The sequence below is a fragment of the Candidatus Paceibacterota bacterium genome (assembly GCA_035546035.1).
Classification (GTDB): domain Bacteria; phylum Patescibacteriota; class Minisyncoccia; order Phycocordibacterales; family UBA6065; genus UBA6065.
Genome location: DASZXC010000001.1, coordinates 1 through 97320, shown reverse-complemented (window position 1 = coordinate 97320; position 97320 = coordinate 1). Strand labels below are relative to the sequence as shown.

Annotated in this window: 89 protein-coding genes and 2 tRNA genes; 73 read left to right on the top strand and 18 right to left on the bottom strand. The window is 56.6% G+C overall.

All coding sequences use genetic code 11. The features are described from left to right. Window positions 1–36 precede the first annotated feature (36 nt). On the bottom strand, window positions 37–552 hold the full coding sequence (locus VHE10_00455) for an FKBP-type peptidyl-prolyl cis-trans isomerase (protein ID HVU06259.1): 516 nt from the start codon (window positions 550–552) through the stop codon (window positions 37–39). Window positions 553–619: 67 nt separating this feature from the next. On the opposite strand from VHE10_00455, the gene VHE10_00450 reads away from it, so the two are divergent. The 10 genes from VHE10_00450 to uvrA all read left to right on the top strand — a co-directional run bounded on the left by VHE10_00450 (window position 620) and on the right by uvrA (window position 17541). After that, a complete protein-coding gene (locus VHE10_00450; GenBank protein HVU06258.1) occupies window positions 620–1327 on the top strand; it encodes a TIGR00730 family Rossman fold protein in 708 nt (235 codons plus the stop codon). 20 nt (window positions 1328–1347) lie between these two features. Further along, on the top strand, window positions 1348–2553 hold the full coding sequence (gene tgt, locus VHE10_00445; GenBank protein HVU06257.1) for a tRNA guanosine(34) transglycosylase Tgt: 1206 nt from the start codon (window positions 1348–1350) through the stop codon (window positions 2551–2553). Between the two features lie 34 nt (window positions 2554–2587). Continuing rightward, window positions 2588–5206, top strand: a complete 2619-nt coding sequence (locus VHE10_00440) for a glycosyl hydrolase family 28-related protein (protein HVU06256.1) — start codon at window positions 2588–2590, stop codon at window positions 5204–5206. A 121-nt stretch (window positions 5207–5327) separates the two neighbouring features. Beyond that, window positions 5328–7763, top strand: coding sequence for a peptidoglycan-binding protein (locus tag VHE10_00435; protein ID HVU06255.1), 2436 nt, complete (start codon window positions 5328–5330; stop codon window positions 7761–7763). Window positions 7764–8418: 655 nt separating this feature from the next. Next, window positions 8419–8916, top strand: a complete 498-nt coding sequence (locus tag VHE10_00430) for a hypothetical protein (GenBank protein HVU06254.1) — start codon at window positions 8419–8421, stop codon at window positions 8914–8916. Between the two features lie 148 nt (window positions 8917–9064). Then, window positions 9065–11083, top strand: a complete 2019-nt coding sequence (gene uvrB, locus VHE10_00425) for an excinuclease ABC subunit UvrB (protein HVU06253.1) — start codon at window positions 9065–9067, stop codon at window positions 11081–11083. Between the two features lie 22 nt (window positions 11084–11105). Continuing rightward, window positions 11106–11495, top strand: a complete 390-nt coding sequence (locus VHE10_00420; GenBank protein ID HVU06252.1) for a response regulator — start codon at window positions 11106–11108, stop codon at window positions 11493–11495. A gap of 130 nt (window positions 11496–11625) precedes the next feature. Beyond that, window positions 11626–13689, top strand: a complete 2064-nt coding sequence (locus VHE10_00415; protein ID HVU06251.1) for a peptidoglycan-binding protein — start codon at window positions 11626–11628, stop codon at window positions 13687–13689. 139 nt (window positions 13690–13828) lie between these two features. Then, window positions 13829–14824, top strand: a complete 996-nt coding sequence (locus VHE10_00410) for a CAP domain-containing protein (GenBank protein HVU06250.1) — start codon at window positions 13829–13831, stop codon at window positions 14822–14824. Window positions 14825–14910: 86 nt separating this feature from the next. Further along, window positions 14911–17541, top strand: coding sequence for an excinuclease ABC subunit UvrA (uvrA, locus tag VHE10_00405; GenBank protein ID HVU06249.1), 2631 nt, complete (start codon window positions 14911–14913; stop codon window positions 17539–17541). Between the two features lie 64 nt (window positions 17542–17605). On the opposite strand, the gene VHE10_00400 is transcribed toward uvrA, so the two are convergent. Then, window positions 17606–17965, bottom strand: a complete 360-nt coding sequence (locus VHE10_00400) for a hypothetical protein (protein HVU06248.1) — start codon at window positions 17963–17965, stop codon at window positions 17606–17608. 90 nt (window positions 17966–18055) lie between these two features. Between VHE10_00400 and VHE10_00395 the strand changes: the two genes are divergently transcribed. Next, on the top strand, window positions 18056–19312 hold the full coding sequence (locus tag VHE10_00395; GenBank protein ID HVU06247.1) for a hypothetical protein: 1257 nt from the start codon (window positions 18056–18058) through the stop codon (window positions 19310–19312). A gap of 18 nt (window positions 19313–19330) precedes the next feature. Further along, window positions 19331–20311 (top strand): D-alanine--D-alanine ligase, encoded by a 981-nt coding sequence (locus tag VHE10_00390; GenBank protein HVU06246.1) that lies wholly within the window; start codon window positions 19331–19333, stop codon window positions 20309–20311. A gap of 54 nt (window positions 20312–20365) precedes the next feature. Here VHE10_00390 and VHE10_00385 read toward each other — a convergent pair whose 3' ends face one another. Together VHE10_00385 and VHE10_00380 are read right to left on the bottom strand one after the other, a co-directional pair. After that, entirely contained in the window at window positions 20366–20809 is a 444-nt protein-coding gene (locus VHE10_00385; protein ID HVU06245.1) for a hypothetical protein, read from the bottom strand. 53 nt (window positions 20810–20862) lie between these two features. Beyond that, window positions 20863–20935: transfer RNA gene (locus VHE10_00380), tRNA-Ala, on the bottom strand. A 55-nt stretch (window positions 20936–20990) separates the two neighbouring features. On the opposite strand from VHE10_00380, the gene VHE10_00375 reads away from it, so the two are divergent. The 16 genes from VHE10_00375 (at window position 20991) to mltG (ending at window position 35931) form a co-directional block, all read left to right on the top strand. Next, window positions 20991–21569 carry a VTT domain-containing protein gene (locus VHE10_00375; GenBank protein ID HVU06244.1) on the top strand — a complete coding sequence of 193 codons (579 nt, stop codon included), beginning with the start codon at window positions 20991–20993 and terminating at the stop codon, window positions 21567–21569. A gap of 19 nt (window positions 21570–21588) precedes the next feature. Further along, window positions 21589–23490 (top strand): glycosyltransferase, encoded by a 1902-nt coding sequence (locus VHE10_00370; protein HVU06243.1) that lies wholly within the window; start codon window positions 21589–21591, stop codon window positions 23488–23490. Beyond that, entirely contained in the window at window positions 23487–24113 is a 627-nt protein-coding gene (locus VHE10_00365) for a phosphatase PAP2-related protein (GenBank protein HVU06242.1), read from the top strand. Before VHE10_00370 ends, VHE10_00365 begins: the two co-directional genes overlap by 4 nt. Next, window positions 24104–24174, top strand: a tRNA-Ala gene (locus VHE10_00360). Before VHE10_00365 ends, VHE10_00360 begins: the two co-directional genes overlap by 10 nt. A 71-nt stretch (window positions 24175–24245) precedes the next feature. Further along, window positions 24246–24644 (top strand): hypothetical protein, encoded by a 399-nt coding sequence (locus tag VHE10_00355; GenBank protein HVU06241.1) that lies wholly within the window; start codon window positions 24246–24248, stop codon window positions 24642–24644. Window positions 24645–24713: 69 nt separating this feature from the next. Beyond that, on the top strand, window positions 24714–25967 hold the full coding sequence (locus tag VHE10_00350) for a hypothetical protein (GenBank protein HVU06240.1): 1254 nt from the start codon (window positions 24714–24716) through the stop codon (window positions 25965–25967). Window positions 25968–25972: 5 nt separating this feature from the next. Continuing rightward, window positions 25973–26200 carry a hypothetical protein gene (locus VHE10_00345; protein HVU06239.1) on the top strand — a complete coding sequence of 76 codons (228 nt, stop codon included), beginning with the start codon at window positions 25973–25975 and terminating at the stop codon, window positions 26198–26200. Between the two features lies 1 nt (window position 26201). Next, entirely contained in the window at window positions 26202–26786 is a 585-nt protein-coding gene (locus VHE10_00340) for an NAD(P)H-dependent oxidoreductase (protein HVU06238.1), read from the top strand. 16 nt (window positions 26787–26802) lie between these two features. Next, on the top strand, window positions 26803–27897 hold the full coding sequence (gene ychF / locus VHE10_00335; GenBank protein ID HVU06237.1) for a redox-regulated ATPase YchF: 1095 nt from the start codon (window positions 26803–26805) through the stop codon (window positions 27895–27897). A 40-nt stretch (window positions 27898–27937) separates the two neighbouring features. Beyond that, window positions 27938–28147 carry a hypothetical protein gene (locus VHE10_00330; protein ID HVU06236.1) on the top strand — a complete coding sequence of 70 codons (210 nt, stop codon included), beginning with the start codon at window positions 27938–27940 and terminating at the stop codon, window positions 28145–28147. A gap of 192 nt (window positions 28148–28339) precedes the next feature. Continuing rightward, window positions 28340–28564: a DUF378 domain-containing protein gene (locus tag VHE10_00325; protein HVU06235.1), complete on the top strand. Its 225-nt coding sequence runs from the start codon at window positions 28340–28342 to the stop codon at window positions 28562–28564. Between the two features lie 59 nt (window positions 28565–28623). After that, window positions 28624–29577: a DUF5671 domain-containing protein gene (locus VHE10_00320; GenBank protein ID HVU06234.1), complete on the top strand. Its 954-nt coding sequence runs from the start codon at window positions 28624–28626 to the stop codon at window positions 29575–29577. A 3-nt stretch (window positions 29578–29580) separates the two neighbouring features. Further along, on the top strand, window positions 29581–32421 hold the full coding sequence (locus VHE10_00315; GenBank protein HVU06233.1) for a class I tRNA ligase family protein: 2841 nt from the start codon (window positions 29581–29583) through the stop codon (window positions 32419–32421). An 87-nt stretch (window positions 32422–32508) separates the two neighbouring features. Then, window positions 32509–33543, top strand: coding sequence for a sigma factor-like helix-turn-helix DNA-binding protein (locus tag VHE10_00310; GenBank protein HVU06232.1), 1035 nt, complete (start codon window positions 32509–32511; stop codon window positions 33541–33543). An 86-nt stretch (window positions 33544–33629) separates the two neighbouring features. Next, a complete protein-coding gene (locus tag VHE10_00305) occupies window positions 33630–34874 on the top strand; it encodes a hypothetical protein (protein HVU06231.1) in 1245 nt (414 codons plus the stop codon). A gap of 1 nt (window position 34875) precedes the next feature. Continuing rightward, window positions 34876–35931 (top strand): endolytic transglycosylase MltG, encoded by a 1056-nt coding sequence (gene mltG / locus VHE10_00300; GenBank protein ID HVU06230.1) that lies wholly within the window; start codon window positions 34876–34878, stop codon window positions 35929–35931. A 65-nt stretch (window positions 35932–35996) separates the two neighbouring features. Here the strand turns inward: mltG and VHE10_00295 are convergent, their stop codons facing one another. Continuing rightward, complete coding sequence (locus VHE10_00295; GenBank protein ID HVU06229.1) at window positions 35997–36545, bottom strand: hypothetical protein; 549 nt, start codon at window positions 36543–36545, stop codon at window positions 35997–35999. A 64-nt stretch (window positions 36546–36609) separates the two neighbouring features. On the opposite strand from VHE10_00295, the gene mnmA reads away from it, so the two are divergent. From mnmA to trpS, 31 genes are all read left to right on the top strand, one after another. Then, window positions 36610–37701 carry a tRNA 2-thiouridine(34) synthase MnmA gene (gene mnmA / locus VHE10_00290; protein HVU06228.1) on the top strand — a complete coding sequence of 364 codons (1092 nt, stop codon included), beginning with the start codon at window positions 36610–36612 and terminating at the stop codon, window positions 37699–37701. A gap of 7 nt (window positions 37702–37708) precedes the next feature. Further along, on the top strand, window positions 37709–38542 hold the full coding sequence (locus VHE10_00285) for an ATP cone domain-containing protein (protein HVU06227.1): 834 nt from the start codon (window positions 37709–37711) through the stop codon (window positions 38540–38542). 26 nt (window positions 38543–38568) lie between these two features. Further along, on the top strand, window positions 38569–39366 hold the full coding sequence (locus VHE10_00280) for a PD-(D/E)XK nuclease family protein (GenBank protein HVU06226.1): 798 nt from the start codon (window positions 38569–38571) through the stop codon (window positions 39364–39366). After that, on the top strand, window positions 39338–39622 hold the full coding sequence (locus tag VHE10_00275) for an MGMT family protein (protein HVU06225.1): 285 nt from the start codon (window positions 39338–39340) through the stop codon (window positions 39620–39622). The genes VHE10_00280 and VHE10_00275 overlap by 29 nt, the downstream gene beginning before the upstream one ends. Before the next feature lie 43 nt (window positions 39623–39665). Continuing rightward, a complete protein-coding gene (locus tag VHE10_00270; protein ID HVU06224.1) occupies window positions 39666–39929 on the top strand; it encodes a hypothetical protein in 264 nt (87 codons plus the stop codon). Window positions 39930–39965: 36 nt separating this feature from the next. Next, window positions 39966–40559 (top strand): uracil-DNA glycosylase, encoded by a 594-nt coding sequence (locus VHE10_00265; GenBank protein ID HVU06223.1) that lies wholly within the window; start codon window positions 39966–39968, stop codon window positions 40557–40559. Window positions 40560–40575: 16 nt separating this feature from the next. After that, on the top strand, window positions 40576–42384 hold the full coding sequence (locus VHE10_00260; protein HVU06222.1) for a M3 family metallopeptidase: 1809 nt from the start codon (window positions 40576–40578) through the stop codon (window positions 42382–42384). Window positions 42385–42399: 15 nt separating this feature from the next. Next, window positions 42400–44193: an alanine--tRNA ligase gene (locus VHE10_00255; GenBank protein ID HVU06221.1), complete on the top strand. Its 1794-nt coding sequence runs from the start codon at window positions 42400–42402 to the stop codon at window positions 44191–44193. A 37-nt stretch (window positions 44194–44230) separates the two neighbouring features. Further along, the gene (locus VHE10_00250) at window positions 44231–45448 is read left to right on the top strand and encodes a hypothetical protein (GenBank protein ID HVU06220.1); all 1218 of its coding nucleotides are present in this window, start codon (window positions 44231–44233) and stop codon (window positions 45446–45448) included. Between the two features lie 15 nt (window positions 45449–45463). Further along, window positions 45464–46948: a hypothetical protein gene (locus VHE10_00245; GenBank protein ID HVU06219.1), complete on the top strand. Its 1485-nt coding sequence runs from the start codon at window positions 45464–45466 to the stop codon at window positions 46946–46948. Window positions 46949–47001: 53 nt separating this feature from the next. Beyond that, window positions 47002–47214 (top strand): translation initiation factor IF-1, encoded by a 213-nt coding sequence (gene infA, locus VHE10_00240; protein HVU06218.1) that lies wholly within the window; start codon window positions 47002–47004, stop codon window positions 47212–47214. A 13-nt stretch (window positions 47215–47227) separates the two neighbouring features. After that, complete coding sequence (gene rpmJ / locus VHE10_00235; GenBank protein HVU06217.1) at window positions 47228–47344, top strand: 50S ribosomal protein L36; 117 nt, start codon at window positions 47228–47230, stop codon at window positions 47342–47344. Window positions 47345–47463: 119 nt separating this feature from the next. Further along, window positions 47464–47844: a 30S ribosomal protein S13 gene (gene rpsM / locus VHE10_00230; protein HVU06216.1), complete on the top strand. Its 381-nt coding sequence runs from the start codon at window positions 47464–47466 to the stop codon at window positions 47842–47844. Window positions 47845–47852: 8 nt separating this feature from the next. Further along, window positions 47853–48287, top strand: coding sequence for a 30S ribosomal protein S11 (gene rpsK / locus VHE10_00225; protein ID HVU06215.1), 435 nt, complete (start codon window positions 47853–47855; stop codon window positions 48285–48287). A 15-nt stretch (window positions 48288–48302) separates the two neighbouring features. Further along, a complete protein-coding gene (gene rpsD / locus VHE10_00220) occupies window positions 48303–48917 on the top strand; it encodes a 30S ribosomal protein S4 (protein ID HVU06214.1) in 615 nt (204 codons plus the stop codon). Window positions 48918–48939: 22 nt separating this feature from the next. Then, window positions 48940–49902 carry a DNA-directed RNA polymerase subunit alpha gene (locus VHE10_00215; GenBank protein HVU06213.1) on the top strand — a complete coding sequence of 321 codons (963 nt, stop codon included), beginning with the start codon at window positions 48940–48942 and terminating at the stop codon, window positions 49900–49902. A 43-nt stretch (window positions 49903–49945) separates the two neighbouring features. After that, window positions 49946–50299 carry a 50S ribosomal protein L17 gene (gene rplQ / locus VHE10_00210; protein HVU06212.1) on the top strand — a complete coding sequence of 118 codons (354 nt, stop codon included), beginning with the start codon at window positions 49946–49948 and terminating at the stop codon, window positions 50297–50299. Window positions 50300–50310: 11 nt separating this feature from the next. Further along, the gene (gene rplM / locus VHE10_00205; GenBank protein HVU06211.1) at window positions 50311–50661 is read left to right on the top strand and encodes a 50S ribosomal protein L13; all 351 of its coding nucleotides are present in this window, start codon (window positions 50311–50313) and stop codon (window positions 50659–50661) included. Window positions 50662–50668: 7 nt separating this feature from the next. Continuing rightward, window positions 50669–51094 (top strand): 30S ribosomal protein S9, encoded by a 426-nt coding sequence (gene rpsI / locus VHE10_00200; GenBank protein HVU06210.1) that lies wholly within the window; start codon window positions 50669–50671, stop codon window positions 51092–51094. Between the two features lie 189 nt (window positions 51095–51283). Beyond that, complete coding sequence (locus tag VHE10_00195; GenBank protein HVU06209.1) at window positions 51284–51757, top strand: nucleotide exchange factor GrpE; 474 nt, start codon at window positions 51284–51286, stop codon at window positions 51755–51757. A 35-nt stretch (window positions 51758–51792) separates the two neighbouring features. After that, entirely contained in the window at window positions 51793–52104 is a 312-nt protein-coding gene (locus VHE10_00190; GenBank protein ID HVU06208.1) for a hypothetical protein, read from the top strand. A gap of 73 nt (window positions 52105–52177) precedes the next feature. Further along, window positions 52178–54064, top strand: coding sequence for a molecular chaperone DnaK (gene dnaK, locus VHE10_00185; protein ID HVU06207.1), 1887 nt, complete (start codon window positions 52178–52180; stop codon window positions 54062–54064). A gap of 63 nt (window positions 54065–54127) precedes the next feature. Continuing rightward, window positions 54128–55234, top strand: coding sequence for a molecular chaperone DnaJ (gene dnaJ / locus VHE10_00180; protein ID HVU06206.1), 1107 nt, complete (start codon window positions 54128–54130; stop codon window positions 55232–55234). Window positions 55235–55450: 216 nt separating this feature from the next. Next, window positions 55451–57184, top strand: coding sequence for an ABC transporter ATP-binding protein (locus VHE10_00175; protein HVU06205.1), 1734 nt, complete (start codon window positions 55451–55453; stop codon window positions 57182–57184). Window positions 57185–57322: 138 nt separating this feature from the next. Further along, window positions 57323–57877: a hypothetical protein gene (locus tag VHE10_00170; protein ID HVU06204.1), complete on the top strand. Its 555-nt coding sequence runs from the start codon at window positions 57323–57325 to the stop codon at window positions 57875–57877. 63 nt (window positions 57878–57940) lie between these two features. Then, a complete protein-coding gene (locus VHE10_00165; GenBank protein ID HVU06203.1) occupies window positions 57941–58270 on the top strand; it encodes a hypothetical protein in 330 nt (109 codons plus the stop codon). A gap of 10 nt (window positions 58271–58280) precedes the next feature. Next, on the top strand, window positions 58281–59156 hold the full coding sequence (locus tag VHE10_00160; GenBank protein ID HVU06202.1) for a hypothetical protein: 876 nt from the start codon (window positions 58281–58283) through the stop codon (window positions 59154–59156). 9 nt (window positions 59157–59165) lie between these two features. After that, a complete protein-coding gene (locus VHE10_00155; GenBank protein HVU06201.1) occupies window positions 59166–60800 on the top strand; it encodes an ATP-binding protein in 1635 nt (544 codons plus the stop codon). Window positions 60801–60833: 33 nt separating this feature from the next. Further along, a complete protein-coding gene (gene hisS / locus VHE10_00150) occupies window positions 60834–62132 on the top strand; it encodes a histidine--tRNA ligase (GenBank protein ID HVU06200.1) in 1299 nt (432 codons plus the stop codon). Between the two features lie 20 nt (window positions 62133–62152). Further along, the gene (locus VHE10_00145; protein HVU06199.1) at window positions 62153–62974 is read left to right on the top strand and encodes a hypothetical protein; all 822 of its coding nucleotides are present in this window, start codon (window positions 62153–62155) and stop codon (window positions 62972–62974) included. Between the two features lie 36 nt (window positions 62975–63010). Then, window positions 63011–63982, top strand: coding sequence for a tryptophan--tRNA ligase (gene trpS / locus VHE10_00140; protein HVU06198.1), 972 nt, complete (start codon window positions 63011–63013; stop codon window positions 63980–63982). Between the two features lie 95 nt (window positions 63983–64077). Here trpS and VHE10_00135 read toward each other — a convergent pair whose 3' ends face one another. After that, window positions 64078–64866 (bottom strand): hypothetical protein, encoded by a 789-nt coding sequence (locus VHE10_00135; GenBank protein HVU06197.1) that lies wholly within the window; start codon window positions 64864–64866, stop codon window positions 64078–64080. Between the two features lie 235 nt (window positions 64867–65101). Here VHE10_00135 and aspS point away from each other — a divergent pair, with 235 nt between their 5' ends. The 11 genes from aspS (at window position 65102) to VHE10_00080 (ending at window position 75990) form a co-directional block, all read left to right on the top strand. Beyond that, window positions 65102–66409 carry an aspartate--tRNA(Asn) ligase gene (aspS, locus tag VHE10_00130; protein HVU06196.1) on the top strand — a complete coding sequence of 436 codons (1308 nt, stop codon included), beginning with the start codon at window positions 65102–65104 and terminating at the stop codon, window positions 66407–66409. A gap of 14 nt (window positions 66410–66423) precedes the next feature. Continuing rightward, the gene (locus VHE10_00125) at window positions 66424–67164 is read left to right on the top strand and encodes a ScpA family protein (protein HVU06195.1); all 741 of its coding nucleotides are present in this window, start codon (window positions 66424–66426) and stop codon (window positions 67162–67164) included. Window positions 67165–67179: 15 nt separating this feature from the next. After that, a complete protein-coding gene (locus VHE10_00120; GenBank protein ID HVU06194.1) occupies window positions 67180–67797 on the top strand; it encodes an SMC-Scp complex subunit ScpB in 618 nt (205 codons plus the stop codon). Beyond that, a complete protein-coding gene (locus VHE10_00115) occupies window positions 67787–68728 on the top strand; it encodes a hypothetical protein (GenBank protein ID HVU06193.1) in 942 nt (313 codons plus the stop codon). Before VHE10_00120 ends, VHE10_00115 begins: the two co-directional genes overlap by 11 nt. 368 nt (window positions 68729–69096) lie before the next feature. Then, complete coding sequence (locus tag VHE10_00110) at window positions 69097–70200, top strand: putative peptidoglycan glycosyltransferase FtsW (GenBank protein ID HVU06192.1); 1104 nt, start codon at window positions 69097–69099, stop codon at window positions 70198–70200. Window positions 70201–70232: 32 nt separating this feature from the next. Then, window positions 70233–71360, top strand: a complete 1128-nt coding sequence (locus tag VHE10_00105; protein ID HVU06191.1) for a UDP-N-acetylglucosamine--N-acetylmuramyl-(pentapeptide) pyrophosphoryl-undecaprenol N-acetylglucosamine transferase — start codon at window positions 70233–70235, stop codon at window positions 71358–71360. Window positions 71361–71428: 68 nt separating this feature from the next. Then, entirely contained in the window at window positions 71429–72901 is a 1473-nt protein-coding gene (locus tag VHE10_00100) for a glutamate--tRNA ligase family protein (GenBank protein ID HVU06190.1), read from the top strand. Beyond that, on the top strand, window positions 72879–74189 hold the full coding sequence (locus tag VHE10_00095) for a peptidoglycan DD-metalloendopeptidase family protein (protein HVU06189.1): 1311 nt from the start codon (window positions 72879–72881) through the stop codon (window positions 74187–74189). The genes VHE10_00100 and VHE10_00095 overlap by 23 nt, the downstream gene beginning before the upstream one ends. A gap of 26 nt (window positions 74190–74215) precedes the next feature. Next, window positions 74216–74530, top strand: coding sequence for a hypothetical protein (locus tag VHE10_00090; GenBank protein ID HVU06188.1), 315 nt, complete (start codon window positions 74216–74218; stop codon window positions 74528–74530). Window positions 74531–74541: 11 nt separating this feature from the next. Continuing rightward, window positions 74542–75207, top strand: coding sequence for a hypothetical protein (locus VHE10_00085; GenBank protein HVU06187.1), 666 nt, complete (start codon window positions 74542–74544; stop codon window positions 75205–75207). A 153-nt stretch (window positions 75208–75360) separates the two neighbouring features. Further along, on the top strand, window positions 75361–75990 hold the full coding sequence (locus VHE10_00080; GenBank protein ID HVU06186.1) for a class I SAM-dependent methyltransferase: 630 nt from the start codon (window positions 75361–75363) through the stop codon (window positions 75988–75990). 53 nt (window positions 75991–76043) lie between these two features. Here VHE10_00080 and VHE10_00075 read toward each other — a convergent pair whose 3' ends face one another. Then, complete coding sequence (locus VHE10_00075) at window positions 76044–76475, bottom strand: hypothetical protein (protein HVU06185.1); 432 nt, start codon at window positions 76473–76475, stop codon at window positions 76044–76046. Window positions 76476–76702: 227 nt separating this feature from the next. On the opposite strand from VHE10_00075, the gene VHE10_00070 reads away from it, so the two are divergent. After that, window positions 76703–76975 (top strand): 50S ribosomal protein L27, encoded by a 273-nt coding sequence (locus tag VHE10_00070; GenBank protein ID HVU06184.1) that lies wholly within the window; start codon window positions 76703–76705, stop codon window positions 76973–76975. Between the two features lie 73 nt (window positions 76976–77048). On the opposite strand, the gene rplI is transcribed toward VHE10_00070, so the two are convergent. Then, on the bottom strand, window positions 77049–77492 hold the full coding sequence (gene rplI, locus VHE10_00065) for a 50S ribosomal protein L9 (protein HVU06183.1): 444 nt from the start codon (window positions 77490–77492) through the stop codon (window positions 77049–77051). Window positions 77493–77530: 38 nt separating this feature from the next. Next, the gene (locus tag VHE10_00060; protein HVU06182.1) at window positions 77531–78793 is read right to left on the bottom strand and encodes a S41 family peptidase; all 1263 of its coding nucleotides are present in this window, start codon (window positions 78791–78793) and stop codon (window positions 77531–77533) included. Between the two features lie 32 nt (window positions 78794–78825). Here VHE10_00060 and VHE10_00055 point away from each other — a divergent pair, with 32 nt between their 5' ends. Together VHE10_00055 and cysS are read left to right on the top strand one after the other, a co-directional pair. Continuing rightward, the gene (locus VHE10_00055) at window positions 78826–79740 is read left to right on the top strand and encodes a magnesium transporter CorA family protein (GenBank protein HVU06181.1); all 915 of its coding nucleotides are present in this window, start codon (window positions 78826–78828) and stop codon (window positions 79738–79740) included. Between the two features lie 3 nt (window positions 79741–79743). Beyond that, the gene (gene cysS, locus VHE10_00050; protein HVU06180.1) at window positions 79744–81165 is read left to right on the top strand and encodes a cysteine--tRNA ligase; all 1422 of its coding nucleotides are present in this window, start codon (window positions 79744–79746) and stop codon (window positions 81163–81165) included. Between the two features lie 11 nt (window positions 81166–81176). Here cysS and VHE10_00045 read toward each other — a convergent pair whose 3' ends face one another. The 9 genes from VHE10_00045 to VHE10_00005 all read right to left on the bottom strand — a co-directional run. Then, window positions 81177–81815 (bottom strand): toprim domain-containing protein, encoded by a 639-nt coding sequence (locus tag VHE10_00045; protein HVU06179.1) that lies wholly within the window; start codon window positions 81813–81815, stop codon window positions 81177–81179. Between the two features lie 19 nt (window positions 81816–81834). Next, a complete protein-coding gene (gene dnaB, locus VHE10_00040) occupies window positions 81835–83220 on the bottom strand; it encodes a replicative DNA helicase (protein ID HVU06178.1) in 1386 nt (461 codons plus the stop codon). An 82-nt stretch (window positions 83221–83302) separates the two neighbouring features. Beyond that, window positions 83303–84859, bottom strand: coding sequence for an ATP-binding protein (locus tag VHE10_00035; GenBank protein HVU06177.1), 1557 nt, complete (start codon window positions 84857–84859; stop codon window positions 83303–83305). 11 nt (window positions 84860–84870) lie between these two features. Further along, window positions 84871–85881: a transketolase C-terminal domain-containing protein gene (locus tag VHE10_00030; GenBank protein HVU06176.1), complete on the bottom strand. Its 1011-nt coding sequence runs from the start codon at window positions 85879–85881 to the stop codon at window positions 84871–84873. Window positions 85882–85886: 5 nt separating this feature from the next. After that, window positions 85887–86753 (bottom strand): transketolase, encoded by an 867-nt coding sequence (locus VHE10_00025; GenBank protein HVU06175.1) that lies wholly within the window; start codon window positions 86751–86753, stop codon window positions 85887–85889. 10 nt (window positions 86754–86763) lie between these two features. Then, a complete protein-coding gene (locus VHE10_00020; GenBank protein ID HVU06174.1) occupies window positions 86764–87510 on the bottom strand; it encodes a hypothetical protein in 747 nt (248 codons plus the stop codon). Between the two features lie 5 nt (window positions 87511–87515). After that, window positions 87516–87968, bottom strand: a complete 453-nt coding sequence (locus VHE10_00015) for an RpiB/LacA/LacB family sugar-phosphate isomerase (GenBank protein ID HVU06173.1) — start codon at window positions 87966–87968, stop codon at window positions 87516–87518. A 14-nt stretch (window positions 87969–87982) separates the two neighbouring features. Continuing rightward, window positions 87983–89047, bottom strand: a complete 1065-nt coding sequence (locus VHE10_00010; GenBank protein ID HVU06172.1) for a glyceraldehyde 3-phosphate dehydrogenase NAD-binding domain-containing protein — start codon at window positions 89045–89047, stop codon at window positions 87983–87985. 36 nt (window positions 89048–89083) lie between these two features. After that, window positions 89084–97320, bottom strand: an 8237-nt coding sequence (locus VHE10_00005; protein HVU06171.1) for a hypothetical protein, incomplete at its 5' end; no start/stop codon positions are given.

Sequence of the window (97320 nt, the reverse complement as noted above, 5' to 3'; positions counted from 1 at the left end):
CCCCCCCCCCCCCCCCCCCCCCCCGGGGGGGGGGGATTACTTTACGTCGAGGAGCTGCACTTCGAAGATGAGCGTAGAGCCGGCGGGGATCGGGCCTATCGCGCGGTTTCCGTATGCCAATTCGGGAGCGATCACCAATCGGCGGACGCCGCCGACCTTCATGCCCTGGATGCCCATGTCCCAGCCCTGGATGACCTGCCCGGCGCCGAGAGTGAACGTGAACGGCTGGCCGCGATCTACCGAGCTGTCGAACTTGGTGCCGTTGGTAAGGGTGCCGACATAGTGGGCGGTGATCGTCTTGCCTGCGGTAGCGGTCGCGCCGGAGCCTACCTGCTCGTCATAGATCTCGAGGCCCTTCGTCGTCGAAATATTCTGCATGGTCGTTGCGTTAGCCGTCGCTGCAGCTTGGCTGGCGTATTGCGAGCCGTTCTGGTCTTGTAATGGAGCGACTCCGGAGAAAAGGCTCCAGATCTGCCCTCCGAAGAAGAGCGCGGTCGCGGCGACAAGCGCTACGCCGACTGCGATCCATTCTCGCTTTCCGAGTGTTGTCATGGGTGTTTTTAAACCAATAAACTATACGTGTACGAAGATAGTATAGTACAATGTACGCATAAATCCCATGCTTAATATCTGGAAGAAAAAGACCGCCGTCTCCGACAGCAGGCTGACTCATCAAGAATTGTCGTATAAAGATCTGAAGGAAGGCGCTCGCAAGCGCCTCGCGACTATAAACAGCGAATTCAAGCATACGTTCAGGTTCCTCAAATCGTATCCGCGCTCCGTATCGTTCTTCGGCTCGGCGCGATTCGAGGAAAAGCACCCGTGCTATGTCCGCGCCCGCGCTCTGGCCAACCGCATCGTAAAAGAGACCGGCTATGCGGTCGTAACCGGCGGCGGTCCCGGCATCATGGAGGCGGCGAACAGAGGTGCCTATGAAGCCGGCGGCAAATCGATCGGCATGAACATCATCCTTCCGCACGAGCAGAAGATGAACGAATTCCTCACTGCCAATATCCGATTCTATTATTTCTTCATACGGAAAGTCGCGCTCTCGTTCTCGGCCGAAGTCTATATCTTCTTTCCGGGAGGCTACGGCACGCTGGACGAATTTTTCGAGATCGTGACGCTCATTCAGACCCGCAAGATCCCGAAGGTCCCGGTCATCTGCATCGGCAAAGATTTCTGGGGCAAGATCGACGCCGTCTCGAGCGCCCTTCGCGACGAGTTCAAGACTATATCTCCGGGCGACGACAAGATATACACCGTCACCGACGAGGACGACGAAGTGCTCGCGCTCCTCAAGAAGTCTCCGTTGCGCAAGGAATAGCCATAGGGTAGGCTCTCAACGTGAAAAAGCCTATCGAATTCAAGATAGAGAAGAAGGGTCCCGGTATGGCGCGCGCAGGCGTCATTCAGACTGCCCATGGGCCGATCCGAACCCCCGCATTCATCGCCGTAGGGACGAAGGCCGCCGTGCGCGGCCTCACCGTCGAGATGCTCCGCGAAGCGGGCGTCGAGACCGTGCTCGCCAATACGTACCACCTGTATATGCAGCCAGGCGAGGCTCGCGTCCGCGCCATGGGCGGTCTTCAGAAGATGATGAACTGGAACGGCCCGACCATGACCGATTCCGGAGGTTTCCAGGTATTCTCTCTGGGCGCGGGATATGGCTCGAGCGTTTCAAAAATCCTGAAAGACGTCGCGAACGTGCCGCTCTTGAGAGAGCGCGACGAAGAAGCGGTCAAGCCGAAGCTCGTCGAGATAGACCATGACGGCGCGGCGTTCAAATCGCCGCTCGACGGGACGATCCATTACATAACGCCGGAGCGATCGATGGAGATACAGCATACGATCGGCGCCGACATCATATTCGCATTCGACGAATGCACGTCGCCTTCGGAGACCAAGCCGTATCAGCGCGAGGCGCTCGACCGCACCCATCGCTGGGCCAAAAGGAGCCTCGAATACCATCGTTCACAGCCTATCTCCGAGCGTCAGGCCCTCTTCGGCGTGGTACAGGGCGGCCGCTATGAAGATCTGCGCAAGGAGAGCGCTGCCGCTCTGGCCGCCATGGATTTCGACGGCTTCGGTATCGGCGGATCGTTCGATAAAGACGACCTCCATACGGCGGTTAAATGGGTGAACGAGATACTGCCTGAAGACAAGCCGCGTCACCTGCTCGGCATAGGCGAGCCCGAAGATCTCTTTCTCGGTGTAGAGAACGGCTGCGATACGTTCGACTGCGTCGCTCCGACGCGCCTCGGCCGCCACGGCACGGTCTATACGCCGACAGGGAAGATACATATCGGCAACGAGCGATTTCAAGACGATCAATCGCCGATCGATCCCGATTGCGGCTGCTATGCCTGCAAGAACTACACCCGCGCGTACATCGCCCATCTCCATAAGTCCCGCGAGATGCTCGGGCCGATGCTCTGTTCGGTGCACAACCTCTATTTCATCGTCGACCTCGTGAAAAGGATGCGCGAGGCGGTCATCGCCGGCACTTTCAGCGATTTCAAAGGCGTCTTCCTGTCGAAATATTGTGGATAAGTAGGCCTTGAGGCCTTGGGGTATAATTAAGAGCGTGAATTTTCGATCTGCTATTTTGCGGAGGGCGTTTAAGCTTTTTGCGGCAGCTTGCCTTGCCTTGATCCCTCACCTTGCTCTGGCGGCGACGAATATCTATTACTCCGTCGGTCAAAATACGAGCGACCACAAGACCGGCTCGCCGACGATGGATATATCGAGCGGCGTCGCGACCTTATCAGTGGCGCAGACCGCGGCGAACATGGGCGTGGGCGATCTCATTACGTATAACACCTCCTCGAAAGCCTATATCTCCGGAAAGGTGTCTTCGACCCAGTGGACTGTCATAACCACGACCGGCGGCGTCCCTTCGAACGTTACCGCCGCGACCGTCAATTCCATCGCTCACGCGTTCTCGTCTCTGTCGGCGGCCAATACCGGAGCGATCGATTCGAGCCATCTCAATACGAGCAATCTCGTCACGGGGGACTATATCCTCAATCTCGCCATGTACTATGACTCCGGTCCGGATGCCGGGACGGAATTCACGGGCATCACTACGGGAGTGAATAACTACGTTCGCCTCTATGCTCCGTGGAATACGGCCACCGAAGTGAACCAGTCGCAGAGGCATACGGGAAAGTGGTCTCCGACGAGGTTCTCCATACAAGATACCCGCGACGCCAACAACACGGGATTTGGCCTCGGTATGGCCGTAGGCCATATGCGCGTCGAGGGCCTCCAGGTCAAGGTAGCGAACAACTGCGCCTCTTTCGGTAACACTGATGCGATCGGTAGCTCGGGCGTCACGACGTCCGATGATTACCGGCTCTCGAACAATCTCCTTATCATCGATACGACCACCTATTCTCCCTGCAGGTCCTGGCAGCTCTATTTCGGCTATGTCGGCGACGGAGGCGGCACCAGGACCATCCGCATCTGGGACAACGTATTCATAGGCCAGAGAGGCGACGGCCAGGCCCAGTCGATCACCGTCAACCCAAGCTCTTGGGCCGCCGTCTATATCTATAACAACACGTTCTATGACAACGAAAGGGTGTTGCAGACGCCTACTAACGTGACTTTCTTCAAGAACAACATCCTCGCATCGAGCTCGATCCCGGACCTCGGCTCATGGAGCGATTCCGACTATAACGCGGCAAGCGGGCCGATATACGCCTTCGGCACTCCCGGCGCGAACGACAGGGAGAACAGGGCATTCTCGTTCGTCGCTTCGACCACCTGGGACCTTCACCTCACAGGATCCGATACCGGCGCTCGCAATTTCGGTGCCGATTTTTCGGGCGATTCGAATCTCCCGTTCTCCACCGACATCGATAACCAATCGAGGCCGTATAGCACGGCGTGGGATATCGGCGCCGACGAGTACGTGCTGACATCCGCTCCTACGGTCACGGTCCAGGCCGCTACGTCCATCAGCTCTGATACGGTGACGCTTAACGGAACCATAACGGCTGACGGTAATGCATCGTCGACGGTCTATGGATTCAACTACGGTACGACCGCTTCGTACGGAACGACCGCCTCTTCGAGCCCGGGCCTCTACGGAACGGGAGCTTTCTTCCTTGTCGTGACCAATCTGACGTGCAATACGACCTATCATTTCCAGGCATCGGCGACGAATGCCGCCGGGACGGGCGTTTCCGGCGATCAAAGCTTCACTACCTCGGCGTGTCCGACGACGCCTCTCCTCTCGATCTCTGCGCCTACGAGCGTCTCGACGTCTACGGCCACGTTCAACGGCTCGATCACGAGCATCGGCGCGTCTACTCCGACCGTCCGCGGCTTCAATTTCGGCACTACGACCTCCTACGGGCTCGCGACGTCTACGACGGGATCCTATTCTACCGGCGCATATTCGCAGACCGTCCGGGGCCTTTACTGCGGCACGTCCTATCACGTTAGGGCGTTCGCGACGAACTCAAACGGCACGGGCACTTCGAGCGACGCGACGTTCAGTACGTCCGCCTGCGAATGGCCGGCTCTTTCGTCTAATGCCGCGTCGAACGTGGGCCAGACGTCGGCGCTCCTTTCCGGCCAGATAACGGTCGTTGGCTCGTACGGGGCGTCTTCCCAAGTCGGCATCCAGTACGGTCTTACGACCTCGTACAGCTCTTCGACGAGCGCCACGTCTTCGTCGGCTGTCTATGACACCACCGTTCCGTTCGCCTTTAACGCGTACGACCTTACGTGCAATACGACCTATCATTTCAGGGTATTCGGATATAACGGGGCTACCGGATCGTCCACCGACCGCACCTTCGTCACGGGAGCGTGCTCGCCGAAGGAGCTGATACCGCCTGAAAGGAAGATCGACTGGACGACGAACGCCGGGCTTCTGTTCACGATCCCGACCCGCGCCGTGGGAAGGAATGCGGTCACGAATGACGGAGCGACGGGCAACGGGGTCACCGATGACCTGGCGGCTATACAAAGCTGTCTCGATAATGCGGCGGATAACACCTCTTGCTATCTTCCTGCAGGCACTTACCGTATCTCCGGCGGAATCGCTATGCCGAGCAATAAGAGCCTCATCGGCGCCGGAGCGAATTTCACGAAGATCATCGCTGACGCGAGCGTGACGACTCTTATCCTGGGCGGCGGAAGCTGGTCCCGCTCCATCCCGCTCCATCCCGGTCTATTCAGGAGCCTATAAAGGCAGTACCAGGATCTACGTCGATCCTGCGAACATCGACTTCCAGACCTTTTATCAGGTCGGCGACCAGATCATCCTTTCCCAAGATAACGGAGACACGGAAGAGAATACGGCCAACTACATGGGACGCACCATCGGACAGACGAACAAGATCACCGCTATCGGCAGCAACTATTTCGATCTCGAGACGCCCGTCCACTACGATTACAAGTACATGATGAATCCGGCGACTTGGAATTATTCTGCGCGCTATCAGAAGGCGGGCGTAGAGAGCCTCGCGCTCGACAGGAAGCAGAGCGGATCGGGGACCGGCTCGAACATATATTTCGATGGCTGTATCAATTGCTGGGTAAGGAACGTGAAGAGCCTCAACGTCTGGAATTGGCACGTCGACCTCGAAGGAAACTACGGCTCCGTCATCCGCGATTCATGGTTCGAGCAGACGTGGCAGCTGAACTGCGGCGGCAACGCATGCTACGGCGCCGCGATCTACGGCCGTACCTCCGACAGCCTGGTCGAGAACAACGTCTTCGTCCATCTCAGGCATTCCCTGATCACCGAATACGGCGGACAGGCGAACATATTCGGCTATAACTATTCCCGCCAGCCGATCAACGAGAACGGCCTTTCCACAGACTACCTGATGGGCGACATGACCACCCACGGAGGACAGCCGATGTTCAACCTTTGGGAAGGGAACATAGCCGGCATCATGCGCTTCGATCAGGTCCTCGGTTCGTCCCGCTTCAATACCGCTTTCAGGAACAATATCGAGGTCAAGGCCGTGCCCGCGACGATCGTCGGCATGTTCGCCGTGGACATCCAGCTCGGCAACCTCTACGAGAACATTCTGGGCAACATCTTCGGAAGCTCCGGCATCATGGGGACCGCGACTCGCCTCGGCTGCGAACAGGATACATGCTCCGGCACCGCGAGCTACAACGCATCGATCTCGCTCCCTGACGCCCGAGTGGCGGCGACGACCTTGCTTCACGGCAACTATGACTGGAACGCCTCGTCCACGTCGTGGGATGCGGGAAACTCGAATCACACGCTTCCGAACTCGTTCTACCGATCGAGCCAGCCGTCATGGTGGGACACGTCTCCGTGGCCGGGCATAGGCCCGGATCTCGGGGCGGTGACGCTCTTCGGGTCGAACGGGCTCAACGGCTCGAACCCTAATCCGGCTTATACCCGATACATCGCTTCTACGACGCCGCCGGTCATATCTTCGATCGCGTCGAGCACGACCGCGACTACCGCGACGATAACTTGGACGACCGACAAGGTCGCGAGCTCGACCGTGCGCTACGGAGCTAGCTCATCGTACGGCTCGGCTTCGTCCTCGTCGGCATACGTCACGTCTCATTCCGTAACGCTCACGGGGCTTACTGCGAATACCGCCTATCATTTCCGCGTCGAATCGGGAGACCCTGACAACAACTATGCGACGTCTTCGGACAAGACCTTCACGACTTCGAGCGGCGGCCCTTCCGCCCCGACGGTCACTGCCCAGGCTGCCTCTTCTCTGACGAACGCGTCCGCTACCCTTAACGGCACCATCACCGCTACGGGAGGCGACAACCCTTCCGTCCGCGGCTTCGCATACGGCACGGCCTCAAATCTCTCGACGGTCATATCGACCTCGACCGAATCAGGCTCGTTCTCTACGGGCGCGTTCACGGGGTCAGCTTCCTCTCTGGCTTGCAATACCACGTATTACTTCCGTCCCTACGCCACGAACTCCGGCGGCACCGGATATGGATCGATCACTTCGTTCACGACGTCTGCTTGCGCCGCTCCGACGGTCGTCACTTCTTCCGCTTCCTCGATCGGCCAGACCTCTGCGAACCTTAACGGCTCCATCTCGGTTACGGGAGGCAATAACGCCACCCAGTCGGGCTTCACATACGGCACGTCATCGGCGCTTTTGACCGGGGTGTCTACGACTACTCTCGGCGCCCAAACGGGGGCAGCCTCTTTCTCTTCCTCGATATCGTCCCTTATCTGCGAGACCACCTATTACTTCCGGGCCTATGCGACGAACGTGACCGGCACCGGGTTCGGCTCCGTCGTATCGTTCACCGCGGCTTCCTGCGCCGCTCCGGCGAGCCCGTCCTCGGGATCCTCGTCGGGATCGAGGCCGTCGTCGCAGACGTCCGCGGCGCGCAGGGCCGCTAACCTCGCGTCGAGCGACGCAGCTCCGTCGAGCTTTGCCCGTCCCGTCCTCCTCCCGACGCTCTCGACCTTCATCGAAGCCCTTATCGCCGCCGGCGTCATACCGGCCGATAAGGCTCAAGAGGCAAGGGCGGCGATCAATGCCGCTCCCGCGTCATCGGTGCCGCCGGCGGGCCTTCAATATCATGACCAGGGCGAAGCAGTGAAGTCCCTTCAGGAAACCTTGGCGCAGAAGGGATACCTCGCTGCCGCCCCTAACGGAGTATTCGGCCCGGCGACGCTCGCGGCCCTGAAGCGATTCCAGGCCGCCCACGGAGTGCCTGCGACCGGCTATTACGGCCCGCTGACCCAGGCAGCGATGAACTCTACTGAGAATTAGGATCGCGTCAGCGTCAAGAGCTGAAAAATCGCTTTATTAGGAGCTCTCTCCGGAAATCCCCAGCTTTCCACCGATTATCCACCTGCTATCCACGAAAAATAGGGCAGAGGCGCCTTGCTTTTCTTTACAAATCTTCAGAGGGGGATAGAATTGACTGCAGAGAGCCTTCACCGGCTTTTAGGTCCCGCTTCCATTCGCAAACAACGAAAAGGAACAAACAATGAAAAAGCAAGAAATGAAGAGTGGAATGCAAAGGCTTCCTCTTGAGTTCGGACCCCGTCCGCCTCAATTTGGTCCTCGCCCTCCCGCGCCCCTCGCATAGGCCGCCAGCGGCCAGCCAGGGAACGGAATCGCAAACCGCGCCTCGACCGAAGGTAGGAGTTCGAGCTCACGCTCAAAGGCTTAGAACCCTTCGACTCTGATTCAGGTTGAGACTGCATCCTTTCATTTCTCATTGCTTCGACTAGAAAATTCAGGGTCACGCTTCGCCGCGTGACCCTTTTTTCCTGCATTGACTTATATGGTTATCGGTGCTATAATGTAAGTATAAGCTCTTTGAAGCGCCGTAAAAATCACATCTACATCGGCGCATCGTTCCGGACAATCCGCATCGAAGCGGATCATAGGAACGCGATCTAAATAGGAAAGGAAACATATGCACTCGACAGCGCACGTTCAAGCGTATCGTCCCGGGCTCGGCTCCCTCTTCAGGCGGCGTCCGCCGCAACCCGCGCAGCTTCCGCAGGCGTCGCGGCCCAATGCCAATATCCCGGTCGATCGGGCGTTCACGTATAGCGAGCTCGTCGCCCTCGGCAAATATTGGATGGTCGTGCCGTGGTTCGATTCGCTCTATTCCGGCATGCTCATGACATGGGGCAGGAAGCCGAAGCTCTTCAAGTTCGGGAAGTGCTCGCCGCAGGAAGCTGCCGCGCGCATCGCGGAACAAGGCTATCGCCCGGGCCTCGTCGGCGACCTCCTCTATTTCGGAAAAGACAGGCCTGTGAGCTGGATGTTCCGTCGGGTCGTCGCTCCCGGACATGAAGGGCAGAATCCGACGCCGGTCCTCGTCTCCTGCTATCCGGGGAAGCGGATGCTCGACGTCGCTCCGCGCTATCAGCTCTCCAACGCCTTTTTTCTGGGCGTTCGGGACTGATTCGCTCCCGGTCCGCATATATCTCAAGCCGCGCCAGTTTTGGCGCGGCTTTTTCTTTTTGCCGGCGGTATCTGGTCTTATGCGCCGCGGCGCGATATAGTCATAGCACTAGGCGCCCAGGACCGTTTCGTGCGCCGTATTGCTGTATATGTCCGTATTCAAGATCAATACCAAATTCAAGCCCGCGGGCGACCAGCCGAAGGCCATAGAAGGTCTCGTGAAGAGCATCAAGTCAGGCGCTCGCCACCAGACGCTTTTGGGCGTGACCGGATCGGGAAAGACGTTCACCGCGGCCAATGTCATAGCCCAGATAGGCAAGCCGACGCTCGTCATCGCCCATAATAAGACGCTCGCGGCGCAGCTGGCCCAGGAGTACCGCGAATTCTTTCCTGAAAACGCCGTTCACTATTTCGTCTCGTACTATGACTACTACCAGCCTGAGGCATACATGCCCGTGACCGACACCTATATCGAAAAGGAGGCGATGATCAACGAAGAGATCGAGCGCCTGCGCCACGCTTCGACCCAGGCGTTGCTGACGAGGAAGGACGTCATCATCGTCGCGTCGGTTTCCTGCATCTACGGCCTCGGCTCGCCGGAAAATTACGAGAAGGTCAACATGAGAGTCTCGAAGGGTATGAAAGCCGACCGCGCCGAGATGATCCGCCGCATGATCGGTATCCATTTCGAGCGCACCACTGCCGATCTAGAGCCCGGCATGTTCCGCGCCGTCGGAAATATGATCGAGGTCATGCCCGTAAACGAAAAGACCATATACCGCATCGGTTTCGACGGCGATAAGGTTTCGTCGATCGAACAGATCGACGCTATCAATCGCACTATACTGAAGCCTCTCGATGTCTTCTTCCTCTTTCCGGCAAAGCATTTCATCACGGACAAGGATCAGGTCGATCGCGCGTTCAAGACCATCAAAGCGGAGCTCGAGCAGAGGCTCGAAGAGCTCAAAAAAGAGGGGAAGAACCTCGAAGCCGAGCGCCTGAAACGTCGCACGAACTATGATCTGGCGCTTATCCGCGAGGTCGGCTACTGCAACGGGATCGAAAACTATTCTCGCCATTTCAGCGGCAAGGCTCCGGGCGAGCCGCCCGACACGCTCCTTTCGTATTTCCCGCACAAGGCCGACGGCACGCCGGACTTTCTCACTATCATAGACGAATCGCACGTCACCATCCCGCAGCTGGGCGGCATGTACGCCGGCGATCAGAGCCGCAAGAAGACGCTCGTCGAGCACGGCTTCCGTCTGCCCTCGGCGCGCGATAACAGGCCGCTCCAGTTCCAGGAATTCGAGGAGAGGGTGGGGCAGGCTATATACACATCGGCGACGCCGGGCGAATTCGAGCGCGAGAACAGCGACGCTATCGTCGAACAGGTCATCCGTCCGACGGGGCTTCTCGACCCGGTCGTCGACGTAAAGCCGGTCACGGAGAAAGGGCCGTACAAAGGCCAGATATTCGACTCTATAGCCGAAGCCGAGAAGACCATCGCCAAAGGCTTTCGCGTCATCTTGACGACCTTGACCAAGAAGATGGCCGAAGATCTCGTGGATTATCTGAAGGAGCGCAAGGTCAAAGCCGAATACCTCCATAGCGATATCAAGACGATCGACCGCATCAACATTCTCACCGACTTCCGCCGCGGCAGATTCGACGTGCTCGTCGGTGTCAACCTGCTCCGCGAAGGCCTCGACCTGCCTGAAGTGGCGCTGATAGCTATCTTGGATGCCGATAAGGAGGGTTTCCTCCGATCGGAAACGTCGCTCATCCAGATCATCGGCCGTGCCGCCCGTAATGTGGAGGGTCGCGTCATCGTGTATGCGGACGTCATGACCGGTTCGATCGAGCGCGCGGTCAAAGAGACCTCCCGCCGCCGCGATATCCAGGAGGCGTACAACAAAAAGCACGGCATAACGCCGAAGACCATCATAAAGGCCATTAGCGACATCACCGACCAGATGCAGAGCGAGCACGATAAGGCCGTCAAAGAGCAGATCAGGATAGACGAAGCCGAATTCGCCAAGAATCCGAAGGCCGTCATAAAGAAAAAAGAGGCTGAAATGAATGAAGCGGTAAAGATCCTCGATTTCGAGACTGCGGCGATACTGCGCGACGAGATCCAGGCTCTCTATGGCCGCATGAAATCCGCATAAGAGGGCGTGATATACTTAGTCCATGAATAACAGCCTTTCGGGGAAGAGCATCGTATGGATCGAGGACGATAAGTTCCTCGGCAAAATGGTCTCTGACCGCATAGGGAAGACCGGCGCCAGGCTCGCCATCGTCACCGACGGCCTCAAGGCATTCGAGACGGTAAGGGCTGAAATGCCGGATGTCGTGATCCTCGACCTCCTCATGTCGAATCTCGACGGCTTCGAGATATTGAAATTGCTCAAAGCGGACCCGGCGACCAAGCCGATCCCTGTCCTCGTGCTGTCCAATCTCGGCCAGCAGGAAGAGATCGCCCGGGCACGAGAGCTCGGCGCCGCGAGATTCGTCGTCAAGGCGACGATAGGCCTCGACGGCATCATTCCGGAGATAGAGAAGGTCATTTCGTCGCGATAGTAGGGTCAAGAAAAGCTGAAGAAAGACTAAAGTCGGTCCTATTTACAAAAAGCCTGAGCAAGAGTACGCTCATGCCTGTAACGCCAGAACCTTTTTATCATCTCGGTTGCTTTATAATCCATAATCTCTCATGAGAAAGTTTTTTAGTGCAGCGATGTTCGTCGCGGTTGCCTTTACCGGCTTCTCCGCAGTCGCTCATGCCGACGTGCCTGCTTCCAACGAATGCGTGAATGTCGGATCGACCGTCGTAGATACCACTTATCACATCGCTAACGACCCTGATTCGGGCCTCGCAGGTAATTGGGCTCTCGACAATTTTGATCGCCACATCCAGATCTGGCCGGAAGCTGATTATTTCTGCGCGAAGGCGACCGACATAGGCACCTTCACCACCACGGGCATCAGCCCGACGGGCGTTACGCTTTCGCAGCCTATTACGGGCACGATGGAAGGCGCGGTCGTTGTAAAGACCATGGTCGCTCCGAACGATTCAGTGGCTCCTATCGCTAATCCTGACTGCTCCATCGCAAATGAATGCGATGGCCTTACGGGCAAGTGGATCACGTATTATTTTAACAGCTCGGTCCCTAACTCTGGCTACAGCTGGGGCTGGACCTATGCTGCTCCTACGGGCGAAACATGGGTGAATGCCGATAGCGGTAACTCGGGAGATATTCATCCCGTGTACAACTCGACTGCTCATACCGGGCATGCGAACCTCCAGGCCGCGTTCGACGCGGCTACGGCAGGCGACACCGTCGAATTGGCTGGAAACATCACGACCAGCGCACAGGCGAATATCACCAAGGCGCTCACGCTCGATGGTAACGGCTTCACCTTGAGCCCTGCTTTCACCAAGACCGATAATAGCAACAACAGCGCGATCGGCATCCTGAATACGAGCGATGTCACTATCGGAAGCCTCGTCATCGACGGAACGGCGGGTATCAACCTCAACGGTATCCATGCGTACGTGTCGACCGATGTGAACCTGAATTCAGTCACGGTATCGAACAACGATCATGCAGCAGTGATTGTTAACGGTTCGACGGTGAATGTAAACAACATTACCACCGCGAACAACGGCTGGGGAGGTATCAACGTAGATCTGGGCAGCGGCGTTACATCGCCTGCGGTTCTTACGGTTACGGGTACTAGCGCTCACACTGAAGCTGGTCCTGCCATTTGGATTGATGATGTTACTAAGGATGTGACGGTAAATGCCTCTCAATACACCTCAAGCATGTCGGGCAATACGAGACTCTATGTATTGCCGGCACCAGTTACTTCGGGTGCGTCTGTTGCGATTACCTCGTCAAGCGTGACTCCTGTATCGGTAACGGTTCCTCAAGGCGTTACTGACGCTAAGCTCGACCTTAGCACCCTTGTCACCGCGTTTGCGGCTACTACCCCTGTAGCGATTACGGTGAATGCTGATTCTGTCGATGTAGAGATACCTTCTGGTACGGTCATCACCGGCGATTCTTCGTGGGATGGCAAGATAAAGCTTCCCGAAGTAGCAACGGTTTCTGTTGCTCCGTCAGTAGGAGCAGGTCAGACCGCATCGGTCGCCGTCGCTATTAAAGTTGGCTCTGATACGGCAACTCTTACATTCGATAAGGCTGTTAGGCTTGTTCTTACGGGTCAGGCAGGTAAACGAGCGGGTTTCATTCCTGCCGGGGGCTCTACTTTTACCGAGATCACCGAAACTTGCGTTGCTGACGATCAAACTACTGCCAATGCCCTTGCCGCAGGTTCTGAATGTAAAATCGACGTAGGCTCTGACCTTGTTGTCTGGACCAAGCACTTTACGACGTTCGCGACATATAGCATCACCAACGGTGCCACAGCCACTGCTAATTCCGGCATAGTATCAGCCCGCTCCGGCGGTCGTTCGTCCGGCGCAGGGTCTTCAATCTCGGTCGCTACGACTGCCTCGAGCGCTCCATCGATCGGACAGGTCCTCGGCGCCGCAACGATAAGGCTCTCGACCCCTGTCTCTCAAGGAATGAGAGGCGACGCGGTCGTGGCTCTCCAGGAGCGCTTGCGAGCGGCGGGTTTCTTTACCTTCCCGACGAGCACCGGCTATTTCGGTCCGATAACGCTTGCGGCGGTTAAGGCCTACCAGGCTTCAGTTGATCTTCCTGTTACCGGCTATGTCGGTTCTATGACCATCGGGGCGCTCAACCAGTAGCCTCTTGCGGCTTTCAGCCTGTCTTCAGGACGAATTAAGCGCTTCTTAAGCGCTTTTTTTGTACCCTGGTCACATGATCTTTGACTTTTCCATTGACCGAAGCCTCCATACAGAGTACGATATTGACATCGTACCGATTATGTTTTCTTGGCTAAAAAACCATCTTGTCCCGCACCGCGGCAACGGCCATCGCCCGCATCTTTTGCATGGCGAAGCCGCCCGTTACGTCGTCCTTTTCCTCCTCTTGGGCGAAGCGCTCGCGTTCTTCGGCATGACTTCGAACTTCATGGGCGGATACCAGGGCACGGCCGCGGTCCTTCCGGCGGTTCTTGGCGATCTCACGAATGCAGAGCGGGCCAAGGAATCTCTCGGCGCTCTGGCCGATAATCCGGTCCTCGACAGGTCTGCCCAGCTCAAGGCCGAAGATATGGCCGCTAAGGGATATTTCGCTCATGTCAGTCCCGAAGGGAAGACTCCGTGGTACTGGCTCGATCAGGTCGGCTATGACTATGAATATGCGGGCGAGAACCTCGCTATCAATTTTTCCGATTCCGAAGACGTGACCAGGGCGTGGATGGATTCGCCGACGCACCGCGCAAACATAGAGAAGGCCCAATATACCGAGGTCGGCACGGGAGTCGCCGAGGGCATATACGAAGGCGTTCCGACCGTATTCGTCGCCCAGGTCTATGCGCGCCCGGCGCATCATGAGGCTCCTGTATCTGACGCTGTTGTTCCGGTGCCGGCCGAGGCGTCTGCACAGCCTCAAGAGGTCTCTTCTGATTCCGCGGCTTCCGCCGGCGATGATAACGTCCTCGGCGCGTCCGTATCATCCGTCCCTGCGCCTGTCGCAAAGCCCACGTTCTTCCAGAAGGCAGCCGCCTCGCCGAGGCATGCAGCGAACGCTCTGTTCCTCGCCGTCGGCATCCTGGTCGCCCTGGTCATGATCGCGACTGTCGCCGTCCAGGCATTCCGAGGCAAGCTCGATCACTATGATCTCCTCACGAACGGCATCCTCGTCCTTGCGATGATCGGTGCTCTCGCTCTGGCTAACTATTACCTCTCGATCCGCGCGTATCCGTTGGAGACCTCTTTTGCCGGATTCGATTCGGATCATAACGCTCTGGAGAAATAGCGGCTCTCCCGGATATATGCTAGACTGCGTGCAATAACCCCAGGCTCCATCCTGGGGCACGGCCTCGTATAGGCTCCATCGGTTATATGAACAGGAAAACAAATCAAGCCACGCATGCCGCCAAGACCGATTTCAATCCCGGCGCGGAGAAGCTGGTCGTCAAAGGCGCGCGAACGCATAACCTGAAGAACATCACGGTAGAGATGCCGCGCAATAAGATGGTGGTGTTCACGGGCCTCTCCGGGTCGGGCAAATCGTCGCTCGCATTCGACACGATCTTCGCCGAAGGCCAGCGCCGCTATGTCGAATCGCTGTCGTCATATGCGCGCCAGTTCCTTCGCCAGATGCAGAAGCCTGACGTGGACGAGATCGCGGGCCTTTCTCCGGCCATATCGATCGACCAGAAGTCGCGCTCGAACAATCCGCGCTCGACCGTCGCGACCATTACCGAAATCTACGACTATCTCCGCGTACTTTTTGCCCGCGTCGGCCATCCTCACTGCCTCATTTGTAACCGCGAGATCAAACGCCTTTCGAATGAAGAGATTTTAGAGACGATCATAGAGAGCGTTACGCATGCGAAAGCCGAAAAGGCAGGTGAGAAAGGCGTCAAAGTTATGGGCGTCTCCGTAGACAAGGACAAAGTCCGCATTTTCGCGCCCGTCGTCGTCGGCCGAAAGGGCGAGTACTACCAGATGCTCTACGACTATCTGGGCAAAGGCTACGAGATGGCGAAGATCGACGGCCACCTGAAGCGCCTCCGCGAGCGCGTCGAGCTCGAAAAGAACAAGAAGCACGATATAGACATTCTTATCGACGAATTCTATGTAAGCGAATTCAAGTCGGATCCGAAGGCCGTGCGCGAACGCCTCTCGGAAGCCGTCGAGCGCGCCATCCACGAGTCGGGCGGCTTGCTCAAAATAGACGAACCGAAGGGCGAGCGATTGATGTCGGTCAAATTCATGTGCCCGTATGACGGATACGCGTATCCGGAGATCGAGCCGCGCCTGTTCTCGTTCAACTCGCCGTATGGCGCATGCCCGACCTGCAACGGCCTCGGCACCAAATACATATTCGGCGACGACCCGTGCGAGACCTGCAAGGGCGCGCGCCTCCGCGAAGAGGCTCTTCACGTACTCATCGGCGGCAAATCGATCGTCGACGTGACGAGGATGTCCATAAACGACGCATTCGAATATTTTTCCGACATAGAGCTTTCGGAGAAAGAGAAGAACATAGCCAAAGTCGTCCTGCGCGAGATCGAGAGCCGCATCAAATTCATGCTCGACGTCGGTATCGAATACCTGACGCTCGACCGCCGCGCGCATACCCTGTCGGGCGGGGAAGCGCAGCGCATCAGGCTCGCATCCCAGCTCGGCTCCGGTCTCGTTGGCGCGTTGTACGTGCTCGACGAACCGACGATCGGCCTTCATCAGCGCGATAACGACCGCTTGATCAAGACGCTTTTGAATCTGCGCGATCTAGGCAACACGATCCTCGTCGTCGAGCACGATGAAGACACCATCTTCGCTTCTGATTACATCGTAGACATCGGTCCGGGCGCAGGCGTTCACGGCGGAAATGTCGTCGTCGCAGGCTATCTCGAGCCGCTCCTCACGGCCAAAGAGAACAAGTCGAACTCTCTCACGCTCGCGTACCTTCGCGGCGAAATGCAGGTGGATCTGCCCGATGCGCGCCGGAACATAGACAAAGGCAAGATATCCATCAAGGGCGGCAACATATTCAATATCAAGAATCTCAATGCCGATATTCCGTTGGGCAAGCTCGTCGCCATCACGGGTGTATCCGGCTCAGGCAAGTCTTCGTTCCTGTACGAGATCATCCACAAGAACCTCGAAGCGCGCCTCGAAAAGCGGAAACGCACGAACGAAGTCTTCAATTGCGCGTCGTTCACGGGCACCGAATACGTTTCGCGCACTATTTTGATCGATCAGTCGCCGATCGGTCGCACGCCGCGTTCGAACCCGGCGACATACACGGGCGCGTGGACCTTTATCCGCGATCTCTTCGCCGAGACCGCCGAAGCCCGGGCGCGCGGCTGGAAATCCAACCGATTCTCGTTCAACGTAAAGGGCGGCCGCTGCGAAGCTTGCCAGGGTAACGGGGAGATAGCCGTGGAAATGCATTTCCTTCCGACGGTGTACGTGCCGTGCGAGGTCTGCCAGGGCAAGCGATTCCAGAAAGAGACCCTCGAAGTCGAATACAAGGGCAAGAACGTCTATGACATCCTCCAGATGACGATAGAAGAGGGCCTTAAATTCTTCGAAGACATCCCTGCAATTTACGACAGGCTTCGCACGCTCTCTGACGTAGGCCTCGGATACCTCGAGTTGGGCCAGTCGGCGACGACGCTTTCCGGCGGCGAAGCGCAGCGCGTCAAAATCTCTGCCGAGCTCTACAGGCCGGACACGCACCGCACGGTATACCTTCTCGACGAGCCGACGGTCGGCCTTCACTACGAAGACGTGCGCAAGCTGATCGAAATACTCCAGAAGCTCGTGGATCACGGCAATACCGTCATTGTGATCGAGCATAACCTCGATCTCATCAAATGCGCCGACTATATCGTGGACATGGGTCCCGAAGGCGGGCAGGGCGGCGGCCATGTCGTCGCAAAAGGCACGCCCGAAGACGTCGCGGCGAACGAGAAGAGCCACACGGGCAGGTATCTCAAGAAGATCCTGAAGAAGAAATAAGGGCGAGCCCGCCAAATGAAAGCCCCGACCGAAGTCAGGGCTGGGTAAGCTATGTTTTCGAGGCTTAGGCGCCTGCGGCGCAGGTCATCACCGCGATCGGCCGGAACCCGGCATGGTCGCGGGCCCGGTTAAAGCCGTGCCGGCTCACGATGTGCTGGGGAACGTGCCTTCGCCCCTCGCCATGGCGATGGCACACCTTGCTTTTCCGGTGCTCTTCGAGCGGGAAAAGGGTGCGGCCCTTCATGTCGGTGATGCGGTCATAGCCGGCATCGCCGAAATTGTCGGGGTCGGCGAGGGCATGTTCGCCGCGGAGACGGAGCTGACGCTTCACCTCTGCGAGGAAAGGCGCTTGCCGAGAGCTGTCCGGCAGGCGGATTTCGGTCGGTTTCTTGCTTCCGGTACGATACACTTTACAGCGAATCATAATGGGATATGTGTTTTGTGCTGACGATCCGGGGCGGATCGGTCTTCCTTTTTACTTTACTCCGTCCGCGCTATAGGTCAATATAGGCCTGTGATTATCGAAGATTTCGAGAAACTGGAGCTTCCGGACGTTCCGGGCGTCTATTTTTGGAAAAAGGGGAGCGTGATCCTCTATATAGGCAAAGCTACGTCTTTGCGGGATCGCGTGCGCTCGTACTTTTCATCCGACCTCATCTCGACGCGAGGCCCGCGCATGGTGGACATGGTGTTCAAGTCCGATTCGATCGAATGGCAGGAGACCGATTCGGTGCTCGAGGCCATGATCGCCGAAGCGAACCTCATCAAAAAGCACTGGCCGGACTATAACGTCAAAGAGAAGGACGATAAGAGCTGGAATTATGTCGTCGTCACCCGCGAGACGCTGCCGCGCATCATGACCATCCGCGGCAGGACGCTCGAAGTCGAGAAGCAGAAGAAGCTGCTCAAGGTGCGGAAGTCGTTCGGACCTTTCACGTCCGGCTCGGCGCTTCGCGAAGCGCTGAAGATCATACGGCGCATGTTTCCATTCATTGATGGGAATTCTTCGTCGAAATATACCGCTCATTTCTATCGTCAGATCGGTCTGAATCCCGAAACCGCCACGGCCGATCAGGTCGCGGAGTATAAGAAGAATATCGACCATATCATTCTCTTCTTCGAAGGTAAGAAAAAGAAACTCTGCCGCATGCTCGAGAGGGAGATGGATATGTATGCCAAGAATCTGGAATTCGAAAAGGCCGACGAAGCCAAGCGAAGGCTGTTCGCCCTCGATCACATACAGGACATCGCCCTGATAAAAGAGGATATTTCGCTGATAGAGAACGCTCCCGACGCGCAGATGTCCGCCGCGTCGTTCCGCATCGAGGCGTACGATGTCGCGCACATGTCAGGCAAGGAATCGGTCGGCGTCATGACGGTCGTCTCCGACAATGAGATCGCTAAAAACGAATATCGCAGGTTCAAATTGAATCCGGAGACGGGAAATAACGATACGAAAAATCTCCGCGAAATCATCGAGCGACGCCTAAAGCATCCTGAATGGCGCATGCCGGACCTCGTGGTTATAGACGGCGGGCAAGCGCAATTGAACCTGGCCGAAAAGACGCTCCGCGAGCGCGGCATCGTCGCGCCCGTCGTGTCCGTAGTCAAGGACGAGCGTCATAAACCGCGGGACATCATGGGAGACATTGCCCTTGTCAGAAAGCATAAAAAAGCCATACTGCTCGCTAACAGCGAAGCCCATCGATTCGCCATTGCATATCACCGAAAGCTCCGCCGCATGAGGAATCCCCGCCGCGGCAAGCTGTAATTTTGGTATACTTCCGGTATGCCATTCGCGCACAAGATCAGGGTCGCTGTCCTTCGCGGCGGCCCTTCGTCCGAATACGACGTCTCTCTCAGATCGGGCGATACGGTCCTGAAGCACCTGCCTGACAAATACGAGGGCCTTGATGTCTTTATATCCAAAGACGGCGTCTGGCACGTCCATGGGATCGAAAAGAGCCCTGCTGACGCGTTGAAAGGCGTAGACGTCGCATTCATCGCCCTTCATGGCCAATACGGCGAGGACGGAAAGATACAGCGCGTGCTGGAACATCTCGGCGTTCCGTTCACGGGATCGGCTTCGTTCCCGTCAGCGGTCGCCATGAACAAGCACCTTGCCAAAAGGGCTCTCGCCAATCTGCAAGGCAAGGTGAAATTCGCCGCCCATAAATTACTCTCGCGCGAAGAGGTCTATGAAAAAGGCCCGCACGCCATTTTCCGCGAGATCATCCTGCCTTCGGTCGTCAAACCGGCGTCCGCAGGCTCGTCCGTCGGCGTCTCTATCGTAAAAAGCTATTTCGATCTGGAAAGCGCCCTGGCGAAAGCGCTCGAGCATTCCGATTCCGTCATCATAGAGGAATTCATCCAGGGCAGGGAGGCGACCTGCGGCATCCTCGACGGATTCCGCGGCGAACGCCACTATGCGCTCTTGCCCGTCGAGATAGTCCCGCCGGAAAGATCGGCGTTCTTCGATTACGACGCCAAATACGGCGGCGCATCGCTCGAGATCTGTCCGGGCAATTTCGACGAAGCGACCAAGCGCTCCATCCAGGAGGCCGCCGCGGCCATCCATCGTGAGCTCGGCCTCCGCCACTATTCGCGATCCGATTTCATCGTGCATCCGAAACGAGGCGTCTATTTCCTTGAAGCCAATACCTTGCCGGGGCTCACGTCCGAATCTCTTTTGCCTAAATCCGTCAAAGCGATAGGGAGCGACCTGCCGCAATTCCTCGATCACGTCATAACCCTCGCGAGGGAACGATAGGGGCGGAAATAAAGATACCTCGCAGTCTACGCATAATAATAAAAGCAGTCTCTATTACGAGACTGCTTTGGCAGAGCGGTTGAGGCTGTCCAGAAATGCCCGCGCCCGGATAAAGCATATCCATTCCCGATAGCATTCATGTCTTTCGCTGCTCCGCTCCGAGGACAGGTAATCCCGCATCTCCAGGAAAAGGCCGGGATCCATTATGCCGGTCCTCCTGAAACATTCGAGGTTTTCAGAGAGCTCGGCTTGGAGATCGTCCGCCCATTCGGCCATGTCGGGGTCAGCTTCCTTTCGCAGGATAGCGAGGCTTTTGCCGAGGAGAAGCCTGTATTTCTCGGCGAGCTTCGCGTCGAAATAGGCGAGCCGGCTCTTGCGGTCCCGGCCGAACTTCTCCTGGTCGATGAAGCCGAATCCTATATACTGCTCGAAAAACCTTTTCTCCGTCCAGCTATTGAATAGGGCGCCGATTTTGAATATAAGATCAGATAGTTTCATTCTCGCCAAACTCTAGCTTTTAGAGGGCGGAAGTCAATACGGAAGAGATGCTGTGGACCCGAGGAGATTCGAACTCCTGACCTTCGCTTTGCAAAAGCGCTGCTCTACCAACTGAGCTACGGGCCCGTATTTACGGCACAGAGACCGAGACAATATAGCCTAAAAGCCTTAAACTATCAATATGCCGCTGGATATCTTGAGCCATCTTTCATACCTTGCTCTGTTCGTCATCATGGTCATCGAAGGCCCGATCGTGACGTCGGCGGCGGCGTTCGCGGCGACGTTCGGGTTCTTCAGCCTGCCGATGGTCTTCATGCTCTCCGTCCTCGGCGACCTCGCCGGCGACATTATCTATTATGCGATCGGCCGGGGCTCTCGAAAGACGCTCATAGACAGGCATGGCCATAAGTTCGGGCTGAATCAGGACAGCCTCGCCAGATTCGACCGCGCATTCCGCAAGCACGAGATCAAGTCGCTCGTCATCGCCAAGCTCGCTCCGGCTATCCCCGGGCCGGTCCTCATAGCCGCAGGGGCATTGCGCGTATCGTTCTGGACTCTGATATGGGTGTCGCTCGTTCTGGCAGTGCCGAAATACGCCTTGTTCATGATCCTTGGCTACTGGTTCGGCGACTTTTACGTGAAATTCTTCCATTATTACGATATCCTTGGCTGGATCCTGGTACCGGCATTCATCATCGGCTGCTACGTAATATATAAAAAGGCTTTGGCAGCGGTGCTCGAAGAAGCGGATGAGCCATAATCAGCCTTTTCAGAGATCTATGCGCATACTTTTCTATTCAGACAATTTCTATCCCGAAACGAGCGGCATATCCGACTCGGTCATAGCGGTCGCGCGGGGATTGAAGGCGCTTGGGCACAGCGTCGGTTTCGTCGCCGCCCGATATTCCGATGCCGATTATGCGTCGATAGGAAAGACGCGTGACGAATATCTTGAAAAAGAAGGATTCCAGGTCTGCCGTATCCCGTCGCTTCCGTTCTCTAATTCTGGATCAGGGCAGGGAAGGAATGCCGTACCCTTCGGCTGGAGCCTTCCGTTCGCCCGCCGATTCAAACCCGATGCGATACATTCCCAGTCTCCTTTCGGCGTGGGTTTCGAGGCTCTTTTGGCCTCGCGGCTTCTCCGCGTGCCGCTCGTGGGCACGAATCATACCTTGATACGCGAATTCGTCCGCGTATATGGGCCGATCAGGGCGAAGTGGGCAGAAGATCTGATGGAGAGGTTCTTCGTCTGGTATTACAACCGCTGCCGCTTCGTCTCCGTCGTCGGACCGGAGGTGCTGGAGAGCATGAGAGCCTTCGGATTCAAGAGATCGGCTGACGTCATCGCCAATCCGCTGTCGCTTTCGACCTTCGCGCCCGCGACGGCAGGGGAAAAGGCGGGATTGAGAAAGGAGTTCAACCTTGTCGGGCCGACGGTCATATCTGCAGGCCGCGTCGCCCCTGAAAAGAGATTGGACGTCGTCCTGCGCGCGTTCGCCGAACTGAAAAAGACCATGCAGTATGCCGAGCTCGTGATCGCGGGCAACGGGCCCGTCGAAAAAGAGATGCGCTCATACGCCGAAGCCCTGGGCGTAGGCGAGAGCGTCATATTCACCGGCTTTCTCTCCCATGACGAATTGGCTCGATGGTACAAAGCGTCTGATGCGTTCGTCGTCATGTGCCCGATCGAGACGCAGTGCCTCGCATTGATGCAGGCATTCGCATCGGGCATTCCCGCCGTCGGCGCCAAAGCGGGAGCCGTGGGCGACCATATCAAGCCCGAATTCGGCTCGACCGTTCCCGACGGCGATCACGTCGCTTTGGCCAGGTCTCTAGAGAAGGTGTTGGGCGACCAGACGGCCGCAAGAGAGATGGGGAGCGCGGCCCGCGAATATGTAAAGAAGTTCTCCGAAGATTCCCTCGGCCGCGCATGGGTCGAAGCCTATGCCGTCGCCGCCCGAAAATATATCAAGATGCCGAAAGTATCCGTCGTCATCCCTGCGCATAACGAGAGGGAGAGCATCGCAGCCACGCTCCGCGCCGTCTCCGTCCAAGACTATCCTGACTATGAGGTGATAGTCGTGGATAACGCCTCGACCGACGGCACGGCCGAAGTCGCGGGATCGTTCAACGTGAAAGTCGTCCGCGAGGCGAGGAAAGGCCTCCTCCATGCGCGCGAGCGCGGCCGCCTGTCCGCCCAGGGCGACATCATCGTCCAGATGGACGCCGACTGCCTGCCTGATTCCGGCTGGCTCGCACGCGGCGTATCCCATTTCGCGGATCTTTCCGTCACAGGAGTCACGGGTCCGTACGATTACTATGACGGCGGCCCTCTGCTCCGGTTCGTATCCCTCGTGTCTCAAAAATACGTGTACAAGGGCATGAGCCGCTTCCTCCAGCTCTTTGACAAAGGCGCGGTCCTGATCGGCGGTAACAGCTTCATTCGCGCCTCGGCTCTGGAAAAAGCGGGCGGATATGATACGTCGATCGCATTCTATGGCGAAGATACCGATACGGCTAAAAGGGTGGCGAGGCAGGGCAGGGTTGCATTCGATTCCAAGCTCGTCCAAAAGACCTCGGCCCGCCGTTTCAAGGCCGAGGGCGCGATGAAGATCTCCGCTCTCTACCTTTTCCATTTCTTTAGGGTAATCTTAATGGGCGGCAGGAAGAAAAAAGCATGATCGGACTCGAATTCATCCGCTCGTTCAAAGACAAGGCGTATACCAGACGCTTCCTCTTGGCGTGGCTTCTCCTCCTGGTCGCCCTCGTCGTCAATTATTGCGCGGGCATATACGCGGATAGAGTAGCGAGCAACTCGGTGACGGATATCATCCTCGATAACGTGCCTGTCGTGGACGTCGACGGCATATTCATCTATGGCGGCTATGCCCTGATCGCCTGCATCGTCCTGGCAGGGCTTCAGAAGCCGAACCGCGGGCCGTTCATCGTCAAGACCATCGCCCTCTTTTACGTTACCCGCGCCATCTTCGCGAGCCTCACCCATATCGCGCCGTTTCCGTCCCATATCATCATAGACCCGACCGGATTCAGCAGGTTCTTCAATTTCGACGGCCAGCTTTTCTTTTCGGGCCATACCGGCCTGCCGTTCCTGATGGCTCTCGTATTCTGGGATAACAAGAGGGTCCGCATAAGCTTCATGGTGCTCTCGGGCGTATTCGCCGTCGTCGTGCTCATCGGGCACCTTCATTATTCAATCGACGTCTTCTCGGCATTCTTCATAACCTATGCTATATATGGTATCGCCGAGCAGATTTTCAGGAAGGACAGAGAATTGGGCCTATAGTATATCGGTAATACGCATCCATGGCATGGATGAGTGCGGGGTTCGATTCCCCGTAGGTCCACAGAAGGCCCGGCGCACGCGCGTGCGCCGGGCCTTTATTTCTGGTATATATGGACCTAGATCCATTACCCCATGAATGTCCTTCGAATCCTCCTCATCGGCGCGGTATCCGTATTCGCGCCTTCGTATCTTCGGGCACAGGCCGTCATTGCGTGGCAGCCGCCGCGGGAGATCGCTCCCCAGCATGCTCTCTCGCTCCGGCTCGAGCGCGAGCTCGAAGCATACTTCCAGAAAGAAGACATCGCCGCCAAAGACAGGGCTTCCGTCGGCATCCCGTTCCTTCGGGACACCTTCGCCATGAAAGACGGCAGGCCCGACTTTCGCTGGCATCTCGACGGCGAGAAGAGCATCTCTATCCGTTCCTCGAAGCTCGTATACAGATACGAGCCGAAGCGATGGCCGAAGACCTTCGGCGGCCTCGTCGGGGAGGCGATCGTCGCCCCTCTCCGGATCCTCTTCGCTCCGAGATGACGGTTGTCTCAAAGCCCCGCGCACATACGTGCGCGGGGCTTTTTCCATGCTTTCCTGTATACTTTTTTCATGGACAAGCCTTTCGTCTTCGTATTGTTCGGCGCCACGGGGGATCTTGCGGTCAAAAAGATATTTCCGGCGCTCCAGGCCCTTTGCCGCGAAGGCGCTCTGGGCGGCGATCCGCGCATCATCGCGACGGGAAGGCGGGATTGGAACGACGAGGGTTTTGCCTCTTTCCTCCGGCAGGGCGGAACGTTCGACGACGGATTCGTTTCGAAGGTCTCTTACGTCAAGATCGACGTCGATGCGGGAACGGGGTACGCGGAGCTCGCCGACAAGATCGCGGGAAATGCCGAAGGGGCCATCTTCTATTCATCGCTCGCTCCGAATTTCCACGCTCCGGTCGCGCAAGGGCTTCACGATGTCGGCCTTATATCGCGCGGAAGGGGCAAGCTCCTCATAGAGAAGCCTTTCGGCACGGATGAAAAGAGCGCCAAGTCCTTGGATCGCGTCCTCGAAGGATTTCTCGATGAAGGTCAGATCTTTCGCGTAGACCATTATCTCGGCAAAGACACACTTCGGGCAGTTATGGATCTTCACGAGAGCACGCCGGAGCTTGCACGCCTCATTTCGAACGAGAGCGTCGAATCGATCCGCGTAGCCTTGTTCGAGGAAAAGGGGATCGACGGCCGCGGGGCGTCATATGACGGTATGGGAGCGTTCCGTGACGTGGGACAGAACCATATCCTCGAAGCATTGGCGGTCATTGCGGCAGAGCCGAGCGTCCGTGCCGCATCGTGGCAGTCTGCGAGAGCAAAAGCTCTGAAACGCCTCGCGCCCCCTGCCAAGACATGCGAGCTTTCCCGCCGCGGCCAGTACGAGGGATATGGGAATGAGAAGGGCGTGGATCCGGGCTCAGAAACCGAAACCGCTTTCGAAGTCGTGACCTGTTTCCGTTCGGGAAAGCTGAAGGGAGTGCCTGTTACGCTCGTTTCCGGAAAGCGGATGCCGTCTTCAGGCTCGTTCGCCGAGATATCGTTCAAGGAAATATCCGGCATTCCTCGAAAGATGGTCTTTAGGATCCAGCCGGAGCAGGAGATCGTCATAGAGAGCTGCGACGGAAGCAGGGAGTCGTTCGACATACCTAGAACCCGCGATGCGTACGGAAACGTCATTCTCGCCGCTACCCGCGGCACAGAGAGAGCCTTTGCTGGCTCCGACGAAGTCCGCGCCCTCTGGGCATATGCCGACCGCGTCGTGGCATGCTGGAACAAGGTCCCGCTCGAGCGATATGGCCCGGGCAAGCCTTTTTTGGTAGAGTAACGACTATGCTCAAACGATTTTTGATGAAGCAAGCCATGAAGTCCCAGCTAAAAGGCGTGCCTGAAGCCGATCAGGAAGCGCTCCTCGACCTCGTCGAAAAGAATCCGGCATTCTTCGAGAGCCTCGCGAAAGAATTGCAGGAAGGCCTCAAATCGGGCAAAGACCAACAGACGGTCATGATGGAGCTCATGGGAAAGCACCGCGACGAGCTCGGAAAGCTCATACAGAAATAATATGCGCTCAAAGAGAGTATTCATTTTCATAGGCAATCCTGACCACGATTCTTTTTCGACGGCACTTGCCGAATCGTATGCCAAGGGCGCGCAGTCGGCGGGGCACGAAGTCCGAATCATGCATATCGCGGACATGAGATTCGACCCGATCCTCCATAGGGGATACAAGGTCATACAGCAGTTCGAGCCCGACCTCGTGCGATTCCAGGAGAACGTCAAATGGTCGGAGCATTTCGTATCGGTATTCCCGATTTGGTGGTCTGACATCCCCGCTCTCATGAAGGGTCTCGTAGACCGCGTCTGGATGCCGGGCTTCGCGTTCAATTTCAGGAAAGGCCTGGTGCCGGGCTGGTATCGCCGATTGAAGGGGCGTTCGGCGCGCGTCATCGTCACGTCGGATACGCATCCCCTTATCCTCTGGGCATTGTTCGGTGGCAATATAAACAGCTGGGTCCGCGGCGTCCTCCGATTCTCCGGCTTCGCTCCGGTGAGGAAGACCTGGTTCTCAGGCATGAAGAAGATGCCGCTTGAAAAGTCGCAGAGGCTCCTTTCGGTCGTCGAGAAGCTTGGCAGGAAGGCAAAATAGTATAAGGTAAAGCCCTATGTCCCTCTCTATCGGCATCGTCGGGCTTCCGAACGTCGGCAAATCGACGCTTTTCAACGCTCTCACCAAGAAGAGCGTCCTTGTCGCCAACTATCCGTTCGCCACGATCGACCCGTCGGTCGGCGTCGTCGCCGTGCCCGACGAGCGCCTCTGGAAGCTCTCCGATCTCTCGAAATCCAAGAAGACCGTTCCGGCCGCTGTCGAATTCGTGGATATCGCCGGCCTCGTGAAAGGCGCCGCTCAGGGCGAAGGCCTCGGCAATAAATTCCTCTCGAACATCCGCGAGACCGACGCCATCGCCGAAGTCGTCCGCATATTCGAAGACGACGACATCATCCACGTTGCGAACAAGATAGACCCGCTCCACGACATAGAGGTCATCAATATGGAGCTCATATTCGCCGATCTCGATACCGTGACCAAGCGCATGCAGAACGTCGCCAAGGATGTGAAAGGAAACAAAAAAGAAGCGATCATCGAGATGAGATTGCTCGAGCGCCTTAAACCCGCTCTTGAAGAGGGTAGGCTCGCATCGTCCGTTATGCCTGACGAGTTCGAAACGCCGCTCTACAAGCAGCTCCATCTTCTGACGTCGAAGAAGATCCTCTATGTGTTGAATAAGAAGTCGGGCGGTAAAAACTTGGACGAGATGAGAGACGAGCGCTTTATCAAATTAATCGATTTCATCCAGAAGAGCGGGGCAGGGTACGTCGTCGTAGACGCCGGAATCGAGCACGACCTCAAAGACATGACCGAAGCCGAGAAGGCCGAGATGCGCCAGGGCCTCGGGGCAGACAACGGTATCGACGCGCTTATCAAAAAATCGTACGAGCTCCTCGGCCTTATCACCTATTTCACGACGGGCGAAGACGAGACTCGCGGCTGGACCATACAAAAAGGCTGGAATGCGCCGACCGCCGCGGGCGTCATTCATACCGACTTCATCGCCAAATTCGTCCGCGCGCAGGTCATCGAATGGGACAAATTGCTCGCCGCAGGCTCCTATGCCGCTGCGCGCGAAAAAGGGCAGGTCAGGACCGAAGGCAAAGACTATATCGTGAAGGACGGAGACGTCATAGAATTCATGGTCTAGGCAGATCTATGCTAGGCTGACTCTAGAAAGGAGGTGCTTTATGGCACTTGGAGTATCGGGTACCGGCCCGTATGGACAGATCAGGAGCCTCCGACAAGAGATCGCCGATTGTAGATACGAGCTATCTCTCGTCGCTCAAGGCATGCGACGAGAGCTCGGGGCCGCACGGCTCAAAGAGATCATCGCCGTGAATCGATCCAAGATCAGACAGATCAAGGATACAGAAAAAGCGAAAAAGAAAAGCCTCTAACCCCATCTTCTTGTCAAAAAGGATATGGGGCTTAGCTTTATAGGCCGTCGGTCCTCTAAGATTCATGGTTTAGGGCGCGGGAACGGAGGACGAGACTCTGTGCATAACTCTATCGCGCCAAACTCTTGCCAAGTTGATATAATTGATGAGTAAAAGTCGCAGCGGATTTTTATCAACATATCTTTTGAGACCATGAAAGCACTTCACATGATCGCCTTCATCCTCGTCGTCGTCGGCGCCGTAAACTGGGGCTTGACCGCGCTCGGATGGAACCTCGTGAACATGATCCTCGGCAGCTGGCCTGCCGTTGAGAAGATCGTCTACATACTTGTAGGCCTCTCCGGCCTTCTCGTCCTCTTCACCCACAAGAAGGACTGCAAGGCATGCATGTCGTCGTCGGCTCCTGCGACGATGTAGCGAAAAAGCCAGGCTCTGCAGCCTGGCTTTTTCATGCCCGGTTCATTATCATTGAGCATATGCCAAACAAAACCACAGCCAAGGATTTCTTCATATATCTCGCGAGCTTCGCGGGTCTCTATGTGAGCGTCGTATCGCTCGTCAGCCTCCTCTTCGCCATCATCAACCGCGCGTTCCCGGATATGCTCAATTCCTATTATTACGCGACTGATTTCTATTCCGGCCCGATCCGCGCGGCAATCGCATGCCTTCTCATCGTATTCCCGCTCTATCTCGTCATCGCGTCTTATATAGACAAGTACGTCCGCGCTAATCCTGAGAAGAAGGACATCGCGGTGAGGAAGTGGCTTACATATCTGACGCTCTTCATCACGGGCGTTGCGGTTGTCATAGATCTGGTCGTTCTCGTGAACACGTTCCTCGGAGGCGAGATCACGTCGCGCTTCATCTGGAAGATCGTCTCCGTGCTCGTGGTTTCCGGGGCGGTCTTCAGCTATTACTTTTATGACCTCAAGAAGACCTTCGCCGCCGACGCTCCGAAGAAGACGCTTCTCATCATATCCCTGGCGTCGCTCCTCGTCTTCGGATCTCTCGTGACCGGCTTCGTGCTCGTCGGCTCGCCGATGCAGGCTCGTGCCGCGCGCTTCGACGAAAGGCGCGTGAACGACCTCACGTCGATCCAGTGGCAGATCGTCAATTACTGGCAGCAGAAGGGAGCGTTGCCGACCGATATCGCGAGCCTCAACGACCCGATATCGAGCTTCATGGTCCCTGTCGACCCTGAAACGGGCACGGCATACGGATATCAGAAGACCGGCGCGGTGTCGTTCAAGGTCTGCGCCGACTTCAACCTTAAATCCGGCGCCGCGAGCATAAATAAATACGCGGCCGATTACGGCATGTCGGCCGCGGCTTCCGGCTCTAATAACTGGGCGCACGGCATGGGCACGGCCTGTTTCGACCGAAACATCGATCCCGACCTCTATCCGGTGAGGGCGAAGGGCGCTATCTAGCAGATGAAAAAGTACGATCACTCGAAAATAGAGAAGAAGTGGCAGAAAGAGTGGGAGAAGCGGGGCATATACGAGGCGGACGATAAGAGCGCGAAGAAGAAATTCTATCCTCTCGTCGAATTTCCGTTCCCGTCGGGTTCTGGCCTCCATACCGGCCATATCAGGAGCTACACCGCGATGGATATCGTCGCGAGGAAGCGCCGCATGCAGGGCGAGAACGTCTTGTATCCCATAGGCTGGGACGCTTTCGGACTGCCTACGGAAAACTACGCCATCAAGACCGGCCGCCAGCCGAAGGATGTGACGGAAGAGAATACCGATAACTTCCGAAGGCAGCTCAAATCCCTCGGCCTATCGTTCGATTGGTCGCGCGAAGTGAATACGAGCGATCCGGCGTATTTCCGCTGGACCCAGTGGATATTCATAGAGATGTATAAAAAGGGCCTCGCATACAAAGCCAAGACCGAGATCAACTGGTGTCCCAAGGACAAGATCGGACTGGCGAACGAGGAAGTCGTGAACGGCTGCTGCGAGCGCTGCGGTACTCCGGTGGAGAAGCGCGTCAAAGAGCAATGGATGCTCGCTATCACTAAATACGCCGACAGGCTCTATGACGACCTCGGCAAAGTAGATTATCTGGAGAAGATAAAGATCCAGCAGAGGAATTGGATCGGCCGGAGCGAAGGCGCGGAGCTTGATTTCGCAGTCAAAGGCGCGAATGAAAAAGTCCGCGTGTTTACGACCCGTCCCGACACGCTCTTCGGCGTGACATACCTCGTTCTGGCGCCGGAGCATGAGCTTGTTTCCAGGCTTTCATATAAAAACAAGACGGAAGTCGAAAGATACGTTTCGGCTGCCAAGAAAATGGACGAGATCGCCCGCACCGACGCCCAGAAAGAAAAGACCGGCGTAAAGCTCGATGGTGTTGTGGCGATAAATCCGGCGAATGGCGAAGAGATTCCCGTATTCATTTCCGATTACGTGCTCGCGACGTATGGAACTGGCGCGGTCATGGCCGTACCTGCCCACGACGAGCGCGACCATGCGTTCGCCAAGAAGTTCGGATTGCCGATCCGTCGCGTCATCGAGCCTGCATTCAAAGGTCTCTCCGGCGAAGGAGCGATTAGGCCCGATTTGCCGTTCGTAAAGCGCGACGCGGTTTGTATCGTCGTGCGAAATCCGGAGGACGGCACGTACCTCTGCAATAGCTGGAAGGGAATCCATATGCACGGCCTCTTCACAGGCGGCGTGGAAAAAGGCGAAGACCTCGTCGAAGCGGCCCGCCGCGAGGTCCTCGAAGAGACTGGCTACAAAAACCTAAAGCACATGAGGACGTCGGATATAAAGATAAACACGTTCTTCTATCACCGCGTCAAAAAGCAAAATCGCCACGCTCATTTCAGTTTCGTATTCTTCGATCTGGAGAATGACGAACGCGCGGCCGTCGATGAAAGAGAGTCTGCTCTCCACGAGGTCGTCTGGAAGAAGAGAAACGAGCTCAAGAATTTCTTCACCGTATTCGAGGGCGATTTCATCTTGAATATCCTTGATAACGATGACTATGTCTATGCCGATGACGGTATCCTTTTCAATTCCAATGATTTCGATGACATGGAATCCGTTGAAGCCCGCAAGAAGATCACTGAAGCCGTGGGCGGCGCTTGGGTCGTGAAGTACAAGCTCCGCGACTGGATATTCTCGCGCCAGCGCTACTGGGGCGAGCCTATACCGATGATCCATTGCGAATCGTGCGGCTGGGTTCCCGTTCCTGAAAAAGACTTGCCCGTCGAATTGCCCAAGGTGAAAAAATACGAGCCGACCGATACGGGCGAATCTCCGCTTTCCGTCATTACGGACTGGGTGAGCGTCACATGCCCGAAATGCAAAGGCCCTGCGCGCCGAGAGACCGATACAATGCCAAATTGGGCAGGTTCTTCTTGGTACTATCTCCGCTATATAGATCCGAAGAATAAAGAAGCATTCGCCGCGCAGGACAAGATCGCGTATTGGGCGCCCGTAGATTGGTATAACGGCGGCATGGAGCACACGACGCTGCATCTCTTGTATTCGCGCTTCTGGCATAAATTCCTTTTCGACATCGGGGCGGTAAATACGGACGAGCCGTACATGAAGCGCACGTCGCACGGCCTCATACTCGCCGAAGGAGGCGTCAAAATGTCCAAATCGCTCGGTAACGTCGTCAATCCTGACGACCTCGTGGCGACCTATGGCGCCGATTCGCTCCGCCTCTATGAGATGTTCATGGGGCCCTTCGATCAGGCCATCGCGTGGGACACCAAGAGCATCATCGGACCGCGCCGATTCGTCGAAAGAGCATACGCTCTCGCCGAAAAAATAACCAAGGGCGCGAAGGTTTCAAGGGAAGCCGAGACGCTCCTCCATAAGACCGTTAAAAAGGTCTCTACCGATATCGAAGCCATGGGATTCAACACGGCCGTCTCGTCCCTCATGATCCTCTTGAATGCGCTTGAAAAAGAGCCGGCCCTTTCGGCTGACGATTTCGGCATATTCGTCAGGCTCCTTGCTCCGTTCGCTCCCCATGTCGCCGATGAATTATGGGCGGATCTCGGCAATAGAAAATTGGTCAATGTCGCGCCGTGGCCTGTCGCCGACGAATCAAAGATCGCCGACGAATCGGCGAAGATCGTCGTCCAGGTGAATGGCAAGGTGCGCGGTGATTTCGTTGCGCCGCGCGGCGCCGAAAAGGCCGCGCTCGAAAAGGCCGCTCTCGCTCTCGACGACGTGAAGAAATGGGTAGGGGACAAGAAGCCGGAGAAGGTGATCGTCGTTCAGGACAAGCTTGTGTCGATCGTCGTTAAGTAGGATCGGCGAGGGGCTCTTGACAGGCCCATTGACAGCGCCTTAATCTTGACTTACTATCAAACCAATGATACAAACAAAGTAACGATTATGACCACGAGCCTCACCCTCAAGCCAAAGCAGGTCGTCAAAGCGCTCCTCAAGAGCCTCCCTGACCGCGCCCAGGAGGTCATCGTGAAGCGCTACGGCCTCGGCAAGGACGCCAAGAAGATGACGCTCGAGGCCATAGGCAAGACATACGGCATCACCCGCGAGCGTGTCCGGCAGATCGAGAACTACGCTATCTCGAACATCCAGAAATCGAAGGAATACGAAGCCCAGGCCGCGGCTTTCAAGGAGCTCGAAGGCATGATGCGGGAATTGGGCGGCGTCATGGCCGAAGAGGACCTTCTCGATTCTGTTTCCAAGGACGCCTCTATCCAGAACCATATATATTTCCTCCTCGTGCTCGGCCGCGCGTTCAAGTGGCAGAAAGAGGACGACCATTTCAAGCACCGATGGCATGTAGACGAGGATACTTCGAAGAAAGTCGAAGATGCCCTCAAGAAGCTCTACAAGAACCTCAAAGATGACGACATCATCCCCGAATCGGAGATGATCGACACCTTCCTCAACCACATCGAAGGTCTCAACGACCAGTACCGGAACGAAGAGATCCTCAAGCGATGGCTTTCTCTCTCTAAAAAGGTGGGCAAGAACCCTCTCGGCGAATGGGGCGTATCTCACTCTCCGAACATCAAGGCAAAGGGCATGCGCGATTACGCGTTTCTCGTGATCAGGAAGCACGGCTCGCCGATTCACTTTCGCGAGGTGGCGAAGCAGATCGAAAAGATGTTCGACAAGAAGGCTCATGTCGCGACCACTCACAACGAGCTTATCAAGGACCCTCGCTTCGTCCTCGTCGGCCGCGGGCTCTACGCGCTCTCTGAATGGGGCTATATGTCGGGTGTGGTGAAGGATGTCATCAAGAAGATCATAGACAAGAACGGTCCCCTCACTAAAAAAGAGATCGTCGAGAAGGTCATGAAGGAGCGGTACGTGAAGGAGAATACGATCCTTGTGAATCTCCAGAACCCGAAGTATTTCAAGAAGGATAAGGAGGGCAGGTATTCAGCGGTAGCTTAGGGCACAAAAGACAGCTTTTGAGAAAGGGCTCTCCGCGCGCGACGCGGACTTTTCGAGGAAGCTGTCTTTTCTGTTATAATCCAGAGGTGACTATCTATCAGTCCCTTCTCGATTTTACGCTTCAGACCGCTCTTCCGGAGACGTTCCGATGGGTTGCGTATTTCGCCGTCTTCTGGGTGCCTGCGCTCCTCATCGAATACGCCTGGAATGTCTGGGTCGCCTATGTGCGTCTCGCCTGGGTGCTCAAGCAGAAGAAGACCGTGCTCGAGATCAAGCTTCCGCAGGAGACGTACAAGTCTCCTGCCGCTATGGAGCTCGTGTTGAATTCCCTCATCCAGACCGGCGGCGAGGGAACGGTCATCGAGCGATATTGGGAAGGCAAGGCTCGTCCGTGGTGCTCGCTCGAGCTCTGCTCGATAGACGGGGAGATCAGGTTCTTTATCTGGTGCTTCGACGGCCAGAAGAATTTCCTCGTGGCCAATATATACGCCTCGTATCCCGACGTCGCCATCCATGAGGTCGAGGATTATACCGAAAAGGTCGCCCTCAATCTCGACAAATACGACATATACTGCTGCGAATACAAGGCGACCAAGCCTGATCCGTACCCGATAAAGACGTACGTGGATTACGGCCTCTCAGACGATCCGAAAGAGGAGTTTAAGGTCGATCCTCTCGCGGCCCTCATCGAAGTCATGGCTTCGATCAAAAAAGAAGACCAGGTGTGGTTCCAGTTCATCGCCCGGGCGCACGTGGCCGAGAAGAACCATTTCAACAAGCGGCAGCCTGATCCGTGGATCGTCGCGGCGAAAGAAGAGATCGCCAAGATCGCCAAGGACGTCACCGAAGAGAAGGACGGCAAGAAGGTCGTGCATATGGAGCGCCTCACCGAATCCCAGAAGGAGGCGGTCAAGGCGATCGAGCGGTCGATCGGCAAATACGGCCTCGACGTCGGCGTGCGCGGCATAAACGTCATCCCGAAAGGCCGCGGCGGCCTGTCCGTAGGCATCATCAAAGGCTCGTTCCGCCCGTTCGGGTCGAACAACCTGAACGGACTCATGCCGATGGCCGCTGAATTCCCGTATCCATGGCAGGACAAGGACGGGAAAAAGCTCGCGGAATGGAAAAAGGGCATATTCGACATGTATTGCGCGCGATCGTTCTTTCATCCGCCGTATACGGGCGCCGAATTCCCGAAACAGAAGCCGATGATCCTTAACACCGAAGAGCTTGCCACTCTCTATCATTTCCCCGGAAGCGCGGTCAAGACGCCGGGCCTCCATCGCATACCGTCGAAGCGCGCGGACGCTCCTCACAATCTTCCCGTATAGCATGGATTCAGGATCGCTTAAATACATCCCGGAGCCTCCGCGCGAGGAGCTTCTCCCGGCTCCCGAGCGACGCTTCTCCCGGAATGTGTCTCGAAAGAACCTCGTCATTGCCGGAGCTCTTTTTGTTATCATCCTGACGCTCGGATACCATCGATTCCTTGCGCCGACTTCCGGTATTCAGGCCGAAGCCGTGACCGATGCAACCGTCACGATATCCCGCGGGGAAAGCCTTTCGGGAACGGCCGAGATATTGGGAAAGAGGGGAGCGATACGCTCTGAATTCGCATTTAAATCCCTCGTCGTGCTTTTCGGCGGGTCGAAGGGTATACAAGCAGGCGATTATTATTTCTCCCGTCCCGAGAACGCCGTATGGATCGCCTGGAGGCTCACGCACAGCGTCTCTGAATTCGTCAATATCCGCGTGACCGTGCCGGAAGGGCTCAATTCCAAAGAGATCGCCGACATCTTCGCGGCCGAAAAGAGATTCATCAGATTCGATAGGTCCGATTTCATGAAGATCGCCGCCGGGCACGAAGGGCATCTCTTTCCCGACACGTATTTCCTTATGCCGAACGTGACGGCGCAAGATATCGTCGACGCCATGCTCGCGAATTACCAGGACCGCATCAAGACGCTCGACGAAGACATGCAGGCGTTCGGCAGGCCTGCCGCTGACGTCATAAAGATGGCTTCCATCATCGAGGAAGAAGCGAGAACGGCCGAGACGCGCAGGACGATCGCCGGTATCCTCTGGAAGCGCCTCGATGAAGGGATGCCTCTGCAGGTGGATTCTGCGTTCGCGTTTGTGAACGGCGAGAAGGACAGCCGCGACCTTTCGGCCGCCGACCTTGCCATCGAATCTCCGTATAACACCTATATACACAAAGGCCTGCCGCCGACGGCCATCGCCAATCCTGGTCTCGACGCTATCTATGCGACTATCCACCCGATAGCGACGAAATATTATTTCTATCTCTCCGATGACCAGGGCAACATGCACTATGCGGTCACCCTCGACGAGCACGTCCTGAACAAGGCGAAGTATCTGGATTTTTAGTTTTGGATAGGGAGCCGCATAAAAAAGCCGCGCGATGACGCGCGGCTCGCATCCGGCATATACGATCAGCAGGCTTTTCCTTTCACTGCTTCGAGGAGGACGCTCTTGAGGACGAACCTGCCGTCGAAGAAGAGGAGAAGGTCGTTCCATTCCGGGCTTTCCTTGCAGGAAAGGAGGAGGCGCCAGGATTCGCAGCTGAATCCCGAATCGATGCGGTTCACCGGTCCGGAATACGCGGCGAGCCTCGTGAGCATGAGCGCCGTGATGAGGTCCGAGCAGTCGATCCGAAGGCTCACGACGGGCTTCTGCAGGATCGTCTTCTGCATGATGTCCCGCCAGAACATGCTCCGGACGAGCGATCCGTCAGGCCTGATCCAGAATTCGCCGCAGAGATTCTGGTTATAGGCTTTCTCCATCGATCGCTTGATATGCTCCGGCGAGGTCTTGGTAGGATCCTTTTTCTCATCCTCGCCGCCATAAAGCTCGAACGTGACCTTGAACGGCGCGAGGGCCGGCGGATCGCCGACGATGACCTTGCTTGGTTCGGGAATCGGCTCTCCGACCGTTCGGAATCCCGGTCGGCCGTGCTCTATCGGTAAACATCTGACACTCATGAGGCGTAGCCTTTCTTTTATTGTTTAGGTTGAAGAACGTTTCGATTAATGGTACTTATGAGGCATGGTTAGTCAACCAAGCGCGCCAAAAAGAAGGGTTTTCGTCGGCATGTCAGGCGGCGTGGATTCGTCGGTATCCGCCGCCCTGTTAAAAGAGCGCGGCTTTGACGTGACGGGCGTTTTCATCAAAGTCTGGCAGCCCGACTGGATGGAATGTTCCTGGCGCGAAGACCGCCTCGACGCCATGCGCGTATGCGCGCATCTCGGCATCCCGTTCGTGACGCTCGATCTGGAAAAAGAATATAAAAAGGAAGTCGTGGACCACATGATCTTCGAATATCGGGCGGGAAGGACGCCGAATCCCGATATCATGTGCAATCGTCACGTGAAATTCGGCGGATTCTTCGACTGGGCGATGAGACAGCGCGCCGCAGGCGAAGATGTCTGGGTTGCGACGGGGCATTATGTGCAGGTTCGTCTCGCGGAAGGCGAGGAAAACCGCTACGAACTCGTCGCCGGAAAGGACCAGGGCAAAGATCAGTCGTATTTTCTGTGGACTCTGACGCGCCGCGAGCTATCAAAGGCCCTTTTTCCCGTCGGCGGCATGGAAAAATCGGAGACGCGCCGTCTCGCGCGTAGATTTGGCCTGCCTGTAGCGGAAAAAAGGGACAGCCAGGGCCTCTGCTTCATAGGAAAAGTCGATATCAAGGAATTCCTCTCACATTACATCGCGCCGAAGCGCGGGAACGTTATCGACGAGAAGGAATGTGTCATCGGTTCGCACGATGGCGCGATGTTCCTGACCCTCGGCGAACGCCACGGATTCAGCGTCGTGACGACGACTCCGAATGACGAGCCGTATTATGTCATCGCCCGCGATCTTGCAAAAAATATCGTTACCGTCTCTCACCGATCGCCCTCGGGCGCTTTGCCCATTGAGAAAGGAGAATTCGCGCTCGGCTCTATCAATTGGATCTCGGTTAGACCCGAAGCGGGGAAGAAGTACGCAGCCCGCATCCGCCATCTCGGCGAACGCATGCCCTGCAGGGTCCAAGGCTCGAAGATCATATTCGAAGCGCCTCTTATCGTCGCTTCCGGCCAATCTATCGTCGTCTATGAAAACGATGTCTGTCTCGGCGGCGGCATAGTGCTATAATCAGGGCATGTCCCCCCTTTTGATCGTTAAAGCAACGGGAGAACAGGAGGCTTTCGACCCGGCCAAGCTCGTCAACTCTCTCCGCAAGGCCGGCGCGTCGAAAGACCAGGCTGAAAACGTGCTCCGCCACGTCGAGCGCGACCTCGTCGCCGGGACGACCACGGCAGAGCTCTACCGCCATGCGTTCGAAATGCTCCGCAAACATGCCCAGCCGGTCGCCGCGCGATATTCCATGAAGCGCGCCATCGCCGACCTCGGCCCGAACGGCTTCCCGTTCGAGAAATTCATCGCCGAGATATTCAAATCAGAAGGGTACGAAGCCCTCACCGATCAGATCGTCTATGGCTCGTGCGTTCCGCACGAAGTGGACGTCGTCGCGTGGAAGGGAAAGGGGCTCGCCATGGTCGAAGCGAAATTCCATAACGAATACGGCGTCAAATCCGATCTGAAGGTAGCGCTCTATGTGAAGGCGCGCTGGGACGACCTCAAGGACGGCGAATACGATTTCGGCGGCGTGAAGCGTAAGATATCTTCGTTCCAGCTCTTCACTAATACCAAATTCACCGATACGGCCATCCACTACGCTGAATGCAAGGGGCTGTCGCTCGTCGGCTGGAATTATCCGGCTAAAGGTAATCTCGAAGACCTCATCCAGGAATCAGGCTTGCATCCGCTCACGTCTCTGACGAGCCTATCCCAGACCGAAAAGCGGACGCTTCTGGATGCGGGCATGGTGCTCTGCAAGCAGGTAGCGGCCCACGGCGGCAATCTGGTAAGCTATGGCATCCCGCGGGAAAAGGTGAAGCAGGTCCTGCTCGAGATCGAGCATCTGTGCGCGTAAGATTTTCTAAAGAATTTCCAAGCAAGATGGCCGAATACGTCAAAAAACTGCAGATACGGAGCAAAGACTGGAACTACGGAGGGCCGAAGTGGAAGCTTTCGCGTTCGAAGCTGGACCTTTTCATGGAATGCCCGCTCTGTTTCTACCTAGACAACAAGCTCGGCGTGTCGCGCCCGCGCGGGCCGTCGTTCACGCTGAACATCGCCGTCGACGAGCTCCTTAAAAAAGAATTCGATATACATCGCGCCGGCAAGACGGCGCATCCGCTCATGGAAAGATACGGCGTGAAGGCCGTTCCGTTCGCTCACAAGGACCTGGAAGACTGGCGAACGAATTTCACCGGCATCCAGTACGGAGACCCGAATTCGGGACTGACGATCAGCGGCGCGATCGACGACGTCTGGATCAATCCGAAAGAGGAGCTCATTGTCGTGGACTACAAAGCGACGTCTAAGGACGGAAAGATAGAGACGCTCTCTGATTCCGGCTGGGACCGCCAGTACAAGCGGCAGATGGAGGTATACCAATGGCTTCTCCGCCGCAAGGGATTCAAGGTCTCCGACACGGGCTACTTCGTATACGTGAACGGCCGCAAGGACAAAAAAGCCTTCGACGCGAAGCTCGAATTCGACGTCACGCTCATCGAGCACGTCGGCGACGATTCTTGGGTCGAGGATGCTATCATGAAGGCCAAGAAGTGCCTCGACGCCGAGAAGCTGCCATCGCCGTCCTCCAATTGCGAGCACTGCATGTACCGAAAATTCGCCCGTGACGTCCAACTTAAATTAAAAAACGATGATAACAAATCAGACAGGCTCCTTTAAGGAGCGGGTGGAGAAGGTCGTTCGCGACATACCGAAGGGCAAGACGCTTTCGTATAAAGAAGTCGCCTTGCGTGCCGGTAATCCCAACGCGGCCCGCGCCGTGGGCATGATCATGGCGAACAATGCCGACACGTCGGTCCCGTGCCACCGCGTCGTGCGATCCGACGGCAAGATCGGCGGATATAACGGCATTCGAGGCGGCGCGAAAGGCTCCGAAGCCAAGGCCGCCTTGCTCCGCGCGGAAGGTGTATACTAGAAAGAGACGGAAACCCTACACCTCAACCCCAACCCCTCGATCTATGGAAAACCTAGCGTCTCCTCAGGCGCGGCTCCGTATGGGCCTGGCCGAATGCATGAAGAGGCTCGCGAACGCGAATATCACGAGCCATGTACGGCAAGAGCTCGAGATCATGAGAGACAATATACTGCAGACGCTGCAGGCCTTGTCTCCCGAACATATCGAAGAAGCGCGCCGGGACCTCGGGCATGAACCGACGAAGCAAGAGCTCATTCTCCACTTCGTCGATCATCATGCCAAAGATTTCCTGCACACCCCGAGCTAGGGTGTGCAGTTTTCTTTCTCCGTTTATACTAATCCTATGTCCAATACCGACGAGCTCCGCAAGATCCGCGACGATGTCGTGAGCCTCAAAAAGTCGCCGCTCTATGCATATCGCACCCAGAACAAATATTTCCCCGTGATAGGCGAGGGGAGCCACGAGGCGCACCTCATGTTCGTCGGCGAGGCTCCCGGCGAGAATGAAGCGAAGACAGCCAAGCCTTTCTGCGGCAGGTCGGGCAAGCTCCTCGACGAATTGCTCGCGTCTATCGGCATGGACCGCGCCAAAGTCTATGTCACCAATCTGGTGAAAGACCGCCCGCCGGGCAATCGCGACCCTGAACCCGCAGAGATCGCTCTCTACGGGCCGTTCCTCGAGCGGCAGATCGAAATAATGAAGCCCCGCGTCATCGCGACGCTCGGCCGCCATTCTATGAAATATATATTCGAGAGATACGGCCTCGGCTCCGTCCTGCAGAGCGTCTCGAAAATCCACGGCATGGAGTTCAAGGGCACGGCATCATACGGCGAAGTGACCGTCGTGGCCTTGTACCATCCCGCGGTCGCGCTCTATAACGGCGGGATGAAAGGCCAGCTCCTCGAAGATTTCAAAGTCCTTAAGAAATACATATAACCTGGCACAGACGCTTATGAACGAATTCCTGAAATATTTGAACGAGACCTATGCCAAGCTTCATACGGCATACGAAGAGGCTTTTTGGAGATTCCATATGGGCGACCATGCGATGAACGCGAAAATGCTCGACGCCCAGGCGGCACGCGATGCGTTCAGGGCAAACGCCGGCCTCGCTAAAAAGACCGGCGCATATCTCGCCAAGGCGAAAGGCCCGACCCGCGCGGCTTTAATGGAATGGAAGCGATTCTTCAGCCTCTATCAGACGCCGGCGAAGCTCGCGCCTCTCCGCAAGGAGATCGCCGAGATCGAAGCGAAGATCCACAAGATCCAGACCACGAGGACCGAAGGCTATACTGATCCGAAGACGGGGGCGTTCGTCGAAGCGTCGAGTAATAAGATGGGAAGTATCATCTCGACCAATCCCGACGAGGCCGTCCGAAAGGCGTGCTTCGATGCGATCCAAAAATTGCCGCTCACGACGCTCGATCTCTATGTGGAATTAGTCGCAAAGCGCAATCGGTTCGCGCGCGAGCTCGGCTATGGCGATTTCTATGCCTACAAGCTCAAGCAAGACGAGGATATGACGATGAAGGAGCTCTTTTCTATATTCGACTCTATATATAAGAAGACGAAATATGCGTTCAAGAGTATCCGCGAGCTCGAAAAGGCCATGCCCGGCCTCCGAAAGCCCTGGAACATGAATCACATGATGGCCGGCAGTTTCATCAAGGAAGAAGATCCGTATTTCGGCTTCGAAGAGGCTCTCATGTACTGGGGCAGGACGTTTCAAGGCCTCGGCGTCGATTTCGCGGGCGGCGAGATACGTCTCGATCTCCTCGATCGCAAAGGAAAATACAATAACGGCTTCTGCCATTGGCCGAAGCTGGTCGGGTATGAGGGTTCAAAGCGCGTTCCGGGTCGGAGCGATTTCACCTGCAATGCCATACCGGGGCAGATCGGCTCAGGCATCGAAGGCCTGCATACGCTTTTTCATGAAGGCGGCCATGCGGCGCATCTCTTGAATTCGACCGAACGGCAGGTCTGCATAAATACCGAATATCCGCCGCAGTCGGTTTCATGGGCAGAGACTCAGAGCATGTTCATGGATTCGATATCGTCATCCGTCGAATGGAAGATGCGCTATGCCCGTACCAAGGACGGCAAAGCCTATCCGTTCGATCTTTACGAGCGGAAGATTCGCAAAGTCTATCCTCTGATGCCGCTCGGCCTTATGAGCATCATGTTCGTCTCTGAATATGAAAAGCGTGTATATGAGGCGAAAAACCCGACCAGGGATTTCGTCCTCAAGACAGCCCGCGACATGTTCCGAAAATATTTCGATCGCGCCGAAGATTCGATCATGGCGCTCAATATCCCCCATATATATTCATGGGAAAGTTCCGCCTACTATCACGGCTATGCATTGGCCGAGCTCGGCGTATTCCAGTGGCGCGAATACTTTTTCAAGAAATACGGATACATCGTGGATAACCCGAACGTCGGAAAGGAGATGAAAAAAGTCTGGAAGTTCGCCGCAAAATATCCGTCAAAGAGATTCATCAAAATGGCGACGGGCAAGGCGTTCAGCCCCGCCGCGTTCCTTCATGAGGTGACGCGCCCGCTCGATACGGTCGTCGCCGAGGCGCGACGCAAGATCGAACGCCTCGAATCGGTGCCGAAGCAGAAAGGGAGGATAGGCCTCGACGCTAAGATATCTCTCGTCCACGGCAAAAAGAAAGTCGCCGACAATTCCAAAGGATTCGAAGCGATGGACGCTAAATACCGCGCATGGCTGCGTTCGTTGAATGATAAGGCCGAATAATGCTAGATTAGCCCTATGACATCAGCCGAAGTCCGCAAACGATTCCTGGCCTTTTTCGAAAAGAGGGGGCATGCCATCATACCTTCGGCCTCTCTCGTGCCTGAAAACGACCCGACGGTGCTTTTCAATACCGCGGGCATGCAGCCTTTGGTCCCGTATCTCATGGGCAGGGCGCACCCGCAGGGCGACAGGCTCGCTGATTTTCAAAAATGCGTCCGCACGGGCGATATAGACGATATCGGCGACAATACGCACCTGACGTTCTTCGAGATGATGGGCAACTGGTCGCTCGGCTCGTATTTCAAGGAAGAGGCGATCGCATGGAGCTATGAATTGCTCACGTCGAAAACCGAAGGATTCGGTCTCGACCCGAAGCGCCTCTACGTGACAGTATTCGCCGGCGATGAGAATGCCCCGCGCGACGACGAGGCTGCGCGTATCTGGGAATCGGTCGGCATGCCAAAGCATCGCATCTATTTCAAGGGCGCATCGGCGAACTGGTGGCCCGCGGTCAAGAGTAAAGAACCGGGCAAAGACACGTGGACCGGCCCGACCGGCCCGTGCTCCGAGATGTTCTATGACCTTACTCCCGAAGGATTGGGCGATCTGACGCCTGAACAATATGACGCCGCCGACGAAGCGCAGAAAGTCGTCGAGATCTGGAACGACGTATTCATGGAGTACGAGAAAAAGGACGGAAAGATCGTCGGCAGGCTCGCCAAAAAGAACGTGGATACGGGTTCGGGCTTCGAGCGCGTCTGTACGGTGCTCCAGAAGAAATCGAATGTGTTCGAGACCGATATATTCGCGCCTATCATGGCTATCGCAAAAACGTTGGCAGGCGATATCCGTCGCCAGCGCATCATTTCAGACCACATCCGTACCGCGACATTCATGATCGCCGACGGGGTCGTCCCTGCGAATACCGATCAGGGCTATGTTCTGCGCCGCATCATTCGCCGCATGGTATTCAATACCGATGCCAAGAAGCTCGACCGATCGTCCGTCGAGACGCTGATCGGCATCCTCGTCGAGCAGTTCAGCGCTTTCTATCCGAATATCGAATCGGGCGAGGCAACGATCATCGATGAGATATCGAAAGAGGCTGATAAGTTCGCGAAGACTCTCGATCAGGGCGTTAAAGAATTCGAAAAGCTTGCTAAGACAGGAAAAGTAACCGCTACCGACGCATTCACGCTCTTTTCGAGCTATGGATTTCCTATAGACATGACCATCGAGCTTGCGCGGGGCAAGGACCTCGTCGTAGACCGCGGCGCTTACGAGATCGAATTCAAAAAGCACCAAGACCTCTCCCGCGCCGGCGCGGAGCAGAAATTCAAAGGCGGTCTCGGCGACACATCCGATATGTCGCTCCGCTATCACACGGCGACCCATTTGCTCCACAAGGCGCTCCACGAAGTGCTTGGCGACCATGTTATGCAGAAGGGTTCGAATATCACGCCTGAACGTTTGCGTTTCGACTTTACCCATACGGCGAAGATGACCGATGACGAGAAAAAGCGCGTTGAAGACATCGTGAATGCAAAAATCAAGGCAGCGCTCCCGGTCAATAAGGTAGAGCTTCCAAAAGAGGAAGCTCTCAAGACGGGCGCATATCATTTCTTCGGCGACAAATACGGCGATGTCGTGTCTGTCTATTACATCGGCGACGATCTCGCGGGCGCATATTCCAAGGAATTCTGCGGCGGTCCGCACGTCATGAACACCAAAGAGCTCGGCACGTTCAAGATCCAGAAAGAAGAAGCAGTTTCTGCGGGTGTCCGCCGCATCAAAGCGGTGTTGAGCTAGCCTTAGCTCGTACCTCTTTTTGGTCTATAATAAGACCATGTTCTCCCTATTCCGTCCTCACGCCGAGCTTGGCATCGTATTCCACATCGGGACCGCGTCCGTGGGCGCGGGTCTCGTCAGGTTCGAGCACGGTAAAACGCCTCACGTCGTATACACGCTCCGCGAACCGATCCCGTACCGGGGAGACGTGGATCCCGAGCGCTTCATGAACGAAATGCTCGATGCATTGAAGCTCGTAAACGAGAGGCTTTCGAAAGAAGGCCTCGCGCATCTCAAATTCACCGAGCTCGGCGGGCTTGCATCGGCCCGGCGCATCCGCCACGTCGTATACGTGTTCTCGTCGCCGTGGACCGTCACGGAGACCAAGGTCGTCACGCTCCGCGAAAGCGAGCCGTTTGCCCTGACCAAAGAGCAGGTAGACAAGGTCGTCGCGACCCACGAAAAGATGTTCGAGACCGAAATGGTCGGCGACAATGAAAATGCTCTCAAGGGATTGAAAGTCATCGAGCATAAGGTCATAGACATACGGCTGAACGGATATCAGGTCAGCGATCCGTATGGAAAGAAGGCCCATAGCGCGGACATATCGTTTCTCACGAGCCTCATTCCCGCCTCTCTGTATCAAAAGGTGAACGAAGTGTCAGTGAAAGCGTATCATCCGAAAGACACCAAGGCTTTTTCGTTCGCTCTCTCTTCGTTTTCCGTTATCCGCGACGCATTCCACGAAGAGAGCGATTTCATGTTCCTCGATATAGGCGGGGAGATATCTGACGTGACCATCGTCCAGAACGGGCTTATATCCGAAACCGCGAGCTTTCCGCTGGGCCGCCATTTCATCATCCGCCGCATACGAAAAGCTCTTGGCGGTTCGGCGGCCGAAGCCACGTCCTTGGTCCGTCTGGTCGAAGAAGGCCGCGCCGACAAATCCGTCGAGGGCAAGCTCCGTCCGATCATGGAAACGGCCGGCGACGAATGGATGAAAGGCTTCAGAGACGTGCTCGAAAAGGCATCGAGCGGCGCTTCGCTCCCGACGAAGATATTCGTCGTCATCAATAACGATCTCGTGCAGTTCTTCATGCGCGCGCTCCGGTCGGAAAAAGTCTCCGAATTCGGCATCGGCGAGGCTCCGTTCTTCGTCACGCTCGTCAATCACGACAAATTGAAGCCGCTGGTGACGTTCGGCAAACGTGCGGATAAGGATCCGTTTATGGCGATTATCGCCGCATTCGCAGGGAGGGTGCACGATGGTGTATAATCAGGCAAACATTCTATGGCACGAAAACCGATGCAAGATATCGTACCGAAGGGAAGCCGTTCCATACGGAATATCCCTTTGCGCGAAGATAGGGTCGCCTCGATCGATGACGATGGGGCAGAAAACGTAAAGATAAAGATCGCCAAGCAGCCTGCCCGCGCGCCAAGGATCGCCCGAAAGAAGGAGGTAACCCAGGAAGAGATTCGGGAAAAGCAGCGCGCCGTCGAGGAGGCCGCTGAAAAGCGCAGCGTGGATGAAGAACGGGAGCGCGAGGCCGAACGCGAAGTCGAAGAAGACAAGAAGCGCGAGGAAGAGGAGAAAGAAAGCCTCCGCAAGGCCCGCGACGAATTCGAGCAGGGCCGTGCCAAGAGGTCGCGCCGCGGCCGCTCGTCGAGCAAGCGCGGCCTTATGTACCTCGGCGGAGCCGTCTTCATCGTCGTCGCTCTTGCGGTTCTCGTCACGAGCATATTCCACAGCGCGACGGTAACCGCGACGCCTCGAACGCTCGCGTTCACGGCCGATGCAGATCTTGTCGCCAAGAAATCGCCCGCCGCGGGCGAGCTCGCCTTCACTCCGTTGACCGCTACGACGCAATCAATGGCGACCGTAAAGGCGAACGGTCAGAAGCAGGTCTCGACCCGTGCTTCTGGAACCATCGTCATCTATAACAATTACAGCACCGCGTCGCAGCGCCTCATCAAAAATACCCGATTCGCGACGCCGGAAGGGCTTATCTACCGCATCTCTGACTCTGTCACCGTTCCCGGCAAGAAGGGAACTACGCCGGGCAGCGTCGAGGCTGTAGTCATGGCTGACGAAGCAGGTGAAAAATACAACGTCGGCCTCAAAGACTTCACCATTCCGGGATTCAAGGGCGATCCTCGCTATAATTCCTTCTATGCGCGATCGAAGACGCCTCTCGCCGGCGGTTTTAACGGCATTCAGAAGATCGTCGCCGACGCTGACCGTGTCAAAGCTAAGTCCGATATAGAGGAAAAGATCACCGACGACCTTCTCAAGGCCGTTCAGGCCAAAAAAACGACCGATCAGGTTCTCTACGACAAGGCGTATGCTATTGCATTCACTGCCTTGCCCGACGAGGCGGACGGCGACCAAGTCGTGATCAAGGAAGAGGGAACGATCTCGGCCGTCGTATTCAATCGCGAAGACCTCGGCGCCGCGCTCGCTCGGACCTATATCAAAAATTACAAAGACGATCCGATCACCGTCCCGAATGCGGATAATCTGACCTTTGCTCCGAAGGATTTCAAGCCGAATGCCGACAGCGTCTCCTTCCATATCTCCGGCGCCGCTACGTTCCAGTGGGTGTATGATGCGGATGCCCTCGAACAGGCTCTCGCCGGCCAATCGCGCTCCTCGACCGCTTCGATACTCCAGCAATTCCCTATGATAGAGAAAGCCGACATCTCTATCCGTCCCTTCTGGTCGCGTTCATTCCCGAAGGGCGTCGATAAAATTGAGATCAAGGAGGCGATATAAGCCTCGCCTTTACAAGGCTCTATTATTAGTCTATACTGCTTTTCACGTTCTCAATGGCAGATCAAAACAAACCAAGCGTCCTGGGCGTCGTCACCGAAGCCCTTCCGAACACCTTTTTCAGGGTAGAGCTCGAAGACGGCAACCAGATACTCACGTATCTCGCCGGCAAGATGAGGATGAACCGCATCAGGGTTCTCGTCGGAGACAAGGTTAAAGTGGAGCTCGAACCCTACGGAGGAAAGGGCAGGATCGTTCAGAGGATGTAAAAAAGCGAACAAAATGCGAGTAAAATCATCAGTAAAGAAAAAGTGCGCGAATTGCAAGGTAGTCCGTCGAAAGGGCTACGTGTACGTCGTGTGCAAGTCGAATCCACGCCATAAGCAGCGCCAGGGCTAGACTTATTTTTGGCTACATGTTAGGATGCTAACTCCGACCCTTACAGAATAAAAACGCCGTTTCCAGACGTTTTCATTTTTTATTTTAGCCCCCAAACTAAACTTTTAATCCCAGCCTTCATGCGAATCCTCGGCATCACCCTTCCAGACGAAAAGCGCATAGAGATTGCCCTCACGGCGCTCTACGGCGTCGGACGTTCGCGTGCCCTCGAGATTCTCGCCGAAGCGAAGGTCCAGCCGAGCAAGAAATCCAAGGAAGTGACCGCCGACGAGGAGAATGCCATCAAGAAGGCGATGGAAGGCCTCAAGATCGAGGGTGATCTCAAACGCGAAGTCGCTTCCAACGTGAAGCGCCTCAAGGATATCAAGGCGTATCGCGGCGTTCGCCACCAGCGCTCGCTCCCGGTCAACGGCCAGAGGACTAAGACGAACTCCCGAACCCGCCGCGGCAACACACGCAAGACCATGGGCACCGGACGAAAGGTAGCTGAAAAGAAATAATCACCAACATGGCTGAACCAAAGAAAAAGATCGAAGATAAGAAGGCGCCGGCGGCAGAAACAAAGAAAGAGGCCGTCGCGAAGGCTCCTAAGAAAAAGGTGGACACCGGCGTCCTCTTCGTTCAGTCTACCTATAACAACACCCTTTGCCTTCTCACGGACGCATCGGGCAACGCGCTCGCGCAATCGTCTGCCGGCGCCCTCGGATTCAAGGGTGCTAAGAAAGGCACTCCTTTTGCTGCCGCGAAGGTGGGCGAAGTCCTTGCCGACAAGGCAAAGCTCATGGCCATGAAAGAGGTCGCCGTCGTCATCAAGGGCGTCGGATCGGGTCGCGAGTCCGCAGTCCGAAGCTTCATCACTAAGGGTATCGCGATCTCGTCGGTGAAGGACGTCACGCCTGTGCCTCATAACGGCCCGCGTCCTCCACGCCCTCGACGCGTATAAATTTTAATATCGAACATGATAAACGGACCAAAATATAAGATCGCGCGCCGCCTCGGAGCAAATATCTTCGAGAAGACGCAGACCGCCAAGTTCGCCCTCCGCGCCGAGCGCAAAGGGGGACAGGGAGGCAAGGGTGGATATCGCCCTAAAGGCGAATTCGCGACCGCGATGCTCGAGAAGCAGAAGGTTCGCTATACCTACGGCGTCATGGAGCGCCAGTTCAAGAAATACGTCAAGGAGTCGGTCGCCAAGAAGGGCGTCAACACCGTCCAGGCCCTTTACGAGCGCCTCGAGACCCGCTGCGACAACGTCATATACCGCCTCGGCATCGCTCCTACGCGCCTCGCCGCTCGCCAGATGGTTGCCCACGGCCAGATCATGGTCAACGGTGCCCGCACCTTCAGCCCTTCGTACGCCATCAAGGTAGGCGACAAGATCGCTATTCGACCTGCGAGCCTCAAAAAGCCTCTCTTCAAGGACCTCGACGAGAAGATGAAGAAGGTCGCGACCCCGACATGGCTTTCATATAACAACGACAAGAAAGAGGCCGAGATGACCGCCGCGCCGAAGTTCAACCAGACGGAAGTCCTCTTCAATCTGGGGCAAGTGATCGAGTTCTATAGCCGTTAATCAATTTCGTAATAACAAACGTATGAACGAAACCAACATCGTGCTCCCTTCGAAGCCAAAGATCGTCCTCGAAAAGGACAATCTCGGCGTGTACGAGATAGACGGCCTCTATCCCGGCTACGGCCATACCCTCGGCAACTCGCTCCGCCGCATCATCCTTTCGTCTCTCCCGGGCACGGCCGTCACTCATGTGAAGATCGCGGGCGTATCGCATGAATTCTCGACTATCAACGGCGTGAAGGAAGACGTCATCACCCTTCTCCTCAACCTCAAGAAGCTCCGCATCAAGGTCGCTACGACCGAGACCCAGACGCTTTCGCTCAAGGTCAAGGGCGTCAAGGACGTCGCCGCGGCCGACATCAAGGTCCCCGGCCAGGTAGAGATCCTCAATCCGGAGCTCCATATCGCCTCCGTAACTGATAAGAGCGCGGAGCTCGATATCGAGATCACCGTCGCCCACGGCCTCGGCTACGTATCGAAGGACGTTCTCCAGAAGGAGCGCGTAGATATCGGCACCATCGCTCTCGACGCGACCTTCGCTCCGATCAAGCGCGTCAACTACGAAGTAGAGAACATGCGCGTCGGAGACCGAACCGATTTCAACCGCCTCAAGATCACTGTCGAGACCGACGGCACCATCACGCCTCACGAGGCTCTCGAGAAGTCGATCAGCATCATGATCACCCAGCTCAAGGCCATCGTCGGCTTCAAGGAGGAAGAGCCTGTCGCCCCTGCATCGGAAGAGAAGTCTGAAGCTGCTGGCGGCGCGAAGAGGGAGCTCGACACCGAATTCCTCAAGACTAGGATCGAGACCCTCGGCCTCTCGCAGAGGACGACCAACGCTCTCGCGAATGCGAATATCCGCACCGTCGGAGGCCTCGCGCGCAAGAAAGAGGCGGACATCGAGAACATCGAAGGCCTCGGCCCGAAGGGCATCCAGGAGATCCGCAAGGCTCTTTCGGAGTACGGCATCACCCTTAAGTAGACAAATCATAGAAAATCTGTAAACTTGAGCCTCTAAACACGCCATGCGACACCACGAGAAATTTCGAATACTGGGCAGGGAAAAAGGACAGCGCGCCGCGCTCGTCCGCTCTTTGGTGCGTTCGCTCATTATCCACGAAGGCATCACTACGACCGAGGCCAAGGCGAAAGAACTCCGCAAGTTCATCGAGCCTATGGTAACCAAAGCCAAGAACGGCACCCTCGCCAGCCGCCGCCTCCTCGTTTCGAGGATCGGCGACGCAAAGGCTGCGAAGAAGCTCGTCGAAGTTATCGCCCCTGCTCACAAGGCGCGCACGGGCGGCTATACCCGCGTCATCAAGCTCCCGCTCCGCAAGTCTGACGGCGCGAAGATGGCCCATATCCAGTTCGTAAAATAATCATTACTCCCATGCGAACTACCCACACTATAGACGCACAGGCGAAGAAGATCGGACGAGTGGCCACCGAAGCCGCCAAGATCCTCATGGGCAAGAACACGACCGCGTACGCTCCGAACGTCATCGCCGACGTCGAAGTCCGCATCGTTAACGCTTCGAAAGCCGACATCTCGACCAAGAAGAAGGAGGAGAAGGTCTACCGCCGCTATACCGGCTATCCGGGCGGCCTCATAGACACTACGATGAAGCGCATGATCGAAAAGAAGGGTACGAGCGAAGTTTTCCGCATCGCGATCAAGGGCATGCTCCCGAAGAACAAGCTCACCCCGAGGATCATGAAGAACCTCACGATCACCGAATAAACCTTTTATGAACGCAACCGAGACTAAAACCAAATATTTCGAAGCGGTCGGCCGACGCAAGACGGCAGTCGCCCGCGCCCGCATCACGCCTGCCGCAAAGCAGTCGTTCGAGCTCACCAATTCTGATGGCGTCACGAAAGATCTCGCCGGCTATTTTGCCACGGCCGAGATGCAGGCTATCGGCGAGGCTGCTTTCGTAGAATCGAAGATCGCCCAGAAGTTCAAGGTCACCGCTATCCTTTCGGGCGGCGGCATCCACTCGCAGGCAGAGGCTCTCCGCCACGCGATCTCCCGTGCCCTCCTCGATTACGACCTCGAGCTCCGCAAGAAGCTCAAGAAGCTCGGCTTCCTCAAGCGAGACCCCCGCGCAAAGGAGCGCAGGAAGTTCGGTCTCAAGAAGGCCCGCAAGTCTCCTCAGTGGAGCAAGCGCTAGCAAAGCAAATAAAAACACCCCAGGGCTTGGCGGGGTGTTTTTATTTGCTTTGGAGGTTAAGGTACGCCTTGCGCTCGGTTCATCAACAATAAACAAGAAAGGATTTCAGGTACGCCTGCCCCGTAACACGGGCGGCTTTTTGTTGCAAATTTATTGACTGGGCGCGCTGATTTCATTAGTATGTCCGTAATGGAGCAGACTGAAATAGACAAGATAAAGGCCGAACGCGACGAATATCTCGCGGGCTGGCAGCGCGCCAAGGCTGATTTCGCCAATCACAAGAAGCAGACCGAAGCCATGATGAAGGAATTCAGGACGATGGCGAACGAAGGCCTCGTCGAGGAGCTTTTGCCCGTGCTTTCTTCATTCGAAATGGCATTCGCGAACAAGGCTGCCTGGGAAAAGGCCGACAGGAACTGGCGTTCGGGCGTCGAATACATATATGGCCAGCTCAAAGGCGTACTCGATCAGAACGGTCTCAAAGAAGTCGGCGCAGCAGGGGAGACATTCGATCCGAATCTCCATGAAGCGGTCAAATATGAGCCGACCGATGATACGGCAAAAGACAATACGATCATTTCTGTCATCGAAAAGGGCTATAAGCTCGGCGCCAAGCTCATCCGCCCGGCGAAAGTCGTCGTCGCTGAACCAAAAGCGAAATAGCTTGCGTACTATATCTGTAAGGTATACTTAAAATAATGCTGACCAAGAGGCCACAATTCCATATCGTCTCCCGCGAGGTGACCCTCGCAACGGGCGAGACCGTCCGCGCATTCTTCGCCGTCATAGAAAATAACGGCACCCGCGAAGTGTGTTTCCTCGGTACCAAGCCTCTCGATCAGGCGGCTCGCCGCGCGTCCGCCGTAGCGTCTACCCTCGCTCTGGAAGCTCCAAAGGCCCCTGTCTTCGCCGAGTTCTTCATCCCGTCGACGTATGAATACACGTCGCCGTTCTTTTCGCTCGACTTCCTCGTCAATCAACTCGCACGCGCTCCGTCGGCTGCTCGCTAGCCTGTCTGGCAGCTTCTTATTTCTGCCATTATTCAACCTTGCCGTCCCTTGCGCGGCCTAGCAGCACTAAACTATGTCAAAGATCATAGGTATCGACCTTGGTACCACTAATTCCGCCGTCGCCGTCATGGAAGGCGGCGAGCCCAAGATCCTCGAGAACGCCGAAGGCATGCGCACCACGCCTTCCATCGTCGCAGAGACCAAGACTAAAGAGCGCGTCGTCGGCGTCGTCGCCAAGCGCCAGTCAGTCACGAACCCGAAGAACACCGTATTCCAGATCAAACGCTTCATCGGCCATAATTTCGACGAGAACTCGGTACAGAAGGACGCGAAAGCCGTTCCTTTCGAGACCCGCAAATCCGATAACGGCGGCGTCGAAGTGAAGATGGGCGAGAAATGGTCTCGTCCCGAAGAGATATCGGCAATGATACTCGCCAAGCTCAAGGCGGACGCGGAAGCGCGCCTCGGCGAGCCTGTGACCGAAGCGGTCATCACCGTTCCGGCATATTTCAACGACTCGCAGCGCCAGGCGACGAAGGACGCGGGCAAGATCGCCGGCCTCGACGTGAAGCGAATCATCAATGAGCCTACGGCCGCAGCCTTGGCATACGGCTTTAACAAGAAGAAGGACGAGAAGATCGCCGTATTCGACTTCGGCGGCGGCACGTTCGATATCTCCGTCCTTGAAGTGGGCGAAGGCGTGGTCGAAGTCCGCTCTACGGACGGCGATGCGCACCTCGGCGGCAAGGATATCGACCAGAAGATCATCAACTGGCTCGCGGACGAATTCGCTAAGGAAAACGGCATAGACCTCCGCAAGGACGCTCTCGCCAAGCAGCGCCTCGACGATGCGGCCGAAAAGGCCAAGATCGAGCTTTCGACGGCGGTCGAGACCGAGATCAACATCCCGTTCATATCGGTAGGCTCGGACGGGCCGCTCCACTTGGTCAAAAAGATGACCCGAGCGACGCTCGAAGGCCTTTGCGCCGAATTTATCGACCGCGCCATGGAGATCACCAAGCGCGCGATGGAAGCGTCGCCGTTCAAGGTCGCTGATATCAATGAGGTTATCCTCGTCGGCGGCCAGACCCGCATGCCTGCGATGCAGAAAGCAGTGGAGGATTTTTTCAAGAAGAAGCCCCATATGGGCGTGAACCCTGACGAAGTCGTCGCATTAGGCGCGGCCATCCAGGGCGGCGTGCTCAAGGGCGACGTCAAAGACGTGCTTCTCCTCGACGTCATTCCATTGTCGTTCGGCATCGAGACTATGGGCGGCGTCGCGACTAAACTGATCGAAAAGAACACCACGATCCCCGCATCGCGATCGCAGGTATTCTCGACCGCAGCCGATAACCAGACGTCTGTAGAGATACACGTCGTCCAAGGCGACCGCGCTATGGCTCGCGACAACAAATCGCTCGGCAAATTCATCCTCGACGGCATCCCGCCGGCTCCTCGCGGCGTCCCGCAGGTCGAAGTCACGTTCGACATCGACGCGAACGGCATCCTGAACGTCAAAGCTAAGGAGAAATCGACCGGCAAAGAGCAGTCGATCAAGATTCAGGGCTCGTCGGGCTTGTCCAAGGAAGACATCGAGCGCATGAAGAAGGACGCTGAAATGAATGCGGCCGATGACGAAAAGAAGCGCGCGGAAGCTGAAGCGAAGAACATCGCCGAGCAGATGATATATACTGCAGAAAAGTCGTTGAAGGATGCAGGCGACAAGGTTCCTGCCGATATTCGCGGCGACGTCGAAGCCAAGGTCGCCGACCTCAAGAAGGTCAAAGACGGCAGCGACGCAGACGCCGTCAAAAAGGCGAGTGAAGCATTGTCCGCGTCGATGCAGAAAATCGGCGAAGCGATGATGAAAGCCCAGCAGGCGGCAGGCGCCGCGGACGGCGCAGGCAAGAAGGAGGGCGGCGATAGCGTCAAAGACGCGGAATATACTGAAAATAAGTAAAGCGGCCAACTCGTTTCCCGCGAATGGATCGCGGGAAACAGGGTGTCTACTTTCACCAAAGCAATGTCAAAAGACTATTACAAGATACTCGGAGTAGACAAGGGCGCATCGCAGGACGACATCAAAAAGGCGTTCCGCAAGCTCGCGCATGAGCATCATCCGGACAAGAAGACCGGCAATGCCGACAGGTTCAAAGAAGCCAACGAGGCATACTCCGTCCTCGGCGACGAGAACAAGCGAAAGCAATATGATACGTTCGGCTCGGCTGGGCCGGGCTTCGGGGGCGCCGGCGGTTTCAACCCGAATGACTTCGGCGGATTTGATTTCTCCGGATTCCAGGGCGGCTTCAACGGCGCGAACGGCGTCGAATTCGACCTCGGCGATATATTCGGAGATATTTTCGGCAGCGGAATGGGGGGCAGTCGCCAGAAACAAAAACGCGGCGCCGACATACAGGTAGACCTCGATATCGCCTTCGAAGAATCGATTTTTGGAGCGGAAAAGACGATCGTCTTGAATAAAGTATCGGCTTGCGCCGAATGCGCAGGTTCGGGCGTCAAAAAAGGCAGCAAGATGAAGACATGCCACACCTGCTCGGGCAAAGGCCGCGTTACCGAAGTCCGCCGATCCATCATGGGATCGTTCCAGACTACCCGGACGTGCGAAACCTGCCGCGGCGCGGGTAAAGAACCGGAAGAGAAATGCCCGGTATGCCGCGGCGCGGGCGTCACCAAGCGCAATCAGGAGATAAAGGTCAAAGTCCCCGCATCCGTCGAGAACGGCGAAATGGTGCGTCTCACCGGAGCAGGCGAAGCCGTTGCCGGGGGCCAATCGGGCGACCTCTATCTACGCCTTCACGTGAAAAAACACCCGACATTTCGCAAGGAAGGCAACAATCTCCTCACGGAGACGGCCGTAAAGCTCTCTGACGCGCTCCTGGGCGTGTCAATACCGCTCAAGACGCTCGACGGCGACATCGTCGTTAAGATCCCTGAAGGCATATCCGAAGGCGAAATCCTTCGCGTCAAAGGCAAGGGTGCTCCGACCACCGCGCGGGGCAAGGACGGCCACCGCGGCGACATTCTCGTCGTCGTCCATGTAACGATGCCGAAGAAGCTCTCCAAAGACGCGCGCAAGGCCGTCGAAGACCTGAAAAAAGAGGGAATCTAAGCTCGACCGAATCCTGCGGGAACAAATATAGCGGCCGCGGCGTAATACTTGCGGAAAGAAATACGCCAGTATTTTTGATCTTTCATATTCCATCTTCAACAACCCTCAACCAAGGACTTCACTGTGAAAGTAAGTTTCATTGCCAGGGCGTGGAAGCTGTGCCGTCCGTTCCAGGGGCCCCTGCTCTGGATAGCGACGGCGGTTTTCTGCGTTCAAGTGCTCAACCTCCTCTGTTTCTGGCTTTTTGGAAAGATCGTAGACCAGGGCACGGCCGAAGGCCGATACACCCTCGTCGCGGCCTTCTCGGCGGTGCTCGCGGCCCGATATTTCTGCGACTGGTCGAAATGGGTCGAGAACATCCGCAGAGTGACCTATCCTTTCGAGATGACGCTCTATGCGGAAGCCTTCGCCAAAGCGTTCGACGTACCCCTGTCTCTCATGGCCGAACGGCTTGCGGAGGACAGGGAGACCGTGCGCCGCGGCGCGTCCGCATTCCCAAAAATGGTACAGACGATCGTGTTCGACATACTGCCCATCGCATCCGGCATGGCCATAGCGGTCATCGGCATAGCCTGGATACAGCCCGTCCTGGGCCTCGTGCTCCTGGCAGGGTTCCTCGGATACGTCCGGCGGAACTTCGCCATAAGCAAAGGCATGCTCCCTGACGTCAAAGAGCTCGAGAGGCATAACAACGAGATCGAGCAGCGCTTCTGGGAAAGGTTCGACAATGCCCGCGAGGTCGTCCTTGCGGGCAAGCAGGGATACGAGGTGGCGTCCTTCAGGGCGGAATTCGCGAAATTCGAGGCTCGGGGCAAAAAGCTCTGGCTCAAGAGTTTCAGCGAAACGTACGCTTCGCGGGAGCCGATCTCGTTTCTGACGCTCGCCACGCTCTTCTTTCTGTCGCTCGTGTTCGCGGATGGCGGGATCATGACGAAAGGGCAGTTCCTCGTCGTCATGACGTGGTCGTTCGCCGGATTCGCTTCGATGGGCTCTATCGGATCGATCCAGCGGGACCTCCTCCAGGCCCGGGAGCAGATCGCGCGGTTCTTCGAGTATCTCGATCAATCTCCGTCCGCCAAAAAGCGGGCAGAGAGGGATAGGGGCATACGCGCGATCCCGGCCGAAGGCGACATCGTCTTCGAGAACGTCAGTTTCCGATATCCGGACATGGGCGGAGACAGGGATTACACGGTCGAGAACCTTTGCCTGATCATTCCTCACGGCAAGAATACGGTCATCGTCGGTCCTTCAGGTTCCGGAAAATCCACGCTCATCGCTCTCATCGCCGGCATCATCGAACCTGAAAAGGGGAGGATAACCGTCGGCGGACTGGACTTGCGGGACATTGACCATGATTCGTGGCTCCGGTCTCTCGGCATCGTCGAACAGCGTTTCGGCATATGGCAGGCGAGCCTCGGATATAACCTCGCCTATAGCGAAGCGGATCCGGACAAGCTCGACAGGGAATACCTGATGGGCACGCTCCGGAACGTGCGGCTGACGCATCTGTCCCCCGACGATCCGCTCGAATTCCGGATCGCCTCGAACGGCGCGAACCTCTCCGGAGGCGAGCGCCAGCGCCTGGCGATCGGGCGGGCCATCGTGCCCGGACCGGACGTGCTTCTCATGGACGAGCCAATGAGCGCTCTCGACCCCATGAACCGGAGGCTCCTCGACGACGCCATCAAAGCGGCGGTGCGAGGCCGAACGTGCATCATGAGCACTCACAATCTGGATATAGCCCGCGAAGCCGATCAGATCGTGGTCATGGAAGAGGGCAGGATCGTCGGGGCAGGCACGCATAGCGAGCTCCTCGACGAGAAGAAGGCGTGTGATATGTACTGCAATCTCATCCTCCGGTCTTCGGAGGAAGGGACGCTGCGGGTCGTCATGCGCGAAGCAGAGCGCCAGTCGGCCGGTCTCCGCGGGACGGAGAAGGCGACGGCATAGCGCAAGGAGCCCTGAAAGGGGCTCCTTTTTATTGACGGAGGGGGAGATATTGACTTTTGCCTATATATTGTGCTATAATATATTCGTAAACGCGGCACGACGCCGTACGCACATTAACTTCAAAGAAGGAGGTGTCCTATGGACCCCAAGATCCTCTGGAGCATCGCTCTGGGATCAGCCTTTCTCTGTTTCGCTCTCAACGCTTTTTGGAAAAGCAAGACCCAGAAGTCGAGCGCGGTCGCGGGATTCGTTCTGTGGCAGGCTCTCGACAACTGGATCGACCTCGCCCTCTATCCGGTCATGATCGGGTGGCTCGGCGAGATCAGGGGTTTTGCGGTCATGTTCGCCGTTACGCTGGTCGGGAATCTTCTCTACCTCGTGATCAACGGCAGGACGGAGGCCGACTGGACGCTGAGGGATACTATCCTGAAGCTTCCAGTCGTCCGCACCGTCTATGACTGGAAAATCGGCCCCCTCGCTGTCGGAAAGGCTCTCGGATTCGCCTTTTTCTCGATCAAGTTCGATTCGTTCACCGCGATCATCTACTTGTACGGGAAATCAGTCGATCTGCGAAAAGCGAAAGTCTGGATATTGTTCATTACGAGCCACGTCATCTGCAACGTCGCGTGGACTCTGTTGGTAGGAGGCTTGCTCGCTTTCGCAAAGATCTTGCTGAAAACGACCGGCTTCTGACGCGCAACCTTACAGGGTTGCGCGTTTTCTTTTGGTCCGGAAGGGCGTGCTACAATGACATACATGAATAGGATGCTTTTCTTCGTGCTCGCCGCAATGGTCTTGTCGGCCATCGGCGCCAATTTTTATACTTTCTACTACGAAAAAGACTATGATTTTCTCGTCGAGGCTCCGTGCGACGCTTCGGCGCATACATGCTTCGTAAGGGAATGCGACGACGGCGATTGCCCTCCGAACGATCTCTCGTCCTACAGAGAGTTCCACGTAAAGGCAGCCGATTTCGGATCATGCGCCGACGACACGTGCGCGGCCGAATGCGAATCGGGCAAGATGGCATGCGAGGAAAGGATATGCGATACCGCCGCCGGCGACGCCTGCTCGTCCGCAGAGTAACCTAATTTTCATGGCGACCGCGCAAAAAATAGCCTCCGACGTCCAGATTTCCACCGATACGGAACTCTCTTCGCTTATAGAGAGGCTGACCTCTGACCGACAGGCCTTCAACGATTTCATATATACGTCCCTTGAAGACGCCGCGAAAGAGCTGGCCGCGCGACACGAGGATTCAGGCATCGCTCGATACGTGGCGGATACACTGCCGGCGGGCGTGCCGGAGCCTCTGGCGAAGGCTCCGAAAGCCGTCCTCTTTCGTCAGCTCGCCACTCCGAACTACGAATTCCGCAGGTTCATAAGCATCGCAGACGCTATAGGCGATTTCGAGCCCCTGCTCTGGGAATACCATCAGGACAAATTCACGTCCAATAACGAGTGCAAAAAATCCTGGGGCAAGATGTCGTTCTATCTCGGCAAAGGCAAGAAAGGCGGCTCGAAGATCGCGCGATTCAACGTCATAGATTTCAATTCATATAACGGCAAAAAGATCGACGAGGTGAAGACGCTCTGGGGACAGAGCCTCATAGATTTCCATCACGAGCTCATCGAAAAGACCTATTCGGGCTTTCTCTTCCTGAAGCCGACCCTTTTCGACGCATCGGAGTGGTTTTCTCGATCAGGCGGCAATGCCAAAGACTATTATCGGAATTTCCTGACGCTTTTCCTTAAAAACGCTATCCTATTCGAAAACTTCATGCTCGATGAGAAGGAGATAGGGTTCACGAAGGAAGTATTCCTGCCTGCGTTCATAGAGATACTGAGATCGAGCGGCAGAAAGCCGCTTATCGTGGCACTCGAGCCGACGGACATCGAAGGCGAGGAGTTCTGGATGTGCCACCCATCCACCTCGATCGAGTATGTAAAAGGGAAGTCAGACTTGCTATAATCTGAGATCATGGACCTGAACACCTGCCTCGCCACTACGGAGAGCTACCACACGATCGCATACTATTCTCATCTCGTTCCGGTGTTCATCGCGGTTCTCCTGGGCGTCTTCGTCCTCTTCGCTTCGAGATTCTCGCTTCTCTCCAGAGTCTTCAGCATATTCGTGGGAACATTCTGTCTCTGGCTCATAGGCGACGTCATAGTCTGGACCCAGACCGACTATCATCTCGTCACGTTCTTCTGGGCGCCTCTCGATTATATAAACACCGTTTTCTATATCGCGGGCGCCTATTTCTTCGCCGTTCTCGTCAATAACGGAAACAAGATCCCCGCATGGCTCAAACTGACGTTCCTCGGGCTTTCGGTGCCGGCCTGGTGGATAACGGTGACGGGCGCGTCCATCATGGGCTTTAACCAGCCCGTATGCGAGGCTTTCAATAGCGAATTCCTTACGAACTATAAGCTCGCCATCGAATGGGCCGTCTGCATCTATATTCTGGTCTCCGGTATGGGCGCGCTCCGCAATTCCGATCGTGCTAAAAAGATACAGGTATCGGTGGTCGGCATCGCCCTGATCCTGTTCTTCGCGGTCTTCTCCGTAACCGAATACATATCGAGCCAGACCGGATATTACGAGCTGAATCTCTACAGCCTCTTCGTCCTGCCGGTGTTCCTCGCGCTCATCCTCTATACCATCACGAACCTCAAGATGTTCCAGTTGCGCCTCCTCGGCACGCAACTGCTCGTCTATGTCCTCCTGATCATGATCGGCTCGCAGTTCTTCTTCCTCGAGAACACGACGAACCAGATATTGACCATCATCACGTTCATCCTGTCGTTCTTCTTCGGCGTTACGCTCTTGAGGAATGTGAAAAAAGAGGCCGAGGCCCGCCGCAAGATCGAAAAGCTCGCCGCCGACCTCCAGAAGGCGAACACTCGCCTCGTCGAGCTCGACAAGCAGAAGACCGAGTTCATCTCGTTCGCGACGCACCAGCTGCGCAGCCCTCTGACGGCGATCAAGGGCAATACGTCGCTCATCCTCGAAGGCGATGTCGGCCCTATAGCCGAGCCGCTCCGCAACATCGTCCAGACCGTCTATTCCTCGGTCAAGACGATGATCAATGTCGTCGAAGACTACCTCAACGTATCGCGCATCGAGCTCGGCACCATGAAATACGATATGAAGGAGCTCGATTTCAAGGATATGGTGCAGGAAGTCGCGAACGAGCAGAAACCGAACATAGACGCGAAGGGCCTGGCGCTGAACGTCGTCATAGACGATTCGCAGACGTATCGCGTCAAGGCTGATCTGGACAAGTTCAAACAGGTCATCATGAACACCGTGGACAATTCCGTGAAATATACGCCAAAGGGCTCGCTCACCCTGTCGCTCGAAAAGGCGAACGGCAAGATCAGGTTCAAGGCCGCTGACACCGGCGTAGGCATCCGTCCGGACGTTCTGCCGAAGCTCTTCCAGAAATTCACCCGCGCTCCGAACGCATCGGAAGCCAACATCCACGGCACCGGCCTCGGCCTCTTCATCGCCAAAGAGATCATGAACGCCCACGGCGGTCGTATCTGGGCCGAATCGGCAGGCGAGGGCAAGGGCAGCCAGTTCTACGTGGAGTTGCCGGAGGTTAAATAGCCCTCATCAGTATCTTCTGCTAGTCTTATATCCATGGCCAAAATAGAGCCAAAACTTTTGAAAGGGTTCCGAGATTTCCTGCCCGAGCAGCAGATAGGGAGGCAGCGCATGATCGAAACCGTTAAGGCGTCATACGAATCGTTCGGCTTCGAACCGATCGAGACGCCGGCTTTGGAGTATTTGGAAACGCTCACGGGCAAATACGGCGACGAGGGCGACAAGCTCATGTATCGCTTCAAAGACAACGGCGACCGCGATGTGGCCCTTCGATACGACCTGACCATCCCTCTGGCGCGCCTCGTCGCGCAGAACGGCGACCTTAAAAGGCCGTGGAAGCGCTATCAGGTTTCGCCCGTCTGGCGTGCGGACAATCCGCAGAAGGGCCGCTACCGCGAGTTCTACCAGTGCGATGCCGACATCGTCGGTTCCGATTCGCCGCTCGCCGATGCGGAGATTTTGGCGCTTGCCGCAGGAACTTTGGCAAAGCTCGGTGTGACCGATTTCGTCGTGCGAGTGAATAGCCGGGCCATCATCAATGCTTTTTATGACTCTCTCGGCCTTTCGGCCGAAGCGAAGACCGCCGCTATCCGCGCCGTCGATAAAATGGACAAGATCGGCGCCGAAGGCGTCAAAAAAGAGCTCGGAACGGGCCTCGCGAACAACGCGGACGCGATCATCGGCTTTGCGCAGGTGTCCATTGATCCGATGAATGCTCGGGTAGACATCGCTGCGGTCGCCGAACGATTCCCGGCCATCAAAACGGCGGTCGCCGAGCTTATCTCCATCATCGAAAGCGCATCGGTACTGGCTCCGAAGGCTCGCTTCGTCATCGATTTCTCCATCGCACGCGGTCTGGACTATTACACCGGCATCATTTTCGAGACGACGCTCGCCAATGCGCCGCAATTCGGTTCCGTCCTGTCCGGCGGACGCTATGACGGCCTGATCGGCATGTTCTCGAACAAGCCTGTGCCTGCAGTGGGCGCATCGATCGGCCTCGACCGCCTCTATGCGGCTCTCGAGGAATTGAAATTGGTCGCGACGGAAAAGACCGTCGCCAAGGCGCTCATCGTCAATTTCGACGAGTCATTGCAAGCCGACTATTTGCGCCTTGCATCCGACCTCCGCGCGGCGGGCGTGAACACCGTCGTCTATTTCGATACCGCTGACATGAAGAAGCAGCTTTCATACGCGTCCGACAAGGGCATCAAATACGCCCTCATATACGGCTCTGACGAGGCCAAGGAGGGCAAGATCGTGATCAAAGATCTGGAGAAGGGGAGTCAGGAGAAGATCGCGTTCGGCGAAGTCGTTCGTTTGCTCAAAAAATAGGGGCGTTCTACACTATACCCATGTCCTTTAACGGGTATCAAAAGGCCTGTGCAGCGTTCTTCATCGCGCTTCTCGCGTTCTGGGCAGTGCTTTTCTTCGGCAGCGCGGGCGATACGACGGCAAGCAATATCTTCGTCCTCTGCTACGGTCTCATCCCGTTCTTCGGCGGCATATTCGCCCTCGCCGGATACCGAAAGTGGGGCGGCCTCTCGACCATACTCGGCAAAGCGATCCTGCTCCTCGGCTTCGGCCTCTTCCTCTGGGGTTGCGGCGAGATCACTTATGCGTACTACAACATATTTCTCCAGGTAGAGATCCCGTATCCGTCCATTGCCGACATATTCTTCGCTCCGTCGGTCTTTTTCTATACCCTCGGCGCCATATATCTGTCGGTGACGACGGGCATCGGTATGAGCCTCAAGAGCAAAAAGGGTCGGGCATTCGCCATCATCATGCCATTCATCATCGGCGCCATCGCGTATTATATTCTGATCATCGTAGGGAAGGGCGGGCTCCTGATATCGGACAGCAACAATGCATTAAAGACCCTGCTCGATATAGCATACCCTTTGGGAGACATCGTCAGCCTCTCGGTGTCCGTCGTGGTCGCAGGGCTTTCGTTCAAGTACCTGGGCGGGCGCTATAGATACGACGTCGTGCTCATCCTGGCCGGGCTCGCCGCCATGTTCGTCGCCGATTCGATATTCTCTTATACAACGACCGTGGGCACGGCATATAACGGCGATATCGGAGACCTGGCATTTACGGTCGCGGTATTCCTCCTGACATGCGGATTGCTCGGATTCAATAAGATCAAGAGCGAGATCGCGCCGGCGGATTAACGGGCTTTTCCCGGCCGTTTTTGCTACTATTTTCTCATGTCTCTCCCTAAGAAAACCCTCCTTTCGGGCGTAAAGCCGACCGGAAGGCCTCATATCGGCAACTATTTCGGCGCGATGAAGCAGTTCGTGGATCTTTTGAATACAGGAAAATACGACTGCTATTTCATGATCGCCGACTATCACGCGCTTAACTTCATCCAGAACGGCGCGACTATGCGCGAGAACATCATCGAGCTCGCCATAGACTATCTCGCTATCGGCCTCGATCCGAAAAAGGCGGTCTTGTTCAAGCAGTCGGACGTTTCGGCGCATACCGAACTCGCATGGATATTCGATACCATAACGACCATGCCGTACCTCATGCGCGCGCATGCGTTCAAGGACGCCGAGGCGAAAGACAAGGAGATCTCCGTCGGCACGTTCAACTATCCGATGCTCATGGCGGCGGACATCCTTTTGTACGGCACTGACATCGTTCCGGTCGGCTCTGACCAGAAGCAGCATGTCGAATATGCCCGCGATACGGCCCAGAAATTCAACAATATCTTCTGCCAGGGCGCAGAACCGACGTTCAAACTGCCGACCGACATGATCATCGAGAGCGTAAAGACCGTTCCCGGCACCGACGGCCGCAAGATGTCGAAGTCATACGGCAATACCATCAGCCTGTTCGCTACGGATGAAGAGATACAGAAAGCCGTCATGTCCATTGTCACCGATTCTTCCGGCGGCGTGCCCATGAACGTCCGCGCCATCCACGAATTGATCCGCGATAAAGACTATTTGGACAAGCTCTATGGCGACAATGCCGGCAAGTACAAGGCGCTCAAGGACGCTCTGGTCAAAGACCTCCAGGATTTCATCAGGCCCATGCGCGAACGCCGCGAGAAGATAGCGAAGAATCGCAAGAAGGTTGTGAAGATTTTGGAAAAGGGCGCAAAGCAGGCGAGGAAGAGGGCGGAGGGGATGATGGAGAGGGTGAGGGTGAGCGTAGGTGTTACACTCTGAAGGCCAGAAAGCTGTCGATACTTGGTTAGCGGAAATATAAAATATTCAAGAAAAAGCCGATAACTCTGCAAAATAGAGTTATCGGCTCGAATTAACTAGACTCGCGGCTGATTCCTCTCGAGGATCGCAAGCATTCTCTGGAGTTCCACTTGAAGCAGCCCCTTTTCGCGATGGGAAAGAGATCGTTTGAGCTCGTTCCACACGAATTCAGGCGCGACAGCGTCATCGCAATCGACCAAATCCCGGAAACGATTCTGACCATAACGTTTCCGTTGACTTTTTGTCAGGCTACGTCCTGCCATTTTCTCACACAAGGCAACTTCTTCGGTCGATAGACTGCCTGAGATCGCCTCGCGAATAAGAGTATCTTTCTGACGCTTTGTGAGTGTCAGAGTTGGATACTTGTTCAATATCGCCTCGATGAATTCGGGGGATAAAAAGCTGTGTCCGGTCCCTACAAGATGGTCGAGGACGGTTTGAGCGATTTGTTCATTCTCTGCAGCGATGCCTAGGGAAAAGACATGCCGATCTTCCTTGCCGCCGAAATCTTCACAGAGATAACGTAGAATATCCGGCTTGTCTTTAGAGTACTCAATGAGCTCGTCGAGAATTCCCCATTGGCTGGCGCCGATGCAGCATACGGCTTTCCAAAGAGGGTCGATCTCGGAATCGGAGAGGGTCTTCTTGATTTCATGACTGGTCCGCTCCAGATCAGAGTGCCTTTGGAAGCAGAGCTGCACCTGACAACAATACAGGGGTTCTTTTTCTTTAGTTGCCATTTTTGCGGCCGCATATAGATCGCCCGTAAGAGCAAATAGACCGGCAAGAGAAGGTTTTTTAGGTTCTTCAACAACAAGTCTTTCGATCGAAGGTAGTTTTTTCATGGTTCAAATTCTGTGCTTCTTCTATCATATTTATGATGAAAAGTCAATTATTGCCCTGCAATAATTTTAGAGATATTATCTAATTAACCAACGACCCGGCTGACACCCGGCGAGGAATAGGCGGTAGAAGAGAAGAGTTATAAACCAGGGTGGCACCGCGAGATTCGCGCCAAACGGCATGAAATCGCCCCTGCGAGTCTGATATCAGATTCGTGAAGGGGTCTTTTATTTTTATATGAAAATCTCAATCCCAACCAACAAAGTCATCGAGCATGCAGGCCAAGACGTCATGGTCCGCGGCTTCGTGCACGCTCTCCGCGCGCAGTCCAAGATCGCATTCATCGTCATCCGCGACATCAACGGCACCATCCAGGGCGTCGTAGGCAAAGAGTCGCCTGCATTCGATACGGCGAAATCTCTGAATGTCGAATCGGTCGTCGAGATACATGGCTTGGCCAAAAAAGCCGACCAGGCTCCGGGCGGCGTCGAGATCGAGGTCAAAGATATCGTCGTCCTTTCAGCCGCCGCTCCCGAACTGCCGATCCCTGTCGTCACTAAAAAGGGCGGGGAAGAGACCGAGGCGCCGATCCGCTTCGACTATCGCTGGATCGATCTTCGCAAGCCGGAAAAGGCCCAGATATTCAAAGTCTGGACCGAGCTCGAGCGCGGCTTCAGGCAGTATTGGCTCGACAACGATTTCCTCCAGATATATCCGCCGTCATTCATGAACACGCCGTCGGAAACAGGCGCGCAGGTCTTCGAAGTAAAGTACTTCAAGGGCAAGGCATACCTCGCCCAGTCGCCCCAGTTCTACAAGCAAATGGGTATCGCATCCGGTTTCGAGCGCGTCTTCATGGTCGCTCCGGTATTCCGCGCCGAAGAATCGTTCACCACGCGCCACTTGACCGAATTCACCGGCTGGGACTTTGAAATGGCATATATCGAGTCGCATCACGACCTCATGGATACGGAGGAAAAAATGCTCGTTTCGGGCTTTACGGCAGTGAAAAAGGCATTCCCGAATCTGGCCATAGAAATCCCGACCACGCCATTCCCGCGCATTCCTATGGTCGAGGCGAAAAAGATCCTCAAAGAGCGCGGCGTCGAATCGGGCGAAGAGCATGACCTTTCGCCGGAGGAAGAGCGCGCGATCTGCGACTATGTAAAGGAAAAGCACGGCCACGATTTCGTATTCATCACCGACTACCACAAATCCAAGAGCGCCTTCTATCACATGCGCCACGAAGAGGGCAGCGAGCATGGCCCTGACCGATCGAAGCGCGCGGATCTTTTGTATCGCGGCATCGAGGTAACGACATTGGCCCAGCGCGAGCATCGCGTAGACATCCTCGAAAAGCAGGCTTTGGACAAAGGCATGAGCCTCGAAGCGCTCAAAGACTACATCAATTTCTTCCGCTATGGCTGTCCTCCGCACGGCGGAGCAGGCATCGGCCCGGCGCGCCTCATCATGAAGATGCTCGACCTTCCGAACGTTCGCGAAGCGACCTATTTGCCGCGCGACGTGAAGCGCTTGAATCCATAATCGCGCCGAGACGTATGTCCTTCACCGTCAAACAGCAGCATTTCGAAGGCCCGCTCGAGCTTCTCCTCGATCTGATAGAGAAGCGCAAATTATTCGTGAACGACGTATCGCTCGCGAAAGTCGCCGACGACTATATCGCATACGTGCACGATCTGGGCGAATTCCCGGTCGCCGAGGGCGCGCAATTTGTCCTTGTCGCTTCTACACTGCTGCTCATCAAATCGAAATCGCTCCTGCCGCAGCTGACATTAACGACCGAGGAGCAGGCGTCGATAGACGACCTGAACCGCCGTCTGAAGATATACGAGCGCATGCGCGAAGTGTCGGGCAAATTACGGCCGATATTCGGCAAAAACGTGCTCTTTGCCCGAGGCGAACGAAAGTTAGACGCTGTTTTTTCGCCCGACGCCGATATGACTATCGCGAACCTGTTCGCCGCCGCCGGTCGCGTGCTCGCCAACCTGCCGAAACGCGAATTTCTGCCGAAAGTCGTCGTGGACAAGGTCATCAGCCTCGAAGAGATGATCGGCAACCTGACCAAGCGCGTGGTCGAGAGCCTACGCATGAGCTTCCGCGAATTCAGCGGGCATGCGGGCAAAACCGCAGAGAATCAGGCCAAAAAAGTCGACGTCATCGTATCGTTCCTCGCCATGCTCGAATTGGTCAAGCAAGGCATCATAAACGTCACCCAGGAGCGCCATTTCGACGACATACAGATGGAAACCGGCCAGAGCGTTGGCGTGCCGAAATACTAGCGATATACTCTACCTATGGAATCCGCTCCCGCACCGCTCACACTTGAGACCAAGCTCGAAGCCCTGCTCTTCTGGAAAGGCGAGCCGATAATCCTAAAAAAGGCCGCGGCCATGCTCGATTGCGCGCCTGAGGAGCTCGAAACTGCTTTGACGGCCTTGGAAACCGGCCTCGCGGGGCGAGGACTTCGAGTCATCCGCAATGGCGACGAAATAGAGATGCGCACGGCTCCGGAAGTCGGCACGATCATCGAAAAGCTGACCAAAGACGAGCTCATGCGCGACCTGGGCAAAGCCGGACTCGAGACGCTGTCAATCATTCTGTACAAAGGCCCGGTCAAGCGATCAGAGATCGATTACATCCGCGGCGTGAACTCTTCGTTCATCTTGCGTAACCTGCTCATCCGCGGCCTTATCGAGCGCATCGCCGAGACCAGCGGCAGGAACGGGCAACCAGGCCAGGGCAGGGGCTATTCATACAAGCCGTCCATAGACCTGCTCGCGCACCTCGGCGTCGCCAAAATCGAAGACCTCCCGGATTTCGCAAAAGTAAAAGCCGAGCTCCAGGCTTTCGCCGACGAAGAGGCTGCTGCTGACAAAGCGTCGGCCGAATCCGCCCCATCGCATGAATCCTAAACGCGCCGCCGTATCCGAACTCTGCCTTTTGGCGCTCGTCGCGGCGCTGTTTTTGTGGTGGATATACCCGGCGCCCTTGCCGATCCCGAAAGAGCCCTTGATTGCCACGTCCACGACGACGGTCCAGGAGCTCTTGTTCCCGTATACGCCGGTCGAGGCGGCCTCGGCATTCGTCTATGACGCCCGCGACGACAAGGCTCTCTATGCCAAAGACCCTGACGGAGAGCGGCCCCTCGCATCACTGACGAAACTGATGTCGGCTCTGACGGCTTCGAATATCGTCCCTGAATCGGTTTCGGTGCGCATAACGCCTGATGATATCAGGGAAGAGGGCGACAGCGGCCTCTATGTCGGCGAAGAATGGCATATCCGCGACATCGTGGACTTCAGCCTCGTCACGTCGTCAAATGACGGCATCCGGGCGGTGGCACGAACGGCCGGAACCCAGATTTCCGCCACGGCCACCGACCCCATAGGTCTTTTCGTAGCGCAGATGAATGCCAACGCGCGATCGATCGGCCTCGCCGACATGCGATTCTCTAATCAGTCCGGCCTCGACATAGACAAGACGACGTCGGGCGCATACGGATCGGCCCGCGACGTCGCGCTCCTGGTGGATCACATCATGAAAACGGACCGGCACCTGATCGAAGCGACCGCGCTCCAAAAGACGATGATATCCTCGGAGAACTATCCTCACGCCGCAGTGAACACCGACCTGGCTATACCGAATGTGCCGAATCTCATCGGATCGAAGACCGGCTATACCGATCTGTCAGGCGGGAACGTGGTCGTGGCATTCAATGCGGGCCTGAACCATCCGATCATTATATCGGTTCTCGGATCCTCATATGACGGCAGGTTCAAAGACCTGGAAAACCTCGTAAAATCAACGATTTCTTATCTTAACGCGAAAGTGCTTGACAAATAGAACAGGGGGTGCTATACTTATACCAGACTAAGCTATTTGAAGACGCCGCTCGCGGAACGCCAAAAAGAGACAGAGACATGTCTTCGTTCCGTATTCCGAGCCGTCCCTCCCAATAAGCGAGTCGGGTTACTGTGGTAGCGACCGCGCCAAGCGCGAAGCCTCCAGAGTCCGGTGCGTCACACGCCCCGCCGATCGATCGAGCTCCCGGCATCCGCCGCGCGCTCTCCAATCTGCGCCCGAAGCGAGTAACCGAGTTATCCTTCTCGGCCAAACCTTCTAGACTATGCCTCCTGGATCTTAATCCCGGAGGCTTTCTTTTTGCACACATGCGCGACCGGCCGCGCACAGACGCGTGATATCATGAGCAGATGCGCAAGAATCGGATGGATACGCGGCTCCTCGTAGCGATCGGGCTCCTCATCGTCGCCGGGTTTCTTATATTCTTATCGGCCTCGCTCGGGCTCCTCGCGCGCGACTCGGCCCATTTTGGTTCGATCGCTTTTAAACAAATATTTTTCGGACTCGTGCCGGGCCTCCTTGCCCTCTATGCGTTTTCGCGCATAGACCATATGCATTGGAGGAAAGTCTCGTTCTGGCTCTTCCTGTTCGCCATCGTCCTTAACGTCGCCATCTTCATACCGGGCCTGGGATTAAGGCACGGCGGCGCGGTCCGATGGCTTATCATCGGCCCGTTTTCGCTCCAGGTATCAGAGGTCCTGAAGATCGCAGCCGTCATGTATTTCGCCGCATGGCTTTCCTTCGTCAAAGACAAGGCGTCCGATTTTAAAAAAGGATTCATTCCGCTCTGCTTCATGCTCTTCGTGACGGGGGTCCTGTGCCTCCTCCAGCCCGATACCGACACGTATCTGATCATCGCTTCGGCATTGGTCGCCATGTTCATCGCCGCAGGGGGCAAGTGGCGGCACATCGCGTCTCTCGGCGCCGCGGGAGCGATCGGTCTGACATTGCTGGCGTTCTCGCGGCCGTACGTCATGGCGCGCATACAGACGTTCTTCGATCCGAGCGGCGCGACCCAGGCGGCGGGATATCAGATCAACCAGTCGCTCATCGCCATAGGATCGGGGGGCATCGCCGGCCGCGGCTTCGGCCAGAGCATCCAGAAATTCAACTATCTTCCTGAACCGGTGGGGGATTCGATATTCGCCGTGGCGGCGGAAGAATTCGGCCTGATTGGCGGGCTGGTATTGCTCGGCCTCTATGTGTTCTTCGCGCTGCGCACGCTGAAAGTCGCCCTGACCGCGGAGAACCAGTTCGGCACGCTGTTGGCGGTCGGCATAGCGACGTTCATCATCGTCCAGTCGTTCACGAACATAGGCGCGATGGCGGGCGTCTTGCCGCTCTCCGGCGTGCCGCTGCTGTTCGTATCGCAGGGCGGTACCGCATTGCTGTTCGTGTTGGCGGAATCCGGCATTCTTTTGAATATTTCGAGAACGGCACGTTTGAGGCGCTAAAGCTGTGATAAAATAACCGCAATTCTAAAACCATGAAAATCCTGCTTACGGGAGGCGGCACGGGAGGGCATTTCTATCCCATCATCGCCATAGCGCAGTCAATCAGGGCGATAGCGAAGACGGAGAAGCTCATCGACGCTTCTTTGTATTACATGGCGCCGTCGCAGTACGACGAGCGCGCCCTGTTCGAGAACGGCATCATATTCGAGCGCTCGTATGCGGGCAAAGTGCGCCGCTATTTCTCGCTCTGGAATATCACCGACGCGCTCAAGACCGCCGTCGGCGTCATGAAAGCCGTCGCCCGCGTCTGGCAGATATATCCCGACGTTGTCTTCGGCAAGGGCGGCTATGTGTCGTTCCCGGTGCTTTTCGCCGCGCGCGTCTTGGGCATTCCCGTCGTCATCCATGAATCGGATTCGCACCCCGGCCGCGTGAATCTGTGGGCAGGGAAGTTCGCGAAAAGAATCGCCCTGTCGTACAAGGAAGCCGCCGCATATTTTCCCGCGGACAAGGTCGCTTTCACCGGGAATCCGGTGCGAAAGGAGATCGCCGAGCCAATCCGCGAAGGCGCCCGCGAATATCTGAAGCTCGAGGATACCATTCCGACGATTTTGATCTTGGGCGGCTCGCAGGGCTCGCAGAGGATAAACGAGGCCATCATCGGCATCCTCCCTGATCTGGTCAAAAGATATTACGTCATCCACCAGACGGGTAAAGACAACATAGACGAGATGACCAACACGTCGCGCGTCATTCTGAACGAAAGCATCCACCGCGACCGATACAAGCCGTTCGCGTACCTGAACGCGCTGGCGCTGCGCATGGCCGCAGGCGCTTCGTCGCTGATCATCTCGCGCGCAGGCTCGACCATATTCGAGATCGCGCTTTGGAAAGCGCCGGCGATCATCATTCCGATCCCGGAAGAGATCAGCCACGACCAGACGTCGAACGCGTTCGCCTATGCTGCGGCGGGAGGATGTTCGGTCATAGAAGAGGTGAACCTGACGCCGCACGTATTGGCGGCAGAGATCGAGCGCATCATAGACAAGCCCGAAGTCGCTGACGCCATGCGCGCCGGCGCCGAATCGTTCGCCCATCGCGACGCGGCCGATAAGATCGCCCGCGAGATCATAGATATCGCTTTGACGCACTCCAAATAAGTTCGCGAGGCGGTTTTCGCAGTCCAAAATAGCTCAGATCGGACACCGCGGTGTGCTATAATGTGCCTATGATCTCAGGAATCAGAGCCTTTTTCAGAGCTAATTTCGGATGCAAGGGCGGCTTTGGGTCAAAGAACGGCTCCAAAATAGTCACTCGCTTCGCGCCTTCGCCGACGGGGCTTCTCCACGCAGGCAACTATCGCACGGCGGTCTTTTCATACCTCTATGCCCGCCAGAACGGCGGCAAGTTCATACTCCGCATCGAAGATACCGACGCGGCCCGATCGAAAAAACAATACGAGGACAATATCATCGAAAGCCTGGCATGGCTCGGCCTCGAATACGACGCGACGTACCGCCAGTCAGAGAGGGGAGAGCTGTACCGCGAATACCTGGAGAAACTGATCGCGGAGGGGAAGGCGTATGTTTCAAGCGCCGAGAACGAAACCGCCCGCGCCGCCAAGAGCGAGAATCCCGGCCCGCGCAACGCAGTGATCCGCTTCAAAAACCCGAACAAAAAAGTCCGCTTCCACGACCTGATCAGGGGCGACATCGAATTCGACACGACCGACCTCGGCGATTTCGTCATCGCCAAGAGCGTCACGGAGCCTATCTTTCATTTCGCGGTCATACTCGACGACTATCTGATGGGCATAACGCACGTGGTGCGCGGCGAGGACCACATTTCGAATACGCCGCGGCAGATTTTGCTCATAGAAGCTCTCGGCGCGCCTGTGCCGACGTATGCGCACCTGCCGCTCGTCCTCGCCCACGACCGATCGAAGCTTTCTAAGCGCCACGGAGCGAAGCCGATCACCTATTACCGCGACCTCGGATACCTGCCGGACGCGCTCCTCAATTACATGGCGCTCCTCGGCTGGAATCCGGGCACCGAGCAGGAGATATTCGACCGCGCCGGCCTCGTCAAAGCATTCGATCTGTCGAAAGTCCAGAAAGGCGGCGCGATCTTCAACGAAGAGAAGCTCCGCTGGGTCAATAAAGAGCATATAAAGCGCATGGCGCCGGCGGCTTTCGCGGCGGAGATAAAGCGGCGCGTCGAATCGTCCGATCGGGCCAAAGACCTGCATTGGAACATCACGGCGTCCATGGCGGAGAAGATCGCGCCTGTACTCATGGAGCGCGCGAGCGCGTTCAGCGACATAGACGCGTCCATAAATGCGCAGGACCTCGATTACTATTTCGCCGAGCCGACGTATGACGCATTATCGCTGAAATGGAAAGACGATGCCGACCTGGCGCCGGCGACAAGGCACCTCGACTACATAAAAGCGGCCCTGACCTCTCTGCCCGACAAGAAATGGAATGAGGAGGGGATCAAGGCCGCGATATGGCCGTATGCGGAGAAAGAGGGCAGGGGCAATGTCCTCTGGCCCTTCCGCTATGCCCTTTCCGGAAAAGACCGATCGCCCAACCCCTTCACCCTCGCTTCGATATTAGGCAAACAAGCCGTCCTCAAACGTATTGAAGAGGCGCTGGGGCTTATACGCAAGAGCGCCGATGCCAAAACACAGCTTCCGTAATATAAAAACCGCGAGCATCGCCGTGGCGTTCTGCGCCGCGTTTTTGTTCTTATGCATAGAGACGGCTTCGCCCGCGTCCGCAGCCGATTCTGCCGACGACATACGCGCGAAGATCACCGAGAACAATCAGAAGATCCAGGACCTCCAGAAGCAGATAGACCAGTACTCGACGCTCCTCAATTCGACATCCAAGGAAGCCCAGACGCTCTCAAGCGCCCTTAAGACGCTCGAATTGACCCAGAAGAAGCTTGAGACGAACTTGGCCCTGACGAGCCAGAAGATATCGAAGACCAGCCTGACCCTGAAGCAGCTCGACGACGATATCGAGGACACGGAGATCAAGATCGCCGCGACATCGAAAGCCATCGCCGAATCCATCCGCGACACCGCGTTCGCCGAATCGCAGTCGCCGATCGAGAACCTGCTCAACAACAAGAACATCTCGGCGACCTGGGACTACGTGAACGCCGTCCAGAGCCTCCGGACCAAGGTCAAAGACCGCTATGACGACTTGAGCGACCTGAACGAGCTCTTGAATGCCAAGCAGGACGAAGCATTGGGCGAGCAGTCGAAATTGAAGTCATACCAGAAGGATCTGGCAGGCCAGCAGCAGACGGTGCTGGCGACGAAGGACGAGAAGTCCAAGCTTTTGACTGCGACGGCGGGCAAAGAGGCGGAATACAAGAAGATACTGGCGGACAAGATCGCCGAGCGCGAGACGTATGAAAAGGAGCTCTTCAGCTATGAGTCGCAATTGAAGGTGACGCTCGACCCGAATGCGGTTCCCGACGCCAAGGCCGGCATCCTGACCTGGCCTTTGGACAGCATCCGCATCACCCAGTACTTCGGCAAGACCGTCGCGGCCAAGCGCCTTTACGTGTCCGGCACCCATGGCGGCATAGACCTAGCCGCCTCTATCGGAACTCCGGTAAAGGCCGCATTGTCGGGCACCGTCGCCGATACGGAGCCTCTGAAATACAAGAGCGGCTGTCAGTACGGCAAATATGTGCTCATCAGGCATCCGAACGGCCTTTCGACCATATACGGCCACCTGTCGGTCGTATCGGTAAAGCCGGGGGATACGGTCATAACAGGGGATGTGATCGGGTATAGCGGCGACACCGGCTATGCCACCGGCCCGCACCTACATTTCGGCGTATACGCGAGCGAAGGCATCCGCGTCGTGGACTCGTCGGCCCTCGGGTCAAAGACCTGCGCAGGCATAAAGACCGTCGCTGCGCCGACGAACGCATATCTGGACCCGATGGCATATCTGCCGAAGCTCTAGGGCGCAGGGCGTGATATAATTTAGCCATGATCAAGTACGTCATCCTTGCGCTCATCGTGATCATCGTTTTGAGCTTTTTCGGCTACGATCTGCGCGCTATCATCGACGCTCCGCTGACCCAGAACAACCTCCATTACGCATGGGGCGGCATTACGACCGTCTGGAACTATATAAAGGGACCGCTCCTGTATCTTTATAACAACATCTTCCTCGGCATCCTCTGGCAGGCCTTTTTGCATAACCTGGGCCGCATAGACGCGGGCGCTCCGACCGAATTGCAGAGCGCCGGACAACGTCTGATGAATGCAGGCGATCAGGGATATCAACCGTTGGGACAGTAACTTTCACAAAAATGCAGAACGTCGAACCGACTATTCAGACAATAATTGGACTTTTTTGCACCCTGATAGCGGGTATCCTGCTTGGCGCGGCCATAAGCTCGCACATCGAATGGGAAATCGTAGCGTCTCTTTCTCATGCGTTCATCGCGATCAGCGCCGTCATAGGTCTCAGCCAGGTATTCATGACGCATAAAGACATCGCCCAAAGGAAAGCGCGAGAGACGATTGAGATGGCTATGTCTCAAATCAGATTCTATCGAGAAGTGGTCATAGGGACCTCAAACGATCTCGAAGTCGCCCTTCGTACCGGCGGCAGGACGCTTATCTGTAACATAACGCCCAAAACGGCGTATGATTTTAGCGTAGAGGGTTTTGCCGCCTTGAGATCAGACACGGCTTTCATGTCAGCTTACGAGCACTATAGAAAGGAAAGGAGCGTATACAGAGAGGTTGCCTCGCACCAGCTCGAGCTGCTTAACGCATTAGAAGAATTCTCCATAAACGTCATCACATACAATCTTCGCGATATTGCCGCAATGGAGTCGATTAAAAACCTCATGGTAGAGACGATAGAGGAGAATGCTTTTGCTCTTTTTGCTTTTGTAAACCAGGGCGACAACTTTAGCTATCTAAACGAACTCTATAGGGCATGGAAGAGGCCCGTTCAGTTCTCATAGCGAGATTCTCGAAGAATCCTTTATTTGTATACATATTGCCGAAAAGATATATTGTGCGACATGGCTATATAGATTCCCCCTGCCTTGTATAAAGGCACGCTTCGTGTAGAGTTTGTCTAGAAACCTCAAAGCTCCCCACAACCTCTTCTGCCTATGAATACTCTGACCGCTCCTAAGGCTCCGACGGAGTCCATAGATTGGCATCTCTACTGCCGGAATACCAGGAACAAGCCTCCGTCCGACCTGGCCAGGTCTTCCCTCGCCCTGTCGAAGCGGACGCGCCCGTGCCCGCACGTTCTGGAGCTGGGTCCTGGATCCTGCGCCGATGCCCGGTTCTTCCTCGAGAACGGCGCCGACACGGTCACCGCCGTAGACGCGTCTACGGCCGTAAGGCCGTATGCGTCCGCTCTAGCGAACGAGTTCCTCGGCCGATTCATGCTCCAGCCGGTCCTCTTCCGCGATTTCGGTTTCGATGACGGCCCATACGACCTGATCTTCGCTCAGCATTCGCTCCAGTACCATGGAACCGAAGGCTTCGATAGTCTCGTCGGGCGCATCATCGGATCGTTGGCTCCAGGCGGCGTATTCGCCGCGACCTTCATCGGGACGGACCATTTCGTGAAGAAATTCTGGTCTGACCTCGCCTTCTCTTCGAGAGTGGACGTCGAGCGGCGGCTTGCGAGCCTCCGTATCGTCGACGTCCGCGAACAGAGGGAGATGAAATACGCTCACGAATGCCAGGGCCTGGTCAATCACTTCATCGTGATGGCGACAAGGCCCTGATAGCCAAAAGCCCGCACATCCTTTATCGGATATGCGGGCTTCTGTTTTGCCGCTTAGCTTCGAGCGATCTCCTTCTGGTACTTCTTCCAGCACTTCGAGGAGCTCTTCCATGGATCGAGGCCGAACTTCTCGTAGAGGTGCTTGCCGTAGGCAAGGTTGCCGTCAATGGTGTAGATGTCGAGGCCGAGGGATTCGGCGGTGTCTTCGTGATAATAGGTGTTGATCTGCATCACGCCGACGTCGTCTTTGTTCACCTTACCCCTGATGACGTTGCCGTCCGAGCCGAACTGCCTGAAGGTCGATTCGCAGCGCGCGACTTCGGCCAGTATAGGCGTATCCTTGAAGTAATCGCGGACGTAGGCTTCGGTAGAGAGCGTAGAGAGAGGTCGTTCGATCGAAGCGGTCGTAGTTGCTTCCGGTGCCGTGCCGCCCGTCGAGACGAAAGCGGTAGCGAGCATGAGGAGGCTGGTCGTAAGCTCGATCATAAGTTGTTTAGGTTCAAAGTCTTTAATTCAGTGCCTTATCGGCTTGCGCCTTTGAAAGCAGAGCCTTAAAAACAAATCACCAGAGGTGAACTCTGATGTAGGTCTATTATAGCACCTCTAAACCTGATTGTCAAGCATGAAAGACGGGCCTGTTTTAGGCCTAGTATTGACTAAAAAGGGGTCTTGGGCTATATTTATGGCCTTAGTAAATACATCCCAGTTTAGCCATGGCAACAAAGAAATCAGCCGGAACGACAAAAAACGGGCGCGATTCAAACCCGCGCTACCTCGGCGTGAAGCTCTACGCGGGCGAAGTCGCTAAAGTAGGCTCTATCATCATCCGCCAGGAGGGCCTCAATACCCTTCCGGGCAAGAATACGGCCCTCGGCAAGGACTACACTATCTACGCTACCGCCGAAGGCAGGATCAAGAACTCCACGAAGCGCATGCTCGGCTTCAACGGCAGGACGAAGGTTAAGAACGTCGTTCACGTTCAGTAGCCGGGAGAGGCCCCCGCATACAAATAAAAACACCCCAGGGCTTGGCGGGGTGTTTTTATTTGTATGCGGGGGCCTATTTCGCGCTGACCTTCAATGTGAACGTCGCTGATTTGCCCTGCACTTTGATGTCTACGGCGTGCTCCCCTACCGCCTTGATAGGCTTATCGAGGACGATGAATTCAGGGAGGATATCTACGCCGGTCTTCTCTTTGACCAAAGGAGCGATCTCGGCGGCATGAAGGCCGGCGAAGAGATGGCCCTTGTCGTTCGCCTCGAGGGCGACTTCGACGACCTGGTCGTGGATGGACTTGAGGTTTTTGGCGAGAAGGTCTTCCTTGACCTTTTTCTCCGCTGCTTCCTGCTTTTTGACGAGCTCGACGCGCTTCATGACGCCGGCAGTCGCGACTTCTGCTACGCCCTGCGGAATGAGGCTGTTCAACGCGAAGCCGTCGGCGACGGTCTTCACGTCGTGCTTCTTCCCTACGCCCTTTACGTCTTTGGTGAGTACTATCTTCATATGCGTGCTGTGTTTGGTATTAGGTCTTTGATGTTAGCCTATGGCTCCTTCGAAAGCAACTCGACGGCTTTGTCCATCTGCGGGTCGCGGTTGGCCTTGATATCGGCATCGGTGAGCTCTACGACATAGTCGGGGGTGATGCCGAGCTTGGATATCGAATTGCCGTTCGGGGTAAGCCATTTAGCGATGGTGACCTTGAGCGACGTGTCAGGGGTGAGGTTGACCAATTCCTGGACGGAGCCCTTGCCGAAGGTCTTAGTTCCGACCAATGTCGCCTTTCCGTTTTCAGACAGGGCGCCGGAAAGGATCTCCGAAGCCGACGCAGAGCCGCCGTCGACCAGGATGACGAGCTTCAATCTGTCGGTGAATATATTGTAGCCCTTGCTCCTGTAGACCGATTCTTCCTGGCCCCTGCCGAACTCTTCGCGCACGACAACTTTGCCTGACGGAAGGAACCACGACGCCATGTCTATGGCCGCGTCGAGATATCCGCCCGGATTGCCGCGGAGGTCGATGATCAATTTGTGCGAGCCGGAGTCTACGAATTCCTTGAGAGCGTTCCTGAAGAGGTATGCGGAGTCTTCGCTGAAGCTATAGAGCGATATGACGAATATGCCGTCTTTGCGCAGGCCCGTGCCGCCGTTCGAGCCGCCCGCTGACGCGGTCTCGTCCTTGGTATCGGTCCTGACGGTCGGCATGTCTATCTTCGCCCTCGTGATGGTGACGTCTATAGGATTCTTGACGCCTTCGCGGCCGAGGGTCAGATGCACCTGGGTGCCGGCCTTGCCGCGGATGAGGCTCACCGCCCTGTCGGTCGTCATATCGGTGGCGATCTCGTCGTTGATCTTCAAGATGAAGTCGCCTGCCTTTACCCCCGCCTTCTCTGCGGGAGAGTCTTTGATCGGGGCGACGACGGCCAGATGCCCGTTCCTAATGCCGACTTCCATGCCGACGCCCTCGAATTTGCCCGCGATCTCGGACGCGAACATCTGCGACTCTGCCGGCGGGAAGAATACGGTATATGGATCGCCGAGCGACGCCGTCATGCCTTCGATGGCGCCGTAGACCCTGTCCTGGTCCGAAGTCGAAGTACCCGCGTACTTTTCATTGATGATATTCCAGGCTTTCCAGAACGGAGCGAAGTCTACGCTCGAAGGCTTGGCCTCGTCCTTGTTAGAAAGCTCGGTGACAAGCGATTCGTGATTCAGAGATACGCTTCCCTCTCTCCATCCGAAAAAGAAGGCGATGACGACGGCAGTAAGGAATATCGAGGCGAGCGAAAGCTTCTTGGATTGGTTCATGGCGGAGATTATAGCATGGTATCATTAATCGCATGGTTAATACCTATACGTACAAGAAGGTCTCGTGGGTTGACCTGGAGAATCCGACCCGAGACGAGGTCCGCGACCTCATGCAGAAGTACGATATACATCCTCTGGCGGCCGAAGAGCTCCTTCTCCCGACGACGCGGTCGAAAGTGGACCGCTATCCCGACTTCATCTATCTGATCCTCCACTTCCCTGCCTGGAAGCATTCGCACAAAGAGACGAGCCAGGAGATCGATTTCATCATCGGCAAGGACTACATCGTCACGGCGCGATACGACGGCATCGACCCTCTCCATAAATTCGCCAAGATGTTCGAAGTCAATTCGGTTCTGGACCGGAACGGCCTGATCGGCGAGCATGCGGGCTACATGTTCTATTACATGATGCGCGAGTTCTACCATTCCCTTTCTGACGAATTGGAATCGGTGCGTGACGCTCTCGAAGAGATAGAGAAAAAGACGTTCGGCGGCGAGGAGCGCGCCATGGTATTCGAGCTTTCGAATACGTCGCGGGAATTGCTGGCGTTCAAGCACGTGACGGCGCTCCACGAAGAGGTCCTGCGGTCGTTCGATGCCGCCGCCAAGTCTTTCTTCGGCGCCGAGTTCGCTCATTACGTCGAGGCGACGCAGAGCGAATGCCTCAAGGTCGTGAAGACCGTCCAAAGCCTCTATGAATCGCTCCGCGAATTGCGCCAGACGAACGATTCGCTCATGGAGACCAAGCAGAACAAGAGCATCATGACGCTTACGGGCATCACATTCATCATGTCGCTCATCGGCATCGTCATCGCTTTGTTCGAAGTGGATTTCAAGCATTCTCCTATCATCGGCATGCCGAACGACTTCTGGATATTCACCGGCCTGATCGCCGCCCTCGGCATCGGATTCGCGGCCGTATTGGCTCATAAGAAGTGGCTCTAATCTATGACCGAGATTCACCTGACCAATACCATGACGGGCCGTAAAGAGGCGTTTAAGGCCTCCAAAAGGGCTTTGTGGGGGCTCGGAAAGCCTCTGGTCGGCATGTACCATTGCGGGCCGACGGTCTATAACTATGCCCATATCGGCAACCTGCGCGCATACGTATTCGCCGATACGCTGAAAAGGCTTTTCAAAGCGTCGGGATACAGCGTGAAGCAGGTCATCAACATCACCGACGTCGGCCATCTGACAAGTGACGCCGACACGGGCGAAGACAAAATGGAGAAAGCGAAGGCGCGCGAGCACAAATCCGCATGGGATATCGCGAAATTCTATACCGATGCGTTCTTCGGCGATCTCGCAGCATTGAACGTAGATGTGAGCGGGACGAAATTCCCGCGGGCGACCGATTTCATCAAAGAGCAGATCGCATTGGTGAAGACGCTCGAGCGCAAAGGATTCACCTATCGCACGTCCGACGGCATATATTTCGATACATTCAGGTTTTCCGGCTACGGCAAGCTCGGCAAAGTGGACGTGAAAGGCCTCCGCGAAGGCGAGCGCATCGGCGTGAACGAAGAGAAGAAGAATGCGACGGATTTTGCCCTATGGAAATTCTCCCTGAGGGCAGGCACAGAGAGTGCCGGCAAACGAGATATGGAATGGAAATCTCCGTGGGGCGTCGGATTCCCCGGCTGGCACATCGAATGCTCGGCGATGGCGGCTTCCCTGCTTGGTACCCCGGTAGATATCCATACGGGCGGCATCGACCATATCCCGGTCCATCACAACAACGAGATCGCGCAGTCGGAAGCGGCGACCGGCCATGAATTCGCGCGCGTCTGGATGCATTCGGCATTCGTGAATATAGACGGAGGCAAGATGGCGAAGTCCGAAGGCAATTTCATCACCCTGCAGACGCTCGCAGAGCGCGGATATTCGCCGATGGCATACCGATATTTTTTGCTCGGCGCGCGATACTCGACGCCGATGAATTTTACGTGGGATGCGCTGGCGGCGGCCGCGACAGCGTACGGGCGATTACAGACGGCTCTTCATGAATTGCCGGAGGGAGGCCGGGCTTCGAACGAATATTGGAATCGAGCGGTCGCATTCGTGGCTGACGATCTGGATACGCCGAAAGCGCTCGCGCTGTGCTGGGACGCGCTGAAGGACGACAAGCTCTCTCCTGCCGACAAGAAGGCCACCCTGGCAAAAATAGACTCTCTTTTGGGTATCATGCGCGATGAGACGGCGACGGAAGGAACGGCATTGCCTGCCGACGTCGAAAGACTAGCGAACGAACGCGCCGCCGCCCGCACAGCAAAAGACTGGGCAAAGTCAGACGCCCTGCGCGACGAGATCGCGAAGCTTGGATATGAAGTGAAGGATACCCCGGAGGGACAGAAGGTGTCTAAACGATAGTTTGACCTAAACTATATCAAGGTCTCCTGCTTGCGCCCGATAAGAGCGTTTTTAATGGTCTCGGCATCGGAATATTCTAATTCGGTACCGGTCGAAAGACCGCGCCCCAGGATAGAGACTTTCAATTTATGCGCGTTCACGATCGGCGCGATGTAATTTTCGACGAATTCGCGCGTATTTTCGCCTTCGCTGTTCAAGGATAACGCCAGAATGACTTCTTTCAACCCTGCTTTTACGCGGCGTTCGACCGCCAAAATCAATTCTTTCGTGCGGATCTTCGATTCAGGGTCTTTTTCGACGAGCGAAAGCGTATTGCCGAGCACGAAATAATAGCCCTGATAGACCTTGCTCTTCTCTATCGCATCCAGATCGACGTCTTTGGCTACGATCATGAGGGACTCCTTGTCGCGAGAGCCGTCGCGGCATACGGCGCATAGGCGGTCGGTCTGATGGATGTTCTTATGATCGAAGAAACGATAGCACGAGGTACATACCGTCACGCGCGCTGCCAATTCAGTGATCTCTTTGGCAAGAGCAGAACGATAGCCTTCGGACGTAGCGAGCAGGAAATACACAAAGCGCTTGGCCTGCCGCGGGCCGATGCCGGGAAATTGCTTGAACAGGTCGTGAAGGCGGTTGAGGTGGTCCATGTGCGCCTATTATATCAGGCTAGAACGTCCCGCCTCCATCAACATGAACGAAGTCGCCGAAGTCGGCCTTCTCGACGGACATGAACGTGGATTTGTCGGAGTCGAAGACCAAAGCGACTTCGCCGGTCGGGCCGTTTCGGTGCTTTTCGATCAGGATAGTGGTCTCGCGCGATCGGGCCTGCTCCCCGCTCTCGTCTTTCTCGCGATGGATGAACATGACGACGTCGGCGTCCTGCTCGATCGAACCGGAATCGCGGAGGTCAGAGAGGCGCGGCTTGCCGCCGCGGGATTCGACGGCGCGGTTCAGCTGGGACAATGCGATGACGGGCACGTCGAGGTCGCGGGCCAGGTTTTTCAAGCCGCGCGATATCTCGGTCACCTGCTGGACGACGTTGTCGGAATTGATCGACTGCACCGGCGTCATGAGCTGGAGATAGTCCACGATGATGAGGCCGAGGGATTTCTCTGATTTGAGGCGCCGGGCGATGGCGCGCATCTTCAATATATTGTTGCCTGGCTGGTCATCTATAAATATAGGAGCCTTGGCGAGCTTGGCCATGGCGTCGCGGATACTCGTAAAGTCTTTGTCTATGGAAAGGTTCTTGCCGGTGCGCAGTTTCCATGCGTCCACGCGGGCCTCGGCGGCGAGCATGCGGTCTACGAGCTGTTGGGAGCTCATTTCCAAGGAGAATATGCCGACCGGGATATTGTGCTCGACGGCGGCTTTGCGGGCGATATCGAGGGCGAGCGACGTCTTGCCCATCGAAGGTCGCGCCGCGAGGATGATGAGGTCTGATTTCTGAAAGCCGGACAATTTATTGTCGAGAGCCTTGAAGCCCGTCGGCACGCCGCGCAGCTCGTCGGACGAGCCGTGAAGGCGTTCGAGGCGCTCCCATGCTTCGCCGAGAGTGTCTTTGAGCTCGGTGAACTTGTGCGAACCGACCGAATTGGTGACGTCGAAGAGATGCTTCTCGGCGGTGTCTATGATCTCTTCGAGCTCGCCGCGCTCTTCGAACGACAGGTTCGTGATGTTCTCGCCCGCGGTGATGAGGCGGCGCATCATGCTCTTCTTTTGGACGATCTGCGCGTAATGGCGGGCATTCGATGCCGACGGCACCAATTGGACGAGCTCTGACAAGTACGAGGCGCCGCCGACGCGGTCGAGCTCGCCCTTGTCTTTAAGACGCGTCGAGAGCGAGAGGAGGTCTATCGGCTCGCCCTTCTGCATCAATTCCGTCATGGCCCGCCAGATGACGCGGTGCTTGTCCGAATAGAAGTCGTCTTCGCGGACGATGTCGTTCACGTCGTGGATCGCTTCAGGACGCAGGCATACGGAGCCGAGGAGCGCCTGTTCGGCCTCGAGCGACTGCGGCGGGATGCGGATGTGATCTCCTTTGCGCTGCATAGTGTAGAGACATTGTACTACGCGACGGCCGAGCGGCTATGGCTGCAGGTCTTTATAACATGTGACTAATCTGGGGACTGAGTCATTCCCTCACGAGCGGCAACCGGATAGTGAACGTCGCGCCCTTCCCTACGCCTTCCGAACTGACATATATGGCGCCGTCGTGGCGCTCGAATATCTCTTTAGCCATGAAGAGGCCGATGCCCATGCCTTCGGTGTCGGCGGCCTTGGCTTCCTTGCTGCGCCAGAACTTATTGAAAAGCTTCGAAACATCGTCCTTGGCGATGCCGATGCCGCTGTCGGCGACATTCAGATATATGTCCGAATTATCGTGAGAAGCCGCTATGGAGACCTTGCCGCTTGCAGGCGTATACGTGATGGCATTATCCACGATGATCTGCAAAGCGAACAGCATGCGGCGCTTGTCGGCGCTCGCAAAGAACGTCTTTGGCGGACAATCGAGAGCCAGCGATATGTTTTTATCGGCGATGCGCTGTTTGACGTTCGCCAGAACCGACTGGATGAGTTCGGCGATGTCGACGACTTCGAATTCATAGTAATACGTGGATTCATTAGTATTTCGAAGGCTCACGAGCATGTCGGTGAGCGCGACCAGGTTTTCGTTCGCGCTCTCGATCTCGCCGATAGACTCGTCCTGGATCTTCTTTCGCAACGCTTCCGCCGCCCATTTGATGCGGGTCAACGGCGTCCTGAACTTGTGCGTCACGACGGTGATGAATTCATATTTCAATATCTCGAGGTCGCGCATCCTCTCCCAGACATATCCGGCAAAAAGGACGATGACGAGCGCAGACGCGAGAGGCGCGATCCAGCTCGGAAGCGCCGGATACGCGGCAGTGAGAGCTCCTTGGCCCGCATATGCCGAAACGATGAACAATGCGGTGCCGAAGACGAAGAGCGCGTACGCGAGAGCCTTCCGCGCAGCGACCCTGATATTCATGATGTCATAGCGCAGGGTTCCGTACGCCAGAGGCGCGATGAAGAAGTTGAACGGAATCGAATATATCGGATCGAAGGGAATGTCGTATGCCAAAAGAAAGCTTGTCGCGCCCAGAGGAAAGCCGATCAGGATGGCGGCGATGTAATACGAGAGACGGTTCTTGTGCGCCGCATCGGCCATGCGATACGCCTTGAACAGCATGCGGATGACGACCGAAAAACCGGCGGCGAAATAGACGACGAGGAGCCAGAACAGATGCCCGGCTTGGTAATAGCTCGGAAAATAGAGTTTCGGCACGGAATCGAGCAGATACGAAGCCGGATATAACAGATATGTGACAAGAAGCGCGATCCCGGCCGCATAGAACGCGACTATGGTGCGAAAGTATTCCTTTTCCCTTTCTATCGTCGCCGCTATCCAATGGATCGTGAATGCTACGACGAATATGATGGAAAGAGAAAGGCTGAATATCGCCCTCGCCGCGTCGCCTTCCGGCGTCGCCGTGCCTATGACGTACGAGACCTGGTATATGCCGACCGCGAGGCAGAGCAGAAGGAACATCACGTGCGACGTTTTGCGCGAGCTCTTCAGATAGACCAGGATGCCGAATATGGTCGTGACGAGAAAAAAGAACGTGTACGAGATATCGGCGATGAGGAGCGGCGCGTTTGCGAACATGTTAGAAGGGTTTAGTTGCGGCTGGGATTTTTGCGGGCAATAGCCTTTTTTACGGCTTCTTTTATATGAGAGACTCCCATGCCGTAATGCTCGATCAGCTCTTCCGGCTTGCCGGACTGGCCGAATCTGTCGTGCACGCCGATGAATTCGATCGGCATCGGCGCATGCGCGGCCAGGCATTCGGCGACGGCCGATCCCATGCCGCCCATGATCTGATGCTCTTCGACCGTAACGACCGCGCCTGCGGATCTAGCGAGGCGAACGACCGTCTCTGCATCGAGAGGCTTTATGGTCGCAAGGTTCACGACCGTAACGCCGATCTTTTCTTTTTCCAATTCTTTTGCGGCGAGAAGAGCCTTATGAACGAGAGCGCCTGTAGCCACAATGGCGGCGTCAGGCTTTCCTGCCACTGGTTCGAAGAATATGCGCGCCTTCCCTATTTCAAATGACGTCTCTTCGGTCGTCATGATAGGAGTCTTTTCGCGGGCCAGGCGTATATATGCGGGCTTGCCTGCTTTCGCCAGAGCGAGCGTGGCTTTCTTCGCTTCGATCGAATCGCACGGCGAGACGACCATCATGTTGGGCATGGCGCGCATGAGCGCCATGTCTTCGATGGCCTGATGCGTGCCGCCGTCGGGACCGACGGAAACGCCTGCATGGGAACCGACGACGATGACGGGCCGGTCATTATATGCGACGGTCGTGCGAATCTGCTCCCAATTCCTGCCCGGCGAGAACATCGCATATGACGTGACGAAGGGAATCTTCCCCATCGCCGCCATGCCGGACGCGACCGTCGGCAGGTTCTGCTCGGCGACGCCGGCTTCGACGAAGCGTTTCGGGAATTTGTCTTTGAACAAGTGCATCTGCGTAGACTCTGTCAGATCGGCGCAGAGGCCGACGACGCGCTCGTCTCTTTCGCCCGCGGCCAAAAGGCCTTCGCCGAAGCCCTTGCGGATCGGAGCCTGCTCGACGCCTGCGTCGAAGACCTTCGGATTCAGCTTTTCGGAGCGGGAGATCATAAGATTTATTCGTGCTCGCTTCTTATCTTCCCTTCCAGAGTACGAAGCTCGCGCAAAGCCATTTCAGCTTCCTCTTTTTTCGGCGGCTTGCCGTGCCATTCGTATTTGCGCTCGAATTCGGCGACGCCTTTGCCCGGAATAGTGTGCGCGACGATACAGACGGGTTTTTCGAATATAGTCTTGGCCTCTTCGAATGCGCGAGCAATCTCGCTGACGTCATGGCCGTCTATCTCGATCACGTGCCAGTTGAACGTGATGTATTTATCGGCGAAAGGCTCGAGCGGCATGATGTCCTCGGTGTATCCGTCTATCTGGATATTATTCCTATCCACGATGGCAACCAGATTGTTCAGCTTTTCCTTGCCCGCGAGCATGATCCCCTCCCAGGTATTGCCTTCGTCGTGCTCGCCGTCGGACATAAGGCAATAGATGCGGCGCGATGACGACTTGCCGTTGTCTATCCTGTCAGCCAACGCTATGCCGACCGCCTGCGAAAGGCCGGAGCCGAGCGGTCCTGACGAAGTCTCGAGCATCGGCAGATATTCGCGGTGCGGATGACCCTGCAGACGCGAGCCGAACTTACGGAGCGTTTTCAGCTCGTCGACGGGAAAATATCCGGCATGGGCCATCGCGGCGTAGAGCACCGGGCAGATATGGCCGTTCGATAGGACGACGCGGTCGCGGTCGGGCCAGGCAGGATTTTTCGGATCGTGCCGAAGTGCATGGAAATAGAGCGCGGCGAAAATATCCGCCATGCCGAGAGGCCCGGCCGTGTGCCCTGAGCCCGCTTCGACGAGCATGGAGATGATCGACTCGCGGATGTCGTTCGCTTTGAGCTCGATCTCCTTTATTTTTTGATGCGAAAGGGGCATAGGGGTCAGGCTAAAGCGCCTGGAACTCCTTTAGTGTACCAAGAAAATCATCGGCATCGAATAGGGCGCTGCCCACAACCAGGCGATCCGCTCCGGCGTCGATGAAAAGCGGAGCCGTGTCTAGGCTTACCGCCCCGTCAACGGCCACGGGAAGGGCCGGATATGCGGTTTTAAGGGCCTTTACGAGCTCGATCGAGCGCGGATCGTGCGGTTGGCCTTGGTAGCCGATCTTGGATATGCCCATAACCTGTACGAAGTGGATGTTTTCAGCGATGCCCTTGATCGAAGCGGCGGTCGCGGTCGCGTCGCCGGACGAGCTAGACGCCATAGATAGCGCGATGCCGAGCTCGACGTCGAATGGCCCGAGCTCTTCGGAATGCTTGCCGAAGTCTTTGATGATAGACGCCAGCTCTTCGTCGGAGACGGAAGCTTTATGGACGATGAGGCGCGCGGCGCCGGCAGATATGAAGTCGGGTATCTTCTCGTATGCGCCGCGCGCCATGATATCGAACTCGAAATCTATTTCGTCCCAGTGCGGCAAGGCTTTCTCCTGGCTCACCATATCGGCGAATATCTGATCGCTCGGATATCCGTCCTGCGTTGCGGAGCCTTTCAGGTATGGCCAGGTGCGGCTCGGCACGTACGCGCCGTCGCAGACGTCTATCTGTACCGACGGAACGTGGCCGGCGACGATATCGAGCTTCTCTTCGAGCTCTTCATATGACTTCGGAAGGATCGCGGGAATTATTTCTGCCATAAAGATTACTGCGCGATATTGAAAAGCTTTTGGATGCGGCGCTTATGGCGCTCGTCTCCGGAGAAGGGCGTCTCGAGCCAGAGCGTGACCGCATTCAGCGCGTCGGGCGCGGAAACGAACCTCGCGCCGAGCGATAGGACGTTAGCGTCGTTATGCTCGCGCGAGAGCTTCACGATGTCCATGTTGCCGCCGTAATAGACGGCCGCGCGGACGCCGTAGAACTTGTTCGCGCATATCGCTTCGCCCTGCCCTGAGCCGCCGATGACGATGCCCTTGGCGTCGGACGGATGGCGCGATATCTCTTTGGCGACGAGAGAGATGAAATCCGGGTAGTCGTCGCCCGGCTCGAATTTGGAAGCGCCCAGATCGCGCACCTCATGCCCCGCTATCGAAAGCCGCTCGGCAAGGTATCGCTTGAGCTCGAATCCGGCGTGATCTGATGCGAGGAAGATTTTCATATGCTTCGTGCCGCCTACGCCTGGGCCGCCTTCACGACGTGCTCGACGAGCGTATTCGTATACCCCCATTCGTTATCGTACCATCCGAGGACCTTCACCAGATCGCCTCCGATGACGCGGGTGAATTTGAGGTCGGCGATGGATGCGTGCGGATTGCCGAGGATATCCGACGAGACGAGCTCTTCTTCGGTGACGGCGAAGACTTTGTCCCAGCGCGCCGTACGCGCCGCTTTTTTCAGAATGACATTGACCTCTTCGGCCGTCGTCGGCCGCTTTGAGACGAAGGTGATGTCCACGATCGAACCGGCGACGACGGGAACGCGGATAGAAATGCCGTCGAATTTGCCCGAGAGCTGGGTCAGCGCTTTAGTAGTGGCGATAGCCGCGCCCGTAGACGACGGCACGATGTTCATGGCGGCTGCCCTGCCCTCGCGCCAGTCTTTTCTATTCGGCCCGTCGACGATGCCTTGGCTGGCTGTGTATCCATGGACAGTATTCAAAACGGCTTTCTCGACGCCGATCGCTTCGTCCAGGATCGCGAGCAGAGGCGATCCGGCATTCGTCGTGCACGATGCGTTCGACGATATGGCACAGACCTTCAACCTCTCTTCGTTCACGCCCATGAGGACGGTCTCGCCTTGTGCGGACGAAGCCGTGCCGTCAGCGTTCGATTTTGCGGGAGCGGTGATGACCACGCGGCGAGCTCCGGCGTCGAGATGCGCCTTGGCCTTGTCATAGGTGACGAAAAGGCCCGTAGATTCGACGACGACGTCTATGTTCATCTTTGCCCACGGCAGTTGGGACGGCTCTTTGACGCTTAAATACATGACCTTCGCGCGCCGTCCGTCGGGCATTCCGACGACGAGGTACGGGTCGGTCCCTTCGATCGGCTCGACTTCGAACGGAGATTTGCGATAGACCGTGTCGTACTGGAGGAGATATGCCATGTTCTTTATGTCGCCCAGGTCGTTTACCGCGACGACTTCGATGTTTTCCCTTTCGCGCGCGACTTTGAGAAAAGCTCGGCCGATCCTACCGAATCCGTTTATGGCGACCCTGATTTTTTTCTTTTGGAACATGCGTATGGAGTTATGGAATAAAGTATAGCACTAGAATTACGGCGTCGTAGACGAAGCCGTATTGTCTGCATCATCGCCGCTATCAGCCGCCGTCACGACAGGCACAGACTGATCCGGAGTCGAAGTAGCGTCGTTCACAGATGGCTCATCTGGCGTCGAAGTAGCGGTTTCAGTCATCGGCGGCGTCGAGACCGTCGTCGTGCCTTCATTGACCGACGACGGCTGAACGGCCTGCGGCTCGCCAGATCCCGCGTCAGAACCGGACGGCACGAGGCTTCCCGAAACGCCCGGCGCAGGAGCCTCGACCGGAGGCGTGGACGAAGCCGTGATCAGAGGGCATTCGCCCGGCTGGGTACGGGTCTGGCCGCCCGCGATCTGGAGACAATATGGATCGCCTGTGAGCTGATCATAGAGCGTGATGCCCGATCGCTTTTCGGCCGAACCGACGGTCAGCGCGCCGACGGAAGCCGAGTCTATCGTCGCATCCTTGATGTACGCGATATTCGCCGTGAAGGTCTCGACGACCGCATTCGCTATGTATGCGATGCCGTTCTGGAGCTTGAGGCCCGCATTCGAAAGGAATGAGACGAGAGACTCTTCGAACGACGTCATAGCCGTGCCCGCGCCCGAAGACCAGGCGATCGCCTGCGAAGTCGTGCCCGTCGTCGCCGAAGCGATGCGTGCCGCCAAATCAGCGATGGCGTTATTAGCGGCGGTCACGTCGCTCTGGAGCTGGGCGATATTCGCCGTATTCGCGTTCACGCGGGTATCGATATCGTCCATCCTATTCGCCATCTCCTGAACGCCCGCCAATATGAAGGTCGAGAGCTTATATACGTCCACCCCCTTTCCGCCCGCAGCCAACACTTCAGCAGGAGCCTCTTCGGCGATAAGGCCGAGGCGGAGCGGAGCGGAATCGGATTCCTGGTTATAGCGGTACGTCGCGACGCCGAGCGTGCGCAATTTCGCGAGCATCGAAAGCTTGGCCGCATCGTCGAGGTATTCGATTCCCTTCTTCGCGTCGCGCGTCGAGATATTCACGAACGACGTCGCGGCGATGTCGCCCATGACCTGGAGCTTGTACGTCGGAGAAGTCGTGCCGATGCCGATATTGCCCGACGCGTCTATAGAGAACTGATCCTGATTCACATGCTGTTTCGCTGTCACGAAGACATTGATCGTGCCGTGATCGGAAGGCCCGCCGCTCCAGGATTCGAGGGCCGTGCCGACAGACTCCTCCGAACCCACAGCCTTTTTGCCGATGCCCGGCTCGGACGAGACCGCGATGCGGTCGCCGATGGCGATAGCTCCGGCCTCGCCGTTGATCTTGACCGGGACGCGGCCCGACAACGCCACCGGCCTCGTCGTTGATGCGCCTACCATCGCAGGGTCCGCGCCGCCGAGCGTCATGCCCGGATCGGTCGAAACGGCTCCGAATATGCCGGAACCGCCCTGCACGGCCTTGACGAGCTTCAAAGGGTTGATCGGATCGAGAGACACGATATCGCCCGCCTCTATGGATATATCTTCAGCCGCATAGTTTTCGGCGACGTCGTAGTTTCCGGTGTTCGCGGCGGTGTAGTAGAGATTGCCCGTAGTGGTACCACACGCGAGCGTCGCGACTCCAGCGCCCTTGGAGAAACAAGCGGAACCCGAGACCGTGAGAGTCGAGAGAGGCGTCGTGGTCCCGATGCCGAGATTGCCGGCGCTATTGAGCCTCATCTTCTCTGATCCGTTGGTCTCGAAGATCAGCTGGGCGCCCTGCGACGTCAGCACGCCGATCGCCGCATTCGGCGTCGCGACGCCGAGGGGACTTCCCGCTTCGTAGAATTCGACCTTCGCCGTATTGTTGCCGCCGGCGGTATCGATCTTCAGCGAGTTATTCTTGGCTATCGAGTTATTGAAGTCGCCGATATAAATCGACGCGGCGGAGGCGCCGGAATTGGTGACGACGAGGTTCCCCATCGGAGTCGTGCTACCGATACCGACGTTTCCCGATCCGTCTATGACGAGGCGCGCCGTGCCGCCAGACACGCTCTCGTCCCTGATAGCGAAGCCGGTATTGCTTACTCCCGGAATAGATCCGTTGATGGTAAACGTATGGTTGCCCGATGCCGCCGCTTCCAGGCGGATAGCCGGAGTGCCCATGGCCGCGTATATATCGAGGAGATTCTGCGGGGTGGTCGTGCCGATGCCCAGGTTTCCAGCATTAGTTATGATCGCCTTGAGGCTGTCGTTTCCGCCTGATCCGGTCGAGAATTTAAGGCTTCCCGTAGCGTTCTGGGTCGCCAGGATCAGGTTTCCGCCCGACGACGAGCCGGACGCCCGGAGAACCACGTCGTTCGGCACGGAGATGCTCGAATAATGGGTCGCGAGCAGGGCCAGGCCCAAAACTGCCTTCTGCGTCTTCACGTCATAGAGCGATAGCTGCGGCGATACCGAGCCCGTCGTGTTTCCTATGACCGAGACTCCGTCGCCCACCTGCGATACCTGGAGCGTCAGAGAGGTGTTGAACGAGCCGCTCGGCGACGTGGTGCCGATCATGACGGCGCCGCCCGCGTCGATCCTCATGCGCTCGTTCAACGCGCCGGATGCGAGCTGGGCGGTATTGAACACGATGCGTCCGCCGGTCGTCTGGTCAGGCGCGCCGGCGATGCTCGACACGATGTCGCTCGAATTGAGGAGAGCCGGGAAAGAAGACCTGAATTCGAGGGTCTGAGAATCCGATCCGAGATCCGAGCTGCCGAGGATGAGCGTCGCGCCGCCCGACGTTGAATTGACTTCGAGCTTGGACCGAGGCGAGCTCGTGCCGATGCCGACGTTGCCGGTCGGGCTGATGACGAATCGATAGCCGCCGTTGCATCCCGCGCCGGAGGTTCGGTCGTAAATGCCGAAATACCCTGCGCCGGGACAGCTTCCAGAGCCGGTGCTATAGAGGAGGAAATCACGGCCGGCGACGCTTCTCGATATGAGGTCGATGCCGGCGCCCGAAGCGCTTCCATCTGCTCCGTAAACGTCGATCTGATGGTCAGAGTTATCGGTGACCGTGAGCTTGGCAGTGGTCGTGGTCGTGCCGATGCCTACGTTATCGGCAGAAGCGGTCAATCGCACGACCGCGCCGTCATCGGTCCAGCCGCCCGCCGACGCCGCCGAGAAGCTCTGGTACGATACGCAGTCGTTCGAGTATTGAAGCGTTGCGCCGCTCTGGCGGAAACAGCCCGACGTCGTATCGCCCGACGTCGAGAGGCGGATCACGCCGCCGTTGCCGACATGGAGCTTGTCCTGCGGCGTCGTGGTGCCGATGCCGAGATTGCCGTTCGAAACGATCGAAATGGCAGGGTTAAGCGACGCGGTCGAAATATCGAACCTCCCTCCCGTCTCGATGATGCGATAATCGAAATCCTCGACGGAGTCGCTGAAATCTATGAATCCGCCCGCGGAGCCGTAAAGCTGCATGCCTGAAAAGGAGCCGCTCCCTCCCATGTGCACTCCCGGCGCCGAAGGAGAGCTTGGCATAGCCGTGACGACCTGAAGGCCGGAGACGGGCGTCGTCGTGCCGATGCCGACGTTGCCCGTCGACTGCGCGATCGTAATGTCGTTCGTATTGTTCCTGCCTATAAAGACGTAGTCATCTGCAGCGTTCATGACGGACAAGCGCGCGCTATTAGTGCTGAGATAGCCGATCTTGCCCAGCGATCCGGCGGCATTGGCCGAAAATCCTATGTACGGCCTGCCCTGCGTGCCGTTGGTCTCGAGGCGCAGGACTTCGGTCGAGGTCGTGTCATTAGTAGATACGTCCAAGCGCGTGGCAGGCGTCGTCGTGCCGATGCCGAGGTTGCCTGTAGACGCCAGGTACGCGCTCGGCGCGCCGCTGACCGAGCTTCCCCACAAGCCAATGCCGGGAGCTCCGTTAGAATATCCTCCGATCGCTCCGAAGTTGCTCGAGTTGTTGCCGTAGCGCGTCACGATCGCGCTGCCCGACACCGCGGTCGACATCGTCTCGCCACTAATGCTCTCAAGCACGTTGAGCGTTCCGTTCGCGAGATTCCTACTAATGCTCAACGCTGCGTAAGGCGTAGTGGTGCCTATGCCGACGTTGCCATTGGTCGAGACCGTGAAATATCGCGTAGCCGGATTGTTCCCGTTCTGAATGAAGAAGGCGTTCTGATTCGAGGCGTTGTTGTCGGTAAGGAGCTGCCATAGGTTGGTAGTATCGATCCTCAAGTTAACGCCCGCCTGGCCATTCGAGCCTGAAGAAGCCTTGACGGTCAGATAATTCGCGCTCGAATTCAGCGTGTCGTTGAAGACGAGCTCGTTAGTGCCGTTCACCACGTCGAACCTCGTATAGGGCGAGCTCGTTCCGATGCCGAAGTTGCCGCCCGACGTGAAGCGAGCCTGCTCGGTAAGGGCGGTGTCGCCAGTGTTTACCCTGGTGCTGAAAGCAAGGGCTCCGCGGCCGTTTCCATTGCCGTTCTCGAGGAGACCCTTTATCGCCGCCTGCGGCTTGTTCGTGCCGCTGTCATTTATAGCCGAGAACAATACCGCGCCGCCTGCGCCGGCCGAATTGCTTGCGCCGGTGATATTGATGGCACCGGTCTGGGCTCCGGCATCGGTCAGGGCAGACGTAAGCTGTCCGGCGCCGTAGACCTGAAGCTGTGCCTGGGGCGTCGAGGTGCCGATGCCGGCATTGCCTGTGTTCGTGTTCACGAAGAATCGACTGTTATTCGACGAATCGGTGAGATCGAACATCTCCTGGACGCCGCCCGCAGATCGTATCTTCCAGCCCGTAAGCGAGCCTCCCGTCGAATTGACCCTGATGACGTCGTTGTATTGCAGAGGAAAATCGACGAATGAGAGCGTTCCTCCGTTGCCCGCGCCCCCGGCGCTGACGACGAGCTTGGAAAGCGCCGACGTCGTGCCGACGGTCACGTTGCCGCCGTTCCTGTTCAAGACCAGGGTCTTCGAAGCCGTGCCCGACTGGACGGCGTTCACGAAGCCGTAGTCGCCGCCCGTGTTATAGCCGACGCGGAGGCCTGCGGAATCCGGTTGAGGGTCTTCGGTCGTGCCGTCGCCGTAAAAAATGGCATTGCCCTTTACGCCGAGCTTGGTAAGAGGCGTCGTGGTGCCTACGCCGACGTTGCCGGCATAATTAATGGTCACGCCGGTCGCCTGGGTGCCCGAAAGCGAACCCGCAAGGAAGAGGTTCGTAGCGCTGTTGCCGCCCGGGCCCCAGTTGCTCGTGGCGTCGCCCACCGCCCTGATCTGCGCCTTGAGCCCCGTCACCTGCGGATCGAGGGAGTAGAAGTCGAGGCTGCCGACGAGGTTTCCGTTTCCGGACGGACCGCCGTGAGCGCCGTTCGTGATGCGGATAGCCGGTCCGTCCGCGCCGCTTCCTGAAACAGCCGAAGAGACCTCGAGCTTGGTTTGAGGAGACGTAGTGCCAAGACCGACGTTGCCGGCGGAGTTGATAGTGAGGTCATTCCTTGTGGCGGAGCCGTTCGTATACGCGAACGATGTCCCGAAGAACTGGAACGGCGCATAGTTCGTCCTCGCGGCATTAAGGGATTCGACCAGGGATCCGTTACCGGCAGACTGGGTGCCGAGACGGAGCGTATCGAAATTAGCACCTGATTCGATCGCGGCCGAACCGCCAAAGATATCGAGCTTCGCCGCCGGCGTCGTCGTGCCGATGCCGACGTTCCCTGTCATACCGGCGATGAGAGCGCTTGTCCTGATTTCCATCGCGGTAAGAGCGGTATCTGCGTCGTTAGTAGCCTTTATGACTACCGCGCCTGCAAGGTTAAATGCGGTATCGACCTTGAAGTTCATATCCGTTCCCGCACGGACCTGAAGCTTCGTGTTCGGTGACGATGTGCCGATACCGAAGTTACCGTTCGCGAGGATCGTCGCCGCGAGGCTGCCGTAATTAGCCGCCGTATCGATGCTCGTGCCCGCGTGATTGACGTAGAAATCGATGTTGGCCGGAGCGGAGATGAGCGTCTCCCCGTTCGCGGCGCTATTGGTCTTCGATCGGAGGCCGAAGAGCGCGGTCTCCAGCCTATTCGAGATGAAGTCGAAAGCCTGCGCCGAAAAGCCGGCGAACGTATTGTTCGCCGTTCCGTTCGGATTGGTGTTGCGAACGGTGAGCGCATAGTTCTGGTCGACGTTGCGATCGAAATACCCCGCATTCACGAACGCACCCACACCCGCGGACGTGGAATTCGAGACTGACAGCTGAGCGAACGGAGACGTGGTGCCTATGCCGACGTTGCCCCCGTACGGGTTAATGGACATAGAGAAGGCAGTGGTGTCGGAGACGGACTGGATGAAAGGCCTATTAGCCGTAGCATCGTGGCCCAGGGCTAGTCCGAGGTTGCCTCCGCCGCCGTTGGTGAAGATGCCTGCTCCCGAAAGGACGTTGGTTATGCCCGTGGAGCTACCGCCGTTGGTGACTGTGAGCTTGGCAGTGGGCGTAGTGGAGCCGACTCCGATATTCCCTGTCGAGGTTACGGTAACCTTCGGGCTGTTGTTCGTCTCCAGCTGGAGGCTCTGCGCATCGTTCGTTCCGAGGACCGCGGTGGCGCCGAAGGAATTGCCGTTCTGCTGGAAGAAGGTTCCAGAGAGCCCGGCGGTGCCGGTCGCTATAACGGCGCCCGACGGATCTACGGCGAGGAACGAGCCGGCCGCAGTCGCGAGAGGAGCGAGGGTCAGGGTTCCCGTGGCAGTGAGATTGCCGCCGATATAGGCGGAGCCTCCGAGAGAGAGCCGCGCGAACGGAGACGTGGTGCCGATGCCTACCTCGCCGGTGGTCTTAACGACCATGGCCGACGCGGCCTTGGCCGATCCTCCGCCAAGATACAGATCGACCGCGCCATTCGCGCCGCCGTTCTCTCCCGATAAGGTGAAGATAGACGCGGCTGTCGTGTCTACCAGCAGAGCGAGCTGCTTGCTCGACGCCTGCTTGACATCGGCATTCGTGGAGACTCCGATGAATGCAGGGGTCTGGGTAACTCCCGTAGCATCGCCCGAAGCCGTATAGAGGCCGAAATTCGATATAGCGCTTCCGCTATGGCCGTAGAAGAAAGCCCTCGGGAAAGCGGCGAGATTCGAAGCGTCCGCGCCGACGAACTCGACGTTCGTTCCGCGAGCGACGCTTGTGATCGAGTTTATCCTTCCTGCGACTTGAAGCGGTGCGTTAGGCGTAGTCGTTCCTATGCCGAGGTTGCCGACCGATGTGAGCACCGCGCTCGGCGAAGCCGCGCCGTTCACGAAGAACGAGAGGCCGTACCCCGCTCCTCCGGCAATGGCCATATTCGCGGGCGAAGCCGTAGGGATCCATTTGCCTTCGGAGCCTATGAAGCCCTTGTCTATCCCATTCTGACGGAACGCCAGACCTGCGCCGCGCGCAGACGTCGAGTTCACGACAATGTCATAGTTCGACGTGCCGCTGTCAGTCGTAAGAGGAATGCCTGTCATCGTCGGCGATGACGTGCCCAGACCGACGCTACCCTCGACGATGAGGCCGTTAGTCGGCGCGGCAGCATTATAGAAGGTCGATCCTATAGCGGCCTTGCCTGATACGCCGAGGGTGTTGCCGTTATTCGGAGATGATGCGCCGATAGTGACCGTAGGATCGGTAGCGTTCGGCAACATGACCAATCCGCCGTTGAAGTTAGCGAATATCTGAGCCTGCTTCTTCACGCCCGAAAGATAGCCGTTAAGGAAAAGCGAGGCGTTCGAACTGCCCGCCGTCATCGCGTCGACTGTAAGCGCAGAAGTCGCCTGCACGGTGCCCGCGACGGAAAGCGCATTCTGCGGCGTCGTCGTGCCGATGCCGATGTTGCCGTTCGTAAGCGCAGTGAGCGTGCGAGAGCCACCCGGACGAAGGTATACCGCGCCCGCAGAGTTAGAGAGATCGACGCCCGAATCGCCGACGCCATAACCGACCCAGCCGCGCTCGAGGAGACTGCCCGTAGAGCTATCCTGCCATGAAGTGTATGCGAAACCCGTAGTATCGAGATCGCCCGTCGAGCGGTGAATGAGAATGCCAGAGAGAGCGATGCTGCCGTTGACATCGAGCTTTTGGCTCGGAGACGTTGTACCGATACCGACGTTGCCCCCGAAATACGCATTGCCCGTCGTGGTAGCACCGCCGTTTATAGTGAGGCCGCCTGTTTGCGCGCCGTTACCGATGGTAGACGAGGCGGTGACGAATATGCCGCGAGTCGTGGTCGGAGCGAGGGCGCCGAAGGAGTTGACGGACCAGTCGCGGA

Bases quoted from the DNA above. Each gene is read 5' to 3' on its own strand.
- VHE10_00190 (HVU06208.1), top strand. From the start codon at position 51,793: ATGCTGACCAAGAGGCCACAATTCCATATCGTCTCCCGCGAGGTGACC.
- VHE10_00160 (HVU06202.1), top strand. From the start codon at position 58,281: ATGGCGACCGCGCAAAAAATAGCCTCCGACGTCCAGATTTCCACCGAT.
- VHE10_00345 (HVU06239.1), top strand. From the start codon at position 25,973: ATGCTCAAACGATTTTTGATGAAGCAAGCCATGAAGTCCCAGCTAAAA.
- VHE10_00415 (HVU06251.1), top strand. From the start codon at position 11,626: ATGAGAAAGTTTTTTAGTGCAGCGATGTTCGTCGCGGTTGCCTTTACC.
- VHE10_00320 (HVU06234.1), top strand. From the start codon at position 28,624: ATGCCAAACAAAACCACAGCCAAGGATTTCTTCATATATCTCGCGAGC.
- VHE10_00260 (HVU06222.1), top strand. From the start codon at position 40,576: ATGAACGAATTCCTGAAATATTTGAACGAGACCTATGCCAAGCTTCAT.
- VHE10_00145 (HVU06199.1), top strand. From the start codon at position 62,153: ATGTCCTTTAACGGGTATCAAAAGGCCTGTGCAGCGTTCTTCATCGCG.
- VHE10_00265 (HVU06223.1), top strand. From the start codon at position 39,966: ATGTCCAATACCGACGAGCTCCGCAAGATCCGCGACGATGTCGTGAGC.
- VHE10_00155 (HVU06201.1), top strand. From the start codon at position 59,166: ATGGACCTGAACACCTGCCTCGCCACTACGGAGAGCTACCACACGATC.
- VHE10_00250 (HVU06220.1), top strand. From the start codon at position 44,231: ATGTTCTCCCTATTCCGTCCTCACGCCGAGCTTGGCATCGTATTCCAC.
- VHE10_00085 (HVU06187.1), top strand. From the start codon at position 74,542: ATGCAGAACGTCGAACCGACTATTCAGACAATAATTGGACTTTTTTGC.
- VHE10_00095 (HVU06189.1), top strand. From the start codon at position 72,879: ATGCCAAAACACAGCTTCCGTAATATAAAAACCGCGAGCATCGCCGTG.
- VHE10_00285 (HVU06227.1), top strand. From the start codon at position 37,709: ATGTCCCCCCTTTTGATCGTTAAAGCAACGGGAGAACAGGAGGCTTTC.
- VHE10_00330 (HVU06236.1), top strand. From the start codon at position 27,938: ATGGCACTTGGAGTATCGGGTACCGGCCCGTATGGACAGATCAGGAGC.
- VHE10_00215 (HVU06213.1), top strand. From the start codon at position 48,940: ATGAACGAAACCAACATCGTGCTCCCTTCGAAGCCAAAGATCGTCCTC.
- VHE10_00430 (HVU06254.1), top strand. From the start codon at position 8,419: ATGCACTCGACAGCGCACGTTCAAGCGTATCGTCCCGGGCTCGGCTCC.
- VHE10_00025 (HVU06175.1), bottom strand. From the start codon at position 86,753: ATGCCCCTTTCGCATCAAAAAATAAAGGAGATCGAGCTCAAAGCGAAC.
- VHE10_00170 (HVU06204.1), top strand. From the start codon at position 57,323: ATGGACCCCAAGATCCTCTGGAGCATCGCTCTGGGATCAGCCTTTCTC.
- aspS (HVU06196.1), top strand. From the start codon at position 65,102: ATGAAAATCTCAATCCCAACCAACAAAGTCATCGAGCATGCAGGCCAA.
- uvrB (HVU06253.1), top strand. From the start codon at position 9,065: ATGTCCGTATTCAAGATCAATACCAAATTCAAGCCCGCGGGCGACCAG.
- VHE10_00270 (HVU06224.1), top strand. From the start codon at position 39,666: ATGGAAAACCTAGCGTCTCCTCAGGCGCGGCTCCGTATGGGCCTGGCC.
- VHE10_00455 (HVU06259.1), bottom strand. From the start codon at position 552: ATGACAACACTCGGAAAGCGAGAATGGATCGCAGTCGGCGTAGCGCTT.
- rplQ (HVU06212.1), top strand. From the start codon at position 49,946: ATGCGACACCACGAGAAATTTCGAATACTGGGCAGGGAAAAAGGACAG.
- dnaK (HVU06207.1), top strand. From the start codon at position 52,178: ATGTCAAAGATCATAGGTATCGACCTTGGTACCACTAATTCCGCCGTC.
- dnaB (HVU06178.1), bottom strand. From the start codon at position 83,220: ATGCAGCGCAAAGGAGATCACATCCGCATCCCGCCGCAGTCGCTCGAG.
- hisS (HVU06200.1), top strand. From the start codon at position 60,834: ATGGCCAAAATAGAGCCAAAACTTTTGAAAGGGTTCCGAGATTTCCTG.
- VHE10_00390 (HVU06246.1), top strand. From the start codon at position 19,331: ATGCCATTCGCGCACAAGATCAGGGTCGCTGTCCTTCGCGGCGGCCCT.
- rplM (HVU06211.1), top strand. From the start codon at position 50,311: ATGCGAACTACCCACACTATAGACGCACAGGCGAAGAAGATCGGACGA.
- mltG (HVU06230.1), top strand. From the start codon at position 34,876: ATGGATTCAGGATCGCTTAAATACATCCCGGAGCCTCCGCGCGAGGAG.
- VHE10_00115 (HVU06193.1), top strand. From the start codon at position 67,787: ATGAATCCTAAACGCGCCGCCGTATCCGAACTCTGCCTTTTGGCGCTC.
- VHE10_00370 (HVU06243.1), top strand. From the start codon at position 21,589: ATGCGCATACTTTTCTATTCAGACAATTTCTATCCCGAAACGAGCGGC.
- VHE10_00315 (HVU06233.1), top strand. From the start codon at position 29,581: ATGAAAAAGTACGATCACTCGAAAATAGAGAAGAAGTGGCAGAAAGAG.
- VHE10_00075 (HVU06185.1), bottom strand. From the start codon at position 76,475: ATGATCGAGCTTACGACCAGCCTCCTCATGCTCGCTACCGCTTTCGTC.
- VHE10_00340 (HVU06238.1), top strand. From the start codon at position 26,202: ATGCGCTCAAAGAGAGTATTCATTTTCATAGGCAATCCTGACCACGAT.
- VHE10_00090 (HVU06188.1), top strand. From the start codon at position 74,216: ATGATCAAGTACGTCATCCTTGCGCTCATCGTGATCATCGTTTTGAGC.
- VHE10_00410 (HVU06250.1), top strand. From the start codon at position 13,829: ATGTTTTCTTGGCTAAAAAACCATCTTGTCCCGCACCGCGGCAACGGC.
- mnmA (HVU06228.1), top strand. From the start codon at position 36,610: ATGGTTAGTCAACCAAGCGCGCCAAAAAGAAGGGTTTTCGTCGGCATG.
- VHE10_00355 (HVU06241.1), top strand. From the start codon at position 24,246: ATGAATGTCCTTCGAATCCTCCTCATCGGCGCGGTATCCGTATTCGCG.
- VHE10_00450 (HVU06258.1), top strand. From the start codon at position 620: ATGCTTAATATCTGGAAGAAAAAGACCGCCGTCTCCGACAGCAGGCTG.
- rpsD (HVU06214.1), top strand. From the start codon at position 48,303: ATGATAAACGGACCAAAATATAAGATCGCGCGCCGCCTCGGAGCAAAT.
- cysS (HVU06180.1), top strand. From the start codon at position 79,744: ATGACCGAGATTCACCTGACCAATACCATGACGGGCCGTAAAGAGGCG.
- trpS (HVU06198.1), top strand. From the start codon at position 63,011: ATGTCTCTCCCTAAGAAAACCCTCCTTTCGGGCGTAAAGCCGACCGGA.
- VHE10_00400 (HVU06248.1), bottom strand. From the start codon at position 17,965: ATGATTCGCTGTAAAGTGTATCGTACCGGAAGCAAGAAACCGACCGAA.
- VHE10_00365 (HVU06242.1), top strand. From the start codon at position 23,487: ATGATCGGACTCGAATTCATCCGCTCGTTCAAAGACAAGGCGTATACC.
- rpsI (HVU06210.1), top strand. From the start codon at position 50,669: ATGAACGCAACCGAGACTAAAACCAAATATTTCGAAGCGGTCGGCCGA.
- VHE10_00435 (HVU06255.1), top strand. From the start codon at position 5,328: ATGGGACGCACCATCGGACAGACGAACAAGATCACCGCTATCGGCAGC.
- dnaJ (HVU06206.1), top strand. From the start codon at position 54,128: ATGTCAAAAGACTATTACAAGATACTCGGAGTAGACAAGGGCGCATCG.
- VHE10_00100 (HVU06190.1), top strand. From the start codon at position 71,429: ATGATCTCAGGAATCAGAGCCTTTTTCAGAGCTAATTTCGGATGCAAG.
- uvrA (HVU06249.1), top strand. From the start codon at position 14,911: ATGAACAGGAAAACAAATCAAGCCACGCATGCCGCCAAGACCGATTTC.
- VHE10_00375 (HVU06244.1), top strand. From the start codon at position 20,991: ATGCCGCTGGATATCTTGAGCCATCTTTCATACCTTGCTCTGTTCGTC.
- VHE10_00280 (HVU06226.1), top strand. From the start codon at position 38,569: ATGGCCGAATACGTCAAAAAACTGCAGATACGGAGCAAAGACTGGAAC.
- rplI (HVU06183.1), bottom strand. From the start codon at position 77,492: ATGAAGATAGTACTCACCAAAGACGTAAAGGGCGTAGGGAAGAAGCAC.
- VHE10_00010 (HVU06172.1), bottom strand. From the start codon at position 89,047: ATGTTCCAAAAGAAAAAAATCAGGGTCGCCATAAACGGATTCGGTAGG.
- VHE10_00350 (HVU06240.1), top strand. From the start codon at position 24,714: ATGGACAAGCCTTTCGTCTTCGTATTGTTCGGCGCCACGGGGGATCTT.
- infA (HVU06218.1), top strand. From the start codon at position 47,002: ATGGCAGATCAAAACAAACCAAGCGTCCTGGGCGTCGTCACCGAAGCC.
- VHE10_00125 (HVU06195.1), top strand. From the start codon at position 66,424: ATGTCCTTCACCGTCAAACAGCAGCATTTCGAAGGCCCGCTCGAGCTT.
- VHE10_00295 (HVU06229.1), bottom strand. From the start codon at position 36,545: ATGAGTGTCAGATGTTTACCGATAGAGCACGGCCGACCGGGATTCCGA.
- rpsK (HVU06215.1), top strand. From the start codon at position 47,853: ATGGCTGAACCAAAGAAAAAGATCGAAGATAAGAAGGCGCCGGCGGCA.
- VHE10_00420 (HVU06252.1), top strand. From the start codon at position 11,106: ATGAATAACAGCCTTTCGGGGAAGAGCATCGTATGGATCGAGGACGAT.
- VHE10_00245 (HVU06219.1), top strand. From the start codon at position 45,464: ATGGCACGAAAACCGATGCAAGATATCGTACCGAAGGGAAGCCGTTCC.
- VHE10_00110 (HVU06192.1), top strand. From the start codon at position 69,097: ATGCGCAAGAATCGGATGGATACGCGGCTCCTCGTAGCGATCGGGCTC.
- VHE10_00060 (HVU06182.1), bottom strand. From the start codon at position 78,793: ATGAACCAATCCAAGAAGCTTTCGCTCGCCTCGATATTCCTTACTGCC.
- VHE10_00310 (HVU06232.1), top strand. From the start codon at position 32,509: ATGACCACGAGCCTCACCCTCAAGCCAAAGCAGGTCGTCAAAGCGCTC.
- VHE10_00195 (HVU06209.1), top strand. From the start codon at position 51,284: ATGGAGCAGACTGAAATAGACAAGATAAAGGCCGAACGCGACGAATAT.
- rpmJ (HVU06217.1), top strand. From the start codon at position 47,228: ATGCGAGTAAAATCATCAGTAAAGAAAAAGTGCGCGAATTGCAAGGTA.
- ychF (HVU06237.1), top strand. From the start codon at position 26,803: ATGTCCCTCTCTATCGGCATCGTCGGGCTTCCGAACGTCGGCAAATCG.
- VHE10_00385 (HVU06245.1), bottom strand. From the start codon at position 20,809: ATGAAACTATCTGATCTTATATTCAAAATCGGCGCCCTATTCAATAGC.
- VHE10_00120 (HVU06194.1), top strand. From the start codon at position 67,180: ATGGAATCCGCTCCCGCACCGCTCACACTTGAGACCAAGCTCGAAGCC.
- VHE10_00275 (HVU06225.1), top strand. From the start codon at position 39,338: ATGATAACAAATCAGACAGGCTCCTTTAAGGAGCGGGTGGAGAAGGTC.
- VHE10_00105 (HVU06191.1), top strand. From the start codon at position 70,233: ATGAAAATCCTGCTTACGGGAGGCGGCACGGGAGGGCATTTCTATCCC.
- VHE10_00325 (HVU06235.1), top strand. From the start codon at position 28,340: ATGAAAGCACTTCACATGATCGCCTTCATCCTCGTCGTCGTCGGCGCC.
- VHE10_00020 (HVU06174.1), bottom strand. From the start codon at position 87,510: ATGGCAGAAATAATTCCCGCGATCCTTCCGAAGTCATATGAAGAGCTC.
- VHE10_00255 (HVU06221.1), top strand. From the start codon at position 42,400: ATGACATCAGCCGAAGTCCGCAAACGATTCCTGGCCTTTTTCGAAAAG.
- VHE10_00035 (HVU06177.1), bottom strand. From the start codon at position 84,859: ATGTTCGCAAACGCGCCGCTCCTCATCGCCGATATCTCGTACACGTTC.
- VHE10_00045 (HVU06179.1), bottom strand. From the start codon at position 81,815: ATGGACCACCTCAACCGCCTTCACGACCTGTTCAAGCAATTTCCCGGC.
- VHE10_00015 (HVU06173.1), bottom strand. From the start codon at position 87,968: ATGAAAATCTTCCTCGCATCAGATCACGCCGGATTCGAGCTCAAGCGA.
- VHE10_00070 (HVU06184.1), top strand. From the start codon at position 76,703: ATGGCAACAAAGAAATCAGCCGGAACGACAAAAAACGGGCGCGATTCA.
- rpsM (HVU06216.1), top strand. From the start codon at position 47,464: ATGCGAATCCTCGGCATCACCCTTCCAGACGAAAAGCGCATAGAGATT.
- VHE10_00030 (HVU06176.1), bottom strand. From the start codon at position 85,881: ATGATCTCCCGCTCCGAAAAGCTGAATCCGAAGGTCTTCGACGCAGGC.
- VHE10_00080 (HVU06186.1), top strand. From the start codon at position 75,361: ATGAATACTCTGACCGCTCCTAAGGCTCCGACGGAGTCCATAGATTGG.
- VHE10_00135 (HVU06197.1), bottom strand. From the start codon at position 64,866: ATGAAAAAACTACCTTCGATCGAAAGACTTGTTGTTGAAGAACCTAAA.
- VHE10_00055 (HVU06181.1), top strand. From the start codon at position 78,826: ATGGTTAATACCTATACGTACAAGAAGGTCTCGTGGGTTGACCTGGAG.
- VHE10_00165 (HVU06203.1), top strand. From the start codon at position 57,941: ATGAATAGGATGCTTTTCTTCGTGCTCGCCGCAATGGTCTTGTCGGCC.